This is a genomic window from Bacillota bacterium (assembly GCA_040757205.1).
In the GTDB taxonomy this organism is placed as follows: Bacteria; Bacillota; Desulfotomaculia; order Desulfotomaculales; family Desulforudaceae; genus Desulforudis.
Genome location: JBFLXL010000011.1, coordinates 1 through 81,398, shown reverse-complemented (window position 1 = coordinate 81,398; position 81,398 = coordinate 1). Strand labels below are relative to the sequence as shown.

Below are 81,398 nucleotides of genomic sequence, written 5' to 3'. Positions count from 1 at the left end.
GGCAAGGACCCACTCCATGATGTCCAGTCTCCTGGCTTCCTTGGGTTTCAAGAAAACGTCTCCCTTCTTCATGAGTGACATTTTCTCAGACCGCTTACGGGGTGACAATATCACAGGCCAACAACACAATGGGTAATCCGGTTGTTGAAATCGGCCCTCATCGGTGGTAGAATGTAAATCACGGCTGTGAAGAAGCCAAGACCGGTTTGCGGCGAAGGTGGCGTCGGGCGGGCCGGTGGACCGGCCGTGTTTGTCATCCGGAGAGATGGCCGAGCGGATGAAGGCGCACGCCTGGAGAGCGTGTGGGCGGGTAACCGCCTCGTGGGTTCGAATCCCACTCTCTCCGCCATGTAATAGTGGTCGGTGGTCGGAGACTTCACACTGACGACTGACGACCGACGACCGACGACTAAGGTTTAGCCGTGCTAGACGGGGAGGTAGCGGTGCCCTGTGACCCGCAACCCGCTATAGCGGGGTTGAATTCCTGCCCGAGGGCTTGGCTTGTGGGGTCCGGCCGACGCAAGGGGTGTTGACGGTTGGGTCTCGCGCGACGGAGCTTCTCGAACCGTGTCAGATCCTGACGGAAGCAGCACTAAGGGAATCACTCCGGGTGCCGCGAGGGCGCCTGGCCCGAGCCACCTGCGGCGGTAACGCCCGGAAGTCATTGTTCGGAGGCGGGTGCACGGCTAGTTTCACGAAGAGGGTGGGGAAACCACCCTCTTCGTGTTGTTGTTGTTGGTAGGGGGGTGGGGTGAAGAACCGCACGGCACCGTCGACCGGGTCGTGGAAGGAGCCGGAAAAGACCGTTTTTTAGCCGGGGAAGACCGTTTTTTGCGGGTGGTTTTCGTTTGGTTTGGCTGCCGGGTTATGGCCGGATGTGCGTTTTGAGTGTATAATTAATGAAACTTGCACCGGGGATTATGCTTTTTACGGAACACACAAGCCCGGGAATACACAACCCGGAGCTGCTGAAGTGGTGGAACCGGAGGGACGGCTTGGGAAGTGTTAGGCGGGGGGAGCAGCTTGCCGTACTCCACGGCCACAGCTTTGACGGTTGCTTTGGATTGCAGAAGCGTTAGGCGGGGGGAGCAGCTTGCCGTACCAGACTCTGTACCGGACCTGGCGGCCCCGGCGTTTTGATGAGATTGTCGGCCAGAACCACGTCGTTCGGACGCTTGAGAACGCCGTGCAGGCCCAACGGGTGGCCCACGCCTACCTGTTTTGCGGCCCGCGCGGCACGGGGAAGACGACGATGGCCAAGGTGCTGGCCAAGGCCGTGAACTGCACCGGCCGGGACGGGGCCGAGCCCTGCGGGCAGTGTGCCTCCTGCGTGTCCGTCGCGGCCGGGTCGGCGGTGGACGTGCTCGAGATCGACGCCGCCTCCAACCGGGGGGTGGACGAGGTGCGCGAACTCCGGGAACGGGTGAAGTTCCACCCGGCCGCAGGGCGCTTTAAGGTGTACATCGTCGACGAGGTCCACATGCTCACCAACGAGGCCTTCAACGCCCTGCTGAAGACCCTGGAGGAACCGCCCGCCCACGTGATCTTCGTGCTGGCCACCACCGAACCGCACAAGGTGCCCCTGACGGTCATCTCGCGCTGTCAGCGCTTCGACTTCCGGCGCATCGGCCGGCCGGACCTCGTTTCCAGGCTGGAGGAAGTGGCGGCCCAGGCGGGGCTGACGGTGGAAAGCGGGGTGCCGGCCTTCATCGCCCGGGTGGCGGACGGGAGCCTCCGGGACGCCCTCGGCATCCTGGACCAGGCCGCCGCCCTGAGCGGGAACCGGATCACCCTCGAGGACCTGCACAGCATTCTGGGAACGGTCACCGGGGAGGTGCTGGAGCGGCTGGTGGGCCACCTGGCCGCCGGGGAAACCGGCGCGGCCCTGCGGGTGTTGCAGGAGGTGCAGGCTCAAGGCAAGGACCTCCGGATCGTCGCCCGGGAACTAACCGATTACCTGCGCGACCTGCTGTACGGGGCTTTCGGCGCCGGGGGCGCGTCCCGGCCGGACTTGGACCGGGACCGGCTGGTTGAGTTTTTGGCCTTGTTTGCCAAAGCCGAGCAGGAAATGCGGTTTGCCACGCGGCCGATTCTGCCCCTGGAACTGGCGGTGGTCCGTGCCGGCTGGCCGGCGCCGCCCGGCGCCGGCGACGGGCCGGCACGGACGGCCCAACCCGAAAAGGGTCCGGAACTGGAGCGGGTGTGGGAAGAGGTGCTCGCCGAGTTCCGGCGGCGCAAACCGCCGGCAGCCCCTTGGCTGGCCCGCGCGGAGCCCGTGGCGGCCGGTTCCCGGAAGCTGGTGCTGAAATTCCGGGACGCGCTGGCAAAGGAAAAGGTAGCTTTGCCGGAGAACAAGGTTATACTGGAGAATATTCTAAATCTATACTACCCCGGTCGCTGGCAGATCATCTGCGTGTTGGATGAGACGCCGCCGAAACGGTAAGGAGGGACATCGCCATCTTGGGGATCAACAAGATGATGAAACAGGTCCAGGAAATCCAGGCCAAAATGGTCCGGCTACAGGAGGAACTGGGCGAGCGGACGGTGGAGGCCGCGGTGGGCGGCGGAGCCGTCAAGGTCGTGGTCAACGGCCGGCAGGAAGTCTTGAGTATTGAAATCCTGCCCGAAGCCATCGATCCGGAAGATGTGGAAATGCTGCAGGACCTGGTGCTGACCGCGGTCAACGAAGCGCTGCGGCAGTCACGGGAGATGGTGGCCGGCGAAATGGGCAAGCTGACCGGGGGCCTGAAAATCCCCGGCATGTTCTAAGCCGCGGCCAAACAGGGAGCGAGCGGTTTGCGGTATTCCCGTTCGGTGGGCCGCCTGATCGAGGAACTGGCCAGGCTGCCCGGGATCGGCCCGAAAACGGCGCAAAGGTTGGCTTTTTACCTGGTCACCGCGCCGCGGGAGGCGGCCGAGAGTTTGAGCCGGGCCATCTTGGACGCCCGCGACAAGCTGGTGTTCTGCAAAGTGTGCGCCAACATCGCCGATGAGGACCCCTGCGGCATTTGCCGTGATCCCAACCGTGACCACGGCTTGGTGTGCGTGGTGGAACAGCCCCGTGACGTCCTGGCCGTTGAAAAGGCGCACGGCTACCGGGGGCTCTACCACGTCCTGAACGGCAGCCTTTCCCCGCTGCAGGGCGTGGGCCCCGAGGAGTTGAACATCGCGGCCCTGGTGGAGCGGGTCCGGGAAGGCGCCGTCCGGGAGGTGATCGTGGCCACCAACGCCACGGTGGAGGGCGAGGCCACGGCCTTGTACCTGGCCCGGTTGCTCCGCCCCCTGAGCGTCCGGGTGACCCGGCTGGCTTTCGGGCTGCCGGTGGGTTCCGACCTGGAGTACGCCGACGGTCGGACCCTGGCCCGGGCGATCGAGGGCCGGCGAGAGGTATAATTTGCCTTCCGGGTTGCATATGTTTTGATAACCAAGACGGGTAGCCCGGGAGGTGCTTCGCGGTGGACTGGAAACTGATTCTGTTGGGTTTCTTGGGGTTGGCGGGGCTGTACCTGGTGGGGTCGTTTTTCCTGACGCCTTTGAAATACCTGTACCGCCTGTTTGCTTACGCCGCCGTGGGGGTCATCCTGCTGGTGGTGGTGAACTTGGGCGGGTCCTTCTTTGGGTTTCACGTCGTCCTCAATCCGTTCACCGTCCTGACTGCCGGTCTGCTCCAGGTGCCGGGAGTGATTCTCCTGGTCCTGCTTACGCTGATGATCTGAAATGCGGGATAAAGGCGTTTGCGGCGCGGGCCTCCTCAGGGCGGGGAGGCTTTTCTTATTCAGGCCGTTATTTTGGGGGAAGGGGATTTCTCGGTGAACCAACGGCGGGCGCCCCTGTTTGAGGCCCTGAAGCACCATGTGCTCCAAAACTACGCGGGCTTTCACTTTCCGGGGCACGGCGGGGGAGGCTTTCCCCGGGGTTTTCCCGGCGGTCGTGAGTTCTGCCGGTTCGACCTGACCGAGCTGCCCGGGCTGGACGACCTGCACGCGCCCGCGGGCCCGATCGCCCGGGCCCAGGAATTGGCGGCGGCTTTGTACGGGGCCGACCGTACTTTTTTTCTGGTGAACGGGAGCACGGCCGGGGTGCAGGCCCTCCTGCTGGCGGCCACGGCCCCCGGGGAAAAGGTGCTGGTGCCTCGAAACGCGCACCGCGCGGTGATCGGGGGCCTGGTGCTTTCGGGGGCCGATCCGGTGTACGTCACGCCGCCCTACGACTCCGACTGGGGCTTCTGCCGCCCCTCCCGGCCGGCCGACCTCCGGGCCGCCCTGCGGGCGCATCCCGGCGTCCGGGCCGTACTCTTGACCCACCCGGACTACTACGGGCAGGCCGCGGTGGATGCTGAAACGGCCGCGGTGCTTAAGGAGTCCGGAGCCCTATTCTTGGCCGACGAGGCTCACGGGGCGCACCTGCCGTTTCACGCCGCGATGCCGGCGCCGGCCTTGGGGCTTGGGGCGGCGGCGGCGGCGCAGAGCCTGCACAAGCTGGGCGGCGCCCTGACCCAGGCTTCGTTGCTGCACCTCAAAGGGACAGGCCTTTCCCCCGCGCGGGTGGGCCGGGCGCTGGCCTTGCTCCAGACTTCCAGCCCCTCGTATCTGCTGATGGCCTCCCTGGACCTGGCCCGGCGGCAACTGGCCGTCTCCGGAGAACGGCTTTTGGGACGGGCGGTGGAACTCGCCGGCCGCCTGCGCCGGGGATTGGCGGCGCTGGGCGGGGTGGAGGTTTTCGACGCCGGGCCGGGCCGGGCCGACCCGACCAAGGTGCCGGTGTCCACCCGCGGCCTGGGTTTGAGCGGGTACCAGGCGGCCGCCTGGCTGCGCGAGAGGCACGCCGTTCAGGTGGAAGCGGCCGGCCGGGATCACCTTTTGTTTGTGGTCGGGCTGGGGACGCGGGCCCCGGATGTCGCCCGGGCCCTGAGCGCTTTTCGCGCTCTGGTCCGGGAGCACCTCTCCTCCGGCCTCCGACCTCCATTTTGGCCTGTTCCCCCGGCCCAAAAGGTGCTTACCCCGCGGGAGAGCTGGTTTTTGCCGGCCCGGGCCGTGCCGCTCCGGGAAGCGTCCGGCCTGGTGGCCGCGGAAACGGTCAGCCTGTGTCCGCCGGGAATTCCGATCGTGTTTCCGGGTGAAAAACTGACCCCGGAAGTGTTAGAATATATTCTGGAAATCCGGGCCGGGGGAGTGGCCTTTCAAGCCGCTGAACCCGGCCTGGAAACCATATTGGTGCACGACGGGTGAGGCGGTGAGCGGCGTTTTCATCGTTTTTGAGGGTATAGACGGCGCCGGGAAGACCACCCAGCTCGCGCGGCTTCACGAGGCGCTCCGGCTAAAGCGCCACCGGGTGCTGGCGACCCGCGAGCCGGGCGGGACCCGGATCGGCGAGGCCGTGCGGCGGGTGCTGCTGGACACCGGGAACAGCGGGATGACCGGAGAAACCGAGGCGCTGCTCTACGCGGCCGCCAGGTCCCAGTTCACGGCCGAGGTGGTAAGGCCGGCGCTGGCGCGTGGGGAGATCGTCTTAAGCGACCGCTTTTTGGACTCCTCCCTGGCTTACCAGGGTTTCGGGCGCGGGCTGGAACTGGACGGGCTGCGCCGGGTGAATCTCCTGGCCACCGGCGGTTTGCGGCCCGACCTGACCGTGCTTTTGGACCTGCCGGCGCACGCCGCCATGGCCCGGCTGAACCCGGACCGCCGGGACCGCCTGGAGCAGGAGGGAGCAGCCTTTTTTGAACGGGTGCGCCGCGGTTACCTGGAGCTGGCGTCGGCCGATCCCGGGTCCTATTTGATTGTCAACGCCGAACGGGAGGCAAAAGCGTGCGCGTCCGCGATTTGGGCGCGGGTGGGGGTTTTGTTGCCGCCCGGACCGGTTTGAACGGGGGTTGATCAGGAATTGCTGGACGGGATCATCGGGCAGGAACTGGCCAAGAGGTATTTTCAGAGGGCGGTTGACGGCGGCCGCCTGGCGCACGCCTACCTGTTTCACGGTCCGGCGGGGGTGGGCAAGAAAAGCCTGGCCCGGGCGCTGGCCCAGGCCTTGGTCTGCAACGCCGGAGGAAAGGCTTTCTGCAGTGTTTGCCCCACTTGCCGGATGTTCGTCGCCGGTTCCCACCCCGACTTCCGGGTCCTGGACGGTGCCCGGAAGTCGATCGGGATCGCCGAGGTGCGGGAGCTGCAGCAAACACTCGTCTACCGGCCGTACGGGACGCGGCACCTGTGCCTGGTGCAGGAAGCCGAAGGCCTGACCGCGGAAGCGGCCAATGCCTTTCTAAAGACTCTGGAGGAACCGCCGGCCCCGGCCCTGTTTATCCTGACCAGTTCCCGGCCCGCTCGGCTGCCGCCCACGGTGGCCTCCCGCTGCTTGAGGATCCCCTTCCGGCCGCTGACCACGGATGAAATCACTTCCGGACTGGAGACAATGGGGTTTAAGGGGGACGTGGCGCTGCTGGCGGCCCGCCTGGCCGGGGGCAGCCTGGGACGGGCGGCCGAACTGGCTGCCGGCGGGGATGGTCCGGACTGGCAGGAAAAGGCGGCGCACCTGGCGCACGCGTTCCTTTCCGGGATCGGGACCGCTGAGTTGTTCGCCCGGGCCCGGGAACTCGGGGAGCGGGCCGAAATGCTGGCGCGGACCGAGCACCTGCTCCTCTGGTACCGGGACCTCTTGCTGTGGCGGGAGGCCGGCGCCGAGGAATTGCTGACCAATGTGAACCGCCTGGAACAGATCCGGGTGCAGGCGCGTTTGGCGGACGGCCCGGCTCTGGTGCGGAGAATCGGCGTTATTGAAGATACGAGAAAGAAACTGCTGGCCAACGCGAACGTGCGCCTGGCGGCGGAGGTTTTATGCCTGCGCCTGGCCGGGCCGGCCGAGGAGGAACAGGACGGATATGACCGGGCAACTGGTTGGAGTTCAGTTTAAGAAAACCGGCAAGACGTATTATTTTGATCCCGGCGCCCTGGATTTGGAAAAGGGTGCGGGAGTGATCGTGGAGACGGTGCGGGGGTTGGAATACGGCACTGTGGTCATCGGGCCCCGCCCCCGGGATGGCGAGGACGGCGAACAACTGCTGAAACCGGTGGTGCGCAAGGTCACCGACGAGGACTTGAAGTGCCTGGCCGAGCTGCAGGAAAAGGAAACGCGGGCCTTTCAGATCGGGGAGGACAAGATCAAGGCGCACGGCCTGCCGATGAAGCTGGTGGGCGTGGACTACACCTTCGACGCCAGCAAAGTGATTTTCTACTTCACGGCCGAGGGCCGGGTTGATTTCCGCGAGCTGGTCCGGGACCTGGCTTCGGTTTTCCGTACCCGTATCGAACTGCGGCAGATCGGCGTGCGCGACGAGGCGAAGATGCTGGGCGGGCTCGGCGGTTGCGGCCGGGAGCTTTGTTGCGCGTCCTGGCTGCGCGAGTTCACCCCGGTCTCGATCAGGATGGCCAAGGAGCAGAACCTCTCGCTCAACCCGGCCAAGATCTCGGGTATCTGCGGCCGGTTGATGTGCTGCTTGAAGTACGAGAGCGAAGTGTATGAGATCGCCCGGGGTGAGTACCCTGATGTCGGGGCCCGGGTGGAAACCCCCGCCGGGGAGGGAAAGGTGACCGGGGTGAACATCTTCCGGAACACCGTGAGCGTGGAACTCAAAGATTCCAAACACGTGCAGTACTTCCCGTTGAAGCAGTTGAAAACCCTGCCCAAGCGCTAGGCGGATCAAAATCAACAAGCCGGGGTTGACGGGTATGGTGAAAAGCGGGGGCACGCTTTATCTTTGCGGGACTCCCATCGGCAACCTGGAGGACGTCACCCTGCGTATGCTCCGGGTACTCGGCGAGGCCGACCTGATCGCCGCCGAAGACACCCGGCACACCAGGAAGCTGCTGGGCCGTTACGGCATCAAAACGCCGCTGACCAGTTTTCACGCCCACAACCGGGTGCGGAAAACGCCGGAGCTGCTGGAGCGGCTGCGAGCGGGGGCGTCCGTGGCCCTGGTGTCGGACGCCGGCATGCCCGGAATTTCCGATCCGGGGGCCGAACTGGTCGCCGAGGCGGCGCGTGCCGGTTTCAACGTGGTTCCGGTGCCGGGCCCGAGCGCGGTGCTCACTGCCCTGGTCGTTTCCGGCCTGCGGACGGACCGCTTTGTGTTCGAGGGGTTTTTGCCGCGCCGGGGGCGAAAGAGGGCGCTGGAAGGACTCCGCGGCGAGCGGCGCACCGTGGTCCTTTTTGAGGCGCCCACGCGGCTCCATGCGACCCTGGAAGACATCCTGGAAGTGCTGGGGAACCGGATGGTGGTGGTGGCCCGGGAACTGACCAAGCAGCACGAGGAAGTATTCCGGGGTACGGTGATTGAGGCGCGGGAGCATTTCACCGCCCACCCGCCGCGCGGGGAATTCACCCTCGTGCTCGAGGGCGGCGCCGGGGAACCGGTGTCGCTTGCTCCCGAACCGGTGTCGCTTGCTCCCGAACCGGCGGCCCTGGCGGCTCAATTGGCGGAACTGCACGCCGCGGGGTCGACGCGGGGAAACGCTCTCCGGGAGGTCGCCCGGCGGCACGGGATGAGCCGCCGGCAACTCTACGGTCTGCTTGTGGATCCGGAACGAAGTAAGGATTTGCCCGAAAAGTGATGAGAGGCCCGTGTCAGAGGCCTCCCGCACCAGGAGTCTATCGGGCTGTTCGCGCCTACATGGCGTGGGCTTTTTGGAACATCTCGGCGGTACAGTGGCGGCAGACCAGTTTTCCGCGGTAGTGCTGCACGTCACCCGCATTGCCGCAGAAGACACACGCCGGCTCGTACTTCTTGAGAATGATCTTCTCGTTGTCCACGTAGATTTCCAGCGCGTCCTTCTCCTCGATGCCAAGAGTCCTGCGGAGCTCGATCGGGATGACCACCCGGCCCAACTCGTCCACCTTGCGCACAATTCCTGTCGACTTCAAGACTTCCCCTCCCTCTCCCAGATTTTTCTTCGACAGAATAAAACAAAATCGCGCAAGTAAATGGTACCAAGCATTCCATTAAAAGTCAACATCTTTTCCTTAAAAAAGTTACAAAAAATTCTTCCCCGTGGTGAAAGATTGGAAAACTTGACAATAATACAACCGGAAGATAAAATTTTCGGTATAATTTGGAAAGGGAAGTGACCTCGACCTTGGGAAAGCCGCCCTTTTATATCACAACGCCCATCTACTACCCGAGCGACAACCTGCATATCGGGCACGCCTATACGACGGTGGCCGCGGACGCCATGGCCCGCTTCAAGCGGCTGACCGGTTATGACGTGTACTTTTTGACCGGCTCCGATGAACACGGTCAGAAGATCGAGCGCACGGCGGCGGCGCAGGGCAAAAACCCACAGGAATACGTCGACGGGATTGTGGCCGGTTTCAAGCGCCTCTGGTCCCGGTTGGACATCGACTACTCGGATTTCATCCGGACCACCGAGGACCGGCACAAGCGGGTGGTGACGGACGTTTTCCGCCGCCTGTACGAACAGGGCGACATCTACAAGTCCTCCTACGAAGGGCTTTACTGCACCCCTTGCGAAGCCTTCTGGACGGACCGCCAGGTCGCGGACGGAAACTGCCCCGACTGCGGGCGTCCGGTCGAGCTGGTGGCCGAGGAGAGCTACTTTTTTCGGCAGTCCCGTTACGCGGAGCGGCTGCTGGCCCACATCGAACGGAACCCTGAATTCATCCAGCCGGCTTCGCGGCGGAATGAAGTGGTCAGCTTCATCAAGACGGGCCTGGAGGACCTGTGCGTGTCCAGGACCTCGTTCAACTGGGGCATTCCAGTGCCGTTCGACCCCCGGCACGTGATTTACGTCTGGGTGGACGCGCTGACGAACTACATCTCGGCCTTGAACTACGGGGGCGAAGACGACTCGCTGTACCGGCGGTACTGGCCGGTGGACGTGCACCTGGTGGGCAAGGACATCGTCCGTTTCCATTGCATCATCTGGCCGGTCATCCTGATGGCGGCCGGCATTCCGCTGCCGAAACGGGTGGTCGGGCACGGGTGGCTGATGCTGGAAAGCGGGAAGATGTCGAAGTCCAAGGGCAATGTCGTCGACCCTTTCGTGCTTGTCGACAAGTACGGTGTGGATGCGATCCGGTACTACCTGCTGCGGGAGATGGTCTTCGGGGTCGACGGCTACTACTCCGAAGACAGCCTGATTCTGCGCATCAACGTGGACCTGGCGAACGATTTGGGCAATCTTTTAAGCCGTACTACGGCCATGATCGACAAATATCTGGGCGGGGTGATCCAGGCCCCGGGTCCGGCCGGCGGCCCGCTGGACCGGGAATTGATCGACCTGGCGCTGATCACCCCCGGCGAGGTGGCCGGACTGGTGCACGAACTCGACCTGTCGGCCGCCCTCGGGGCGATCATGAAACTGGTCGGGCGGGCGAACAAGTACATCGAGGAGACCGCGCCCTGGGCCCTGGCCAAAGACCTGGCCAAGAAACAGCGGCTGGCCGGGGTGCTGTACAACCTGGCCGAGTCCTACCGGATCGCCACCGTCCTGCTGTCTCCCTTCATGCCCGGATTCCCGGCGCGGGTGTGGCCGCAATTGGGCATCGCGGGCCATCCTGAACTGCACACGTGGGAGTCGCTCACCTGGGGCCGGCTGCCGGCGGGCACGCGCATCGCGCGCGGGGCGCCGCTTTTCCCGCGCCTTGAGGTCTCCAAGTAGTATGCTCTTGGTGGATACTCACGCCCACCTCGACCACGGCCGGTTTGCCGCCGACCGGGACGCCGTTCTGGCCCGGGCGAGGGACGCGGGGGTGGGCTTGATCGTCACGGTGGCGAGCGATCTTGCTTCCGCCCGGGCCGCCGTACACCTGGCCGAAAGACACGGCTCGGTGTTCGCGGCGGTGGGGGTGCACCCGCACGACGCCGCCGGGGCCGGACCGGGTTATCTGGATGAGTTGCGCCGGCTCGCCCGGCACCCCCGGGTGGTGGCGGTTGGTGAAATCGGCCTTGATTACCACTACGATTTTTCCCCCCGGCCGGTGCAGCGGGAAGTGATGGCGGCCCAACTGGAACTGGCCGCGGAAGTGAACCTGCCGGTGATTGTGCACTGCCGGGAGGCTTTTGAAGACACCTGCGCGTTGCTGCGGGACGGCCGGTGGCCGCGGGCGGTGATGCATTGTTTCAGCGGGGACTGGGCAGAAGCCGAAACGTTCCTTGACCTCGGCTGTTTTATCTCTCTGGCCGGGGTGGTCACCTTCAAGGGGGCCCAAACCCTCTGCGAAGTGGCGGAGAAGGTGCCGGAGGACCGCCTGCTTCTGGAGACCGACGCCCCCTACCTGGCGCCGGTGCCATGGCGCGGCCGCCGGAACGAGCCGGCTCATCTGCGCCACACCGCGGAATACGTCGCCGGCCTGCGGGGCCTGACCCCGGAACGGCTCGCCGCGATCACCACCGCCAACGCGCGCGCCTTCTTCAACCTGCCTGTACCTGAAGGGGAGGGGTGAGTGGTGGGGAGTGCAAAGCGGGGTTTGGTGCTCGTCTTCACCGGGGACGGCAAGGGCAAGACGACCGCGGCGTTGGGCCTGGCGCTGCGCGCCTGGGGACAGGGCCTGCGGGTGCTGGTCATCCAGTTCGTCAAGGGAGATGTGGAAACCGGCGAGCTGAAAGCGGCCGCCCGGATGGACGGTTTGGAGGTCAGGCCGCTCGGGGCCGGGTTTGTATTTCCAGGCGATGAGGAAGGGTTGCACCGGCACCGGGAGGCGGCGGCGGCGGCGCTGGGCGCCGCCCGTGCCGCCCTCGAAGGGCGCGGGTACGAAATGGTGGTGCTGGACGAGATCTTCGTCGCGCTCAGCCTGGGGCTGGTGACGTTGGACGAGGTGTCGGCGCTGCCGGACCAAAAGCCGGAGGGCGTACACCTGGTGCTGACCGGGCGGGGCGCGCCGCCGGAGATCGTCGCCCGCGCCGACCTGGTGACGGAGATGCGGGAAATCAAGCACCACTACCGGAGCGGGGTGGGGGCGCAACGGGGGATCGAATACTGACGCGGTGGAATAATCCGGCAGGAGAACGGTGCCGCCTGTAGAATTATTCAGGCAGGGGGAAGAGCGGTGGAATGGTATACGGTGCCAAAGTCCGAGTATCTCGACCGGCCCAGGCGGTTCCGGGCCGGCAGCCGGTTTTGGTTCTTGCTGGCCGGGTTGGCGGCGGTCCTGTTGCTGGGTTGGGGCTGGTACGCCTGGGCGAACTCGGTCCAGGTGACCCTGCATAACGATGGGGAAGCGGTGGCGGTAAGGACTTCCGCGGGCACGGTGGCCGACCTGCTGGCCAGGAAAGAGATTGCGGTCGGACTGCAGGACGAGGTTACTCCCTCGCCGGACACCCCTCTGTCTGACGGCCTGGCCGTCACGGTTCTGCGGGCGGTGCCCGTGTCCGTCCGGGTGGACGGGCGGGAGTGGGAAGTGTTCACCACCGCTCAGAGCGTGGGCCGGGTGCTCACCGACGCCGGCGTGGAGCTGGGCGCGCACGACCTGGTGCTGCCGGGCCGGCGCGCACCTGTTGCTGCCGGGATGGAGGTCCGCCTCGTCCGGGTGACCGTGGCGCTCGACGAGCGGGAAACGGCTGTTCCGTTCGGGGTGGAACGCCGGCCGGCCTACGATATGCTCAAGGGAGAGACCCGGCTGCTGGTCCAGGGCCGGCCCGGGCTGGTGCGGGAGACCTGGCGGGTGACCCGCCACGACGGGCAGGAATTCGAGCGCCGGCTGGAGAGTAGCGAGGTGGTGGCCAAGCCGCAGAACCAGGTGCTGCTGGTAGGGACGCTGACCACCGTCACGCGTGGGGCGCAGGAGTTGCGTTTCCGGGAAATGATCCGGGCCGAGGCCACGGCCTACACCTACACCGGCCGGAATACGGCGACCGGATTGGCCCCGGGACCGGGCACGGTGGCCGTCGACCCGCGGGTGATCCCCATGGGCAGCCGGCTCTACGTTGATGGTTACGGTATCGGCCGGGCCATGGACGTGGGCGGAAGCATCAAGGGCAACCGGGTGGACGTGTTTTTCCCGACCCGGCAGGAGGCGGTGCAGTGGGGACGCCGCACGGTTGATGTGTTCATTCTCGAGTAGGGCCCTTTAAGAAGCTTTTTTTTATGCCCTGGAAAGGGAAAAATAAAACGTGAATGTGAACAGGAACCCGCTCTTGACCAGTACCGGCGAGGTACGCCGCCTGCTGGCGGAATACGGCGTGAGGCCCCGCAAATCATTGGGTCAGAACTTCCTGGTGGCCGCCGGAGTGTTGGACAAGATCCTGGAGGCGGCCGAGGTCGCGAGAGACGAAGCCGTGATCGAAATCGGGCCCGGCGTGGGCGCGTTGACCCGGCGTCTGGCGGGAAGAGGGGCGCGGGTGACGGCGGTCGAAATCGACAACCGCCTGATCCCGCTGCTGCAAGACGTGCTTGGCGATCTGGGGGAGCGGGTCCGCCTGATCAACGCCGACGCGCTCAAGGTGGACTACGGGGCTCTGCTGTCTGCCCCGGGTGACCGTGATTTCAAGGTGGTGGCCAACCTGCCTTACTACATCACCAGCCCGTTCGTGGCCGGCTTCCTGGAGGCCGGTCACCGCTTCGAGCGGATGGTGCTCATGGTCCAGAAGGAAGTGGCCGACCGGATGGCGGCGGCGCCCGGCACCAGCGCTTACGGGGCGCTTTCCGTTCTGGTGGCCTACCACACCGAAGCCGATATCGTCTGGCGGGTTTCCCGGCACTGCTTCTATCCCCCGCCTGCGGTGGACTCGGCCGTGATCCGCTTGGTGCGCCGCCCTTCGCCCGCGGTAAGCGTGCTGCGGCCCGAAATCTTCTTTCGCCTTGTGCGCGCCGCCTTCGGCCGTCGGCGGAAAATGCTGCCCAACGCGCTGGCGGAAGTGGTTTTGGGTCTGGACCGTGAGACCTGGGTCCAAATCATTGAAAGCGCGGGCCTCGATCCCCGCGCCCGGGGGGAAACCCTCACGCCGCAGCAGTTCGCCCTGATCGCGGACGCCTGCGTGCGGTTAGGTTACGAAGCCCCATCTGTGTTATAATACAGGCATCTATACTCAGGGAAGTGAGGTACTTGTACCTAAACAGTCCGACAAAGGGGCAGTTGACCTTCGACCAGATGATGAGCGACATGATGCGGTACATTACCGGCCTGCCCTCTTCATCCTACAAGATCATCATCGGCACCGATTCCCAGGTGGTGAAGGGCGCCACCCACTTCATTTCGGCGGTCATCGTGCACCGCCTGGGCAAGGGAGCCCGCTACTATTACCGGAAAAAGACGCACCGCAAGATCAAAAGCCTGCGCCAGAAGATTTTCTTTGAAACCGCTCTGAGCCTGGAGCTGGGGGGTCTGGTGGCCAAGAAGTTTGCCGAAGTCGGATGTGAAGACCTGAAGGTCGAGATTCACATCGACGCCGGCACCCACGGCGACACCAAGGAGTTGATCCGGGAAGTGGTGGGCATGGTCACCGGGAGTGGTTTCCGCGCTCGGATCAAGCCGGACGCCTACGGGGCGTCCTCGGTCGCCGACCGGCACACGAAGTAGAAGCTAGGAGCCAGAATTCAGAATTCAGAATTCAGGAGCCAGAATTCAGTGAGTCCACTTACGGAGCCCCCGGCCACCGCCGGCCGCCGGCCGGCGGCGGCAAGGTGCAGCCGCTTGGAACGGCTACCGTTTGGTTGTTGGACCGGGGTAAGCGTGCCTAAGGGCACGGGTCGGCCGGCGACCACCCGGTCGCGGCCGCCCCCCCTCAGGGACGTCTTCCAGTTGTCCCTCCGGCCTTTCTCCCGGTTACCCCGCTGATCTCTGCTTCAAGAAGGTCCCAACGCCTGGTATGGTGGTAACCATTGAAGGTGACCCCATCCCGGATGCGGGATCTGTTTCTGTTGTTCAGAACGCAGAACGCCTCCAGATGGTCCCCGATAATGGTTTCGGCGATCAGCCGGGCGTGATGGGGGCCCCGGTCGGGCGAACCCAGTTCGCAGTGGGGGATGGAGGCGGCAACGCCTATCTTTAGCCCCTTACGCGTCGCTCCTACCAGGGCCGCCGGCGGCACCGCCAGTTCCCGGAAAGGGACGGAATCCAGCAAGCGCCGGGAAACGGCGTGCGGTCCGTGCGAAGGCGAGGCGGTGCCCAGGTCGGTCAGCCCCAGGGACTGGTTCAAAAGTTTTCTCAACGCGACCAGTTCGTTGACCACCGGGGTCGCCACTTCGCGGTCAAGTGCCGGATAGCAGTCCACCAGGCTCAGGTCCGCGCCGTTTTGGACCGACTGCAGCAGTTTTTCCAGGACGGGCCGGATGTTGCCGGCCATGTCCCCGTCCACAAACAGCACGGCCTCCGCGCCCATCTGATGGGCGTGCAGCGCACCCACCGCCCGGGGCACATCGATGCCCAGCGGCTTCTGGAAGTGTATCTCTTGGATACGATCTTTTTGCGGACATAGCCTGATGATCTCCCGCGACCCGTCACGGCTGCCGTTCACCACGGGCAAGACGAAATCGATGGGCAGGGTCAGGATGTTATGGAGAACCTCATTCAGGCGTAAAGCTTCGTTTTGCACGGGTATCACTGCGCAAAGCACCGTTCCATCCCCTCCTCCTCTGCTTGTTAATATATGGAAAGCAAGGCAAACCTGTGCTTTGCGGTTCCCCAAAGATCACACGCCCTCATATGATGAATTATTCAAATTAAGGGAGGAGTTGGCATCGTGAGCGACATCCGGGCGGGAGATATTGTAGGCCGCCGATCCTACGGTCTGGACCTCTATTTTAAGGTGGTCGAAATCTACACCCTGGACGGGCGGGACTATGCCCACCTGCGGGGAGTGGACATGCGGCTTTTTGCGGATGCTCCGGTTTTGGATTTGGAGAAAATCAGTGCGGACAAGGTGGCCGAATACTGGCGGAAGATGCTCACTTTGGGCAATGAGTGCGTGAACCGCTGCTTTCAGCGCCGGGACCCGGAACACCAGGGGGACTTTACGAATCGGGGGGACAAAGTAGCCACCTTCGACGTGCCGGGAAAAGTGCTGCACCTGGACGGGGACCAGGACTACCTTGAACTGTGCAGCACCACCTATCGCCAGTTGAAGGTGCCCTTCAAGGGTTACTTCGTCCGCGAATCAAGGCAGCCGGAGGAAGTAGCCGGCCTGTTGCGGGAGTACCGTCCCGACATCTTGGTACTCACCGGACATGACGCTTTTAAGAAGGGGAGCAAAGACTTCCGGGACATGGACAACTACCGCAACTCCAGGTATTTCGTGGAAGCGGTCAAGGTGGCCCGGGATTATGAACAGAGCCGGGATGACCTGGTGGTCTTTGCCGGAGCATGCCAGTCTTTCTACGAAGCCATATTGGAGGCCGGGGCCAACTTCGCCAGCGCCCCGGAGAGAGTGCTGATCCACGCCTTCGACCCGGTGTTTGTGGTGGAAAAGGTGGCCTATACGCCTGTGAACAAAGCCATTGTGCTTAAAGAGGTCATTGAAGCCACGATCACCCGGTATCCGGGAATCGGGGGGCTTGATACCCAGGGTAAATACCGGATGGGCGCGCCCAAGTCAGCCTACTGAGTAATAAAGTATAATGTATACTGGAAAACATTGCATCACCAGGTAATTATCACTAACAATACCTGCTCCGCGTTCATAGAATGAAGCGTGGAGGAGGATGGTCATGTACTCGGGAGCAGCCCTAGCGTTGATTAATGGCGTACCGGTAATCGGCGCCCGCTTTCAGGACCGCAAACGGGCGCTGACCGAGGTGCGGGACCTGACCGAGCAGGTGGCCCGCTGTGTGCGGGCGGGAAGCCAGGCGGCGGTTCGGGTCGGCTTCCAGCCCAGAGCGGACGGCTGTTTTACCATGGAGTTGAGCGGCGGCGGAGAGAACATAGCAATCCCCGGAGTCGACGAGTTGATGCTCCGGCGGTTCCGAAAAGCGTACGACGCGAAGAAGATGTTCGTGCTCACCTGTTTCGTGGACGAGGGCGCCGGGGCGCCGCAGTCTCTGGTTGTCTCCGACGGTCTGGGCGTAGTCGTTTACAAGCCCTGCAAGGCCCTGCAATTGTAACGGCGGCCGAATTGCGGCGTGCGCCATCCGGCACATCTCACCCCCCGGTTTCATACCATAGGGTTAAGCCGGCACTGCTTTTGACGAGGGAGGGATGCTAAAATGGCGAAAGACGACTTGGACGGACTGGTCGATACCGCGGAGGTGCCGGAAGTTAAAGACCAGCGGTTTTGGCCCAAGCCACCGGTCAATCTCGGTGAGTGCAAAGCTCCGTCCAAGGTGGTGTTCCTGTTGTTCACCAACTGCCTGGTGATCAATAACGGTGTCTGTCCCGAATGGGACTTTTGCGATCCGCTTTGCACAAAAAAGTAATAGTGCGTAAGGAGGTTGGAACAATGATTGAAAAAGATCAGATCCGGTCCGTAATGGAGGCGCTCGATGAATCCGATGATCCCGAACTCGTTCGGTCGTTCCTGAAGTCAGGCTGCAAGGCGCCGCTAAAGGTCATTTATCTCGTTTTCGCAAACTGTGTCACGATCAATAATGGTGCCTGCCCCGACTGGGATTTCTGCGACCCGGTAGTAAAATTCAAGAAATAGCCCAGGTTTTAAAATAACCACCGGCTCACCGGTGGTTATTTGTTTTGGGGGAGGCGCAGAAGGGGCGTTAGCTTAATAAGATGGTCAGGAAAGTCTTGGGAGGGATCGGCGATGCCACGGCGGGAATGGGAACTGGGATATAACCAGGGGTACGCAGCGGGCTTTGAAGACGGGTACGAGAAAGGCTACCGGGAGGGTGGCTATCTCGGCTTCAACAACGGTTTTGCCGCCGCTCTGAAGGATGACGGCGGGGCGCCTTCCAAGCTTGAACCGGCCCACGCCCTGTTGAAAATGAGCCGGGTGGGAATGTTTCGGATTGTGTTGTCCGGCCCGGCGGCCCAGGAAGCGGCGCGGCAGTTCCAGGCGCTTGGATTCGAAGTCGAACCCCAGCTCTACTAGCCCCAAAATGTACCATCATACTCATATTTTGAATATCCAGCTAGAATTATCTCAAAGTTGTGCAGCCATCCAAGCATACCAAGGGAGAGCAAAAATAGAGGGATTTGTCGAGATTGGCGGGTCAATGTTAAGCTTGGGTGGACAAGTCCAAATCTGGGAAAAGGAGGTCTTTCATGCAGTTCTCTAGTAGAAAACCCGCCGTTCTAGTTGTCGCCCTGTTGTTGACCATCGCCTTGCTGGTTCCGGCCGCCCTGGCCCACGCCAACGCACCTTCTGCTGATGAAAGCAAGTTGATTTCGGGTATAAACCAGGCCCGCCAGCAGGCGGGGGTTCAGCCTCTAGCCAATACCGCCGGTTTGAACCAGGTGGCCCTGGATCTCCTGACGACCAGGACCAGCGTGTCACAAGCCTTACGAAATCAAGGGATTTCCTACCGGTCGGCCTGCACGCTGCGCGTGAATTCCGGCAACGTGAACCTGGTGGTCCGGGCATTGACCGGTTCCTGCGCGCCGCAAGCCTTACAGCCGCAGTACAGTCAGGTCGGGGTCGCGATTCGGAACAACGTAACTGTAGTGGTGCTGATCAACGGCGTTGTCTCCGGGCAACAACCGCCGCCGACGCAGCCCACGCCGCCTCCGGCAGAGCCCACCCCGCCGCCGCCGACGCAGCCGGCGCCGACCCCCAATCCCGGGTCAATGACCGCCAACGAACTGAAGATAGTGGATCTGGTGAACGCCGAACGGGCCAAGCTGGGACTCCGGGCTTTGGCGGTGGACGCCAAGCTGTCGCAGGTCGCCCGGTTGAAGTCGGAGGACATGCGGGACAATCGTTATTTCGCCCACCAATCCCCCACTTACGGTTCGCCCTTTGAGATGATGAGGCAGTTCGGGATTACCTACCGCACGGCCGGTGAGAATATCGCCGCCGGGCAGCGCACCCCCGAAGAAGCCATGCGCGGGTGGATGAATTCCTCCGGCCACCGGGCCAATATCTTGAACTCCAGTTTCACGCATATCGGCGTGGGGCACGCGGTCGGCGGGAGCTACACCAACTACTGGACGCAGATGTTTATCGGGCGGTAGTACTTCGTCAGGCTGTAAGTCCAGCCGCACCAAAACCGGTCGTGGCTAAAAGCCGCGGCACTCAGGTTAACCGAGCAACATTCACATTTCCTCCTTTCGGGCCATACATTGGTAATCAATGACGAAAGGAGGAATCTATTTATGATCCATAAGCAAAAAGTCAAAGTCGTCTGTCAGGAAGAAAAGGTGCAGCAAGTCATCGGCGAAAAGGCCGCCCAGACAGTGGTGCGCGGCGTGGTGACCATCCCGCACCCCAAACCCCCGGCCGAGCAGATCCTGACCGTCAGGGCCCAGGTCGAGGACAAGGAAATCGACGTCATTCCCGACAAGGTCATCGTGCAGGGCAAACTGGTCCTCAACATCACCTACGTGGCCGACAAAGCGACCCAGCCGGTGCACCACGTGCGCGGTCAGCTTGAGTTCGCGGAATCGTTCCACATTCCGGGCGCCCGGCCGGGCATGGACGTGGTGAAGCAGATCACCGTCGAGAAGGTCAAAGGCGAACTCGACCCGCGCGATCCACGCCGGATTGTTGTGACCGTGATTCTGCGCATTTTCGTAAAAGTGGTTGAAATCGATAAGAAACAGCTGCTGATCGATCTTCTTGGCGCTGAGAACCGGTTCAAGACGAAGCCGGTAAGGCTGGATGTCGTTAAGGTCATGGGGGCTAGGCAGGTGGTGGTCAGCGACCAGTTCGACGTCCTGCGGCAGTTCGAGGGCAAGAAGCCCTGCCCCGAGGAAGTGCTCGACGTTATCAGCGACGTGGTGATCAAGAACAAGGAGACCATCCCGGACAAGGTCATCGTGGAGGGCGTTTTGATCGTCCAGGTGATCTACGTTGCCGACTGGCCCACCCAGCCGGTGCACCACGCCCACTTCGAGATCCCCTTCACCGCCTTTGTCGATCTGCCCGGCGCCCGGCCCGGAGATATGGTCAACGTCCAGGTGCGGATCGAGGACGTCACCGCCCGGGTCAAGGATGACTGTGAGCTCCTGATCACGGCCGTACTGGACGTGAAGGCCAGGGTCGTCGAACAGATCAAGAAGAAGCTCGTGGTGAAGATCGATGAGGATCTTCTGGAGTGCCTGCTGTTTGAGCGGGCGATTCGGCCGGTGACCCTGTTCATCGACCAGATCCTGAATGAAGAGGACATGGTCCAGGTCACCATCCGCGAGGTGGTCGGCATCCCGCAGCAGAAACCGGACGCCCAGAAGATCCTGGAGACCATCGTCACCAACGTCGAAGTGACCGAGACCGACGTGATTCCCAATAAGGTGATCATCCGGGGCGTGGTCACCGTCAAGGTGGTTTACGTGGCCGACAGGCCCGACCAGCCGGTCCACGCCTTCACCGTCGACATTCCGTTCACCACCTTTGTCGACGTGCCGGGCGCCGTGCCCGACGCGTCCGTGAACGTCATGGTCGACGCCGAGTTCGTGCAGGCGGCCATTGACAACAGCCGCCGCGTGGCCGTCAAGCTGGTGCTCCGGATCGTCGTCCGGGTGGCTGACATTGTGCAGAAACAGGTATTTGAGTGCCTGCGGCCCGGCGCCGTGATCGAGTGTTCGCCGCCGCCCAAACCGAACCTGGAGCCAATTGAATAGACAACCGTGCCCCCGCCTTCGGCGGCGGCACCAGCGGAAGGATGAAAATACCCCTCACCCTGACCCTCTCCCAGAGGGAGAGGGGATTTTCAGGGTAGGTTCCTGAACCGTTGACCGGCCGGCGCTCACACTTCCTCCTTTGAGGCATATATTGATAGCAAATATGCCGAAAGGAGGAAGTTTTGTTGAGCCAACATGAACTTAAGGTCCGGATCGTCTGCCAGGAAGAGACTGTGCGGCAGGTCATCGGGGAACAGACGGTACAGACCGTGGTCCGCGGCAAGATCACCATTCCCAAGCAGAAGCCGAAGGCCGAACAGATACTGGCCGTCCGGGCCCGCGTCGAGGAACAAGAGATGGAAATCATCCCCGACAAGGTCATCGTCCAGGGGAAAATCGTCTTCAACGTGACTTATGTCGCCGACTTTCCGACCCAGCCGGTCCACCACGTGCGCGGCCAGATCGAATTTGCGGAATCCCTGCACATCCCCGGCGTGCGGCCGGGAATGGACGTGGTGAAACAGATTACCATCGAAAAGGTCAAGGCCGACGTGGATCCCAAGGACCCGCAGCAGATCATCGTCACCGTGATTCTGCGCATCTTCGTCAAGGTCACCGAGGCCGAACCGAAGCAGTTGCTGATCGATCTGCCCGGCGCCGAGCGGAAGTTCGTCAAGGATGAAGTGCGACTGGACATCGTCAAGGCCGTCGGGAAAAGACAGGTGGTGGTGAGCGACCAGGTCGACATTCAGCAGTTGTTCCAGGGGAAGAAACCCTGCCCCAAAGAAGTGATCGACACCATTGCCGACGTCACGATCACCAAGAAAGAGATTATTCAGGATAAGGTGATCGTGGAAGGTGTCCTGACCGTGCAGGTCATCTACGTGGCCGATTGGCCCACCCAACCGGTGCACCACGCCCACGTGGAGATTCCCTTCACCCAGTTTGTCGAAGTGCGCGGGGCCCGTCCCGGGGACATGGTGAACGTGCATGTGCAGATCGAAGACGTCAGCGCCCGGGTCAAGCACGAGTGCGAGATCTCGATCACGGCCGTCTTAGCGCTGCAGGCGTTCGTGATGGAGCAGATCAGGAAGCGGGTCGTGGTGAAGATCGAAGACGATCTGCTGGCTTGTCTCCTCGAAGCGCAGGCCATCCGGCAGGTCACCCTGTTCCTGGACCAGATCCTGAACGAGAGGGACCAGGTGCAGATTACCCTGCGCGAGATCGTCACCATTCCCCAGCCGAAGCCGGACGCTGAAAAGGTGCTGGAGGCCTTTGTGACCGACGTCACGGTGACCGAGACCGAGGTCATCGCCAACAAGGTGATCGTCCGAGGCGTGGTGACCGTGAAGATCACCTACGTACGGGATGCGCCGGACCAGCAGGTGCACGCCTTCCAGGCCGAGATCCCGTTCACCGCCTTCATCGAAGTGCCCGGGGCCCAACCCGGCGCGGCGGTGAATGTGATGGCCGAAGCCGAGTTTGTCTCGGTGAGTCTGGATGATAAGCGCCGGATCGTGGTGAAGCTGGTTTTGAAGGTGACCGCGCGGGTGACCGACATTGTGCAGAAGAAGCTTTATGAATGCCTGCGGCCCGGGGCAGAGATCGTGTGCCCGATTGCGCCTCCGGTCGAGCCCAAGGTGCCCGAGAAGAAACCTGTACCCGAACCCAAGCCGCCCACCCCGCCGGGCAGGACCTACGTCATCCAGGCCGGAGACACCTTCTTCAGACTGGCCCAGCGTTTCGGCACCACGGTGCAGGCCATCCAGGCGGTAAACCCGGGCGTAGATCCAAACCGCCTGCAGATCGGTCAGGTTATCAACCTGCCTTAAGCAAACCCGAATTAAAAAAGCTGCTTTTAAAAGCAGCTTTTTTTATGGGCTTATGGCCCCTACCAGGCCCGGTAGCGCCGGCCCATGTTCGGCACGGCCAACCGGCCGCGCACAAACTTCTGCCACCGGGTCGAGGCGATGAACACGCCGGTCTCCCGGCCCCCGGCGATTTCCGGGTACACCCCGGCGGTAGCGGCGATCACGGCGCCGCTGACGGCCTGGGACAGCTTGAGGGTGAAGCCCTCGCCGGTGAGGTTGCAGCCGAACAGGCTGACGGTGCAGTCCCGGGCGAACACGATCCGCCCTTCCGCGACCGCTTTTTCGAGGTCGGAAACGTAGGCGGCCCGGGCCGTGTCGTTGGGGCCCTGAGAATGGTAGAAGCCGGACATGTCGGTCATAATCACGCCCCGGGGGTAAGCGTGACTGAAGATCCGGACGTGGCGGATCGCCCGGTGGGTCCGGCTGAAGGCGGCCAGGATTTTCAGCAGTTCTTTTCCGTTGTGCGGTTTGACCACCACGGTCCGGGTCATCTCGGCCCGGTGGTCGAAAGCCGGTTCGTCACCGTACCCCTGGGCGGAAACCGCCAGGTCGACAAAAGAAGCCCGCAAGGCGCCGTTCAATGGCTGTCCCCTCCATACATAGCCACAGTTGATATTTGCTACTGCCAGGGTATGTGCGGAGGGTGGTGGTGGTGAATCCGCCGGTATATCAAGGTCGTGAGGGGCAAACAATAGGCGCTGGGGGGAGTGGCCTTTGCATTTTAAGCTCGTGCCCATGATGATCGCCGCCGCGGCCGGGGTGACCATGGCTTTCCAGGGCGCCATCAACGCGGCCCTGGGGAAAATCGTGGGCCTGTTGGAGGCGACGTTCGTCGTCCATCTGGTCGGTCTGGTCTTTGTGAGTTTATTGCTGTTCGGACTGCGGTTGGGAGACGGTTCGCTGCTCAAGGCCGGCGATGCGCCCTGGTACTTGTACCTGGGGGGCGTCCTGGGCGTGGCCATCATCTACGCGGTCGTCCGCAGCATTCCTGAAGTCGGGGTGGCCCCGGCGACCACCGCGATCATTGTGGGTCAGATCCTGACCGCGGCCGCGATCGACCATACGGGGCTCTTCGGCCTGAAGCAGCTTTCTTTCACATGGTACCGCTCTGTCGGGGTTTTCCTGTTGGCGGGGGGGGCTTTTCTGCTCCTAAAAGAGTAACCCGGCCCACCAGACGAGCGCGGCGCCGGCGGCCGCGCCGGCGAGGGCCGGTTTGAAGCCCAAGGATACGGCACGGGGTGTGAGTTCAAAAAGGGAAATGTAGAGCATGGCGCCGGCGGCGAAAGCCATAAGCAGACCCAGGGCGAGGGCGCTGACCTGGACCAGTCCGAACCCGATGAAGGTGCCCAGGGGTGTGACCAGGCTCAAGGCGGCGACCGCCGGGATAATGAGCCGCCGGGAAACGCCGGCGGCCCTTAGGGGGACAGCGGTGGCCATGCCCTCCGGAATGTTGTGGAGGCCGATGGTCAGGGCCAAAAAGAGCCCCAGGTTTGTGGTGCCGGTAAAACCGGCGGCGAGGGCCATGCCTTCCGGCAGGTCGTGCAACCCGATGCCCAGGCCGACCAGCAAACCCGTCTTGAGAAACCCGGACCGCGAGGGGCCGACCAGGGAGGACAGCGCGTTGTCCAACAGCGCGAGTGACAGAATTCCGAGCAAGATTCCCAAAAAGACGGTTTCAGGCCGGCCCAGTTTCAGGGCGGCGGGAATCAGGTCCAACACCGTCACTCCTACCATAATGCCGCCGGCCAGGCCCAATACCGCGGCCAGGGTTGGGCGGCGCGGCTCACCCAGGGCCAGGACCAGGAGGGCGCCCAACAGGGTGCAAGCCCCGGCGAGGGTGCTTGCCCAATAGGCCATAGACCAGGCCTCCGATTCCTTTTGAAATACCTATCGCCTAGCAGGAATATTTATGCGGGCCGTACAATTCATTAGGCACGCCGCCGGGACGCCGGAGGCTTCACGGGGGGCTTTTCAGGAATGCGTCTTTTGGCCCACGCCAAGATCAACCTGGCGCTGGCCGTCGGCAACCTGCGCCCGGACGGCTACCACGAAGTGGAAACCGTGCTGCAAAAACTCGAACTGCACGACCGGCTGGAGTTGCGGCGGGCGGAAGAACTCACCCTGTACACCGACAGCGCGGAGGTGCCGCAGGGCCCCGGAAACCTGGCCTGGAAGGCGGCCGCGCTGCTGCGGGAACGTTGCCACTGCCGGGCCGGGGCCGAGATGCGGCTGCATAAGTCCATCCCGGTGGCCGCCGGACTGGGCGGCGGTTCGGCGGACGCGGCGGCCGCCCTGGCGGGATTGAACGAACTCTGGGACCTCAACCTGGACCTTGAAACTTTGATCGGCCTCGCGGCCGAACTCGGTTCGGATGTGCCTTTCTTCCTGGTTGGGCCGACCGCCTTAGCCCGGGGACGGGGGGAGATTCTTACCCCGCTGCCGCCGGCTCCGGAGATGGGGGTGGTGCTGGTGACGCCGGCCTTCGGCGTCCGGGCGGCCCAAGCCTATGCGCGTTTCGACCGTCTTCCCGGCGGGGCCCGCCCGGACCTGAGTCCGTTGCTCCGGGCCCTGGCCGATAAAGACCGGCACGCTGTGGCCGGGAGACTGTTCAATGGACTGGAGGCGGCCGTGTTCGACCTTTACCCCGAAGTCAAAAAGCTTAAAGAACTGCTCGGTGGGGAGACGGGGGTGCTGGGAGCGTTGATGTCCGGCAGCGGCCCGACGGTGTTCGGGCTGACCGCGGACGTGGAGCGGGCCGGGGCCGTAGCCGCCGGGCTTCGCTCCCGGGGGCTTTTGGCGAGGGCGACCAGAACGCTGACGGCCGCATTAAATGACCGGTAAATTGACGGCTGTGAGGTCGCCGAATATATTTGTTATTATGTTAAGGCACATTCTGGACGGGGGTTTTGCAAGATGGAGGGGCAAAGACGCTTACTTCCGGTGAAGCTCGACTCCTACAAGCCGCTCAGGGAGGTGGTTTTTGAGTCGTTGCGGGAAGCGATCATCCAGGGGATTTTAAGGCCCGGCGAAAGGATGATGGAGCTGCAGTTGGCCGACGAACTGGGGGTGAGCCGCACCCCGGTGCGGGAAGCCATCCGCAAGCTGGAACTCGAGGGTTTCGTGGTGATGGTCCCGCGCAAAGGGGCGTATGTGGCCGGGATCACCGACAAGGACATCATTGACGTGTTCGAGGTGCGGGCGGCCCTGGAGTCGTTGGCGGCGGGACTGGCCGCCGAGCGGATCACCGAAGAGGAGATGGAAAAGCTCGAACGCTCAATGGTCCAAATTTCGGAAATCGCCACCAGCGCCGACATCCACGCCTTGGTGCACGAAGACACCCAGTTCCACGAAATAATCTACCGCGCCAGCCGCAACCAGCGCCTGACCCTGATTCTGACCAACCTGCAGGATGTGATTCAGCGGTTTAGGCTCACCACCCTGTCGCGCCCCGGGAGGACCCGGGAGGCGCTGGAGGAGCACCGGCAACTGGTGGAGGCCATTTCGGAACGGAACGCCGAGTTGGCGCAGCGGCTGGCCTGGGAACACATCGAAAACGCCGAGAACAGCCTGTTGTGCGCGCTTCGGGATGAGAACCGTGATTGACTGTCTCTTGCTGGCGGGCAGTCCGAACACCGGGCCGCTCCAGGAGGTCAGCCCGGTGGAGCACGAAGCGCTCATTCCGATTGGGGACGCGTGCATGGTGGAATACGTGATCAAGGCGCTGCGTGCGTCCGGCTGTGTGGGCCGGATAGTGGCGGTGGGGCCGGAAGCGATCCGGCGTTTGCCCGGAGCCGCCGGGGTGGAAGTGTTCGAACCGGCGGGCGGATTGATGGAGAACGTGGCTGCCGGTCTCGAGCGCTTCGAGGCCCCCGAAAACGTGCTGGTGGCTACGGCCGACATCCCGCTTTTGACCCCGGAAGCCGTCCGGGATTTTGTGCGGCGCTGCGGTGACCGGCGGGCGGACATCTACTACCCGGTGGTCCGGGACGAGGTGGTTGAAAAGCGCTACCCCGGGGGGCGGCGCACGTACGTGCGGTTGTCGGACGGCCGCTTCACCGGGGGGAATCTGGTTTTGTTCCGCCCGGCGGTGTTCGACCGCTGCCGGGCAAAAGCCCAGGAGTTCGCATTGCACCGGAAAAACCCGCTTAAACTGGCCGCCATCGTCGGGCCGGTCTTCGTTCTGCGTTTCCTTGCGCGCCGCTTAAGCCTGGCCGATGCCGAAAAGAGAGTCACCAGCCTGTTTGGGGTGACCGGGCGGGCGATTGTCTCGGGATACCCGGAACTGGCCGTGGACGTAGACAAGCCCGAAGACTACGCCCTGGTCTGCGCCTTGGGCCCCTTCAGCCGCACTAACTAAAACGGCGCGACACCGGAATCTCGGGGCATTCTACCGAGTCCGGTACGTTCAGGCCCGAAGCCGCGGTTTCCCTGTCCTTCGGGGAGTTGTCGCTGGCCACGGTCCTGGCGTGGGCGGTCTACGGCGAGGGCTTGTTCTTCCTGACCGGCTGGCTCCTGGACCGGCGGGTGGAGATCTGGACTCAAAAAATGATCCGCGTGCCCTGTTGGTCTTATTGCGTCAAGGGGACGGTAAAACAAAAGTGAAAAACAAAGGGCGCCCGGTACTCGAAGAGTCAAGTGCCGGGCGTTTTGTCATGAAAATCTGTACTCAGGCCTCGGAACTCTGGCTGGGGCACGGCCTCTCAGAGGCATGCGCCAGTACTGCGCTTTGTCCGGTAAACCGACGGTTGCCGGCCAACGACTATTTCGTCAGGGTAAGCAGGTACTTGTCATCCTGCTCCTCGATCCGTACCGCCCAGCCCTTGCCCGTGGCCAGGCGCTTGATGTTTTCCCGGGCCGCCTCCGAATCGGCCAGCACGGTGATCGCGCCTTCCCCCAAGGCGTCGATCCGCCGCTTGACCAGCAGCACGGGTTCGGGGCACACCAGACCGCAGACGTCGACATCAGGCACTTTCCGTCACCTTTCCTTTCGCCAGGATCCGGGCGCCGGACAGGGCGAAGCCGATGCCCAAGGTCAAGATCAATCCGGCGCCCACGGCGTACTGCCCGTTTACGGAAGCGCCCGCCGGGCTGGCGGCGAGGCCGAAGTTGTGGGCGAAGGCCGCCCCGACCAGCACGCCCAGAATGGTGACCGCCGAGTCGGTGTTCCCCTCGGCGGCGGAAACCAGCTGGCGCAGCGGGCACCCGGCAACCAGGGTGAAGCATAGACCCGCCAGGGCCATCCCCAGGAAGTTCCACAGGCCGTCGGTGTGGGCGACCGGCTGGCCGGCAAAGCCGGCGCTGAAGTTCCCGATGATCAGGTTGCCGACCAGCGCGGCCAGAAACAGGCCGGCCATCCCGAACATCAGGTAGGGGTCGCGGAACATAATCAGGTCGCGGATCGGGCCGACCAGGCAAAAACGCGTGCGCTGAGCCAGTGCCCCGACCAGGAGGCCGGCCCCCAGCGAAAGCAAGAGCGGGGCGTGCATAGACCCCGGACCCTCCGTGCTGGCGCGCAGGAGCGGGAAGCCCAACACCAACAGGGCCAGCAGGGCCGCCATCATCGTCGGGAATACGTAGCCGTGGGTGTTGTTCTGACGCGTGGCTCTTCCCAGCGTAAAGCCGCGGTTGATGAACCAGACGCCGGCGGCGATGCCCGCGGCGAAGCCGGGCAGGGCCAGCCAGGCATTGAGGTCTCCGGCGGACATCCTGAGGAGCATGCGCAGAGGGCAGCCGAGAAAGACTAAAAAGCCGATCATGCCGATGAAGCCCAGGACAAACCTGGTCAGGGCGCTCGATCCGCCCATGGCGCGGTAGGAACCGGTGGCCAGGGCGGCCGCGAAAGCGCCCAGGGCAATCCCGATGATTTCCGGGCGGACGTACTGGACGGGTGCCGCACTGTGCAGCCCGAGCGCGCCGGCGATGTCCCGCAAGAAACAGGCGATGCAAAGGCCCATGTTTTTGGGATTACCGGCAACCATCAACGCGATGGCGAGCGCGCCGATTGTCAGGCCGGTCAGGGTTACGAGCCCCTTCCCCTTGACGTTGAACAACAGCCCCACCCCTTTTTTTCGTGATTTTGAGTGGAGGAGGGAGGTGGGAATCGAACCCACCCCGGCTTAATCAAGCGCGGCCGGCGGATTTGCATTCCGTGGGGAGCGCCAGCTCCGTTCCCTCCACGCGGGATTTCTCAATACTCACATCCCTTTTAGTCTCAGGCTTTCGGCAAGTAAAAATGAAATCCTCTTATGGCAGCCATAAAAAGAATTTATTGTTGGTGGCGATATTCAAGGAGGATGGGTGGGTCCGGTTGCCGGCAGCTGAGCGTTGTTCTACTTGATGAATGAAAGAAAAGCACGGGTGGGTCTGGAGAGGCTCTTGTCCCGGGGGTAGATGAGATACAGGCTGCGCGAGAAGCACAAATCTTGTAGTATGCGGACCACGACCCGGCCTTCGGTCGCCGCTTTTTCCGCGGCCCAGCGGGAGACGAAGGAAGCTCCCAGTCCCGCCTCCACGCCGGCCAGCACGGCTTCGGTGCTGCCGAATTCCCCTGCCACCTGCAGGCTGTCGAACGGAACGCCGGCTGCGGCCAGTTTCTCCTCCACGATGCGCCGGGTGCCCGAGTCGTTTTCCCGCACCACGACCTTTTCGCCGATAAGGTCGTTGGTGATCAGCTCCTTGCGTTCGGCCAGCGGGTGGTCGGCCGGCAAGATCAGAACCACTTCGTCGCTGGTGAACTCGGTACAGTTGATCTCGGGGCTGTTCACGGGGGCGCCGATGACCCCGACCTGGATGGATTCCTCCCGGAGCCGGTTGATTACCTTGCCGGTATTGCTCACTTCCAGGGAAACGTTCACCAGGGGGTACTCTTTTTTGAATTCGCTGAGTGTGCGGGGCAGGATGTAATGCCCGGGGATGGTGCTCGCCCCGATGTTCAACCGGCCCTTGACCTCTTCGGAAAAGGAGGCGATTTCCTCCTTCGCGCGCTCCATGGTCGAGATGATCCGGCCGGCAAAATGGTAGAGCACAATGCCGGCGTCGGTCAGTTCGACGCGCCGGCTGGTGCGGTCGACCAGTTTGGTGCCGTAGTGGACCTCGAGCAGGGAAATGTGCTTGCTCACCGCGGGTTGGGTAAGGCTCAAGGCCTTGGCGGCCCTTGAGAAGCTCTTGTGTTTGGCGACCATAACAAAGGTTTCGAGGTAGCTTAGATTCACGAAGACAACCTCTCTCGTCAACTGGTTGTCTTTATTATATTATTTTTTGTTATTTTTGCAATAAATCATTTTCAAGTCATAGGGAGAGACTTTTTAGTATCACCGGGGGAGGCAGGTCATGGATGAACGCTTGCCGTTGGCTGATGTGCACGAAGCCCGCTACCGGCTGGCGGGAGGCCCACGCCGCCGCTATCGCCGGCGTGGCGTTGAAGGGGAAAAAATTGCTAACCAGGCAGGATATCGGCGCTTGGCGCCGAAAAAAGGCCTTCAGAAGTAAGACATGCGCCGGGTTCGGGAACCTGGACGGGGTTTCCAGCCGTTTTGGAAGGTGGTGAACAGTGTGGAGGTCACTGACGTCCGGATACGCAAAGTCTTGGGCGAGGGTAAAATGAAGGCGATTGTGTCGGTCACCCTGGACGACGCTTTCGTGGTGCACGACATCAAAATCGTCGAGGGCCAGAATGGACTGTTTGTGGCGATGCCCAGCCGCAGGACCCCCACCGGTGAGTTCCGGGACGTCGCCCACCCGATTAACGCCTCCGCGCGCGCCCGCATCCAGGATGCAGTACTGGAAGCCTACGAGCAGCGGGATGCCGTTGAATTCTAACCCCTCACGGAACGGGTGTGTTCCATTTTTTTGGGAAAGGAATCACCTCGTTTTCGTTGAATGAATACCTGGCATACACCTTTCAATCGGCCCGGACCGGCCTTCTCTTGGAGCGGATCAGCCAGGTCCCGGGCCGGTTCAGTGAGTTCCGGGGCCGGTCTCGGGGCGAACGCCGGATGAGCGGCCATCGGTCACCCGGGCCTAATCACGCAGGGGGTTTAAATGGATCTAGCAGCGGTCGTGCTGGCGGCCGGCAAGGGTACCAGGATGAAGTCGCGCCGCCCCAAAGTTCTTCACCATGTGGCCGGTAGGCCCATGGTTGCGCATGTCATAGAGGCGGTGCGGGAGGCTGGTGCGCACCGGATTATCGTGATCACGGGCTACGGTCACGACGAAGTCGCCGCCGTGGTCAATGAACTGGGCGGTGAAACGGTCGTTCAGGAACCGCAGTTGGGTACCGCCCACGCTGTATTGCAGGCTGAGGAAAGGCTCGCCGGGCACTGGGGGCACGTGCTGGTGGTCTGCGGGGACACCCCGCTCTTGCGTGCAGACACCCTTTCCGGATTGGTGGCCCGGCACCGGGACTCGGGTGCGGCGGCGACCGTACTGACCGCTTTTCTGGGCGATCCCACCGGATATGGGCGGGTCATTCGTGACCCCGCCGGGCGGTTTATCCGGATCGTTGAGCAGGCGGACGGTACCCCGGAGGAATTGGCCGTCAGGGAAATAAGCACTGGCGTATTCTGCTTCACGGCCGGCGGACTGTTTGAGTGCTTGCGCGGGATTTCGGCCGACAACCGCCAGGGGGAGTATTACCTGCCCGATGCCTTGGCCGTTTATCTGGACAAGGGCTTTTTGATCGGGACCTGCCCGGTGGCGGATCCGGTCGAGATTTACGGGATCAACGACCGGCGCCAACTGGCAGAAGCCGAAAGGCTGGTCCGGTCCGCCGTGCTCGACTACTGGATGGACCAGGGTGTGACCATAGTCGATCCGTCCTCGACTTACATCGACCGTGCCGCCCGTATCGCTAAGGACACGGTGATTTACCCCTTTACCTTCATTGAGGGGAACAGCGTGGTCGGCGAGGAGTGCGAAATCGGCCCGAACACGCGCTTGGTGCGCGCCCGCCTGGGTGACCGGGTTTCCGTGCAGTACGCCGTGGTGCTGGAGTCCACCGTTGGCGAGGGCAGCACGGTCGGCCCGTTCGCTTACATCCGGCCCGGCTGCGAGATCGGGGCCGGGGTCAAAATCGGTGATTTCGTGGAAATCAAAAAATCGGTGGTGGGGACCGGAAGCAAGATTCCCCACCTTTCTTATGTGGGCGACGCCGTAATCGGGGAAAGGGTGAACGTCGGCGCGGGCACGATTACCTGCAATTACGACGGGAAGAAGAAGTGGACGACGGTGATTGAGGACGGCGCTTTCATCGGCAGCAACACCAACCTGGTGGCGCCGGTGACCGTCGGGCGCGGCGCCTATGTCGGGGCCGGCTCCACCATCCGCCGGGACGTGCCCCCCGGCGCGCTGGGGGTGGCCAGGAGCGAGCAGAAGAATATCCCAAATTGGGAAACCCGGGTGAGGCACGCCGAAAAGGACGACCGGCAAACCGGCGACCAGTGAACAAACCCAACGGAGGGATCGCGATGTTCTCGCGCCACAAGAAGCTGAAGATCTTCACCGGAAACGCCAACCCGGCCCTGGCGGTCGAGATCTGCCACTACCTCGGGGTGCCGCTGGGGAATTCCCAGGCGTCACGGTTCTCGGACGGCGAGATCCGGATCTGCATTCAGGAGAATGTCCGGGGCGCGGACGTGTTTGTGATCCAGCCCACCGGCCACCCGGTGAACGAAAACCTGATGGAACTCCTGATGATGATCGATGCCCTGAAAAGGGCTTCCGCCCGCCGGATCACCGCCGTGATGCCCTACTACGGTTACGCCCGGCAGGACCGGAAGACCCGGGCGCGGGAACCGATCACCGCCAAACTGGTGGCCAACCTGCTTACGGCGAGCGGGGTGAACCGGGTGATCACCATGGACCTGCACGCCGGTCAGATACAGGGCTTTTTCGACATTCCGGTGGACCATCTGCCGGCCGGTCCGATCCTGGCTGAGTACCTGATCCGCCGGCACCTGGAGGACGTGGTAATGGTCTCCCCGGACGTGGGCGGAGTGGTTCGGGCGCGGGACCTGGCCGAGCGCATCGGGGCGCCCTTGGCGGTGATCGACAAGCGGCGCCCGGAGCCGAACGTGGCCGAGATCATCCACGTGATCGGTCCGGTTCAGAACAAGACGGCCGTAATCCTGGACGATATCATCGACACGGCCGGGACCATCATGGAGGGTGGACATGCCCTCCTGGAGTACGGGGCCAAGGCGGTCTACGTCTGCTGCACGCACCCGGTCCTTTCCGGCCCCGCGATCGACCGGCTGCGAGATTCGGCGATCGAGGAAGTGATCGTCACCGACACCGTTCCGATTCCGCCCGAAAGAATGCTGCCCAAAATCAAAGTCTTGTCCGTCGCCCCCCTGCTTGGGGAAGCCGTCATCCGGGTCCACGAAAACCTGTCGGTCAGCAAGCTTTTTGACACCCCGGTTTAGATGACGGTGCGGGGGACATTACTGGTAGTCAAGGAGGATTAGCGCAGATGGCGGTTGTTGATTTGAAAGCCCGGCCCAGGGCGGGCCGGGGCAAGGGTTACCGGAACCGGCTGAAGCAAAACGGCCTTATCCCGGCGGTGCTCTACGGAAAAGAGGTCGGCAGCCTGCCGATCGAGGTGGAAACCCGGGCGGTTCAGGACATCATAGCCAAGACCGGGCGCAACGCGCTCATCCGGTTGAAGGTGGAGCCGGAGAAGGGGCGCGCCAAAAAGTACGACGCCATTATCAAGGACGTGGACACGCACCCGTACAGAAACGAGTTCTTCCACGTCGATTTCCACCAGATCTCGATGAAGGAGGAACTGACCGCGTCCGTCTACCTGAAGCTGACGGGGAGCGCTCCGGGGGTGACCGCGGGCGGCCGCCTGGAGCAGCTGATCCGCCAGGTGGAGGTAACCTGCCTGCCCCGCGATATCCCGGAACACATCGAGGTCGACATCTCAGGACTCGATATCGGGGACGCCGTCCACGTGTCCGACCTGAGGGCCCCCGAGGGCGTGAGATTCGAAACCGACGGCGACGTGACCGTGGTCACCCTGATCGCGCCGCACCGTGAGGAGGAGAAAGCCCCGGAAGAGGCCGGGGAAGAAGCCGGTAAACAAGAGCGCTCATCCCCCGCTTCTGAGACCGGGTAATGAAGCTGATCGTGGGCCTGGGGAACCCCGGGGCCAAATACGGTTCTACCCGCCACAACGCCGGTTTTATGGTGGTTGACCGGCTCGCCGGCGCCGCGGGCACAATAGTGACCCGCAGGCGCTGTTTTTCTCTCGTTGGTGAAGGTCGCCTGGACGGGGTCCGGGTGGTGCTGGCCAAGCCCCAGACCTACATGAACCTAAGCGGCCTGGCGGTTAGGGACCTTCTGCGCCACTACCGGGCGGGGCCGGCGGACCTGCTGGTGATCTGCGACGACCTCGACCTGGCGTTCGGGCGGATCCGTCTGCGGCCCGGAGGTGGTTCCGGGGGGCACCGGGGTCTCGAGTCCATCATTGCCGCCCTGGGCAGTTCTGAATTTGGGCGCCTGCGCGTAGGGATAGGAAAGACCGGGGAGGCGGTGGACCACGTACTGGGCGAGTTTGGGTCCGAGGAGCAGCCGGGGCTCGAAGAAGTCGTAAACACGTCGGCCCTGGCGGTGGCGTGTGCGTGCCGGGAAGGGCTTAACCAGGCGATGAGCCGTTTCAACGGTTGGCGGCTAACGCCTGCAAGCGGCACCGCCGAAGTATAACGCCCTTCCACCGGTGTTTTAAAGCTCCACACCGACAAAACAAGGGGTCAAGTCGTGCGGCGTGCAAAAAAGGGGTCCTGCCCGACCCTTTTTCAAGACCCCTAACACTGGCTTTCAAGCGTGGAGAAGGTGTTGGCACCTTGCCAGGGGATCGAGAAATAGGGGGAGAAATATGGGACTGTCCCCCTTTTTTGCGGCCTGACCCCTTGGGCTGGACAGGTGCAGTGCAACCGCTGCACAAAAACGGGTATACTAACCTTGGTGTTTGGTTTTCGGGAGTGAAGAATGCAGGGGTTAGCGGAATTCCTAAGGGAGACCCCCGTCCTGAGCACCGTCGTATCGGGTTTGGCGCGTTATCAGCGCCAGCACGTGACCGGTGCCGGCGGAGGCCATCAGGCGCTGGTGTGTGCTGCTCTGGCTCGTGATCCGGCGCCGCTTCTGATTATCACCCCCGGCGAGCGGGAGGCGGCCGTCCTGGCCGACGACCTGGTCACCCTGCTTCCGGACCGGGGGATTTTTGTGGTTTCCGCATGGGAACTATTGCCAACGCAGGTGTTGGCTTACAGCCGGGAGATTGGGGTGCGCCGGATGCGGGGGTTGGAGGCGTTGGTTACCGGCACCAACCCGGTGGTGATTGCGCCGGTGGACGCCCTGGCCCGCCTCCTGCCGCCGCCCGCCTTGCTGCGCGAGCGGATATTTGTGCTGAAAAGCGGTCAATCCTGGATAACGGAGGCACTGCGGGGCCGGCTTTTGTCTATGGGCTATGAGGCCGTTTCCCAGGTCGACACGGCCGGGCAGTTCAGTATCCGCGGGGGGATCGCCGACCTTTTCCCCTACACGGCCCGCCATCCGGTGCGGATTGAGTTTTTCGGGGACGAAGTCGTCTCCATGCGCACTTTCGACCCGGAAACCCAGCGCTCCCTGGCCGCCACCGACCGGGTGACCGTGGCGCCGGCCACGGAGTTGGTGGTGGAGGACGGCGCCTGGGAAGCAGGGATTGAAGCCCTGACCCGTGAGCACCGGCAGCAACTGGAGCGGCTGGAAAAGCGGGGCGACACCGAAGGAGCGCGCCGGCTCAGGGAATGGCTGGAAGAAATCCGGCCGCACCTGGACGCTAAGAGCCACACCCCGGGCATTGAGGACCTGCTGGCCTACTTCCGCCCGCAGCCGGTGACCCTGGGGGACTACCTGGGTCAGGCCGGTATTGTGGTGGTGGCTGAGCCGGACCGGGTGGCCGAGACGGCCGAGAGCATCTCGCGGCACCGTACCCACGGCTTTTCCGCCCTGCTGGAACAAGGGCGTTTGTTGCCCGGTCAGGCCCGGCTGTACTTGGACCGGGAGCGGCTGTTTGCGGCGCTTGCCCCTTTTCGAACCGTGTACCTTTCACTGTTCGGCCGGGTCAAGGCTTTCCCGAGCCCGGGCCGCGAAGTCCGGTTTGAGGTGCGGGAGTTGCCCGCCAACCTGGGCCGCGCCGGGGCCGCCCTTGGCGAAATCAGCCGGCGGCAGGCCGCCGGACAGCGCGTAGTCCTGTTGGTGGGCACCGGTGAGCGGGCCCGGCGTTTGATGAACAGCCTGCGCATTAGCGGGCTCGCCGTGTTTCAGGCGTATGAGCTGGGCCAAGTCCAACCCGGACAGGTAGCCGTGGGTGTCGGGCGCCTGCACGAAGGCTTCGAGATCGGCGAAAGTCAACTAAGCGTCCTTACCGAAAAGGAGCTTTACGGCAAGCAGCTTCAAGACCGGCGGGAGCCATACCGGCTGCGGCGGCGGACTCTGGATGAACTGGAGCTTGCGCCCGGCGATTTTGTGGTGCACGTCAACCACGGCATCGGCCGCTATCACGGGATTGTGCCGATGGAGATCGCGGAAGTGAAACGGGAGTATCTCCTGATAAACTACCAGGGGGAGGACAAACTGTACGTTCCGACCGACCAGTTGGGCCTGGTGCAAAAGTACATCGGCGCAGAGGGAGAAACGCCCCGGCTTTCCCGGTTGGGAGGCAGTGACTGGGCCCGGTCCAAGAAACGGGTGCGTGAAGCGGTTCGGGAGATGGCCCGGGAGTTGTTGAAACTCTACGCCGCCCGGCAGTCCTTGCCCGGTTACCGCTTCTCGCCCGACAACCCCTGGCAGCAGGAGTTCGAGTCGGCCTTTCCCTTCGAGGAAACCCCGGACCAATTGAAGGCCATTACCCAGGTCAAAAAGGATATGGAGCGTCCCCGCCCGATGGACCGGCTGCTCTGCGGCGATGTCGGGTACGGCAAGACGGAAGTAGCCATGCGGGCCGCCTTCAAGGCGGTGACGGACGGTAAGCAGGTGGCCGTGCTGGTGCCGACCACGGTGCTGGCCCAGCAGCACCAGCAGACTTTCCGGGAACGCTTCAACGGGCACCCGGTGGTGGTCGAGATGCTGAGCCGGTTCCGGTCGGTCCGGGAGCAAAAACAGGTCCTGGCCGAATTGGCGGCGGGCAAGGTCGACGTCGTGATCGGCACCCACCGCCTGGTGCAGGACGACGTGCAGTTCGCCGATTTGGGACTGATCGTGGTTGACGAAGAACAGCGCTTCGGGGTGTTGCACAAGGAGAAACTGAAACTAAAACATCCGAACGTTGATGTGGTCACCCTGACGGCGACCCCCATCCCGAGGACGCTTTATATGTCCCTGGTGGGGATCCGCGACACCAGCATCCTGGAAACGCCGCCCCTGGACCGCTTTCCGGTGCAGACCTTCGTGGTCGAGGAGGACCCGGTGCTGATCCGGGAGGCGGTGGGCCGGGAGTTGGCCCGGGGCGGCCAGGTGTATTTCGTGCACAATCGCGTTTTTGAACTGGACCGGGTTGCCGGCCGGCTGCAGGAGCTGGTTCCCGAGGCGCGGATCGCGGTGGCGCACGGCCAGATGCGGGAGGACCAGCTGGAACAGGTGATGTTGGATTTCGTGGCTAAAACCTACGATGTCCTGGTCTGCACCACGATTATCGAGACCGGCTTGGACATTGCCAACGTGAACACGTTGATTGTAAAGGAAGCGGACCACCTGGGCCTGGCCCAACTGTACCAGCTCCGGGGACGGGTGGGCCGTTCAAACCGCCTGGCCTACGCCTATTTCACCTTCCGGCGGGACCGGCTGATGGGGGAAGCGGCCGAGAAGCGGCTGCGGGCGATCCGGGATTTCACCGACTTCGGCTCCGGATTCCGGCTGGCGAAGCGGGACCTGGAAATCCGGGGGGCCGGAAACCTGCTGGGGACCGAACAGCACGGGAATATCTCCGTGGTCGGTTTTGAAATGTATTGCCGGCTGCTGGAGGAAAGCGTGCGGGAACTGAAGGGTGAAGCGCCGCCGCCGGAGGAATTCGAAACGGTGGTGGAGGTGCCGGTGACCGCATTTCTGCCTGATGACTATATCCCCGATTCCGAGCAAAAGGTGCAGTTCTACCACCTGCTGGCGCGCGTGCGGCAGGTGGAGGATGTGGACCAGGTGGCGGAGGAACTGTTGGACCGGTTCGGGAACCCGCCTCCCCCGGCGAAGAACCTGCTGGCCGTAGCGCGGATCCGGGCCCGGGCCAAGGGTTTCCGGATTAAGAGCATCAACCGGCAGGGACGCTCTTGCCGTTTTGTCTTGGGGGACACTCACCCGCTGGACGGAAGCACCCTGGTGGCCGTTTCCGGGCAATATCCGGGGCGGCTGCGCTTCAAGGAAGAAGAGAGCGGCTTTGAAATTTGGCTGAAGCTGGAGTCACCGGGAGACGGTCCGGGCGTGATCCGCGAAATAGAGAGTTTTCTTGCCAAAATCAGTCAGAACCCGCAAGCCCAGATTTCCGAAGGCTGAACGGCCCTTGAAACGGCGTATTTCCTTGGAAAATTATGAATAAATCTTAAATGGGCGTTGTATACTAGTTTCAGCGAAACGCGCAACCCTGTAGAAAAGGAGGGACGGAGTTCAATGAAGGCAACCGGCATTGTCCGCCGCATTGACGACTTGGGAAGGGTGGTTATCCCGAAAGAAATCAGACGGACCTTAAGGATCCGAGAAGGAGACCCTCTAGAGATTTTTGTGGACCGTGACGGCGAAGTCATCCTGAAGAAATACTCCCCGATCGGGGAACTCGGTGATTTCGCCAAGGAATATGCCGATTCTCTGTATGAGGCAACCGGCCACATCGCCTGCATCGCGGACCGTGACACGATCATCGCCATTTCGGGCGCTCCCAAAAAGGAATTCCTCAACAAACCGGTCGGCCCGGCCGTGGAAAAGGTGATGGAGGACCGTAAACCCGTCATCATCAACGCCCCGGGGGATGAGGCGCTCTGCAAGGAATGCCTGGCCGGTGAAAACGGCGAATGCAAATACACGGCCGAGGTCATCGCGCCGATCATCTCCGAGGGGGACCCGATCGGGGCGGTGATGTTGATTTCCAAGGAGCCTGGAGCGAAGATGGGTCAGCTGGAGTTGAAACTTTCCGAAACGGCGGCAGGATTCCTGGCGAAACAAATGGAACAATAATGGCCGAAAGGCCATTTTTTTTTGCCTTGGGGGGTAACCATGGCGACTGGCGTATTAATTGCCGGCTTGGGGCCGGGGGCCGTCGGGGACATTCCCGCGGGTTTGGCGGAGGAGTTGGCCCGGTACGACCGGGTATTCCTGCGCACCGCCCGGCACCCGGTGGTACCCTGGCTTTTGGAACAGGGCCTGCGGTTCGAGACTTTCGACCGGTACTACGAGGACGGTGACACGTTCGACGCGGTGTACCGGAGAATTGCCGCCGCGGTAATCAGCGCGGCGCGGCGGCAGGCGGTGGCCTACGCCGTTCCCGGGCATCCCCTGGTGGCTGAGGAGTCAACCCGGTTGATTCTTGATGAAGCCCGGCGGACCGGACTCGAAACGCGGGTGCGGCCGGCCATGAGTTTTCTGGACGCGGTGTACGCGGCCTTGCTCCTGGACCCGTCCGAGGGCCTTCTAATCTTGGACGCTATGCAACCGGGGCTTTTTGAACCGGTACAGGCCAAGGGGGTAATGCTGCTCCAAGTCCACGACCGGATGGTGGCCGGAGAGGCCAAGATCCACCTGATGGCTTACTATGCGGACGAACAACCCGTGATGGTGGTTCGGGCGGCCGGCGTTCCCGGGCTGGAACGGATCGAGGAAGTCCCGCTCTACGCCCTGGACCGGCTGGACTGGTTGGACCACCTGACCTCCGTTTATATCCCGCCCGTTGCCCAACCCCGCCGGACTTGCGACCTGACTCCCCTGGTGGGCATCATGGCCGTGCTGCGCGGCAAGGACGGCTGCCCTTGGGACCGGGAACAGACCCACCGGTCGATCGGGCGATACCTGATTGAGGAAGCGTACGAGGTTCTAGACGCCATAGAACGGGAAAACGTGCATAGTCTCTGTGAAGAATTGGGAGACTTATTACTGCAAATCGTGTTCCACGCCCAGATGGCCAGGGAAGAAGCCGCTTTCGACATGAACGCCGTGGTCCAAACGGTGTGCGATAAGATGATCCACCGGCACCCCCACGTGTTCGGCCGGGAGAAGGTGCGGGATGCGGATGAGGTGCTGACCAACTGGGAGAGGCTTAAACGCCGGGAGAAGCAAGAAGCCGGTGATTCCTGCCTGGCGGGGGTTCCCCGGAGATTGCCGGCCTTGCTGAGGGCCGACCGCGTTCAAGAGAAAGCTTCCCGCTTGGGGTTTGACTGGCCGGACCATCGCGGGGCGTTGGCCAAACTGGAAGAGGAACTGGACGAGTTTCGGCAGGCGCTGGACACGGGCGATCGGGACCGGATCGTCGAGGAACTCGGGGACCTCCTGTTCGCCACGGTGAACGTATCCCGCCTGATCAAGGTGGACGCGGAGGAATGCCTGCGCCAAACGGTGGACAAGTTCACCCGCCGCTTTGCGCAAGTCGAGGAGAAATGCCGGGCGTCGGGGCGGGTACTAGACCAAGTCTCCTTGTCGGAGATGGACGACTGGTGGGAGGAAGCAAAAAAGTTGGAGAAATCCTAGGAAAACTTTACAGGTGGGCAGGAAAAGCTACAAAGTAAAAGAATAGTAGAGAACCAATAACTTACTTTAAGGAGGGCATCGCCGTGAACAAGGCTGAACTCGTTTCGAGTGTCGCCGAAAAAACAAACCTGACCAAGAAGGATGCCGAAAAAGCGCTTTCCGCAATGCTGGAGAGCATTGGGGAGGCCCTTTCCGCTGGAGACAAGGTTCAACTGGTCGGGTTCGGCACATTTGAGACCCGGGAGAGAGCGGCCCGTAAGGGGAGAAATCCTCAGACCGGCGAGGAGATCGACATCGCGGCCACGAAGGTTCCGGTTTTCAAGGCCGGGAAGCAGTTGCGGGAGTCGGTCGGCAAGTAAGGGGGACCCGTGCGGCTCGATAAGTTCCTGAAGGTGTCACGCCTGATCAAGCGCCGTGCCCTGGCCAAAGAAGTCTGCGACCAAGGGTTGGTTACCGTAAACGGGCGGCCGGCCAAGGCCGGGACCCCGGTCAGCCCGGGAGATATTGTGCGGGTGCGATTGGGTTCCCGCAACCTTCATTTTGAGGTTCTGAGGCCCGATGAGCATGTGCCGGCCAAGGCGGCGGCTGATTTATACCGTCTGCTCGACAATGGGATGGAAGCGGGCCGGGGTGACAACCGCTAGTTGGATGTTGCCCGCAAGGGTTCGAGGAAGGGTGCAATAGGCCCTTCCTCAATATTGTTCCGCTATTGTTCTGTGGCGGCCGCCGGCAAACGGCGGCTTGCCTTTTTGGCATACCGTCCCGGGGACGGGGCATATCCATTAGGTATCAATTTACCAACTCTCGAGCCAATAACCGGAGGGGGGTCGGGACGTGAGCGAGGAAGCCGGGCACCGGCTGGAAGTGGGGCAGCGCAAGGAGACCAGGGTTGACGGGGTACGGCACGTGGAGAGTTTTACCGAGCAAGAGATCTTGGTCGACACCAATATGGGCCTCTTGGTGCTTGCCGGGGAAGGTCTGAACATCACTCAGCTCGACCTGGAGGCGGGAAGACTCCAGGTGGAGGGCTATATCAACAGCATCGAGTACAAGGATTCCGGGTACCGGAAAACCCGCCGCGGCAAAAACATATTGAGCCGTATTCTGAAATAGTGCCCGGGCGGCGTCTGGCCGCGCGAAGAAGGGGGGTCCGGCCTTGTCGCTGGAAACCCAGTTGGCCGTCTTTTTTGTGGCCATCGGCATTGGGGCGGGAGCGGCCTTTCTTTTTGATTGTTACCGGGTGGCCAGAGTGAGCCTGCAGCTTGGCCGGTGGGGTACTGGTTTCGGGGACCTGATCGCCTGGATAGTGCTCACGGCGGTGGTTTTCGGCCTCCTGCTGCCGGCCAACTGGGGCGAGGTACGCTGGTATGTCCTATTGGGGCTGGGCGCGGGGGCGTTTCTGTATCACCGCCGCCTTTCCCGGTTCGGTACGGCCTGTTGGGAGCGCTGCCTCCGTTTTTCCGGCCGGCTGATCCGGGTTTTGGCCGCCCCTTTTCTATTTGCCTGGCGAACGGTGTTTTCCGCTTTCCGGATTGCGACCCGGCCCCTCGTTGGGATCCGTAAGCGCCTCCGCCGCCCGCCTCCCGATAACCGGCAGCTTTGACCTTCTCCTCAACTTCTTGAAGCGGGTGGGAATTCTCGCGCTTACGTTTATAAGCCCGGGAAAACCCGCACGCGGGCGCCGACCAGGGCCCCGACCAGGGCGGCCAGTACCAACGGCACCCAGAAATTCAGCACGCCCGTGATATCCGGAGCCGCTTGCTGGTAGGCGATCACCAAGTCCACCGCCAGGCCGCCCGCCGCCGGCACCATTCCCAGGAGCAGTTTTTTCCGGGGGGAAAGCTGGGCCGCCAGGAAACCCATCAACGCCGCGAACCCCAACAGCACCGGCATTGCGTGTCCCCGCTCCGCGACAATGTAAAGGAGTGCAGTGGCAAAGGCCAGGAAGATCGATAATTGCGGCCAGGGGATGTTCTTCTTGCGCCGCATTGTCATTTCCCCACCAGGCGGCGCCGGAGCAAGAGCAACAGGCCGGCGCCCAGCGCGATACCGAGCATAATGAAGCCGATCGTCAACACCAGGCACAGGACGACTGCGCCGGCGGCGGCGAGCAGGACGAAGCCCAAGGGCGACACCGGCCTGGTGCGGGCCCCGTAGTGGTAGAAGCGGCGTCCCCGGCTTCGGGGGACGTATTCCACGATCACCTCGGGGTCCCCGTCCTTCCTCCGTTCTTGATTGCTCATATTGAACACTTCCTAGCCGGAGATCTCTTTCCCCAAATTAATAGGCCCTTGGAGTCCGGTATCGAGTGCCGTTTACGCGACGGCTCACCGGACAAACCCCACGCCTTTTTCTTCGGCATGTCAAGGAGTTTTTCCTTCAGGCTTCAATAAAGCGGACCGTCATGCGGGATTACTCCCGGGCCTCACCCTTCACGGTAGGCCCGGTAATTTTTTAAAATTTTTTAAACTTGCGGCAGGGAAATCCCGGCCTTGGTAGAACTGTACCAGTCAATCTTGTACTAAAATTGTACACAAACTGTGGACAAGGCCGTGGATAAGTTATGCAAATCGAAATCAGGGGCGCCGAACGCTTGAGCCTTCGTGAACGCCAGGTGGTGGCGCTTAAGGAACTGGGCCATTCCAACAGTGCCGTGGCCAAGAGGCTGGGCTTGAGCCCGAGTACCGTGGCCACCCTGTTCAACCGGGCCCGGACCAAAGGCTACCAGGTGGTGCTGGTCATAAGTGGTGATCCGCTGGGCATCTTCGGCGAGGAGGAAGGTGAGCCCGACAGTGCAAACGACAACGGCTAGGCGTCGGTTCAATCCGGTAAAGAGCAGGCTGCCGGCGGTGCTCCTGATCGTGTTGCTGACCTATTTCTCCGTGTCCCTAGGCTTCCAGTTGAACAAGCTCTGGGCGATGCAGCACTCGATCACGGAGATGAATGACCGGGTGGTCCAACTGCGAGACCAGAATGAATACCTGTGGGAACGCTTGACCATACTGGAATCGGAGGGCTACGTCGAGGAGACGGCGCGAGAACGCCTGGGCCTGATCAGACCGGGGGAAGTGCGGATCGTGCCGGTGCTTCCGGATGACAGCGGCGGACGGATACCGGATCCGAGTATCAAGGACTGAGAAAAGAGGATATTTGTATCGGCAAGGCGAAATGTTCAGCAACAAACGGACTGTGTCCGCCGTGCCCGCGAGGGGACGTGAACAGGCGGTGAACAAAACCAACCGGAAATACCGGCCAACGTTGCGCATCAGAGTGCGCCGCACGCTCGGCTTCGTGCTGGGGGTGCTTTTCCTCGCCCTTGTCGACTTCCGCTACCACATCCTGCCCAGGCTGGCCCGGGTATTCAGGCGAAAGACACTCTAGGCCTCCGGTTGACCCGGAGGCCTGGAGTGGTTGGATTCAGACAAACCGGAGGTTCACTGGGAAAACTGGCGGACGAAGTTACGGGATGACCTTGTTCAAGGGGTACTCGATGATGTCCTGGGCGCCGGCCCGTTTCAGGACCGGAATCAATTCCCGCACCTGCCGCTCGTTCAGGATGGTCTCGATGGCGACCCAGTCGCTGTTGAACAACCGGGAGACGGTCGGGTGTTTCATAGCCGGGAGTACGCCGAGTACGGCGTCGATCCGGTCTCCCGGGACGTTCATCTTCAGCCCGACCATATTCTCGGCCCGGAGAGCTCCGGTCAGCAGGACGGTAAGATTCATCAGCTTCTCGCGTTTCCACGGATCGGCCCAGGCCGCCCGGTTGGCGTGCAGTTTGGTGTTGGACTCCAGGATGACGGCCAGAATCCGCAAGTTATTCGCCTGCAGTGAACTCCCGGTTTCGGTCAGGTCGGCGATGGCGTCGACCAGATTGGGCACCTTCACCTCGGTGGCGCCGTAAGAGTACTCAACGACCGCTTCCACGCCCTGCGCGGTTAAGTACCGGCGGGTCACATTCACCAATTCGGTGGCGATCCGCTTGCCCTGCAGGTCGCGCACGTCCCGGATGCCGCTGTCGTTGGCCACGGCCAGGACCAGGCGCACCGGCCGCTGAGACCGTTTGCTGTAGACCAAATCGGCCACTTCGACCACGTCGGCCTCGTTTTCCATAATCCAGTCCAGCCCGCTCAAGCCGGCGTCGAGCACGCCCTCGTGCACGTAGCGGGGAATCTCCTGGGCCCGCATCAGCAGGATTTCGAGGTCAGGGTCGTTCACGGCCGGGTAGTAAGAGCGGGAATTCACTTGTATGTCGTAACCCGCCTTCTTGAACAGTTGGAAAGTCTTCTCCTGCAGGCTCCCCTTGGGCAGTCCAAGGCGCAGTTTCAATGTACTCGGTCCTCCTTGGGTGGATCATTGCCGTGCGATGCCGCACATGCTTATGTATACCGGAAAAAGGCGGGACCGTCAACGGGCGGAGGGCAGAATCCAGAATTCAGAATCCAGAATTCAGGAGTAGTGGAAGGCAAGAATGGGTGAATGAAAGGACCGGTTGTTGTTGTTCACGAGGTTCGGGAAATACGAGTTTCGCGGATCACGCAACTCCGGAAATCAAGCCGAGTGCGTGAGATTGTCCCCCAAAAAAGGGGCCTGGCCCCTTTTTCGGGCACCTGGGAGGGGAAGCAGTTGACTACCACAGTGGGCGCAATCGACATCGGCACCAACTCCACCCGTCTGCTGATCGCCCGGATAGCTCCGGATGGCCGGCTGGACGTCGTGCACACGGCGCTCACCACCACCCGCCTGGGCGAAAACCTGGCCGGCGGCGTGCTCCTGGACCGGGCCATGGACCGGACGATCAACTGCCTGGCTGAGTATCAGGCGGTATCGGCCGAATACGGGCCGGACGGGATGGTGGTGGCGGCAACCGCGGCCGTGCGCGAGGCGGCCAACCGGGATGAATTCGTGAAGCGGGTGCTGGACGCCGTCGGCTTCGAGGTACGGGTGCTCTCCGGGACCGAGGAGGCGGCCTACGGATTCCTGGGGGTGGTTTCGGGCCTGGACCTGGATCCGGCCGGCATCCTGGTCGCTGATGTGGGGGGGGGAAGCACCGAGTTCGTCTGGCTCGAAGAAGGGTCGCCGGCCTGCCGCAGCCTGCCCGTGGGCGCGGTGCGGATGACCGAGACGCCCTACACCGACACCGAAATCACCGCCCTCATCCGCCCGCTGCTGACAGACGAGAGGCGTGGGTTGGGCGTCCGGCAACTGGTGGGAGTCGGCGGTACGGTCACGACCCTGGCGGCCATGGCGCTCGCCCTGGAAGTCTACGACCCGGAGCGGGTCCACGGCACGAGATTGAACCAAGCCACGGTCGAGGAACTCTTGTTGCGCCTGGAGACAGCCGGGCCGGCCGAACGGAAACAGATGCCGGGATTGCAGCCCGAGCGGGCCGACATTATTCCAGCCGGGGCACGGATCGTGCGCTGCATTATGAGGATCTTGGCGGCACCGGACCTGATCGTGAGCGAGGCCGACATTCTCCACGGCTTGGCCCGCTACGGTCCTCAGGCTGTCGAAAGAAAAACGGAACAGGCCATCCTAAAATGACAGAAATCTCCTGGGACGTGGATTACAATTAGAGCAAACCCCATATTCCATGTTCTGGGAGTTGAGCAAGTGGCCGATTATTCGAACGCCTATCGGGTACGGCAGAAAACCGGCGAGTGGGCCGGGGTTGGCATTCCACGCCGCCGTCGGCGGCCGTCCATCCGGCCGGCCTGGGGACAAGCCCTGGATCTGATGCACTGGCAGAAGCTGGGGCTTATTATTTTTGCTTTCTTGCTGGGCCGTACCGTGCTGCTCGGGGAACTCAGCCCCTTTGTAACCGCCTTTGCGGGCGCCGCCGTGCACCTCTTCGGACCCTGGGGCTGGTTGGCGGTGCTCGCCGGTACCGCGGGGCAGGCTACGGTACTGAGTTGGTCCGCACTGGCGCCGGCACTCTTGGTCCTGGGCGCCGTCGGGCTGGGCCTCCGGGCGATTCCGGCCGACTTCCGGCGGCCCCGGGTGGCGGTGGCGGTCCTGGTCGGAATGGTGTCGGCGGTGATCAAGGGTTCGTACCTGGCCTTTACGGGGGCGGTGCTGTATGAGTACGTGGCCGTGTTTTTTGAGAGCCTGTTGGCCGGGTCGCTCTCCTACGTGTTCCTGATTGCCCTTTCGCCCCGTTCCCGCCCGCTGACCGTGGAAGGTTTTTACTGCTTGCTGGTGCTCCTGGCGGCGGCGGTGGCCGGAACCGGAAATCTGGGCTGGGACCTGTTTTCTGTGCACGGTTTCTTAAGCAAGTTCGCCATCCTGGTCGCCGCCGGGTTGGGCGGGGCCGGGTTGGGCGCCGCCGCCGGGGCGGTGGTCGGAATCATCCCCGGCATCGCCTATACCGTGATGCCGGCGGTGGTGGGGGTGTACGCCTTTGCCGGATTTCTGGGCGGCGCCTTCCGGCACTTCGGCAAACCGGGGGTGGCCGCCGGTTTTGTGCTGGGCAACATCCTGCTGGCGGTATATGTCGGTGAATACCGGGAACTGGCGGGAGTGCTGGTGGAGGCGGGGACGGCGGCGGCCCTGTTCGCGGTGATTCCGGCGAGGTGGTATCAGGAGTTGCGGTCCCTGATTCCAGGCAGCGTCGTCGGCTCGACCGTTTCCGAAGAGCGGGTCCAGGAGTTGGTCCGGAGCAGGGTCCGTAGCTGGAGCCGGATGTTTGCGGAACTGGCCCGCACCTTTGCTAAAGTTTCCCCCGCGGGGCTGGAGCCCGGAACCGAAAAGCCGTTGCGCGAGCTCTTGAATGAGGTCGGCAACCGGATCTGCAAGGACTGCAACCTGTACCGGAGCTGCTGGGAGCGGAATTCGGACCGCATCAACGAGCAGTTCGAGGCTACCTTGGCTCAGGTCGAGGCTTCCGGCCGGGTGGGCCCGGAGGACTTTCCGGAGGAAATCCGGCGGAAATGTTTGCGGCAGAAGGAGATGGCGGTTGCGCTCACCTGCCTCTATGAGACTTACCGGGTAAACCGGTACTGGTACCGGCGGCTGGTGGACAGCCGCGAAGTGGTGTCCGAACACCTGCGGGGCCTGTCCCGGATCATGAACAATCTGGCCACCGAACTGTGCAGCACCGTGGAACGGGCCGGTCAGCTGGAAGGTACGTTGCGCCGGAAGCTGCGGGAGTTGGACGTGCCCGTGCACCGCATCGAAACCCGGCACCGGGAAGACTCCCGGTTGGAGATCATCATCAGCCGCCCGTCCTGCCGGAGTGAACTGGCCTGCCGGTACGTGGCGGCCCCGCTGGTCTCCCAGGTGGTCGGCCAGCCGTTTATGGTCAGCGACACCAGTTGCACCCGGGAAGAGCAGGCCGCCGACTGCACCTTCCGGCTGCAACCGGCCCTCCGTTACCGGGTGACGGTCGGGCTGGCCCAGGTGGGCAAAGCCGGCAGTGCCATATCGGGAGACACCGCCTCCTACCTGGAACTCGAGTCCGGTAAGTTCTCCCTGCTGTTGAGCGACGGGATGGGCGTGGGGGCCCAGGCCGCCCTTGAAAGCAGCACCACCGTTTCCTTGCTCGAGCACATGTTCCGGGCCGGGTTCGGCAAGGACATGGCCGTGAAAACAGTGAACTCGATCCTGCTCCTGCGGGCCCCGGACGAGAGTTTCGCCACCGTGGACCTGGCGGTCATCGACCTCTATACGGCCCAGGCGGAGTTCATCAAGATCGGGGCGGCACCGAGCTTCGTGGTTGGGGCCAATACGGTGAGTGTGATCGAAAGCGCCGCACTGCCGGTGGGGATCATCAAGGAGATCGACTTCGCTCCGGTGGTGTGCCGGCTGGCGTTGGGCGACCTCGTGGTGATGGTCACCGATGGGGTGCTGGACTGCTACCGGGGTCCGCTGGAGAAAGAAACTTGGCTCGGGGAGCTTCTCCGGGACCTGCCGCGGACCGATCCCCAACGCACGGCCGAGCTGGTGCTGCAGCAAGCAAGGCACGCCGCCGGCAAGAGCGTCCCCGACGATATGACGGTCCTGGTCGGCAGAATGGAAGAAGTTGGACCCTGACAGTCCCCCGGATAGAGGAAAACACCCGCCCACGTGGAATGCCTAGAAGAGTGTTGTAAAACCAGAAATCGTTCTAAACGCTTGGAGGCCTGGAGGCCGCAGCGGTCTCCTGAAAGACGACTCCTTTCTCCGGTATTGAGGCATGGTGGGCGAAATGGACCTGCAAGATCGGGTACAACAGTACATTGTCCGGCACCGGATGCTGGCGCCGGGGATGGGCGTGCTGGTGGGGGTTTCCGGGGGCCCGGATTCGGTGGCCCTGCTGGATATTCTCAGTGCTTTGAGTGCCGATCTGGGCATTTCCCTTACCGTGGCCCACCTGAACCACCGCCTGCGGGGCGCCGAGGCCGAGGCGGACGCCGAGTACGTCCGGATGCTGGCCGAAAAGCTTGCTCTGCCCTGTGTGGTCGAGGAATGTGACGTGCGCGCCTTCCGGAAAACCGAACGTCTCTCCACCCAGACAGCGGCCCGGGAACTCCGGTACCGCTTCTTTGCCCGGGCGGCTCGGGCGGCCGGGGCCCAACGGGTGGCCCTCGGTCACCACGCCGACGACCAGGCCCAAACCATCCTGCACCACTTCATCCGCGGCACCGGACCGGCCGGCCTGGCCGGCATGGCGCCGGTCAGGGGACTTTTCATCCGGCCCCTGCTGGGCGTCCGGCGCCGGGAGATCGAAGCCTATTGCCGCGTCCGGGATCTCGACCCCCGGTTCGATCCTTCCAACCTCGATCCCGTTTACACCCGGAACCGGCTGCGGGCTGAACTCCTGCCCCTGCTCGAGACCAAATATAACCCGAACCTGGTGACCGCCCTTTTGCGTCTGGGTGAAATCTGCCGGGCGGAAAACGACTATCTGGCGGTCCAGGCCGAGTCCGCCTTTCAACGCTTGGCCGTTTCAGCGGACGGCGCCGTCCGGCTCGATGCGGGCGGGGTGGCCGCTCTCTCACCGGCGATTGGGCGGCGGGTGGTCCGCAAGGCCTGGTCGGAGTTGGCCGGGGATCCGGGGGCGCTCGATTTCGACCACGTGGAACGGGTCCTTGAACTGGCCCGCCCCGAGGCCGGCGGCAAGAAATTGGACCTGCCGCGGGGAATCCTGGTGGAAAGACAGGCGGCCGGGCTGGTTTTCAGCCTCGGTCCCAGTCCTCCCGAAACCTTGCCGTGGAGCTCGGCGCTGGTGGTTCCCGGAAGGACGGACCTGCCCGACGGACGGTGGATCACCGCCGAAATACGGCACGCGCGGGGCACCCACGCGGGGCACCCACTTCAGTGGGTCGGGTCGGGTCGGGTCGGGCGTCCGGAAACGCTCCAGCCCGGACAGGCGGCGGTGGACCTCGATGCTCTGACTCTGCCGCTGACCGTGCGCAACCGCAGGCCCGGAGACGTGTTTTGGCCGCAGGGGGCCGGCGGCCGGATGAAACTGAAGGAATTTCTGATCAACAACAAGGTGCCCCGCCCGGAGCGAGACCGGATTCCGCTGGTTTTCGACGGCGAGGGCCGCCTGGTCTGGGTGGCCGGTCACCGGATCGGCGAGTTCTGCAAGCTCACCCCCCGCACCCGCTCGGTGCTTGTCTTGAGCGTCTCGGAGCCCGGCCCGGCGCGGTTTGAACTTTGTTGAAAGTGGAAATAAAGTGTGATAATATACTCCTGTTGTGGACCAACTAGTGAGAGTCCGAAGGGAGTGGACTTGTTGAACCGGGTGATCAAGAACTTAAGCATATACATCCTGATTGTCCTCGTGGTCATCGCTTTGCTCAAATACAGTTCCCCGGGCCCCACCGACGTCAAGACCCTCGACTACAACGATTTCTTCCGGGCCGTGAACAACGGCCAGGTGGCGTCCGTGGTGATCAAGACCGACAACGAAACCAACATCATCACGGGCCGGTTGCGGGACGGGACCAGCTTTGAAACCAAGGGCCCCGGCGGCCACCAGGCGCTCTCGGCGCTGCTGGTCGACAAGAACGTCAACTGGAAGCAGGAGCTGCCGGACCGTCCCAGTTGGCTGACGACGATGTTTATGTCCTTTTTGCCCATTCTGCTCTTGGTCGGCTTGTTCTTTTTCCTGATGCAGCAGACGCAGGGCGGGGGCAGCAGGGTGATGTCGTTCGGCAAGAGCCGGGCCAAACTGCACACGGAGGAGAAAGCCCGGGTCACTTTTTCCGATGTGGCCGGGGTGGACGAGGTTAAGGAGGAACTCCAGGAACTGGTCGAATTCTTGAAGGAACCCCGGAAGTTCAGCGAGATCGGGGCCCGGATTCCCAAGGGCGTGCTTTTGTTCGGGCCGCCCGGCACCGGCAAGACCCTGTTGGCGCGGGCGGTGGCCGGGGAAGCCGGCGTGCCTTTCTACAGTATCAGCGGTTCGGATTTCGTGGAGATGTTCGTGGGCGTCGGTGCGTCCCGGGTCCGGGACTTGTTTGAGAACGCCAAGAAGAACGCCCCCTGCATCGTGTTCATCGACGAGATCGACGCGGTCGGCCGCCAGCGCGGCGCGGGCTTGGGCGGCGGTCACGACGAGCGGGAGCAGACCTTAAACCAGTTGCTGGTGGAGATGGACGGGTTCAGCCCCAACGAGGGCATCATCGTCGTCGCCGCCACCAACCGCCCGGACATCCTGGACCCCGCCCTGCTGCGGCCCGGACGCTTCGACCGGCAGATCGTCGTCACCCAGCCGGACATCAACGGCCGCCGGGAGATCCTGGTCGTGCACGCCCGGAACAAGCCGCTGGCGGACGACGTCGAGTTGGACGTGATCGCCCGCCGCACCCCCGGTTTTTCCGGGGCCGATCTGGAAAACCTGATCAACGAGGCCGCTCTGCTGGCGGCGCGGGCGAACAAAAAGCGCATCGGCATGGAGGAACTCGAGAATGCCATCGAACGGGTGATCGCCGGGCCGGCCAAGAAGTCCCGCGTGATCAGCGACTACGAAAAGAAGCTGGTGTCCTACCACGAGTCCGGTCACGCGCTGGTCAGCTACTTCCTGCCGAACAGCGATCCGGTGCACAAGATCTCGATCATCCCGCGGGGGCGGGCCGGGGGCTACACCCTTCTCCTGCCCAAGGAGGAGCGGTACTACGCGACCCGCTCGCAGCTCCTGGACCAGATCACGATGCTGCTGGGCGGCCGGGTGGCGGAGGAGTTGGTGCTGGAGGAGATCAGCACCGGCGCGCAAAACGACCTGGAGCGCGCCACCGAGACCGCCCGGAAGATGATCATGGAGTACGGCATGAGCGACGAACTGGGGCCGCTGACTTTGGGCCGGCGCCAAGACACGCCTTTCCTGGGGCGCGACCTCTCCCGCGACCGGAACTACTCCGAGGAGGTGGCCAGCGCCATCGACCAGGAGGTGCGCCGGATTATCGACGAGTGTTACCGGCGGGCGGAAACCATTCTCACCGACAATATGCAGGGGTTGCACCAGGTGGCCACCACGCTGTTCGATAATGAAACCATTGAGGGCAAGGAATTCGAGGCTTTGATGGAGGCGGCCACGGGCGCGGTGAGGCCGGAGGCGGACCGGCGCGGGGCGGCCCAGCACGGGGCGGCTCAGCAAGGAGGAGCGTAAGTTTTGGAGAGAACCTTTGTGATGGTGAAACCGGACGGTGTCCAGCGGGGGCTGGTGGGCGAGGTGATCACCCGTTTCGAGCGCCGCGGCTTTAAGCTGGTGGCTTTAAAGCTGCTCCGGATCGACCGGGGGTTGGCGGAACGGCACTACGAGGAACACCGGGGCAAGCCCTTTTTTGAGGAGCTTGTCCGCTACATCACCTCGGGCCCGGTCGCGGCCGTGGTCCTGGAGGGCAAGGAAGTGGTCCCGGCGGTCCGGGAGATGATGGGGGCCACCCAGCCGGCCAAGGCGCTGCCCGGCACCATCCGCGGCACCTACGGCATCGACGTCGGCCGCAATATCGTCCACGGTTCCGACTCGGCGGCCAGCGCCGCGCGGGAAATTGGACTTTTCTTTGCGGACGCGGAACTGATCGGATACACACAAGCGCTGGATCCCTGGATTTACGAGTGATGCCGTTCAAGACGGACCTGGAGATCGCCCAGGCGCACCGGATGATCCCCATTGCCGATCTCGCGGCCGCAATCGGCCTGGCGGCGGAAGACATCGACCTGTACGGCCGGTACAAGGCCAAGGTCGGCCTGCACGTGCTCGACAAACTCAGGGAACGGCCGGCCGGCCGGCTGATCGACGTCACGGCCGTCACCCCCACCCCGCTCGGCGAGGGGAAAACCCTGACCACCATCGGACTGACGCAGGGTCTGGGCCGCATCGGCAAACGGGCGGCCTGCACCCTGCGTCAGCCTTCCATGGGCCCGGTGTTCGGGATCAAAGGCGGGGCCGCCGGGGGCGGTTGGGCCCAGGTGGTGCCCATGGAAGACTTGAACCTGCATTTCACCGGCGACATCCACGCGGTGGGGCAGGCCCACAACCTGCTGGCCGCCATGCTCGACGCCTCGCTTTACCACGGCAACCCGCACGATATCGACCTGCACACGGTCACCTGGACCAGGGTCATGGACGTTAACGACCGGGCCTTGCGGGACGTGGTCGTGGGCTTGGGGGGTCCGGTCAACGGCTACCCCCGGGAGGCCGCTTTCGAAGCGACGACCGCGTCGGAGGTCATGGCCGCCCTGGCACTGACCGACGGCATCGGCGACCTGCGCCGGCGGCTGGGGCGGATTGTGGTGGGATTTGACCGGCAGGGCCGCCCGGTCACGGCCGAGGATCTTCAGGGCGCCGGGGCGATGGCGGCGATTCTCAAGGAAGCAATCAAGCCCAACCTGGTTCAGACGCTGGAGGGGCAGCCCTGCATCGTGCACGCCGGACCGTTCGCCAACATCGCCCACGGGCAGTGCTCGGTGCTGGCCGACAAGATGGCGCTGAAACTGGCCGACTACGTGGTAACCGAGAGCGGGTTCGGCGCCGACCTGGGCATGGAGAAATTCATGGACATCAAGTGCCGGCAGTCGGGGCTCCGGCCCGACTGCGTGGTGGTCACCTGCACGATACGGTCGCTCAAAATGCACGGCGGTGTCGGCCGGATCATCCCCGGCAGGCCGATGCCCGAGGAGATCAAGCGGGAAAACCCGGCCGCGGTCGCGGAAGGGTGCCGGAACCTGGCGCACATGGTCAAAGTCGCCCGCTATTACGGGGTGCCGGTGGTGGTCGCCGTGAACCGATTCCTGGGTGACACGGACGCCGAGGTTGAGACCGTGCTCCGGGAGGCGGTGCGCGCCGGGGCAATGAGCGCGCATCCGGTCACCGCCTGGGCGGAAGGCGGGGCGGGGGCGTCTGAACTCGCCGCCGGTGTCGTGTCGGCCTGTGAACGGGGCGGAGATTTCCGCCTGCTCTACCCGGATGAACTGTCGATCAAGGAAAAAATCGAGGTGCTCGCCCGGCGGGTCTACAACGCGGACGAGGTGGCCTACGAGCCCCCGGCGGAAAAGAAGATCGCCCGCTTCGAGGAGCTGGGTTGGGGCCGCTTGCCGATCTGCATGGCCAAGACACACCTCTCCATCTCCCACGACCCCAACCTGAGAAACGTGCCCTCCGGCTATGTGTTTCCGATCCGGGATATCCGGGTGTCGCTGGGCGCCGGGTTTTTGTACCCCCTGGCCGGGGCGATGCTCACCATGCCCGGCCTGCCCTCCCGGCCGGCGGCTTTCGGGATTGACATCGACGAGCACGGACGGGTGAAGGGGCTGTTTTAAGGGGAGAATAGCCATGGGTAGACCACCAAAATGCCGCCGGGTTGAGTTCCTTCCTCAGTACACCTACTTTAGGCCGGCCGGGATTCCGTTATGGGACCTGGAGGAGGTCGGTCTGGCGGTGGAAGAAGTGGAAGCGTTGCGTCTAAAGGACCTGGAAGGGTTGGAACAGGAAGATTGTGCCGAGCGTATGGGCGTCTCGCGCCCCACCTTTCAGCGTATTTTGACCGGCGCGCGGGCCAAGGTGGCCCAAGCCCTGGTAATGGGCAGGGCGATCCGGGTGGAGGGCGGCAACTTCGAGTACGTGGCGCGGCGCATGCGCTGTACCGGCTGCCGGACGGAATCGGAGCCGGCTCCCGGCGGCTTGAACGCACAACAATGCCCGAAATGCGGCGGCAAGGAACTTGTGACCCGGCCCGACCGGTGTTCCCGCCCGAAGCGGGCCACCGGCAAATACCGGGTTCCGAAGAAAAGGTAGAAAAAACATCGTGGGAGGAGTGTCATAATGGCGGCCGACAACAACAACGGTGGGGAGAGCGGGGTTCCCGGCGGCGGCGGTTGTCCGGGAAGCGCGCCCGGCGGCGGTTGTCCGGGAAGCGCAGCCTGCGGCATACCCGAGGCCCAAACCTGCGGTCAGTCCGCGCCGCGGTCGCACGTGCTGGCGCCGAACCCGCAGTCCGCGGTGAAAAACGTGATCGCGGTGATGAGCGGCAAGGGCGGCGTGGGCAAGTCCGCGGTGACGGCGCTTTTGGCCGTGACCTTGGCGCGTCAGGGCTACAAGGTCGGTATTCTGGATGCCGACCTGACCGGGCCGAGTATCCCCAAAATCTTCGGCCTTCACGAACGGCCGGAGCTGGAAGGGGAGGCGATCCTGCCGGTAAAGACCCCGGTCTACGGTATCGGTGTCATCTCGATCAACCTGCTCTTGGAGCACGAGGACGAACCGGTGATCTGGCGGGGCCCGATCATCGCCGGCGCCATCCAGCAGTTCTGGACCGAGGTCGGTTGGGGCGGACTCGACTACCTGCTGGTCGACCTGCCGCCCGGGACGGGCGACGCGCCCCTTTCCGTGATGCAGTTCCTGCCGGTCGGCGGCGTGGTGATGGTTACCGCGCCCCAGGACCTGGCGGTGCTGGTGGTGCGCAAGGCGGTGCGGATGGTCAGAAAACTGAACATACCGATCCTGGGGTTTATCGAGAACATGAGCTACGCCGTGTGCCCGAAGTGCGACGAGAATCTGGAGCTCTTCGGCCCGTCCCGGGCCGAGAAGACGGCCGACACCACCGGACTGCGCTTGCTGGCCCGGATCCCGCTCGATGCCGGTCTCTCCATCTTGAGCGACCGGGGCGAGGTGGAGAAATACCAAACCGAGGTGCTGGCGCACCTGCCGGCCTATATGGACGAGACAATGAACCGGAGGTTCGAAAACCCGGGAATGCCAAGCTAAAGACGGTTTTGCCCCAAGACATCTTAAGAATGAATTGACAGTGAAAAAGAATGGTACTATACTACTGAAAAGGGGAACCTTGTCCTTCGGCGCTTGCCGGGTTGGACCGGTTCCAATCCGGTTTTTGTTCTTATTGTTTCATCAGTCAGCGATCGTAGTTCATCCGGCGAGGGGGGATGGAGCCACAACCGGTTGGTTTTCCAGCGGGTAAAGAGGTGTTTCGAGTTCTTAAGCCCGGCTTTCATGCCGGGACGTTCTAAGGGAGGACGGGTGTTATACGGTATGCCAGATAAAATCGGATCGGCAATGGTAGTGGGCGGTGGTATCGCCGGCGTGCAGGCCTCACTGGACTTGGCGGAAGCCGGATACTACGTGTACCTGGTCGAGGCCTCCACGGCCATCGGCGGCACCATGGCCCAACTGGACAAGACCTTCCCCACCAACGACTGCTCGATGTGCATCTTGTCGCCGAAGCTCGTGGAGTGCGACCGGCATCCGAACATCGAGATCATCACCCTGGCCAACCTGGTCGACCTGCAGGGTGAAGCCGGGAACTTCAAAGCGACGGTGTTCCAGAAACCGCGTTACGTGTTCGCCGACCGGTGCGTCGCTTGCGGCGACTGCGCTGCGAAGTGTCCGGTGAAGGTTTCGGACGAGTTCAACGAGGGGTTGGAAGTCCGGAAGATCATCGCCAACAAGTACCCCCAGGCGGTGCCGAACACTTACGCGATCACTCATCCCGAAAAGTGTCTTTACCTGACCAAGGGCGTGCAGACCGGCAAGCCGGTGTGTCTGCTTTGCGAGAAGGCGTGCGGCAAGGACGCCCTGAACTGGGAGGACAAAGAGAAGACCTTCGCCCTCGACGTCGGCGCGGTCATTCTGGCCCCCGGTTTCGACGAGTTCGACCCCAAGACCATCAAAACGCTGGGCTACGGGACCCTGAAAAACGTGGTCACCAGCATCGAGTTCGAGCGTATCCTGAGCGCCTCGGGTCCCTTCCAGGGTCATGTGGTCCGTCCCTCGGACCACCAGGAAGCGAAGAACGTCGCCTGGATCCAGTGCGTGGGTTCGCGCGACCGCAGTATCGGCTGCAGCTACTGTTCTTCGGTGTGCTGCACCTACGCGATCAAGGAAGCCATGATCGCCAAGGAACACGGCGGGGATATGGACGCCACCATCTTCTTTATGGACATGCGCACCTACGGCAAGGGCTTCGAGGCCTACTACAACCGCGCCCAGGAAGAAACCGGCATCCGGTTCATCCGTTCCCGCAGCTTTGAACTCGGCCCCGGCACCTCAGACAAGGTCAAGATCCGGTACAGCGACGAGGGCGGCGAGATCAAGCACGAGGAATTCGATATCGTCGTGCTGTCGGTCGGCCTGCGGCCTTCCTCGAAGGCGATGGAGACGGCCAAGAGCATCGGCGTGAACCTGAACCAGCACGGTTTCGCGGCCACCACCACCAGCGCGCCGGTGGAGACCTCCCGGCCGGGTGTGTTCGTGTGCGGCACCTTCCAGAGCCCGATGGACATTCCGACCGCGGTCATGCAAGCCAGCGCGGCGGCATCCGGTGCGGGCACCCTGCTCGCCGAAGCTCGGGGCACCCTGGTCAAGGCCGAGGAGCCCGTGGCCGAGATGGACGTGAGCGGGCAGGAGCCGCGGATCGGTGTGTTCGTCTGCCACTGCGGCATCAACATCGGCTCGACCGTGGACGTGCCGTCGGTGGTCGAGTACGTCAAGAACGCTCCGAACGTGGTGTACGCGGAAGAAAACCTGTACTCCTGTTCGTCGGACACCCAGGACAAGATCAAGGAGGTAATCCTGGAGCACAAACTGAACCGGGTGGTGGTCGCGTCCTGTACCCCGCGGACACACGAGCCCTTGTTCCGGGCCACCTGTGCCTCGGCGGGCTTGAGCCCCTTCCTGTTTGAAATGGGCAACATCCGCGAGCACTGCTCCTGGGTGCACATGAAAGACAAGGAAGCGGCCACGGTCAAGGCCAAGGAAATCGTGAACCGGGCGGTGGCCAAGGCCCGCCTGCTGGAGTCCCTGCAGACGGTAACCATCGGAGTCAACAAGGACGCGCTGGTTATCGGCGGCGGTATCGCCGGCATGAACGCCGCGCTGGATCTCGCCGGCCAGGGTTTCAAGGTGAGCCTGGTGGAAAAAAGCGACCAACTGGGCGGCATGGCCCGGAAGATCCACATAAACTTGGAAGGCATGGACGTCGGCGCTTACCTCGACGGCTTGATCGGCGCCGTTGACGCGAACCCGAACATCACCGTGTACACCGGCGCTAAGATCGCGGGTGCCTCCGGTTACGTCGGGAACTTCACCACCACCATCGACGTGGGCGGCCAGAGCAAGGACATCGAGCACGGCGCGGTGATCATCGCCATCGGCGGTAAGGAATTCAAACCGTCCGAGTACCTGTACGGCCAGGACGACCGCGTGCTCACCGGCCTAGAACTGGAGGCCGAGCTGGTGGAGGGCACGGACCGGGCAAAGCAGGCCAAGAACTTCGTGCTGATCAACTGCGTCGGTTCCCGGGAGCCGGACCGCGTGTACTGCAGCCGGGTCTGCTGCAGCGAGTCGGTCAAGAACGCCCTCAAGGCGAAGGCCCTCAATCCCGACGCCAGCGTGTACGTGCTGTACCGCGACATGCGCACCTATAGCTTCAAGGAGGACTACTACGAAGAGGCCCGGCGCAAGGGCGTGATCTTCCTGCGCTTCGACCCGGCCGGCAAGCCGGTGGTTTCGAACGCGGGCGGCGGTCTCACGGTGACCGTGACCGACCCGGTCCTCGGCGAGACCTTCGTGATCGACGCCGACCTAGTGGGGCTCGCGGCGGCCACCCTGCCGCCGGACGACTCCAGGGACATCGCCCAACTCTACAAGGTCTGCGGCGACTACGACGGCGGGTTCTTCCTGGAAGCGCACATGAAGCTGCGCCCGGTGGACTTCGCCACCGACGGCGTGTTCGTGGCCGGCCTGGCGCACGGACCGAAGTTCATCGAGGAAAGCATCGCCCAGGCGCGGGCGGCGGCGGCGCGCGCGGCGACCGTCCTGACCAAGGACCTGCTGGTCGGCGGCGGCGCGGTGGCCAAGGTGGACAGGGACAAGTGTTCCGGCTGCCGGATCTGCGTCACGGTCTGCCCGTACAGCGCGATCTCCTTCCTGGAGGCCGAGAACGTGGCCGAGGTGAACGAAGTGCTGTGCAAGGGCTGCGGCACCTGCGCGGCGGCCTGCCCGTCGCACGCCGCGGATCATATGGGCTTCAGGGACGAGCAGCTCTTCGCGGAAATCGAGGCTTTCCTGGCATAAGGCGCTAAGGCCGTCCCGGGCCGCGCGGCCCGCGGTCCGGGACGGGGTTTCAAATTCGGTTGGTGGAGGGATATGTTCATAATGGAAGCCAAAAAGCTGAGTGAAGTCCGAGATCCCAATTTCAGGGACGAAATATCCCAAAGGATGTGTTTCGCGACCGAGCAGGGCAAGTTCGACTTAAACTACTGCCTGGCCTGCGGCACCTGCGCGGCGGCGTGCTACTTCACCGACATAGTGGAGAACCACGACCCGCGCAAGTTCATGCGCAAGGTCGCCCTCGGTCTGAAGGACGAGGTGCTGAACGACAAATTCGTTTGGCTCTGCAACATGTGCGGCCGGTGCACCATGCACTGCCCCGGCAAGGTGCCGCTGCCCAACGTGGTGCGCACGGTGCGCGGGCAGTTCGGCCTGACCGCCCCCGGGCGGCTGCAGGAAGTGGCCGACCTGCACATGCAAGTCGGGAACCAGATGGAGATCACCGAAGAGGAGTTCATGGAGACCATCGAGTGGATGCAGGAGGAACTCCAGGACGAGTTCGGGGATTCGAGCCTGACCATCCCGGTCAACGTGGAGGGCGCGGATATTCTGTTTCTGCCGCACCCGCGGGAGATCAAGTACTACCCGGAGGACATCAAGAGCTGGACCAAGATCTTCTGGAACGCCAAGGAGAGCTGGACGGTATCCTCCAAAGCCTTCGACGTCACCAACTTCGGGCTGTTCAACGGCCGGGACGACGAAGCTAAAAAGATCATGGACTTTGTGGTGGACGAGATGAGAAGGCTTAATGTGAACCGCTGCGTCATGACCGAGTGCGGGCACGGGTTTTGGGCCTTCGTGTGGGGCAAGAAGGTCTGGTACAAAGAGGGCGAGGTGCCCTGGAATTTCGAGCACATGGTGGGTTGGATGGCCGACCTGATCAAGACCGGCAAGATCAAGGTCGACAAGACCAGGAATCCCTACGTGGTCACCATCCATGACCCGTGCAACACGGTGCGCAAGGGCGGTCTGATTGAGGAAGGCCGGTACATTTTAGAGAACGTGGCCGAGAAGTTCGTGGACATGTGGCCCAACCGGGAGTACAACTACTGCTGCGGCGGCGGCGCCGGCGCTCTACCGATGGGCACCGTGGTGAAAAAAGAGCGGATCGCCAAGGGCAAGCTTAAAGCCGACCAGATGATGGCCACCGGCGCCGAGATCTGCTGCGCCCCGTGCCACAACTGCTACGACCAGTTAAACGACATCAACAAGGAGTACAACCTCGGGATGAAGGTCAAGCACCTGCACCACCTGGTGGAGCACGCCCTGATCTGGCCCGAGGACGGACCCCGGCCGAAGCAGGAAGAATAGGACTAAACTCGAATCCGGCCGATTCGTTCGGCCAAGGAACGGACCCTGTCAGGTAAAACCGTGGGGGCGGCGCGTCCCCACGGTTTCTCTTGGGGGCGGTGGAGCCGCCGCCTGAGCTCCGTGCTTCGCGTGGACGGCTCCCGCGGCTTGGTTCGGAGCCCTGCACTTTGCCTTTTTCGAGTATAATAGACGAAACCGGCGTGAAATGAGGGAACGCGCGATGACCCACCGGGTGATGGTTTTGGATATAGACGGCCTTGAGGCGGCGAAAAGGGCGGTGGCCGGAGTAGGCGCCGACGAAACCGGAGTAGCGCTGATGGCGCCCAAGGCGGTGCACCGCGTGCTCCGCGTCACCGGGCTGACCCCCGTGCAGGCGAACATCGTCAAACAGGAGATGCTCGCCCGCGGAGGGGAGGCGGCGGTGTCTTGGGGAACGGTGAACCATTCCGTGGCCCAAACCGACGCGCTGCTCATGGGCACCGCCAAACAGTATGCCGCCTTTTTGAAGAAGATGCGGATGCAGCCGTTCGGCCTGGCGGCGCTGGTCGACAAGATCGAGCGGGTGCTGGAAAACTGCGAAACCAAACCCCGCGGGCTGGACTGCCGGGGGAAGTTCCTGCCGCTGGGGGAACGCACCCTGGTGATGGGCATATTAAACGTCACCCCCGACTCCTTTTCGGACGGGGGCGCCTACCTGGAGCCGGAGGCGGCGCTCGCTCGGGCTCGGGAAATGGCGGCGCACGGCGCCGACCTGATCGACCTCGGCGGTGAATCCACCCGCCCCGGCGCCGAGCCGGTCGGCCTGGAGGAGGAACTCTCCCGGGTGATGGCGGTCCTGCCGCGGCTGACCGGAGAACTTGGTATTCCCGTATCCATCGACACCGGCAAAACCCCGGTGGCCCGTGCGGCCCTGGCGGCCAGCGCGCACCTGGTGAACGACCAGTGGGCGCTCGCGGACGAAGGAATGGCGGAACTGGTGGCCGGCTACGAGGTACCGGTGGTCCTGATGCACAACCAGCGGGGGACGGAATACCGGGACGTGGTGGGCGACATCACCGCGTACTTCGAGGAACGCCTGGCCAAGGCGGCACAGGCCGGCATCGCGCCCGGCCGGATCATCCTCGACCCGGGTTTCGGCTTCGGCAAGACACCGGAGCAAAACCTGACCGTGCTGCGGCGTCTGGGGGAATTCACCGGCCTGGGGTGCCCGCTCTTGATCGGCACCTCCCGCAAGTCCACGATCGGCAAGGTATTGGACCTGCCGGTGGACCAGCGCCTGGAGGGCACGGCGGCCACCGTGGCCGTAGGCATCTGCCGCGGGGCGGACATCGTGCGGGTGCACGACGTGCGGGAGATGGTGCGAGTGGCCAGGATGACGGACGCCATCGTCCGGGGAGGCAGCGACCAATGAAAGACCGCATTATAATGGAGGGGCTCGAGTTTCACGGCTATCACGGGGTGCTGGATGCCGAGCGGGAGATGGGTCAGCCCTTCCAGGTCGACCTGGAACTGGTGCTGGATCTGGGACCGGCCGGCCGGGCCGATGACCCGGCCCTCACCGTGGACTACAGCGCCGTGTACGCCGAGGTCAAAAAAGCGTTTTCGGCTCGGCGGTACCGGTTGATCGAAGCGGTGGCCGAAGCCCTGGCGGCGGCGGTGCTGTCTTCTTTCCCGCTCGCTGAAGTGCGGGTCCGGGTGCGCAAGCCCCACGCCCCGGTGCGGGGCCGGTTCAAGTACATCGCGGTGGAGATCGTCCGCCGCCGGGAAGAGACCGGATGAGCAGCACGATTGCTTACATCGGTCTGGGCAGCAACCAGGGGGACCGGCCGGCCAACCTGGAAAAGGCGGTCGGGGAACTGGCGGCGATGCCCGGGGTGTTGCTGAGACGCCGGGCCCCCGTGTACGAGACCGCACCCCTGGGCCATACGGAACAGGACTGGTTTTTGAACACGGTCGTGGAGGTCGAGACCACCCTGCCGGCCCGGGAATTGCTGGAGCGAATGCTGGAGATTGAAAAGCGGCTGGGCCGGGAACGCGGGGAGCGGTGGGGGCCCCGGGTGATCGACCTGGACCTGCTCCTTTTTGGTACCCAAACAGTTATGGAGCCCGGTCTTTCGGTGCCTCATCCCCGCCTGGCCGAACGGGCCTTTGCGGTGGTGCCGCTGGCGGACTTGTGCCCCGGGTTGGATCTCCCGGATGGCGGTAAGGCGTCGGTGCTGGCGCGCCGGCTGGTCCGGGAACAGCGGTTGCACCGCTATGCCGGAGACACCCCAGCAAGTAAAGTATAACAAACGTTCGCAAGGCCGGGTCGTGGGTGATGAGGTTGGCGGGAGGAAGACTGGAGGACCGGTGCACGCCGGGGGGATGATTAGGACCGGGCTTTCTGCAGATAGCCGAGCACTTCGCGGATGAATTCCTCAAGATCATCCAGCCGGGTGGTGATGATCCGGTACATCTCCGGCTGGTCAGCCGGTGTTCAAACGCCGGGACGCCGGGGCTGGTCGTCCTTGGGGCGGTGGTAGGGGACCGGGATGAACTGCACCGAGGGCCGACGCTGTCCCGGTTGAGGATACAGTTGCATCAGGTCGTAAATTTCGCGCAGCAAGCCGGTGGACACCGGAAGGCCCATTTCCTGCAGTTTCTCGACGGTGATCGGGTAATCGTGGGTCCACTGGCCGCTGGTCAGGCCGCGGGCGATTTGCCGGGCCTGCTCCTGGTTCATCTTGTCACTGAGCAGCTCGAACACGAACGCCTCCACCTGCCGCAGCGCCTTGGAGGCTACATCCGCCAGGATCAGGGTCTGGTCGTCCACCTTGTCCACCCCTTTTTGGCGCACCGCCTCCACCACCGAGGAAGCGGGGACGTTCCCCAGCTGTGGGTCCATGGGCCCCACCACGGCGTTTTCGTCCATAAAAATCTCGTCGGCGGCCAGGGCGATCATAGTGCCGCCGGACATGGCGAAGTGGGGAATGTGCACCGTCACCCGGGCCGGGTGCTTGAGCAGCGCCCGGGCGATCTGCTCCGAAGCCAGGACCAGGCCGCCGGGGGTGTGCAGCACCAGGTCGATGGGCAACTCGTCCGGGGTCATGCGGATGGCCCGCAAAATCTCTTCGGAGTCTTCAATATTGATGTAGCGGGTCAGCGGAATGCCGAAGAGGGCGATGAGTTCCTGGCGGTGGATCAGGGTGATCACGCGAGTGTTACGTTTGCGCTCGATATTGCGGATCAACTGGAGGCGGGCCATGGTAATCCGGTACTGCCGGATCACGGGCAAGATCATGAGTAAAATGAAAAACAGCCAGAAAAGTGAAGAGTCCAAAACCATCGCCCCCATCCCAGCGCTGACACATGACTTTTAAACCTATTTTGACGACTCGACGTTTTTCAGGACGCTTTTCAGGTTATTATACCGGACTTTGGCTGGTGGTGCATGTCATGTCGAATGGGAGAGTGCTCCGCCGCAGCTTGACTTCTTCTCCTGGAGCAGACAAGCGGGTATAGTGGACAAAACCGGCGTGGGATGGGGGAACACGCGATGACCCACCGGGTGATGGTTTTGGATATAGACGGCTAGCATTGGGCCGACTGTCGCGCGATGAGCGACGCGAACACGCCCGCCCCGAAACCGTTGTCGATGTTGACCACGGCCAGCCCCGGGGTACAGGTCTGGAGCATGGTCATTAAGCCGGCGACACCTTCCTTGCCCATTCCGTAGCCTACGGACGTGGGCAACCCGATCACCGGCACGGCCACCTGGCTGGATACGACAATGGGGAGGACGGCGTCCATGCCCGCCACGACCACGATGGCGGCCACCCGCCGATCGACCATGTCCCCCAGCGGCTCGTACAAACGGTGGATGCCGGCTACGCCCACGTCATAGGCTTTGAGCGCCTCACAGCCCATGACGTGAGCGGTCTCGACCACTTCTTCGGCCACCCCGACGTCCGCCGTGCCTGCCGCCAGCACGCCGATCCTGCCGCTACGGGGGAAAGTGAAGTCCTTGTTTTTCAAGAGTACTGTGCGTGCCAAGCCGTTGTGTGACATCGCGAGCCCCTGGGGGATATCTCGCGCTAACGCTCTTACCGCTGCCGCATCAGCCCGGGTAACGTAGGCGTAACCGCTTTCAGCCGCCATGGCCAGCGCCAGCCGGCGGACGTCCTCCGGGCGCTTTCCTTGGGCGAGGATGGCCTCCGGTACTCCCGTCCGCCGGGTGCGGTTGACGTCGAGGCGGGCGATTTCTCCCACCCGCCTGATGTTTAACACCTGAAGCCTTGCCCTGGCGGTTTCGAGGTCGATCTCTCCACGAACCAGCGCCATTAGCACGTCATCCATCGACAACCGGAACACCTCTTGTGAAGGATTCAATCAGGATTCAGCCGGTCAACCTTATTTAGGTCAAGTCCGTCGTTGGTCCTCCCGGGGACTTGAGCGTATCGGTGTCCGGAGAGGGACATCGTTTTCCGATGCCGGAGTTTCCCAGGTACCGGACCGGCGAGTTTAAGATGCCCAGTGCGGCGGCCGGACCACCGCGCCACGGCTGGCGGGGCCAACCATTTCCACGTACCTCGCCAGCCAGCCCGTATGTTTCTGCCGGTGCGGGGGTTGAACAGAAGCCTTTCTGGCGGCCAATTCCCGTTCGGAAACCTGTAAATCAATCGTACCCTCATTCAGATCGTAGGCAATTATATCGCCGTCTTTCACCAGGGCGATGGGGCCTCCGGTGGCTGCCTCGGGGCAAACATGACCGATACAGGCGCCGCGCGTAGCACCGGAGAAACGGCCGTCCGTCACGAGGGCCACCGACTCTCCCAGTCCCATGCCCATCAGATTCGCGGTGGGGCCCAGCATTTCCATGAAGCCAGGCCCGCCCTTCGGCCCCTCGTAGCGGATGATCACCACGTCTCCCGGCTTGATGCGCCCGGCCAGAATAGCCCGGGATGCCGCCTCTTCCGATTCAAAGACGACCGCCGGTCCCTGGTGGCGCATCATCTGAGGCAGGACGGCTCCCGTCTTGACCACGGCCCCCTCTGGGGCCAGGGTGCCGAAGAGGGCTTTTAATCCTCCTTTGGGGCTTAAGGGGTCAGCTAGACTTCGAATGACGCGGGGATCCAGGCTGCGGGCCTGGCCGATGCTATCTGCCAGGGTTGCCCCCGTCACCGTGAGGCAATCCAGGTTTATTAGCCCCGACCGCCGGGAGAGTTCACCCAGAATGGCGGTAATGCCGCCCGCCCGGTCCACGTCTTCAATGTGCAGGTCGGAAGCAGGAGAAACCTTGCACAAAGTGGGGGTGCGCCCGGAGATCAGGTTGATGCGTTCCAGGGGGTAGTCCAGGCCCGCCTCCTGAGCGATGGCTAGGGCGTGCAAGATGGTATTGGTGGATCCATTCATGGCTACGTCTAAGGCGAAAGCGTTGTCCAAGGCTTCCTTGGTCACGATGTCCCTGGGGCGGATGTCCTGTCTGATCAACTCTAAGATCTGTCGCCCTGCCCAACGTTTCAGTTTGCTTCGCTCCGGGCCGACGGCGGGAATGGTCCCATTGCCCGGCAGGGCAAGTCCAATGCCCTCGCACAGGCAATTCATGGAATTGGCGGTGAACATCCCCGCACAACTCCCATACCCGGGGCAAGCCGCTCGTTCGAGTTCAAGCAGTCCTGCTTCATCGATCCGACCGGCACGGAAAGCTCCGACACCCTCAAATACTGAGGCTAGGTCGATGGGCCGCCCCTCCCTGGTCCGGCCCGCCTTCATCGGCCCACCCGAAACAAAAATGGTGGGGATATTGATGCGAAGGGCCGCCATCAACATGCCGGGCACGATTTTGTCGCAATTCGGCACACAGATCAATCCGTCGAATTGGTGACCCTGGACCATAGTCTCCACGCTGTCGGCAATCAGTTCCCGGGACGGCAGGCTGTAGCGCATGCCGGCATGCCCCATGGAAATCCCGTCACACAGGGCAATGGTGTTGAACTCGAAAGGTATCCCGCCAGCCTCGTAAACGACTTCTTTAATTTCCGTGACGAAGTTGTCGAGATGGGCGTGACCGGGTACGATTTCAGCGAAGGAATTGGCTATGCCGATGAAGGGCTTTTGCATGTCGGCTTCCTGCCTCAGCCTGCCCGTAGCCCTTAGCAAGCTGCGGTGAGGCGCGCGCTCGAATCCGCTCTTGATGACGTCGCTGTTCACAGCAGGGTTCCCCCTTTTCCACTGGGTTCGCCTCGAGCCTTCGAGGCCGGGCGAGTTCCCGACGCACAAGCCCAATTAACCGGATATTTACTGCACCTAGTATTCCGGTTTAAGGCATATAAATAATTTTTCTACAGCACCCCCCGAGTTCCTGCAGGCACCGAACCGGGCAGTCGTGCCTTTTGGATCAATAGCTTAGCCTCCCCCGCCGGGAAGTCCCCGCGCCTTCCGCCTTCCTTGCTCGCCAAGCGAGGGCGAAGGGCGGGGGTGACAGGTGGGCTTTGTTTTTCCGGGAACCATTGTTCTACTTCGGTTCTATTGCTACAATATAGGAGCAGCCCGGCAGGGTTGCGATGAAGCAGGAAACCCGCGAATTCGCTTATTCCAGGAAACTCCTGAACAGAGCGAAGGGATGGGCGGTTCACTTATCGCTATCACTTTGTCGTGATTTGTTTTGGAGGTGGTAACGTGGCCGCCGGGAAAGACATCGCCGGACTGGCGCGGCTGATCAGGGAATCTGCCCGCACGCTGGCGCTCACCGGGGCCGGGATCAGCACGGCCAGCGGCATCCCCGATTTCCGCAGCCGCGGGGTCGGCCGGTGGGAGAAGGTCGACCCGATGGAAGTGGCGAGCGTCCAGGCTTTTCAGCGCGATCCCGCCGCCTTTTGGCGGTTCAACATGGAGTGGTGGCTGGAGTTCGCGAACGCCGAACCCAACCCGGCGCACCACGCCCTGGCCCGCTTGCAGCAGGAGGGCCTGCTCCAGGGCGTCATCACCCAGAACATCGACGGCCTGCACGTGCGGGCGGGTTCAAGGACGTGGGAGGTGCACGGTCATCTGCGGACCTGCCGCTGCCTGGGGTGCGGCGCGCGGCACGAGTTCGCTTTCCTGGTGGACCGGTTTCAGTCCGGGAAGAATCCGCCGCGTTGCCCGTGCAACGGCCTTCTACGGCCGGACGTGGTCCTGTTCGGGGACGTGTTGGGGGATGATTTCGAGGCGGCTGTCCAGGCTCTGCACGGTTGCCCGCTGCTGCTCGTCGCCGGCTCGAGTTTGCAAGTTTACCCGGTGGCCGCGCTGCCCCGCTTCGCCCGGCGGTTCGTGATCATCAACCGGGACCCGACCCCCTGGGACGATGCGGCCGAAGTCGTATTGCGGGGGGACCTTGTGGAGGTATTCAAAGGACTGCTTCAGGAACTTGAATTGTAGGAAAAGTTGAAAGACATTGCCACGCCGCGGGTTCCGTGCTACAATACCTTACATCAACGGGTGGTATCCCAAAGGGGAACTACACCTGGTTTTGGTGGTCCGTAAAACTTAAAAGCGCAAGGCCGCTTGGAGCCGTTTTAGGACCGAGACGGTGGGTTCTTCAAGAAATCCCGCGGGTCTGTCCGGGGTTTTTTGCTTTCCTGGCGGCCGTGAGGATTGGATGATTGGAGTATGGTAATGCCGGACAATGACCGCAAGGTTTGCATAGTGGGCGCGGGCCGGGTGGGCTCGACGCTGGCCTTGGCCCTGCAGCGCCGCGGCTACGAAATTGTGGGGGTGGCTTCCCGCAGCGAGCAGTCCGCCCGGCGTCTGGGTGAGCGGCTGGGTTGCCCCTTTACGGTGCGTCCGGCGGAGTGCACCCGGAACGCCGCCGTGGTGCTCATCACCACCCCGGACCGGGAGATCGGGGCCGTGGCCGCGGCTATCCAGTCCCGGGGCGGCTTCGCGGCCGGGCAACTGGTGGCCCACACCAGCGGGGCCACGCCGGCCGAGGTCCTGGCCCCGGCGCGGGCGGCCGGCGCCGACGTCGCCTCCCTGCACCCGCTGCAGTCGTTCGCGGACGTGGAGACCGCTTTGGAACGTCTGCCCGGGTGTTACTTCGGGGTGGAAGGGGACCCCGCCGGGGTCTGGCGGGTGCGGCGCCTGGTGGAGGACCTGGGGGGAGTGCCCCTGGAGGTAAACGCGAAAGACAAAGCGCTTTATCACGCGGCGGCATGCGTGGCGTCAAACTACCTGGTGGCCGTGATCCACCTCGCCACCGAATTGTTGGGCCGGTGCGGCTGGACGCGCGCGGACGCCCTGAAGGCGCTCGCGCCCCTTGTGGACGGTACCCGGGAGAACGTCCGGAACCTGGGCCCGGTGCGGGCGCTGACCGGCCCGGTGGCCCGCGGCGACCGGCCGACCCTGGAATGGCACCTGGCGGCCCTTGCCCGCCTTGATGACGGTTATGAAGGAGTCTACCGGGCCCTGGGGGCCTACACCGCCGGCCTCGCCCGGGAGCAGGGCGCGCTTGGCGCCGTGCAGGCCCGGGAGCTGGCCGCCTTGTTTGAGGGGGTTTTGGACCGTGGCTGACAAACGGCTCACGACGCTGGACATCCGCCGCAAGAAAGAAGAGGGGCGTCCGGTCACGATGCTGACCGCCTACGATTACCCCACCGCCCGGCTGGTGGACGAAGCGGGGATCGACATCGTCCTGGTGGGGGACTCCGTGGGAAACGTCGTCCTGGGGTATGACTCGACCATTCCGGTGACCATGGTCGACATGATTCACCACACCCGGGCGGTGAGCCGGGGGGTGAAGCGGGCCCTGGTGGTCGGCGACATGCCGTTTCTTTCTTACAACGTGGACCGTGCGGAGACGGTTCGCAACGCCGGGCGCTTTTTACAGGAGGGCGGGGCGCAGGCCGTCAAGATCGAAGGCGGCCGTGAGGTCGCCGAAACGGTGCGGATTCTTGCCGGCACCGGAATTCCGGTGATGGGGCACATCGGGCTGACGCCGCAGTCGGTACACCAACTGGGCGGTTACCGGGTCCAGGGCCGGGACGCGGCGTCGGCCAAGCGGCTTTTGGAAGACGCCCGGATTTTGGACGAAGCCGGAGTGTTCGCCGTGGTGCTGGAGTGCGTGCCGGTGCCGCTGGCCCAAAGGATCACGGCGGCGGTGAACGTGCCGACCATCGGTATCGGTGCCGGCCCCCACTGCGACGGGCAGGTGCTGGTCACCCATGACCTGCTCGGGCTCTACGGCGGTTTCACCCCGCGTTTTGTGAAGCGTTACGCCGACCTGCACACGGAGATCAGCCGCGCGTTGCGGGAGTTCCGGGAAGAGGTGGATTCCGGCCGGTTCCCGGCGGAAGAGCACGGCTTCGCGATGCCGGAGGAAGAGTGGACGGAATGAGAAGAATTCAGGAGTCAGGAGTCAGAAGCCGGAAGGTGAATTCCGCGGCCGGTTCTCTGAATTCTGGATTCTATCTGGAGGAGTCAAAATGGCGGTACAGAAGAGTCCGGGGCAAGGTGCAGCAAGTCCCGGGGCGTTCCCGGACATGGATGCTTGTCCTCCCAATTCGATGAGCCTGGTCAGGGGGCAAGGTACAGCAAGTCCCGGGGCGTTTCCGGATTTGCGGGTCTGCGGGACTGTGGCGGAGATCCGGGCGGCGGTTGCGGACTTTCGCCGGTCCGGCGGGGTCGCGCTGGTGCCCACGATGGGTTACTTTCACGAGGGGCACCTTACGCTGATGCGCGAGGCGCGCCGCCGTTTCCCGCACGTGGTGGCGAGCATCTTCGTCAACCCCATCCAGTTCGGTCCGGGCGAGGATCTGGAGGCCTACCCGCGGGACTTGCCACGCGACCTGCGGCTGGCCGGGGAGGCGGGCGTGAAGTGCGTATTCGTCCCCGACACCGGCGAGATGTACCCTGATCAAGCGCGCACCTTCGTGCAGGTCGACGGTATCGACGGGGTCCTGTGCGGGCGCAGCCGGCCGGGGCACTTCCGGGGCGTGGCCACGGTGGTGGCGAAGCTCTTCAACATCGTCCGGCCGGACGCCGCCTTTTTCGGCTGGAAGGACGCCCAGCAGGTGCTGGTGGTCCGCCGTTTGGTGCGGGACTTGAACCTGGACCTGGAGATTGTTGCCGTGCCCACCGTACGCGAACCGGACGGCCTGGCCATGAGTTCCCGGAACTCCTACCTTTCCCCGGCTGAGCGCCGCGCGGCGACCGTGCTCTACCGGAGCCTGCTGGCGGCCCGGGAGGCCGTCCTGGCCGGCGAAGGCCTGCCCGCCGTGAGGGACCGGCTGGCCGCCGCGATCGCGGCCGAGCCGCGGGCCGGCTTGGAATACGCTGAAATCCTGGCGCTGCCCGGTCTGACCGCGCCCGGTCCCGACGACCGGGAGCTGCTCTTGGCCGTGGCGGCCCGCTTCGGGCGGGCACGCCTGATTGACAACGTGATGGTCCGGCTGCCGGGCGAACGGTCCGCGCAAAGAGTGGCGGCAAGTATCCAGAGGGAGGCCTGAAGATAATGCACCTGAAGATGCTCAAGTCTAAAATCCACCGGGCGAAAGTGACCGGGACGGACCTAGACTACGAGGGCAGCATCACGGTGGACGAGGAGCTGCTGGAAACGTCCGGAATCCTGGCCTTCGAACAGGTACAGGTGGCCAACCTCAGCAACGGCGTGCGGTTTGAGACGTACGTGCTCCCGGGTGTCCGGGGGTCGGGCGTGGTCAATTTGAACGGGGCGGCCGCCCGCTTGGCCGTGCCGGGAGACCTGGTGATCATCATGGCTTACGCCTGGTGTTCCGAAGACGAGGCCTTGGGGTGGGCGCCACGGGTGGTGCTGGTCGACGGCGAGAACAAGATCGCCAGGGTTTTGCCCGACTGAGGGGTTTGGGTCACTTGACATGACCGGGCCGGAGAAATAGCATGACGGTAACGACGCCGGGTAGTTCGAGGGGCGAGTTCCATCAGGTCCGCTTATAGAGCGGCAAGGGGTGGCACGGTGGAAATATCCGACGAATTAGTTGCTGAGATAAACGCGCTGCGCCGGATACGCAAGGCGATAATTCTCAGCCATTATTATCAGCGCCCCGAAGTCCAGGACATTGCCGACTTTGTGGGGGATTCGCTCCAGCTTTCCCGGACGGCCGCCGCTACCGAGGCCGAGGTGATCGTCTTTTGCGGCGTGCACTTCATGGCCGAGAGCGCGGCGATTCTTTCCCCGCACAAAACGGTGGTCCTGCCCGACCTGCGGGCGGGGTGTCCCATGGCCGACATGGCCGGGGTGGAGTCGTTGCGCAGCAAAAAGACGGAACTCGGTAACCCGGTGGTGGTTTCCTACGTCAACACCACGGCGGACGTCAAAGCCGAGAGCGACATCTGCTGCACTTCCGCCAACGTGGTGCGGGTGATCGCGTCCATTCCCCCGGACCGCCGGATTCTGTTCGTGCCCGACCGGAACCTGGGGGCTTGGGCCGCCCGGCAGGCCGGAAGGGAATTGGTGCTGTGGCCCGGGTTCTGCTGTGTGCACGACGATATCCTGCCGGAACACATCCAGCGGGCGAGGCGCAAGCATCCGGACGCCCTGGTGGTGGTGCACCCCGAGTGCCGTCCCGAAGTGATCGACCTCGCCGACAAAGTGGCGAGCACTTCCGGAATGGTGCAGTTCGTGCGGGATTCCAGTTTCAAAGAATTCATTGTCGGCACCGAGGAGGGCATCATCCACCGGATGACCAAGCTTTGCCCCGGCAAGAAGTTTTATCTGCCGTCCAGGGGCATGATATGCGACAGTATGAAGCTCACCACCCTGATCAAAGTCCGTGATGCCTTGAAAAGACTGGAACCCCGGGTCACCGTGCCGGAACAAATCCGAAACCGCGCGCTTCAGTCTCTGGAGCGGATGCTGGCCTTGTAGCCTTCCTCAATTACGTTTTCAGCGGATTGAAAGGAATGAGCCGGTCGTTAAGGGCCGGCGCCTCGCCTAGGACTTGGGTGAACAGGAGGCCGAGCGTGTGTACCTGGTTGATTTCGACACCCGGGCACTGCCGGTGGAAACGGTCGACTATCTCGTGATCGGGAGCGGCATCGCCGGTCTGTACACCGCCTATCTGCTGGCGCGGTCGGGGAGGCGCCCGGTCGTGCTGACCAAGAAGATGGTTGAAAACACGAGCACCGAACGGGCACAGGGGGGAATCGCGGCCGCCATCGGCGCTGGCGACTCCCCCTTTTTGCACCTGGAGGATACCCTGGAGGCCGGGGCGGGTCTGTGCGACCCCGAAGCCGTGGGCGTCCTGGTCACGGAAGGGCCGGAACGGGTGCGGGACCTGGTGGAGATGGGGACCTGTTTTCAGCGCACGGATAACGGTTTTGCCCTGGCCCGGGAAGGGGCACACCGCCAGCGCCGTATCCTCTACGCCGGCGGCGACGCCACCGGCGCCGAGATTCAGCGGTGTCTCTGCTTCCAGGCCGGCGAGTGCAGCATCCCCTTGCTGGAACACAATTTCGTCGTCGACCTGCTGGTGGAACACGGCCGCTGCTACGGCGCCCTGGTATTCAACGAGCCGGAAGGCCGGCTGAAGGTTTTTTACAGCCAGGCGGTGATCCTGGGGAGCGGCGGGGCCGGGCAGTTGTTCCGCCAGACCACCAACCCGCCGGTGGCTACCGGAGACGGCATCGCCGTCGCCTACCGGGCGGGGGCCGAAGTGACCGACCTCGAGTTCATCCAGTTCCACCCGACGATGCTGGCGGTACCGGAAGGTCCGCCGTTTTTGATTTCCGAAGCGGTACGCGGTGAAGGGGGTGTGCTGCGGAATGTGCGGGGCGAGCGGTTCATGCCCGGCTTCCACCCGGGCGCGGAGCTGGCCCCCCGGGACGTGGTGTCGCGGGTCATACTGAGCGAAATGCAGGCCACGGGCGCGGACCACGTTTTTCTGGACGTCACGCACCTTCCGGAGGACACCCTGCGGCTGCGCTTCCCGACGATCACCCACACTTTAGCCACGGTCGGCCTGGACATCAGCCGGGACTGGATTCCGGTGGCCCCGGCGGCGCATTATATCATGGGCGGGGTGCGGACCAACCTGCACGGGGAGACAGCGATCGAGGGCCTCTACGCCTGCGGTGAGGTGGCCTGCGCCGGCGTGCACGGGGCCAACCGGCTGGCGAGCAACTCCCTCCTGGACGGGCTGGTGTTCGGCGGCCGGATCGTGGAACGCATCCTGTCCCGGCCCGCGGTCCCGAAACCCAACCCGCACTTTGCCTATTCCGGGCGGCGCGAGGCGCGGCCGGTCGACTACCCGGCCCTGCGGGAAGAATTGCAGGCGCACATGAGCACCCATGTCGGCTTAAGCCGCGAAGCGGAGGGTCTTGAACGCACTCTCGAATTCTTCCGGCGTCACGAGTACCTGGAGCTTTGCCCGGCGCAGACTCCGGAGGCGATGGAAACCCGCAATCTGTTCCAGATCGGGGCGCTGGTCACCGAGGCGGCCGCGGCCAGGCGCGAATCTCGGGGCGGGCACTACCGCGCCGATTATCCGGAACCCAGAGAGTGCTGGCGCAAGCACATCATTTTAAAGAGGGCTTTGACACGTGAACGAGCTTGAACTGGATCTACTGATTCGCAAGGCCCTGGCGGAGGACATCGGTGCGGGGGACTGGACCACTACCGCCACCGTTGCCGCCGGAACCCGGGCCACCGGCGTGCTGCGCAGCCGGGAAGCCGGGGTGGTGGCCGGACTGGAGGTGGCCCGGCGGGTTTTCGGCGTGCTGGATCCCTCGGTGGAATTCCGGAACCGGGTTGCAGACGGGGAGCGGGTACAACGGGGCACGGTGCTGGCCGAGGTCAGCGGGGCGGCGCGCCCCATCCTCTCCGGTGAGCGGGTGGCGCTGAATTTCCTTTGCCGCCTGTCGGGAATCGCGACCCGGACCCGACGGCTCAGTGAGTTGGTCGAGGGCTATCCGGTCCGCCTGGTGGATACCCGCAAGACCACGCCCGGTCTGCGGATGCTTGAAAAATACGCCGTGCGGGTGGGCGGCGGGCACAACCACCGCTTTGCCCTTGACGACGGCGTGCTGATCAAAGACAACCACATCGCGGTCGCCGGCGGGATCACCGCCGCCGTGCGGTCCGCCCGGGCCGCCGCTCACCACCTGCTGAAGGTGGAAGTGGAAGTTGAGGATCTGGACGGGGTCCGGGAGGCGCTGGCCGCCGGGGCGGACGTGATTCTCCTCGACAATATGCCCCCGGCGCTGATCGAGGAAGCCGTGCGGCTCGTGGACGGGCGGGTCTTGCTGGAAGCGTCGGGAAACGTTGACGAGCAGAACATCCGGGAGATCGCCGCCACCGGAGTGGACCTTATTTCCCTCGGCCGCCTGACACACTCGGTCCCGGACCTGGACATCGGACTGGATCTCGAACGGCCGGGGAGCTTTAGCCCCCGGGGTAGGTGACCGAGACCACCCTCCCAAAAACTGTAATTAAATGGCAGACCGTTTTTAAAATAACGAAACACCCCGCCCTCGAGCGAAGTGCTCCAGACTGATCGCTGTTTATCAAAAGCCTAATATAATTCAACAGAAATGTCAAGCATAACCTTTTGCCGGTTACAATTGGAGCAGGGGGTGGGCTGGATGAAGTCTTCCGTGCTGGAATATCTGAGGACAAGCCCGCACTACGTCTCGGGGGAGGAAATCTCCCGGAAACTGACCATTTCGCGGACGGCGGTTTGGAAGCACATCCGGGCTCTCCGGGCGGAGGGATACCGGATTGAAGCCCGTTCACGCTTGGGTTACCGCTTGCTCGCCGAGCCCGACCTCGTGGCGCCGGAGGCGGTCCAACCCGGCCTGAAAACGGCTTTTTGCGGCCGCAATTACGTGTACCGTCCGACGCTTTCTTCCACCAACGATCACGCCAAGGAGTGGGCCCGGCGGGGGGCCCCCGAAGGGACCACGGTCGTCGCCGAGGAACAGTCCGGCGGCCGGGGCCGCCTGGGCCGGAATTGGGTCTCGCCCCGGGGCGGGCTCTGGTTCTCGGTCGTACTTCGTCCGCCCCTGCCGTCAGCGCGGGCCCCGGAGGCCGTGTTTGTGGCGGCGGTGGCCGGGGTGGACGCGCTGGCCGCTTATCCCGGCATCCAGGCCGGGCTGAAATGGCCGAACGACTTTGTCTGGCGCGGCCTGAAGCTCGGCGGGATCCTGACCGAGGTGACCGGCGAACTGGACCGGATCAACCACCTGGTGGTGGGCATGGGTCTGAACGTTAACCTGGATCAGCGGGACTTTCCACCCGAACTGCGGACCCGGGTCGTGACCGTCCGGGAGATCACTGGAGGAGACGTCTTGAGACCCGAGCTTTTGCGGGGGTTGCTGACCGCCATGGAACACTGGTATCTGGTCTGGCTGCAGCAGGGCTTCGCTCCCGTGCTCGCGGCTTGGAAAAGGCACAACGCCTGCCTGGGACGCCCGCTGCGGGTTACCACCCCGGAGGGCGAACTGCTGGGCCGCGCGGTGGACGTGGACGTTGACGGGGCTCTGTTGCTGGACACCGCCGGGGGAATCCGGCGGGTGATCACGGGCGAGTTACATATGGAGAGGGAAGGGTGGGCAACGTGAAAACGATCCTGGTGGTGGACGTGGGCAACACCAACATCGTCCTGGGCGTCTGGGCGGGAGAAAACCTGCTCGCCCACTGGCGTTTGAGCACCAAGCGGCACTGGACGGCCGACGAGTTCGGGATCCTGCTCAAGCAGTTGCTGTCCGACCGCGGCCTTGGGACGGCGGGCATCCAGGCCGCCGTGGTCTCGTCGGTCGTTCCGCCCCTGAACACCACCGTCGACCAGGCTTGCCGGCAGTACTTCGGAGGCCCCCCGCTCCTGGTCGGCCCCGGGGTGAAGACCGGGATGCCCATCCGGTACGAAAACCCGCGGGAGGTGGGCGCAGACCGGATCGTGAACGCGATCGCGGCGCAGGAACGCTACGGCCGGCCGCTGATCCTGGTCGACTTCGGCACGGCCACCACTTTCTGCGCGATTTCCGTCCGCGGCGAATACCTGGGGGGAATCATCACCCCCGGAATCAGCATCTCGTGCGAGGCGCTGTTCGAGCGGGCGGCCAAGCTGCCCCGGGTGGAACTGGTGCGCCCGCCGGCCATCATCGGGCGGAACACCGTGCAAAGCATCCAGTCCGGGATTATTTACGGCTACGCCGGATTGGTCGACGCGCTCGTGCGCCGGATGCGCACGGAAATGGAGGGCACCCCCCGGGTGGTGGCCACCGGCGGGCTGGCGGAACTGATCGCGCGGGAGACCGAGACGGTGGAGGTCGTCGACCCGTTGCTGACGCTTTTGGGGCTGCGCCTGGTATACGAGCGCAACCTGACCACGCCAGAAGGACTGAAACAGTGACCTTCAAAATCGGTGCCGTCACCCTGCCGAACCGGGTCGTGTCGGCCCCCATGGCCGGGATCACCGACCGCGCTTTCCGGGATCTGGCCCGGGAGATGGGCTGCGGCCTCACCTGGACCGAAATGATCTCGGCGCAGGCCCTGATGCACGGAAACCGCCGGAGCGCTGAGTTTTTGGCCGTATCCGGGGAGCACCCGCTCGCCGTCCAGATTTTTGGTTCCGGCCCGGGCGTCCTGGCTCACGCTGCCCGGCTGGCGGCCGAAGCCGGGGCCGATATCGTCGATCTCAACATGGGCTGCCCTACGCCGAAGGTCGTCCGCGGCGGCGAAGGGGCGGCCCTTATGCGTGACCCGGAAAGGGCCGGGCGGATTGTGGCGGCGGTGGCGGCGGCCGTACCCGTGCCGGTGACCGTGAAGATGCGCAAGGGATGGGGTGAGGGTTATCCCGGCGCCGTAGAGCTGGCGCGGGTGGCGGCGCAGGCCGGTGCGGCCGCGGTCACGGTGCACGGGCGCCTCCGTTTCGAGTTCTTCGGCGGCCAGGCGGACTGGGGTGTGATCGGGGCGGTCAAACAGGCGGTGGACATACCTGTGATCGGCAACGGGGACGTAAAAAGCGGTCCGGACGCGGCGCGGATGCTGGCCGAGACCGGGTGCGACGCCGTAATGATCGGCCGGGCGGCGCGGGGCAACCCCTGGGTTTTCAAGCAGGTGCGCGAATACCTGGAGACCGGCCGGGAACCCCCGCCGCCGACTCCGGAGGAACGGGTGGCCATGGCCCTGCGCCACTTCGAGCTGCTGATTCGGTACAAGGGCGAGGACAAGGCCGTCCGGGAGATGCGCAAGCACGCCGCTTGGTACACGCGGGGTTTGCGCGCCTCGGCCCGGCTGCGGGAACGGCTGCACACCGCGGACACGGCCGCCTCCTTGCGCCGTCTCATCACGAGCCTTAACGACCGGGGTCTTTAGTTACCTACAGTGGCGCGGGCGAGTTTCGGCGCGAAGTGCTTCTTGCCAAAAAACCGGAGAGGTTGCTAAAATGGGTTATTGGTGCGAGGAGGTTTGACCACTTGGACCGGTTTGCCTTCGTTATCCATCCCCTCAGCGTAAGCGACGTATCACGAAAATTCAAGTTCGCCCGCCGGTTTCCGGACAACTGGGTAGAGGCCGCCCTGCGGCTTTTGCCCCCGGTGAAGACGGCCGAGATTACGGGGGTCCGCTCGGGGTACAACGAGGTTGCCGGCTGGTTCGTCTCCTGCCCGCTGACGACGCGGCAGATAATGAGCCTTGATCCCGGGTATGTGCTGCGGAAGGTCATTGAAGCCGGAAAGAAGGCCGAGAAACTCGGGGCCAAGATCCTGGGGCTGGGGGCCTTCACCAAGGTGGTGGGGGACGCCGGCATATCGGTGGCCAAGGCCCTGGACATTCCCGTAACCACCGGCAACAGCTACACCATCGCCACCGCCATTCAGGGCACCCGGGAGGCGGCGCGGCTGATGGGTCACGACTTGGCCGAGGCCGAGGTTGCGGTCGTGGGGGCCGCGGGGGCCATTGGTTCCGTGTGTGCCCGGATCCTGGCCCGGGAGGCGAAACGCATGACCCTGGTGGGCCGCAACCAGCAGAAGCTGGAGTTGGTGGCCGATTCGATCATGAGCGACTGCGGGTTGGCGGCCCGGATCACGCCCGACCTGACGGGGGCGCTCCGCAGTGCCGACGTCGTCATCACCGTCACCAGCGCGGTCGACACGATCATCGAGCCCGAGCACTTGAAGCCGGGCGCGGTCGTCTGCGACGTCGCCCGCCCGCGGGATGTTTCCCGGCGCGTGGTTGAGTTGCGGGACGACGTGCTGGTGATCGAGGGCGGCGTGGTCGAGGTCCCGGGGCCGGTGGACTTTCAACTCGATTTCGGTTTTCCGCCCCGGATGGCCTACGCCTGCATGGCCGAGACGATGATCCTGGCCCTGGAGGGGCGTTTTGAAAACTTCACCCTGGGCCGGGAGCTGACGGTCCGGCAGGTGGAGGAAATCGCCGCCCTGGCCGAAAAACACGGCTTCAGAACGGCCGGGTTTCGCAGCTTTGAGCGGGCCGTCTCCAAGGATGAAATCGCCCGGATTGCGGAGAATGCCCAAAGACGGCTTGACAAGGGAGAACACGCTCATTATAATTGACCAAAGTCTTGACGAGGCTCAAAGGCACTGCCGGCCTGAATCTTGCAGTGCCTCAAACTTTGTCCGGTTGAATAAAGGGTTCCGGGGAGATATATAAATGGTTGTTAGCACACTAGGGTCTTTACCCCCGTGACAGCGTCGTGTAGATCTAAGGCCAATATTAAGGAGTAGAGGAACGTGTCGGTAGAAAAGAAAGACATGATTCTGACGGTTGCGGGCTTGCGCAAACTGGAGGGGGAGCTGGAGCACCTCAAAATGGTGAAGCGCCGGGAAGTGGCCGAGCGGATCAAACAGGCCATTGAGTTCGGCGACATCACCGACAGCTCGGAGTACGAGGACGCCAAGAACGAACAAGCTTTTATCGAAGGCCGGATCATCACGTTGGAGAAAGCCTTGCGCATCGCCAAGGTCATCGACGCCGAGGACGTGGGCACCGAAGAGGTTGGCATCGGTTCCACGGTACGCTTGAAGGACTTAAACGGCGGAGACGAGCTGCAGTACACCATCGTCGGCTCGATGGAGTCCGATCCCCGGGCGAACAAGATTTCCGACGAGTCACCGGTGGGCCGGGCCATGCTCGGCCAGCGGGTGGGCAACATCGTTGAAATCCTGGTGCCGGCCGGGACGTTGAAATACCAAATCATCGGCATTATGCGTTCGGAGCTTTAGCAGGCGCTTTTCAGGGGGACGGTCAATGAGCGGCCACGACCAGGAGTTGCACGAACTGTTGCGGGTGCGGCGCGAGAAGCTATACCAACTGCAGGCCCAGGGAGTGCCGGCCTACGGCGGACGCTATGAACGCACCCACTCGGCGGCGGCGGTCGTGGAGGACCATGAGCGGCTCGAGGGGCGGGAGCTGAGTCTGGCGGGGCGCCTGATAGCCAAGCGGGGCCACGGCAAAGCCGCCTTCGGGGATCTTCAGGACGGGTCCGGCAAGGTACAGGCCTACTTCCGGCTGAACGAACTGGGCCCCGAAAAATACGAGCTTTTCAAGGCCCTGGACATCGGGGACTTCATCGGCGTCCGGGGCACGGTCTTCAAGACGCGCACCGGCGAAGTGACCGTGGCCGTTTTCGATTTCGTCTTGCTGGCCAAGTCGCTGCGGCCCCTGCCCGAGAAGTGGCACGGTCTTAAAGACGTCGAACTCCGGTACCGGCAGCGCTACCTCGACCTGGTCATCAACCCCGGGAGCCGGGAAGTGTTTATCACCCGGAGCCGGATCATCGCGGCGATACGCCGCTACCTGGACGAAAACGGCTTTCTCGAGGTGGAAACGCCGATGATGCAGAACCTAGCCGGCGGTGCGGTCGCCCGCCCGTTCAAGACCTATCACAACGCCCTGGGCCTTTCCTTGTTCCTGCGGATCGCGCCCGAACTCTACCTCAAGCGCCTGTTGGTCGGCGGGTTCGACAAGGTGTACGAAATCAACCGCAACTTCCGGAATGAAGGGATCTCCACCCGGCACAACCCCGAGTTCACCATGCTCGAAATCTACGAGGCGTACGCGGACTACCACGACATGATGGGCCTGACGGAACGCCTGATCGAAAGCGTCATCGAGCAGGTCTTCACGGAACGCGTTTTCCCCTACGGTGAACAGCAGCTTGACTTCACCGTTCCCTGGCCACGGTATTCCATGCTGGAGGCGGTTAAGGAGAAGACCGGCTTGGATTTTGAAGCCCTCTCTTCGGAAGAGGCCGCCGCCGCAGCCCGGGGCGCCGGCCTGGAGTTCGACGCCGAGCCGACCTGGGCCGAGGCCGTCAACGCCGTGTTTGAGGACCAGGTGCAGCCGCAATTGGTGCGGCCCACCTTCATCTATGACTATCCGCTGGAACTGTCGCCGCTGGCCAAGCGGCGGGAGGACGCGCCGCACCTGGTCTACCGCTTTGAACTTTTCATCGCCGGGCGCGAAATCGCCAACGCCTTCTCCGAGCTGAACGACCCGGTGGACCAGCGTGAGCGGTTCCAAGCCCAGCTGGAAAAGCGCAGGCGCGGCGATGAAGAGGCCCACGTGTTCGACGAGGACTTCATCACCGCTCTTGAGTACGGAATGCCCCCGGCCGGCGGGCTCGGCATCGGGATCGACCGCCTGATAATGCTCCTGACCAATTCGCCGTCCATCAGGGACGTTATCCTCTTCCCTCTTTTAAGACCGCGCGAAGACTGACTTATATTGGCTGAATGTACCGAGCCGGTCTTGACATCGCCGTGGCCGTATGTTAAATTTATAAGTACGAGGACGGCGCAGGCAAAAAATACTAGCCAAAAATGGTTGACTAACAGGCGGTCCGGTGTTACACTGAGATTTGTGCGCTGCGGAAGCGGCGCTTTACTAACTAAGATGGTCTTTGAAAACTGAACAGTGGTGAATTAGGTAAGGTTTTGAGCTATTTATGGAGAGTTTGATCCTGGCTCAGGACGAACGCTGGCGGCGTGCCTAACACATGCAAGTCGTGCGGGAGTAGAAGTCAGATGACCTCTGACTTCTATTCCAGCGGCGGACGGGTGAGTAATGCGTGAACAATCTGCCGTCAAGACTGGGACAACACCGGGAAACTGGTGCTAATACCGGATAGTTTCCACCGGCGGCATCGTTGGTGGAGGAAAGTCGGCCTCTTTGCAATGCCGGCGCTTGGTGATGAGTTCACGTCCCATTAGCTTGTTGGGGGGGGTAACGGCCCACCAAGGCGACGATGGGTAGCCGGCCTGAGAGGGTGGCCGGCCACACTGGGACTGAGACACGGCCCAGACTCCTACGGGAGGCAGCAGTGGGGAATCTTCCGCAATGGGCG

The 81,398-nt window shown here is 63.2% G+C and carries 84 protein-coding genes, 2 tRNA genes, 1 rRNA gene and 1 other RNA gene; 74 read left to right on the top strand and 14 right to left on the bottom strand.

From position 1 onward, the window contains the following. The first annotated feature begins 259 nt into the window (after positions 1-259). The 11 genes from AB1402_08780 to rsmI all read left to right on the top strand — a co-directional run bounded on the left by AB1402_08780 (position 260) and on the right by rsmI (position 8,600). A tRNA-Ser gene (locus AB1402_08780) sits at positions 260-349 on the top strand. Between the two features lie 71 nt (positions 350-420). Continuing rightward, positions 421-686, top strand: an RNA gene (gene ffs / locus AB1402_08775) — signal recognition particle sRNA large type. A gap of 407 nt (positions 687-1,093) precedes the next feature. Then, positions 1,094-2,443, top strand: a complete 1,350-nt coding sequence (dnaX, locus tag AB1402_08770; GenBank protein ID MEW6541690.1) for a DNA polymerase III subunit gamma/tau — start codon at positions 1,094-1,096, stop codon at positions 2,441-2,443. 14 nt (positions 2,444-2,457) lie between these two features. Next, the gene (locus AB1402_08765; GenBank protein MEW6541689.1) at positions 2,458-2,769 is read left to right on the top strand and encodes a YbaB/EbfC family nucleoid-associated protein; all 312 of its coding nucleotides are present in this window, start codon (positions 2,458-2,460) and stop codon (positions 2,767-2,769) included. A 27-nt stretch (positions 2,770-2,796) separates the two neighbouring features. After that, the gene (gene recR / locus AB1402_08760; GenBank protein ID MEW6541688.1) at positions 2,797-3,393 is read left to right on the top strand and encodes a recombination mediator RecR; all 597 of its coding nucleotides are present in this window, start codon (positions 2,797-2,799) and stop codon (positions 3,391-3,393) included. Between the two features lie 62 nt (positions 3,394-3,455). After that, positions 3,456-3,716, top strand: coding sequence for a pro-sigmaK processing inhibitor BofA family protein (locus AB1402_08755; protein ID MEW6541687.1), 261 nt, complete (start codon positions 3,456-3,458; stop codon positions 3,714-3,716). 93 nt (positions 3,717-3,809) lie between these two features. Beyond that, a complete protein-coding gene (locus AB1402_08750) occupies positions 3,810-5,228 on the top strand; it encodes an aminotransferase class I/II-fold pyridoxal phosphate-dependent enzyme (protein MEW6541686.1) in 1,419 nt (472 codons plus the stop codon). A gap of 4 nt (positions 5,229-5,232) precedes the next feature. After that, entirely contained in the window at positions 5,233-5,862 is a 630-nt protein-coding gene (gene tmk, locus AB1402_08745) for a dTMP kinase (protein ID MEW6541685.1), read from the top strand. A gap of 18 nt (positions 5,863-5,880) precedes the next feature. Then, complete coding sequence (holB, locus tag AB1402_08740) at positions 5,881-6,903, top strand: DNA polymerase III subunit delta' (protein MEW6541684.1); 1,023 nt, start codon at positions 5,881-5,883, stop codon at positions 6,901-6,903. Beyond that, entirely contained in the window at positions 6,872-7,684 is an 813-nt protein-coding gene (locus tag AB1402_08735) for a stage 0 sporulation family protein (protein MEW6541683.1), read from the top strand. The genes holB and AB1402_08735 overlap by 32 nt, the downstream gene beginning before the upstream one ends. A gap of 34 nt (positions 7,685-7,718) precedes the next feature. Continuing rightward, positions 7,719-8,600 (top strand): 16S rRNA (cytidine(1402)-2'-O)-methyltransferase, encoded by an 882-nt coding sequence (gene rsmI / locus AB1402_08730; GenBank protein MEW6541682.1) that lies wholly within the window; start codon positions 7,719-7,721, stop codon positions 8,598-8,600. Positions 8,601-8,655: 55 nt separating this feature from the next. Here the strand turns inward: rsmI and AB1402_08725 are convergent, their stop codons facing one another. Continuing rightward, positions 8,656-8,910, bottom strand: a complete 255-nt coding sequence (locus AB1402_08725; GenBank protein ID MEW6541681.1) for an AbrB/MazE/SpoVT family DNA-binding domain-containing protein — start codon at positions 8,908-8,910, stop codon at positions 8,656-8,658. Between the two features lie 212 nt (positions 8,911-9,122). Here AB1402_08725 and metG point away from each other — a divergent pair, with 212 nt between their 5' ends. The 6 genes from metG (at position 9,123) to AB1402_08695 (ending at position 14,523) form a co-directional block, all read left to right on the top strand. Further along, positions 9,123-10,667: a methionine--tRNA ligase gene (metG, locus tag AB1402_08720; GenBank protein ID MEW6541680.1), complete on the top strand. Its 1,545-nt coding sequence runs from the start codon at positions 9,123-9,125 to the stop codon at positions 10,665-10,667. A gap of 1 nt (position 10,668) precedes the next feature. Further along, on the top strand, positions 10,669-11,451 hold the full coding sequence (locus AB1402_08715) for a TatD family hydrolase (protein ID MEW6541679.1): 783 nt from the start codon (positions 10,669-10,671) through the stop codon (positions 11,449-11,451). 3 nt (positions 11,452-11,454) lie between these two features. Continuing rightward, positions 11,455-11,988 carry a cob(I)yrinic acid a,c-diamide adenosyltransferase gene (cobO, locus tag AB1402_08710; GenBank protein MEW6541678.1) on the top strand — a complete coding sequence of 178 codons (534 nt, stop codon included), beginning with the start codon at positions 11,455-11,457 and terminating at the stop codon, positions 11,986-11,988. Between the two features lie 66 nt (positions 11,989-12,054). Continuing rightward, the gene (locus AB1402_08705) at positions 12,055-13,068 is read left to right on the top strand and encodes a ubiquitin-like domain-containing protein (GenBank protein ID MEW6541677.1); all 1,014 of its coding nucleotides are present in this window, start codon (positions 12,055-12,057) and stop codon (positions 13,066-13,068) included. Positions 13,069-13,117: 49 nt separating this feature from the next. Continuing rightward, on the top strand, positions 13,118-14,017 hold the full coding sequence (gene rsmA, locus AB1402_08700) for a 16S rRNA (adenine(1518)-N(6)/adenine(1519)-N(6))-dimethyltransferase RsmA (protein ID MEW6541676.1): 900 nt from the start codon (positions 13,118-13,120) through the stop codon (positions 14,015-14,017). 32 nt (positions 14,018-14,049) lie between these two features. Further along, positions 14,050-14,523, top strand: coding sequence for a ribonuclease H-like YkuK family protein (locus tag AB1402_08695; GenBank protein MEW6541675.1), 474 nt, complete (start codon positions 14,050-14,052; stop codon positions 14,521-14,523). Between the two features lie 205 nt (positions 14,524-14,728). Here the strand turns inward: AB1402_08695 and AB1402_08690 are convergent, their stop codons facing one another. Continuing rightward, on the bottom strand, positions 14,729-15,559 hold the full coding sequence (locus AB1402_08690; protein MEW6541674.1) for a glycosyltransferase: 831 nt from the start codon (positions 15,557-15,559) through the stop codon (positions 14,729-14,731). A gap of 126 nt (positions 15,560-15,685) precedes the next feature. On the opposite strand from AB1402_08690, the gene yabG reads away from it, so the two are divergent. The 8 genes from yabG to AB1402_08650 all read left to right on the top strand — a co-directional run bounded on the left by yabG (position 15,686) and on the right by AB1402_08650 (position 22,499). Then, positions 15,686-16,546 (top strand): sporulation peptidase YabG, encoded by an 861-nt coding sequence (yabG, locus tag AB1402_08685; protein MEW6541673.1) that lies wholly within the window; start codon positions 15,686-15,688, stop codon positions 16,544-16,546. 103 nt (positions 16,547-16,649) lie between these two features. Further along, on the top strand, positions 16,650-17,042 hold the full coding sequence (locus tag AB1402_08680; protein MEW6541672.1) for a hypothetical protein: 393 nt from the start codon (positions 16,650-16,652) through the stop codon (positions 17,040-17,042). A gap of 102 nt (positions 17,043-17,144) precedes the next feature. Beyond that, positions 17,145-17,354, top strand: coding sequence for a hypothetical protein (locus AB1402_08675; GenBank protein ID MEW6541671.1), 210 nt, complete (start codon positions 17,145-17,147; stop codon positions 17,352-17,354). Positions 17,355-17,377: 23 nt separating this feature from the next. After that, positions 17,378-17,581, top strand: coding sequence for a hypothetical protein (locus AB1402_08670; GenBank protein MEW6541670.1), 204 nt, complete (start codon positions 17,378-17,380; stop codon positions 17,579-17,581). 111 nt (positions 17,582-17,692) lie between these two features. Further along, positions 17,693-17,980, top strand: a complete 288-nt coding sequence (locus AB1402_08665; protein MEW6541669.1) for a hypothetical protein — start codon at positions 17,693-17,695, stop codon at positions 17,978-17,980. A gap of 173 nt (positions 17,981-18,153) precedes the next feature. After that, a complete protein-coding gene (locus tag AB1402_08660; protein MEW6541668.1) occupies positions 18,154-19,062 on the top strand; it encodes a CAP domain-containing protein in 909 nt (302 codons plus the stop codon). 141 nt (positions 19,063-19,203) lie between these two features. Continuing rightward, complete coding sequence (locus tag AB1402_08655; protein MEW6541667.1) at positions 19,204-20,667, top strand: DUF3794 domain-containing protein; 1,464 nt, start codon at positions 19,204-19,206, stop codon at positions 20,665-20,667. Positions 20,668-20,852: 185 nt separating this feature from the next. Then, the gene (locus tag AB1402_08650; protein ID MEW6541666.1) at positions 20,853-22,499 is read left to right on the top strand and encodes an SPOCS domain-containing protein; all 1,647 of its coding nucleotides are present in this window, start codon (positions 20,853-20,855) and stop codon (positions 22,497-22,499) included. Positions 22,500-22,558: 59 nt separating this feature from the next. On the opposite strand, the gene AB1402_08645 is transcribed toward AB1402_08650, so the two are convergent. Next, a complete protein-coding gene (locus AB1402_08645; GenBank protein MEW6541665.1) occupies positions 22,559-23,119 on the bottom strand; it encodes a hypothetical protein in 561 nt (186 codons plus the stop codon). 133 nt (positions 23,120-23,252) lie between these two features. Between AB1402_08645 and AB1402_08640 the strand changes: the two genes are divergently transcribed. Further along, complete coding sequence (locus AB1402_08640) at positions 23,253-23,699, top strand: DMT family transporter (GenBank protein MEW6541664.1); 447 nt, start codon at positions 23,253-23,255, stop codon at positions 23,697-23,699. Here the strand turns inward: AB1402_08640 and AB1402_08635 are convergent. Further along, positions 23,688-24,395, bottom strand: coding sequence for a ZIP family metal transporter (locus tag AB1402_08635; protein ID MEW6541663.1), 708 nt, complete (start codon positions 24,393-24,395; stop codon positions 23,688-23,690). The two genes, AB1402_08640 and AB1402_08635, sit on opposite strands and share 12 nt — an antisense overlap. 120 nt (positions 24,396-24,515) lie before the next feature. Here AB1402_08635 and ispE point away from each other — a divergent pair, with 120 nt between their 5' ends. The 4 genes from ispE (at position 24,516) to AB1402_08615 (ending at position 27,140) form a co-directional block, all read left to right on the top strand. After that, the gene (gene ispE, locus AB1402_08630; GenBank protein MEW6541662.1) at positions 24,516-25,379 is read left to right on the top strand and encodes a 4-(cytidine 5'-diphospho)-2-C-methyl-D-erythritol kinase; all 864 of its coding nucleotides are present in this window, start codon (positions 24,516-24,518) and stop codon (positions 25,377-25,379) included. Between the two features lie 72 nt (positions 25,380-25,451). Then, positions 25,452-26,141: a GntR family transcriptional regulator gene (locus tag AB1402_08625; GenBank protein ID MEW6541661.1), complete on the top strand. Its 690-nt coding sequence runs from the start codon at positions 25,452-25,454 to the stop codon at positions 26,139-26,141. Beyond that, positions 26,134-26,895, top strand: coding sequence for a nucleotidyltransferase family protein (locus AB1402_08620; protein MEW6541660.1), 762 nt, complete (start codon positions 26,134-26,136; stop codon positions 26,893-26,895). The genes AB1402_08625 and AB1402_08620 overlap by 8 nt, the downstream gene beginning before the upstream one ends. A gap of 86 nt (positions 26,896-26,981) precedes the next feature. Continuing rightward, positions 26,982-27,140: a hypothetical protein gene (locus AB1402_08615; GenBank protein ID MEW6541659.1), complete on the top strand. Its 159-nt coding sequence runs from the start codon at positions 26,982-26,984 to the stop codon at positions 27,138-27,140. A 157-nt stretch (positions 27,141-27,297) separates the two neighbouring features. Here AB1402_08615 and AB1402_08610 read toward each other — a convergent pair whose 3' ends face one another. The 4 genes from AB1402_08610 to AB1402_08595 all read right to left on the bottom strand — a co-directional run bounded on the left by AB1402_08610 (position 27,298) and on the right by AB1402_08595 (position 29,749). Continuing rightward, on the bottom strand, positions 27,298-27,507 hold the full coding sequence (locus AB1402_08610) for a sulfurtransferase TusA family protein (protein ID MEW6541658.1): 210 nt from the start codon (positions 27,505-27,507) through the stop codon (positions 27,298-27,300). Beyond that, positions 27,500-28,597, bottom strand: coding sequence for a YedE family putative selenium transporter (gene yedE / locus AB1402_08605; GenBank protein ID MEW6541657.1), 1,098 nt, complete (start codon positions 28,595-28,597; stop codon positions 27,500-27,502). The genes AB1402_08610 and yedE overlap by 8 nt, the downstream gene beginning before the upstream one ends. Before the next feature lie 22 nt (positions 28,598-28,619). Next, positions 28,620-28,713, bottom strand: a tRNA-Cys gene (locus AB1402_08600). Between the two features lie 154 nt (positions 28,714-28,867). Beyond that, on the bottom strand, positions 28,868-29,749 hold the full coding sequence (locus AB1402_08595) for a selenium metabolism-associated LysR family transcriptional regulator (protein ID MEW6541656.1): 882 nt from the start codon (positions 29,747-29,749) through the stop codon (positions 28,868-28,870). A gap of 118 nt (positions 29,750-29,867) precedes the next feature. Between AB1402_08595 and AB1402_08590 the strand changes: the two genes are divergently transcribed. The 13 genes from AB1402_08590 (at position 29,868) to yabQ (ending at position 41,841) form a co-directional block, all read left to right on the top strand. Then, the gene (locus AB1402_08590; GenBank protein MEW6541655.1) at positions 29,868-30,026 is read left to right on the top strand and encodes a hypothetical protein; all 159 of its coding nucleotides are present in this window, start codon (positions 29,868-29,870) and stop codon (positions 30,024-30,026) included. 63 nt (positions 30,027-30,089) lie between these two features. Then, a complete protein-coding gene (gene spoVG, locus AB1402_08585) occupies positions 30,090-30,356 on the top strand; it encodes a septation regulator SpoVG (protein MEW6541654.1) in 267 nt (88 codons plus the stop codon). A gap of 222 nt (positions 30,357-30,578) precedes the next feature. Beyond that, a complete protein-coding gene (glmU, locus tag AB1402_08580; GenBank protein ID MEW6541653.1) occupies positions 30,579-31,979 on the top strand; it encodes a bifunctional UDP-N-acetylglucosamine diphosphorylase/glucosamine-1-phosphate N-acetyltransferase GlmU in 1,401 nt (466 codons plus the stop codon). Positions 31,980-32,002: 23 nt separating this feature from the next. Further along, positions 32,003-32,959 (top strand): ribose-phosphate pyrophosphokinase, encoded by a 957-nt coding sequence (locus tag AB1402_08575; GenBank protein MEW6541652.1) that lies wholly within the window; start codon positions 32,003-32,005, stop codon positions 32,957-32,959. A gap of 47 nt (positions 32,960-33,006) precedes the next feature. Then, the gene (locus AB1402_08570) at positions 33,007-33,654 is read left to right on the top strand and encodes a 50S ribosomal protein L25/general stress protein Ctc (GenBank protein ID MEW6541651.1); all 648 of its coding nucleotides are present in this window, start codon (positions 33,007-33,009) and stop codon (positions 33,652-33,654) included. Then, positions 33,654-34,241 (top strand): aminoacyl-tRNA hydrolase, encoded by a 588-nt coding sequence (gene pth / locus AB1402_08565; protein MEW6541650.1) that lies wholly within the window; start codon positions 33,654-33,656, stop codon positions 34,239-34,241. Before AB1402_08570 ends, pth begins: the two co-directional genes overlap by 1 nt. Before the next feature lie 285 nt (positions 34,242-34,526). Continuing rightward, a complete protein-coding gene (gene mfd, locus AB1402_08560) occupies positions 34,527-38,060 on the top strand; it encodes a transcription-repair coupling factor (protein ID MEW6541649.1) in 3,534 nt (1,177 codons plus the stop codon). Positions 38,061-38,174: 114 nt separating this feature from the next. Then, a complete protein-coding gene (gene spoVT / locus AB1402_08555; protein MEW6541648.1) occupies positions 38,175-38,735 on the top strand; it encodes a stage V sporulation protein T in 561 nt (186 codons plus the stop codon). A 39-nt stretch (positions 38,736-38,774) separates the two neighbouring features. Then, on the top strand, positions 38,775-40,238 hold the full coding sequence (gene mazG, locus AB1402_08550; protein ID MEW6541647.1) for a nucleoside triphosphate pyrophosphohydrolase: 1,464 nt from the start codon (positions 38,775-38,777) through the stop codon (positions 40,236-40,238). Between the two features lie 83 nt (positions 40,239-40,321). Beyond that, on the top strand, positions 40,322-40,597 hold the full coding sequence (locus tag AB1402_08545) for an HU family DNA-binding protein (protein MEW6541646.1): 276 nt from the start codon (positions 40,322-40,324) through the stop codon (positions 40,595-40,597). 9 nt (positions 40,598-40,606) lie between these two features. Further along, the gene (locus AB1402_08540; protein ID MEW6541645.1) at positions 40,607-40,882 is read left to right on the top strand and encodes an RNA-binding S4 domain-containing protein; all 276 of its coding nucleotides are present in this window, start codon (positions 40,607-40,609) and stop codon (positions 40,880-40,882) included. A 190-nt stretch (positions 40,883-41,072) separates the two neighbouring features. Further along, positions 41,073-41,351: a sporulation protein YabP gene (gene yabP / locus AB1402_08535; protein MEW6541644.1), complete on the top strand. Its 279-nt coding sequence runs from the start codon at positions 41,073-41,075 to the stop codon at positions 41,349-41,351. A gap of 43 nt (positions 41,352-41,394) precedes the next feature. After that, entirely contained in the window at positions 41,395-41,841 is a 447-nt protein-coding gene (gene yabQ / locus AB1402_08530) for a spore cortex biosynthesis protein YabQ (GenBank protein ID MEW6541643.1), read from the top strand. Between the two features lie 47 nt (positions 41,842-41,888). Here the strand turns inward: yabQ and AB1402_08525 are convergent, their stop codons facing one another. Together AB1402_08525 and AB1402_08520 are read right to left on the bottom strand one after the other, a co-directional pair. Next, positions 41,889-42,227, bottom strand: a complete 339-nt coding sequence (locus AB1402_08525; protein ID MEW6541642.1) for a hypothetical protein — start codon at positions 42,225-42,227, stop codon at positions 41,889-41,891. Between the two features lie 2 nt (positions 42,228-42,229). After that, a complete protein-coding gene (locus AB1402_08520; GenBank protein MEW6541641.1) occupies positions 42,230-42,481 on the bottom strand; it encodes a hypothetical protein in 252 nt (83 codons plus the stop codon). 320 nt (positions 42,482-42,801) lie between these two features. Here AB1402_08520 and AB1402_08515 point away from each other — a divergent pair, with 320 nt between their 5' ends. From AB1402_08515 to AB1402_08505, 3 genes are read left to right on the top strand one after another with little or no spacing between them, the layout of a single operon-like run. Then, complete coding sequence (locus AB1402_08515) at positions 42,802-43,050, top strand: sigma factor-like helix-turn-helix DNA-binding protein (GenBank protein MEW6541640.1); 249 nt, start codon at positions 42,802-42,804, stop codon at positions 43,048-43,050. Then, complete coding sequence (locus tag AB1402_08510; protein MEW6541639.1) at positions 43,031-43,375, top strand: septum formation initiator family protein; 345 nt, start codon at positions 43,031-43,033, stop codon at positions 43,373-43,375. The genes AB1402_08515 and AB1402_08510 overlap by 20 nt, the downstream gene beginning before the upstream one ends. 31 nt (positions 43,376-43,406) lie before the next feature. Beyond that, positions 43,407-43,619, top strand: a complete 213-nt coding sequence (locus AB1402_08505) for a hypothetical protein (GenBank protein ID MEW6541638.1) — start codon at positions 43,407-43,409, stop codon at positions 43,617-43,619. Between the two features lie 78 nt (positions 43,620-43,697). Here AB1402_08505 and hisG read toward each other — a convergent pair whose 3' ends face one another. Further along, on the bottom strand, positions 43,698-44,567 hold the full coding sequence (gene hisG / locus AB1402_08500; GenBank protein MEW6541637.1) for an ATP phosphoribosyltransferase: 870 nt from the start codon (positions 44,565-44,567) through the stop codon (positions 43,698-43,700). Between the two features lie 297 nt (positions 44,568-44,864). Here hisG and AB1402_08495 point away from each other — a divergent pair, with 297 nt between their 5' ends. From AB1402_08495 to folK, 13 genes are all read left to right on the top strand, one after another. Further along, a complete protein-coding gene (locus AB1402_08495; GenBank protein ID MEW6541636.1) occupies positions 44,865-45,785 on the top strand; it encodes a Ppx/GppA family phosphatase in 921 nt (306 codons plus the stop codon). 69 nt (positions 45,786-45,854) lie between these two features. Beyond that, positions 45,855-48,272, top strand: coding sequence for a stage II sporulation protein E (gene spoIIE, locus AB1402_08490; protein ID MEW6541635.1), 2,418 nt, complete (start codon positions 45,855-45,857; stop codon positions 48,270-48,272). 154 nt (positions 48,273-48,426) lie between these two features. After that, positions 48,427-49,887 (top strand): tRNA lysidine(34) synthetase TilS, encoded by a 1,461-nt coding sequence (tilS, locus tag AB1402_08485; GenBank protein ID MEW6541634.1) that lies wholly within the window; start codon positions 48,427-48,429, stop codon positions 49,885-49,887. A gap of 72 nt (positions 49,888-49,959) precedes the next feature. Next, entirely contained in the window at positions 49,960-51,834 is a 1,875-nt protein-coding gene (gene ftsH, locus AB1402_08480) for an ATP-dependent zinc metalloprotease FtsH (GenBank protein MEW6541633.1), read from the top strand. Positions 51,835-51,837: 3 nt separating this feature from the next. Continuing rightward, a complete protein-coding gene (gene ndk / locus AB1402_08475) occupies positions 51,838-52,287 on the top strand; it encodes a nucleoside-diphosphate kinase (protein ID MEW6541632.1) in 450 nt (149 codons plus the stop codon). After that, entirely contained in the window at positions 52,287-53,987 is a 1,701-nt protein-coding gene (locus tag AB1402_08470) for a formate--tetrahydrofolate ligase (GenBank protein MEW6541631.1), read from the top strand. The genes ndk and AB1402_08470 overlap by 1 nt, the downstream gene beginning before the upstream one ends. A 13-nt stretch (positions 53,988-54,000) precedes the next feature. After that, positions 54,001-54,462, top strand: a complete 462-nt coding sequence (locus AB1402_08465; GenBank protein MEW6541630.1) for a DUF134 domain-containing protein — start codon at positions 54,001-54,003, stop codon at positions 54,460-54,462. Positions 54,463-54,489: 27 nt separating this feature from the next. Then, complete coding sequence (locus tag AB1402_08460) at positions 54,490-55,431, top strand: Mrp/NBP35 family ATP-binding protein (GenBank protein MEW6541629.1); 942 nt, start codon at positions 54,490-54,492, stop codon at positions 55,429-55,431. A gap of 282 nt (positions 55,432-55,713) precedes the next feature. After that, on the top strand, positions 55,714-58,755 hold the full coding sequence (locus tag AB1402_08455) for a CoB--CoM heterodisulfide reductase iron-sulfur subunit A family protein (protein MEW6541628.1): 3,042 nt from the start codon (positions 55,714-55,716) through the stop codon (positions 58,753-58,755). Positions 58,756-58,836: 81 nt separating this feature from the next. Continuing rightward, positions 58,837-60,102 carry a (Fe-S)-binding protein gene (locus tag AB1402_08450; GenBank protein ID MEW6541627.1) on the top strand — a complete coding sequence of 422 codons (1,266 nt, stop codon included), beginning with the start codon at positions 58,837-58,839 and terminating at the stop codon, positions 60,100-60,102. Between the two features lie 220 nt (positions 60,103-60,322). Further along, positions 60,323-61,513 carry a dihydropteroate synthase gene (folP, locus tag AB1402_08445; protein ID MEW6541626.1) on the top strand — a complete coding sequence of 397 codons (1,191 nt, stop codon included), beginning with the start codon at positions 60,323-60,325 and terminating at the stop codon, positions 61,511-61,513. Further along, entirely contained in the window at positions 61,510-61,881 is a 372-nt protein-coding gene (gene folB, locus AB1402_08440; GenBank protein MEW6541625.1) for a dihydroneopterin aldolase, read from the top strand. Before folP ends, folB begins: the two co-directional genes overlap by 4 nt. Continuing rightward, the gene (gene folK / locus AB1402_08435) at positions 61,878-62,390 is read left to right on the top strand and encodes a 2-amino-4-hydroxy-6-hydroxymethyldihydropteridine diphosphokinase (protein MEW6541624.1); all 513 of its coding nucleotides are present in this window, start codon (positions 61,878-61,880) and stop codon (positions 62,388-62,390) included. The genes folB and folK overlap by 4 nt, the downstream gene beginning before the upstream one ends. A gap of 188 nt (positions 62,391-62,578) precedes the next feature. On the opposite strand, the gene AB1402_08430 is transcribed toward folK, so the two are convergent. The 3 genes from AB1402_08430 to ilvD all read right to left on the bottom strand — a co-directional run bounded on the left by AB1402_08430 (position 62,579) and on the right by ilvD (position 66,291). Next, on the bottom strand, positions 62,579-63,421 hold the full coding sequence (locus tag AB1402_08430) for a hypothetical protein (GenBank protein MEW6541623.1): 843 nt from the start codon (positions 63,419-63,421) through the stop codon (positions 62,579-62,581). 251 nt (positions 63,422-63,672) lie between these two features. Then, complete coding sequence (gene larB, locus AB1402_08425; GenBank protein MEW6541622.1) at positions 63,673-64,437, bottom strand: nickel pincer cofactor biosynthesis protein LarB; 765 nt, start codon at positions 64,435-64,437, stop codon at positions 63,673-63,675. Positions 64,438-64,602: 165 nt separating this feature from the next. After that, positions 64,603-66,291 (bottom strand): dihydroxy-acid dehydratase, encoded by a 1,689-nt coding sequence (ilvD, locus tag AB1402_08420; protein ID MEW6541621.1) that lies wholly within the window; start codon positions 66,289-66,291, stop codon positions 64,603-64,605. 468 nt (positions 66,292-66,759) lie between these two features. Between ilvD and AB1402_08415 the strand changes: the two genes are divergently transcribed. The 15 genes from AB1402_08415 to AB1402_08345 form a co-directional block, all read left to right on the top strand. Beyond that, a complete protein-coding gene (locus AB1402_08415; GenBank protein ID MEW6541620.1) occupies positions 66,760-67,497 on the top strand; it encodes a Sir2 family NAD-dependent protein deacetylase in 738 nt (245 codons plus the stop codon). A 237-nt stretch (positions 67,498-67,734) separates the two neighbouring features. Beyond that, positions 67,735-68,628 carry a DUF2520 domain-containing protein gene (locus AB1402_08410; GenBank protein MEW6541619.1) on the top strand — a complete coding sequence of 298 codons (894 nt, stop codon included), beginning with the start codon at positions 67,735-67,737 and terminating at the stop codon, positions 68,626-68,628. Next, positions 68,621-69,451 carry a 3-methyl-2-oxobutanoate hydroxymethyltransferase gene (panB, locus tag AB1402_08405; GenBank protein ID MEW6541618.1) on the top strand — a complete coding sequence of 277 codons (831 nt, stop codon included), beginning with the start codon at positions 68,621-68,623 and terminating at the stop codon, positions 69,449-69,451. Before AB1402_08410 ends, panB begins: the two co-directional genes overlap by 8 nt. Before the next feature lie 88 nt (positions 69,452-69,539). Then, positions 69,540-70,562, top strand: coding sequence for a pantoate--beta-alanine ligase (gene panC / locus AB1402_08400; GenBank protein ID MEW6541617.1), 1,023 nt, complete (start codon positions 69,540-69,542; stop codon positions 70,560-70,562). 5 nt (positions 70,563-70,567) lie between these two features. After that, positions 70,568-70,930 (top strand): aspartate 1-decarboxylase, encoded by a 363-nt coding sequence (panD, locus tag AB1402_08395; protein ID MEW6541616.1) that lies wholly within the window; start codon positions 70,568-70,570, stop codon positions 70,928-70,930. Between the two features lie 117 nt (positions 70,931-71,047). Further along, entirely contained in the window at positions 71,048-71,959 is a 912-nt protein-coding gene (gene nadA / locus AB1402_08390; GenBank protein ID MEW6541615.1) for a quinolinate synthase NadA, read from the top strand. Positions 71,960-72,056: 97 nt separating this feature from the next. Further along, positions 72,057-73,646, top strand: coding sequence for an L-aspartate oxidase (gene nadB / locus AB1402_08385; protein ID MEW6541614.1), 1,590 nt, complete (start codon positions 72,057-72,059; stop codon positions 73,644-73,646). Further along, the gene (gene nadC / locus AB1402_08380; protein ID MEW6541613.1) at positions 73,633-74,493 is read left to right on the top strand and encodes a carboxylating nicotinate-nucleotide diphosphorylase; all 861 of its coding nucleotides are present in this window, start codon (positions 73,633-73,635) and stop codon (positions 74,491-74,493) included. The genes nadB and nadC overlap by 14 nt, the downstream gene beginning before the upstream one ends. A gap of 180 nt (positions 74,494-74,673) precedes the next feature. Further along, the gene (locus tag AB1402_08375; protein MEW6541612.1) at positions 74,674-75,651 is read left to right on the top strand and encodes a biotin--[acetyl-CoA-carboxylase] ligase; all 978 of its coding nucleotides are present in this window, start codon (positions 74,674-74,676) and stop codon (positions 75,649-75,651) included. Beyond that, positions 75,639-76,442 carry a type III pantothenate kinase gene (locus AB1402_08370; GenBank protein ID MEW6541611.1) on the top strand — a complete coding sequence of 268 codons (804 nt, stop codon included), beginning with the start codon at positions 75,639-75,641 and terminating at the stop codon, positions 76,440-76,442. The genes AB1402_08375 and AB1402_08370 overlap by 13 nt, the downstream gene beginning before the upstream one ends. Next, the gene (gene dusB, locus AB1402_08365) at positions 76,439-77,407 is read left to right on the top strand and encodes a tRNA dihydrouridine synthase DusB (protein MEW6541610.1); all 969 of its coding nucleotides are present in this window, start codon (positions 76,439-76,441) and stop codon (positions 77,405-77,407) included. Before AB1402_08370 ends, dusB begins: the two co-directional genes overlap by 4 nt. Positions 77,408-77,508: 101 nt before the next feature. Then, positions 77,509-78,606 carry a shikimate dehydrogenase gene (locus AB1402_08360; GenBank protein MEW6541609.1) on the top strand — a complete coding sequence of 366 codons (1,098 nt, stop codon included), beginning with the start codon at positions 77,509-77,511 and terminating at the stop codon, positions 78,604-78,606. Between the two features lie 198 nt (positions 78,607-78,804). Then, on the top strand, positions 78,805-79,275 hold the full coding sequence (gene greA / locus AB1402_08355; protein MEW6541608.1) for a transcription elongation factor GreA: 471 nt from the start codon (positions 78,805-78,807) through the stop codon (positions 79,273-79,275). Between the two features lie 25 nt (positions 79,276-79,300). Continuing rightward, on the top strand, positions 79,301-80,773 hold the full coding sequence (gene lysS / locus AB1402_08350; protein MEW6541607.1) for a lysine--tRNA ligase: 1,473 nt from the start codon (positions 79,301-79,303) through the stop codon (positions 80,771-80,773). 223 nt (positions 80,774-80,996) lie between these two features. Next, positions 80,997-81,398: ribosomal RNA gene (locus AB1402_08345) — 16S ribosomal RNA — on the top strand; the annotation flags it as partial.

Bases quoted from the DNA above. Each gene is read 5' to 3' on its own strand.
- AB1402_08570 (MEW6541651.1), top strand. From the start codon at position 33,007: ATGGCGGTTGTTGATTTGAAAGCCCGGCCCAGGGCGGGCCGGGGCAAG.
- AB1402_08590 (MEW6541655.1), top strand. From the start codon at position 29,868: ATGGATGAACGCTTGCCGTTGGCTGATGTGCACGAAGCCCGCTACCGG.
- AB1402_08635 (MEW6541663.1), bottom strand. From the start codon at position 24,395: ATGGCCTATTGGGCAAGCACCCTCGCCGGGGCTTGCACCCTGTTGGGC.
- mfd (MEW6541649.1), top strand. From the start codon at position 34,527: ATGCAGGGGTTAGCGGAATTCCTAAGGGAGACCCCCGTCCTGAGCACC.
- folP (MEW6541626.1), top strand. From the start codon at position 60,323: ATGACCCACCGGGTGATGGTTTTGGATATAGACGGCCTTGAGGCGGCG.
- glmU (MEW6541653.1), top strand. From the start codon at position 30,579: ATGGATCTAGCAGCGGTCGTGCTGGCGGCCGGCAAGGGTACCAGGATG.
- AB1402_08460 (MEW6541629.1), top strand. From the start codon at position 54,490: ATGGCGGCCGACAACAACAACGGTGGGGAGAGCGGGGTTCCCGGCGGC.
- AB1402_08625 (MEW6541661.1), top strand. From the start codon at position 25,452: ATGGAGGGGCAAAGACGCTTACTTCCGGTGAAGCTCGACTCCTACAAG.
- AB1402_08375 (MEW6541612.1), top strand. From the start codon at position 74,674: ATGAAGTCTTCCGTGCTGGAATATCTGAGGACAAGCCCGCACTACGTC.
- folB (MEW6541625.1), top strand. From the start codon at position 61,510: ATGAAAGACCGCATTATAATGGAGGGGCTCGAGTTTCACGGCTATCAC.
- lysS (MEW6541607.1), top strand. From the start codon at position 79,301: ATGAGCGGCCACGACCAGGAGTTGCACGAACTGTTGCGGGTGCGGCGC.
- AB1402_08505 (MEW6541638.1), top strand. From the start codon at position 43,407: ATGTTCAGCAACAAACGGACTGTGTCCGCCGTGCCCGCGAGGGGACGT.
- pth (MEW6541650.1), top strand. From the start codon at position 33,654: ATGAAGCTGATCGTGGGCCTGGGGAACCCCGGGGCCAAATACGGTTCT.
- AB1402_08735 (MEW6541683.1), top strand. From the start codon at position 6,872: ATGACCGGGCAACTGGTTGGAGTTCAGTTTAAGAAAACCGGCAAGACG.
- panC (MEW6541617.1), top strand. From the start codon at position 69,540: ATGGCGGTACAGAAGAGTCCGGGGCAAGGTGCAGCAAGTCCCGGGGCG.
- tilS (MEW6541634.1), top strand. From the start codon at position 48,427: ATGGACCTGCAAGATCGGGTACAACAGTACATTGTCCGGCACCGGATG.
- AB1402_08470 (MEW6541631.1), top strand. From the start codon at position 52,287: ATGCCGTTCAAGACGGACCTGGAGATCGCCCAGGCGCACCGGATGATC.
- AB1402_08665 (MEW6541669.1), top strand. From the start codon at position 17,693: ATGCCACGGCGGGAATGGGAACTGGGATATAACCAGGGGTACGCAGCG.
- AB1402_08465 (MEW6541630.1), top strand. From the start codon at position 54,001: ATGGGTAGACCACCAAAATGCCGCCGGGTTGAGTTCCTTCCTCAGTAC.
- AB1402_08715 (MEW6541679.1), top strand. From the start codon at position 10,669: ATGCTCTTGGTGGATACTCACGCCCACCTCGACCACGGCCGGTTTGCC.
- AB1402_08450 (MEW6541627.1), top strand. From the start codon at position 58,837: ATGGAAGCCAAAAAGCTGAGTGAAGTCCGAGATCCCAATTTCAGGGAC.
- AB1402_08525 (MEW6541642.1), bottom strand. From the start codon at position 42,227: ATGCGGCGCAAGAAGAACATCCCCTGGCCGCAATTATCGATCTTCCTG.
- AB1402_08455 (MEW6541628.1), top strand. From the start codon at position 55,714: ATGCCAGATAAAATCGGATCGGCAATGGTAGTGGGCGGTGGTATCGCC.
- AB1402_08410 (MEW6541619.1), top strand. From the start codon at position 67,735: ATGCCGGACAATGACCGCAAGGTTTGCATAGTGGGCGCGGGCCGGGTG.
- greA (MEW6541608.1), top strand. From the start codon at position 78,805: ATGATTCTGACGGTTGCGGGCTTGCGCAAACTGGAGGGGGAGCTGGAG.
- folK (MEW6541624.1), top strand. From the start codon at position 61,878: ATGAGCAGCACGATTGCTTACATCGGTCTGGGCAGCAACCAGGGGGAC.
- AB1402_08515 (MEW6541640.1), top strand. From the start codon at position 42,802: ATGCAAATCGAAATCAGGGGCGCCGAACGCTTGAGCCTTCGTGAACGC.
- AB1402_08675 (MEW6541671.1), top strand. From the start codon at position 17,145: ATGGCGAAAGACGACTTGGACGGACTGGTCGATACCGCGGAGGTGCCG.
- rsmI (MEW6541682.1), top strand. From the start codon at position 7,719: ATGGTGAAAAGCGGGGGCACGCTTTATCTTTGCGGGACTCCCATCGGC.
- AB1402_08575 (MEW6541652.1), top strand. From the start codon at position 32,003: ATGTTCTCGCGCCACAAGAAGCTGAAGATCTTCACCGGAAACGCCAAC.
- AB1402_08680 (MEW6541672.1), top strand. From the start codon at position 16,650: ATGTACTCGGGAGCAGCCCTAGCGTTGATTAATGGCGTACCGGTAATC.
- spoVT (MEW6541648.1), top strand. From the start codon at position 38,175: ATGAAGGCAACCGGCATTGTCCGCCGCATTGACGACTTGGGAAGGGTG.
- panD (MEW6541616.1), top strand. From the start codon at position 70,568: ATGCACCTGAAGATGCTCAAGTCTAAAATCCACCGGGCGAAAGTGACC.
- AB1402_08655 (MEW6541667.1), top strand. From the start codon at position 19,204: ATGATCCATAAGCAAAAAGTCAAAGTCGTCTGTCAGGAAGAAAAGGTG.
- AB1402_08670 (MEW6541670.1), top strand. From the start codon at position 17,378: ATGATTGAAAAAGATCAGATCCGGTCCGTAATGGAGGCGCTCGATGAA.
- ispE (MEW6541662.1), top strand. From the start codon at position 24,516: ATGCGTCTTTTGGCCCACGCCAAGATCAACCTGGCGCTGGCCGTCGGC.
- mazG (MEW6541647.1), top strand. From the start codon at position 38,775: ATGGCGACTGGCGTATTAATTGCCGGCTTGGGGCCGGGGGCCGTCGGG.
- AB1402_08660 (MEW6541668.1), top strand. From the start codon at position 18,154: ATGCAGTTCTCTAGTAGAAAACCCGCCGTTCTAGTTGTCGCCCTGTTG.
- AB1402_08520 (MEW6541641.1), bottom strand. From the start codon at position 42,481: ATGAGCAATCAAGAACGGAGGAAGGACGGGGACCCCGAGGTGATCGTG.
- larB (MEW6541622.1), bottom strand. From the start codon at position 64,437: ATGGATGACGTGCTAATGGCGCTGGTTCGTGGAGAGATCGACCTCGAA.